Genomic DNA, 113,853 nt, shown 5'->3' with positions numbered 1-113,853 from the left:
TTGTAGAACTCGTAGAGGAACGTCTCGGAGTCCAGGCTCAGCAGGTACTCGTGCTCCTTCGCGGCAGCGTTCTGGAGGAAGTCGTCGGAGAGCAGCACCGACGGCAGCGCGGTCTCCTCGAGCGGCGTCTCGTCGACGATCGCGGGCACGACGACCTCGAGGTCGCGCGTCACCGGCTCGCCGTCGAGGTAGCGCACCGTCGCGGTCAGCGTGACGTGCGCGTCGTCCTCCCCGATCGCGGGCCGGACCACGGTCCCGTCGGTCGCGACCACCTCGGGGTGCGACGACCGCCACGTCACGGTCGACCCGCGCGAGCCGGTCGCCGGGAGCACGAGCGCGACCGTCGCGCGCTCCGGCAGGGACAGCGCGTCGGCGTCGTCCTGCGCGATCGCGTCGCGGTCCACCGTGCGCCCGCTCTCCTCGTACAGCCCGACGACGTCGCCCAGGTCCGCCACCGCGTCGTACAGGCGGTAGTCGTCCAGCGCGGCCTTGAGGTAGGCGCCGTTGTACTGGGGCCCGTTGAACCCGATCGTCTTCGGCAGCGCCGGGTCGGAGCCCAGGACCCCCGTCGCGTCGCCGGCGACCGCGCTGGCCACCGTCGACGGGACCTGCTCGCCGTTGCGGTAGAACGCGACGGCCTTCGTCGCGTGGTCGTACGTGACGACGACGTGCGTCCACTCGTCCGCGGGGAAGAACGCCGCGCGGTCGGAGCTCGCGACTCGCACCTTGTACGGCTGGCCCGACGCCGGCCCCACCGACAGCGCGAGCGGCACCGTGTCCGACTCGGACGACAGGTACCAGCCGTCCGAGTTGTAGGCCCGCTTGTTCCACGTGACGACGTGCTCCCCGGACAGCTTCCCGCTGGGCTCCACCCAGAACGAGAGCGTCAGGTCCTCGGGCTGGAGCGCCGTCGACGATCCGAGGTCGAGGTACGTGCTGCCGCTCAGGCGCAGGGCCTGCCCCGCCCCGTCGACGCCGTCGACGTAGGAGAAGCCGGTCGGCGCGGAGCCGGAGTGACCGCGCAGGGCCACGGGGTGCGCGAGGGGGCTCGCGTCGGCGACGTCGCCCTCGAACGCGAGGTCGAGGACGGGCGCGGGCAGGGCGTCGGCCGCGACGGCGGACGGTGCCCACGCGGTCACGGCGAGCGCGGCGGCGGCCGCCACGGCCGCCAGCCGGGCCACGCCGCCGGGTCGACGGCGGACGCCGTCGGTCGGTCGGGGGTGCATCGGTGCTCCTCTGGTCGGCACGGGCGTCGTCGCCCGCGCGTCGAGACGTGCGGTGTCGTGCGATGTCGTGCTGTGGCGGCCCGCGCGGGGAGCGCGGGCCGCGCCCTCGTGGCCCGCCGGACCGGCCACGAGGGTGCCTCCTGGCCGAGGTAGAGGCGTGGTCGTGACCACGCCTCTACCTCGGCACCTGCGGTGCTACGTCACGAGGTCAGCCGCAGTCGAGCGCGTCGTAGGCGACGTCGACGGTCGAGGTGACCTGCTCGCCGTCGAGCGTCGCCGTGCCCGTCACCGTCGCGGTGCCGGCCGGGGCCGACGTCGCGCGCGCCGCGAACGACTGGTACGCGTTCCTGCCGGGCGCCACGTCCGCGAACGCCTTCTGCCCGAACGGCGTCGCGAGCGTCACCGAGACCGGGACGTCCTCGCCGTTCGTCGCGCGCAAGGCGACGTACGCCGTGCCCGCCAGGCAGCGCGGCGCTACCTCGACCGCGAGGTCGAGCTCAGGCTCCACGTCGGACGCGTGCAGCCGGACGAACGTGATCGAGTGTGCGGGGAACTCGTAGGAGAACTCCTCCCCCACGCCCGTCAGCGTCCGCTCCACCGGGACGACCCGCTCGGGGTCGGCCTTGGTGTTGGTGTCCGACGGCGCGCCCACCATCTCCGTGACCGTCGCCTGGTCCGCGATGCCGTCGGAGCCCTCGACGTGCACCTGCGTGCGCGCCGCGGTCGCGGTGGGGTTGACGACCTTGACGACGACGTCACCCGTGTCGTCGTCGCGCGTGACGACCTGGTAGAGCGACTTGGTCGACGGCTGCTCGTAGGACATCTGGAGCTCGCCGTCGAGGTAGAGCTCGATGGTCGAGCCCTCGACGACGACCTTGACGTGGTACGGCTGCCCGGCCTCGATGCTGTGGTTCTCGACGGCCTGCACCTCGTTCGCGCTCCCGCCCGACGCGCGCTGGAGCGCCTGGCGCGTGTTGTTCCACCCGCCGAGGTTCCACCAGTAGTAGTCGTTCGGGCCGCCCGCGGCGAAACCGACGAGGAAGCCCTCCGCGCCCGTCGTCTTGCGCGCGTCGAGCTCGAGCGTGTAGCTCGACCAGTCCTTCGCGTACGCGCCGGCGACGATCGACCGGGCGTCGGTGACGTTCGTCGCCGACTGGACGTAGGCGCCGTCCTGCGCCGCCCACGTGCCCGACTGCGGCTCCCACTGCGAGGCGCCGGACTCGAAGTCGTCCGCGAACAGCACGTCGCCGCTCGCGTTGTCGGTGACGCGCACGTTGTCGTACTGCGCGGCCGTGTTCCACGTGGAGAGGAAGACGCCGCCGTCGAGCGTCGCGTCGGCGGGCGCCGGGCCGGAGTGCGTGCTGGGCACGACCTCGTCGCCCGCGTTCGCGGAGAACACCTGCTGGACGTAGTAGTTCACCGAGCCCCAGGACTCGTCGTTGTCGAACCAGATCGCGTCGGGCGACCACTGGACGTACGACTCGTTCGCGAGCAGCGGCGCGTACGACGCGAGCCGCACGACGTCGGAGTTGCGCTCGAGGCCCGTCATGAAGGCGGCCTCGGACAGCGCGTTGGCGAACGTGTTGCCGCGCGACGCGTACTCGCCGAGGAACACGTGCGGCCCCTCGCGGTCGTAGGAGTCGTAGCGCTCGTCGTTCTCGAGGAACCACTGCGGGTCGTTGTAGTAGTGCTCGTCGACGAGGTCGACGTCCTGCTCGCGGTTGAACTCCCAGAGCTCGTCGAAGCGCTGGCCCGTGTCGTCCGGCCCGGAGTTCGAGATGATCTGGACGTCCGGGTAGGCGGCCGCGATCGCGTCGCGGAACGCCGGGAAGTTGGCCTCGAACGTCTTCGTGTTCTCCTCGTTGCCGAGCCCCACGTACTTCAGGCCGAACGGCTCGGGGTGGCCCAGCTCGGCCCGCACGGCGCCCCACTCGGTCGTCACGTCGCCGTTCGCGAACTCGATCAGGTCGACCGTGTCGTCCACCCAGCGCTGGATCTGCGCGGGGTCGGTCATCTCGGGGATGGTGCTGCCGCAGCCGTTGGCGCCGACCGACACCACGGGCAGCGGCGTCGCGCCGAGGTCCTCGGCGAGGAGGAAGTACTCGAGGTACCCGATGCCGTAGGACTGGTTGTAGCCCCAGAAGTTCCAGTTGGTCGCGCGCTCCTCGACCGGGCCGATCGTCTCCTTCCACTGGTACGTGCGGCGACGGTCGGTGAAGCCCGACTCCTCGTACGTGCGGAACGTGCCGACGTTCGTCACGCAGCCGCCCGGGAAGCGCAGGAACTGCGGGTCGAGCGCGTCGATCTTCTCGGCGAGGTCCTTGCGGAGCACGGACTTCCCGTTGACCGGGCCGACCCACGTGTCCTGCGGGAAGAGCGACACCTGGTCGAGCGCGAGCGTGCCCGCCGCGCCGGAGAGCAGCGCGAGCCGCCCGGCGTTCGTCGTGCCCGTCGCGGTGAGCGTGACGCCGTACTTCTTCCACGCGTCCGAGCCGTCGACGGCGACCTGGCCGGTCGCGTACGCCGTGGTCCCGGCGGCGTCCTCGACGCGCACGGTGACGGTCTGCGCCGTCGTCGACCGCGCCCAGACGGAGAAGTCGTACGACTCCCCCTCCTCGACGAACAGCCCCGTGTTGTACCCGGCGTTGCGCACCCCGGCGCCCGCCCCGGTCGTCGTGAGGTCGAGGTAGTTGCGGTTCGTCGCGTTGAGCCGCCCGGCGTCGTTCACGACCTGCGTCGTCGCCGTCGCGCCGCCGCGGTTCGCGGCGCTCCACGCGGTGAGGCCGGTGAACGACGCGTTGTCCTGGTTGTTGAACTCGAAGGAGCGGTTGCGCACGAGCTCGGCGTACAGGCCGCCGTCGGCCGCGTAGTTGATGTCCTCGTAGAAGATGCCGTACAGCTCGTCGCTCATCTCGGTGCGCTCGCCCGCGAGGTCCACGGTGATGTCGTGGTCCGCGCTCGTGGCGGGCGTGATCGTCAGCTTCGTGGCCGCCTCGCGCGGGCCGAGGACGAGCGCGCCGTCGGACGCGCGCACCCCGGCGTACCGCTCGGGGTCGGCCGCGCTGCGCAGCCAGACCGTGCCGCCGCCCGCGTCGGTGAGCCGCAGCGCCGTCGCGTCCGCGCCCGCGGCCCCGAGGGAGAGCCGGGACGCGCCGGAGACGACGACGGGCCGGTCGCCGACGGCGAGCGTCACCGGGGACGTGCCCTCGGCGCCGTCGACCGCCGTCGCGGCGAGCGCGACGGTCGTCGCGGGGCGCTCGTCGTCGAGGGCGAGGCCGTCGTCGCTCGCCACGAGGTACCGGGCGTCGCCCGGGCCCGCGAGCGTGAACGTGCCGTCGGGCACCTGGTCCGCGCCCTCGGCGGCCTGGACCGCGACGTAGTCGAACGCCGCGGTGTGCGCCGCGCCGCTCTGCGCGGCGAGCGCGTAGAGGCCGACGTGCGTCGTCGGGAAGTCGACGGTCACGGAGCCCGCGGGCTGCCACGCGGTGCCGTCCCAGAAGCTCGTCGCGATCGTGTCGCCGGTGCGCTGCATGCGCAGCGTCTCCCCGGTGGAGCCCGGGCGGTCGGTGAAGGCCGCCGCGCTGAAGACGCCGCCGGTCTCGACGTCGTTCTCGATCGCGCGGCCCGACGGCGAGAGGTCACCCACGAAGGTCAGGCCGGACCGGACGTAGTTGTCCATGTCCTGCCACGCGACGAGACCCGCGCCCTGGTAGACGGAGGTGACGGGCGCCTCGAGCCGGGTGACGACGGTGAAGTCGCCCGCCGGCACGTCGAGCAGCACGACGTTCTTGGCGCTGTTCGCGTCCTGGTAGGTGTCGCCCGGCTGCGAGGTCAGCGTGAGCTTCCCCCCGCCGACGGACAGCGCCTCGGGCACGGGGTTGACGACGGTCCAGTCGGGACCGAGCGCGGCGCCGTCGAACGCGTCGACCCACGCGCCGTCGGGCAGGTCGGGCTCCGCGGCGGAGGCCGGCAGCGACGTCGCGAGCGCGACCGTGCCGACCATCCCCGCCACGAGGGCGACGGCGACGGACCGGCGACGCGCCGGTCTGCGCCGGGGCGTGGGAGGGGACGGGTGAACAGGCTTTTCCATGGGGCTTCCTCTCTTCGTCGAGAGACACGCACCGTTGCGTGTGAGCGTTCACAAGTTCGGCCCGAGCCTAGTGTGAGCGCTCACATTCCACAAGGGCGGCGTCATGACACCGCCGGGCGGGCGTGCGCCCGACCGGCCCAGGGGTGCCGGCCCCCGTCCTGCTCCGGTGATCCCGGGCCGTCAAGCCCGGGCAGACGGCCGCGGCACCGGCCCCGCGCCGCGGACGTCCCGAGGACGTCCGCGACGGGGCCGGTGCCGCCGGCTCACCTCCGCCTGACGACGAGGACGCGCTGCAGGATCACGAAGACCAGCAGCAGCACGCCGATGACGATCTTCGTCCACCACGAGCTGAGGGTGCCCTCGAACGTGATGATCGTCTGGATGAGGCCCAGCACGAGCACGCCGAGCACGGACCCGAGCACGAAGCCCGTCCCGCCCGTGAGGAGCGTCCCGCCGATGACGACCGCCGCGATCGCGTCGAGCTCCATGCCGACGCCCGTGAGCGAGTAGCCGGACCGCGAGAACATCGCGAACAGCAGGCCGCCGATGCCGGCGCACGTGCCGCTCACCACGTAGACGAGCACCTTGGTGCGCGCGACGGGCAGGCCCATGAGCATCGCCGACTGCTCGCCGCCGCCGATCGCGTAGACGGTGCGGCCGAACTGCGTGTAGTGGAGCACGTAGAACGCGATCGCGACGACGACGAGCGCGATGATGACCGCCGTCGTCAGGCGCCAGCCGTCGCCGATCTCCTGGCTCCAGCCCGCGAGCGCCACGAACGACTCGTTCGTGATCGGGATGGACTGGAGGCTGATGACGTAGCACAGGCCGCGCGCGAGGAACATCGCGGCGAGCGTGGCGATGAACGGCTGGATGTCGAACACGTGGACCATGAGCCCGACGGCGAGCCCCAGCACGGTGCCGATGAGGACCGCGATGACGAGCACCACCGCGACCGGCCACCCGCTCTGGAGGAGCGACGCCGTCGTGATGCCCGACAGCGCCACCACGGCGCCCACGGAGAGGTCGATGCCGCCGGTGAGGATGACGAAGGTCATCCCGACCGCGAGCACGATGAGGAACGAGTTGTTGATGAACAGGTTGGAGATGACGCGGGCCGAGAGGAAGTTCTCGTACCGGCTCCCGCCCACGACGAGCATGAGCGCCAGCACCGCGAACGTGCCGAGGACCGGGAGGTAGCGCCGGTCGAGGCGCACGCGGCTCGTGAGTCGCTCGGTCATGGTCGGTCGGCCTCCGGGGGCGGCGGTCTCGGCGCCCCGGGGGTCGGGCGGAGAGGTCGGGGCAGGGGTCTGCACGGCGGACATCAGGCGCTCACCTCCGCGGCCGCGGCGGCCGTCGGGGCCGCGCGACGTCGTCGGGCGGCGACCAGGTCGCGCACCTTCGGGGACTGCGCGAGGCAGACCGCGATGACGACGATCGCCTTGAACAGGGGCGTGACGGACGGCGAGATGCCGAGCATGGTCACCGTGAGGGTGAGCGTCTGGATGATGAGGACGCCGACCAGGGTGCCGGAGAGCGAGAACTTCCCGCCCGCGAGCGACGTACCGCCGATCACGACGGCGAGGATCGCGTCGAGCTCGATGAAGAGCCCGGCGTTGTTGGCGTCGGCCGCCATGGTGCTCGACGAGATCATGAGGCCGGCGAGGCCCGCGAAGAGCGCGCAGACCGCGTAGACGGTCCAGATGATGCTGCGCGCCTTGACGCCCGCGAGGCGGCTCGCCTCGGGGTTGATGCCGACGGACTCGATGAGCATGCCGAGCGCGGTGCGCCGCGTGAGCAGCGCGACGGCCGCGAAGACGATGCCGGCGAGCACGACCGCGACGGGGATCCCGAACCAGAACCCGGACCCGATCGACTTGAACGGTGCGCTGTTGACCGTCGTGATCTGGCCGCCCGTGATGAGCATCGCGACGCCACGGCCCGCGGTCATGAGCACGAGCGTCGCGATGATGGGCTGGATCCCGAGGACGGAGACGAGGAAGCCGTTCCACACGCCGAGGACGAAGGACAGCGCGAGCGCGATCCCCACGGCGACGAGGACGGTCGTCAGGCTGTCCGGCGTGGGCGACGACGCGATGAAGCTCAGCGCGACGGCCCCGGAGATCGCGACCACCGCGCCGACCGACAGGTCGATGCCGCGCGTCGCGATGACGAGGGTCATGCCGAGCGCGACGAGCAGCAGCGGCGCGCCGTTCTTCAGCAGGTTGACGAGCGACCCGAAGAGGTGGCCGTCCTGCAGCCTGATGGACAGGAAGCTCGGCCGGTTGACCGTGTTGACCGCCAGCAGCACGACCAGCGCGACGATCGGCCAGAAGAGCCGGTGCTGGACGGCGCGCTGCCAGGCGGGTGCCGTGGTGCTCATGACTCCTGCCCTCCGCTCGCGATGAGCTCGACGACGTCCTCGACCGTGACGTCCTCGTCGTTGGTGATCTCCGCGACCTTGACCCGGTCGCGCATGACGGCGATGCGGTGGCTGAGCCGCAGCACCTCCTCGAGCTCGGCCGAGATGAACACGACCGACATGCCCTCGCCCGAGAGCTGGGCGACGAGCTTCTGGATCTCGGCCTTCGCCCCGACGTCGATGCCGCGCGTCGGCTCGTCGAGGATGAGCAGCCTGGGGGCCGTCGCGAGCCAGCGCGCGAGGAGCACCTTCTGCTGGTTGCCGCCCGAGAGGTTCTTGATGAGCGCGTCCGGGTTGGCGGGGCGGATCGCGAGCGCGCTGATGTACTTCTCGACGATCTCGTCGACCTGCTTGCGCGGCAGGCGCCGGGCCCACCCGCGCTCGGCCTGGAGACCGAGCACGATGTTCTCGCGGATCGTCAGGTCGCCCACGATGCCCTCGGCCTTGCGGTGCTCCGAGGAGAACGCGATCTTGCGCTGCATCGCGGAGCGCGGCGTGCGCAGCCGGGCGAGCGCGCCGCCGACGCGGACCTGGCCGCTGTCCGCGCGGTCCGCGCCCGCGAGCAGCCGGGCGAGCTCGGTGCGGCCCGAGCCGAGGAGGCCCGCGAGCCCGACGACCTCGCCCGGGTAGACGTCGAGGTCGAACGGCTGCACCGAGCCCTTGCGGCCGACGCCGAGCGCCTGGACGAACGGCGTCGCCTCGCGGTCGGCGACCGAGCGCTTGGGCGCCTCCTCGAGCTCCTCGAGCACCTCGAGCGAGGTGCCGATCATCTTGGAGACGAGCTCGAGGCGCGGCAGCTCGGCGGTGACGTACTCGCCGACGAGCTTGCCGTTGCGCAGCACGGTCATGCGGTCGGAGATCTCGTACACCTGCTCGAGGAAGTGCGAGACGAAGAGGATCGCGACGCCCTCGTCGCGCAGGCGCCGCACGACGGCGAAGAGCTGCGCGACCTCGTCCGCGTCGAGGCTGGACGTCGGCTCGTCGAGGATGAGCACCTTGCACTCGACGACGAGCGCGCGGCAGATGGCCACGAGCTGCTGCACGGCGAGGGAGTGGCTCGAGAGCGAGGACGCCGGGTCGATGTCGAGGTTGAGGCGCGCGAGCATCTCTCCCGCCCGACGGCGCGTGGCCCGCCAGTCGATCGCGCCGAGGCGGCGCGGCTCGTGGCCGAGCATGATGTTCTCGGCGACCGAGAGGTTCTCGCAGAGGTTGACCTCCTGGTACACCGGCGAGACGCCGGCGGCCTGGGCCTCGCCCGGGCCGGAGAACGTGTGCTCGGCGCCGTCGACGAGGATGCGACCGGAGTCGATCGAGTAGACGCCGGTGAGCGCCTTGATGAGCGTCGACTTGCCGGCGCCGTTCTCGCCCATGAGGGCGTGGACCTCTCCGGGCCGGAGCGTGAGGTCGACTCCGTCGAGCGCCTTGACGCCCGGGAACTCGATCGAGATCCCGGTCATCTCGACGACGGGCCGACCGTCGGGGACGGCGGTAGTCATGGGTGACCTTCCGTGCAGCGGTGGCGGCGGGGCTGCCGGGCCCCGGGGCGCCTCAGGACGCCGGCGGGGTCGGCATGCCGGCGGTGGTGCGTCGGCCGCGCGCCGGGGAGCCGTGCTCTCCCGGCGCGCGACCCGTCCGTGGTGGCGGGCCGGTCGGCGTCGACCGGCCCCGCCGGGGCGGTGCGGAGCGGGTGCCCGGAGGTCCGGGGCGCCCGCTCGGCGCGCGCGGTGCGCTCAGTACTCGCGCGTCGGGAGCGCCTCGATCGCCTGCTCCTGCGTGAAGGACTCGTCCTTGACGACGATGCGCTTCTCGACCTCCTCGCCCGCGACGACCTTCTTGATGATCTCGGCCAGGTCCGGGCCGAGGAGCGGGTTGCACTCGACGATGAAGTTGATCTTGCCGTCGGCGAGGGCCTGCATGCCGTCCTTGACCGCGTCGACGGTGACGATCTTGATGTCCTCGCCCGGGACGAGACCGGCAGCCTCGATGGCCTCGATGGCGCCGAGGCCCATGTCGTCGTTGTGCGCGTACACGAGGTCGATGTCGTCGTGCGCCTGGAGGAAGCCCTCCATGACCGTCTTGCCCTCGGCACGCGTGAAGTTGCCGGTCTGCGAGTCGATGATCGTCACGTTGGGGTTGTCCGCCGTGGCGTTCTCGAAACCGGTCTTGCGGTCGATCGCGGGCGCGGCGCCCGTGGTGCCCTGGAGCTCGACGACGTTGATGGGCTCGGTCGCGAGGTTCTCGGAGACCCAGTCGCCGGCCATCTCGCCCTCGAGGACGAAGTCGGAGCCGATGAACGACTCGTAGAGGGTGTCGTCCTCGGAGTCGACCGCGCGGTCGGTGAGGATCACGGGGATGCCGGCCTGCTTGGCCTCCTCGAGCACCGCGTCCCAGCCGGACTCGACGACCGGGGAGAACGCGATGACGTCGACGCCCTGCGCGATGTAGGAGCGGATCGCCTGGATCTGGTTCTCCTGCTTCTGCTGCGCGTCGGAGAACTTGAGGTCGAAGCCGTTCTCGGCCGTGAGCGTGTCCTGGATGGACTTGGTGTTCGCCGCGCGCCAGCCGGACTCGGCGCCGACCTGCGAGAAGCCGACGGAGATCGTGTCGCCGCCACCGCCGCCGTCGCCGCCCGCGTCGTTGCTGCTGCCGTCCGTGCTGCCGCCCCCGCTGCTGCACGCCGCGAGCGCGAGGACCGCCACGCCGGCGAGGACACCCGTCAGACGCGTGCGCGCCTTGGTCGTGCTGAACATGCTCTCCTCCTTGAGATGCGACCTCGGCGCCGTGCCGAGGACCGTCGGGTCGTGCCAGCCCTTCATCGGACTGTTGACTCTTGTTGATACATGTTTGCTTGTGTCAATGTCTAGCGGTGTCAGGGCCGCTCCCGCAAGCCCCCACTCGGCATTCCGCATCACCGTTCGGTAACCATTCCGGTCACCGCTCGGCACTGCGACGTGCTCGAGCTGCGGAGCCAGGCGAGGGGCAGGAACCCCGGGCCCGCGGATGTGATCGCTCACAGCCTCCCGAGAGACGATGTTAGCGCTCACACGGCCCCAGGGGAAGCCGCCGCCCCGTCACGGTTCGGTCACGGCCGGTGGCCGTGACGGGACCGTGCGCGGACGGCTCCCCCAGGCGTCAGAGGCCCTGCGCGAGGCGGTAGTAGACCTGGTTCCACCGCACCTGGTCGCGGAAGCCCCGCCGCGTCGTGCTCTCGTCGATGACCAGGAGCTCCGTGCGCGCGATGTCCGCGAAGACCTCGAACGCGTCGATGCCCGCGGCCGTGGAGAGCACCGTGTGGTGCGCGCCGCCCGCCGTCAGCCAGGCCTCGGCGGACGTCGCGAAGTCCGGCCGCGGCTCCCACACCGCGCGTGCCACCGGCAGGTGCGGCAGCGGCGCGCTCGGCGGGACGACGTCCACGACGTTCGCCGTGAGCCGGAAGCGGTCGCGCATGTCCGCGAGGGACACGACGACGCCGACGCCCGGGTCGGCGTCGAACACCATGCGGACCGGGTCCTCCTTGCCGCCGATGCCGAGCGGGTGGATCTCGACGCGGGGCGTCGAGGTCGTGAGCGACGGGCAGATCTCCAGCATGTGCGCGCCGAGGATCTTCTCGCTGCCCGGGGTCAGGTCGTAGGTGTAGTCCTCCATGAGCGACGCGCCGCCGGGCAGCCCCTCGCCCATGACCTTCGCGGCGCGCACGAGCACGGCCGTCTTCCAGTCGCCCTCGGCCCCGAACCCGTAGCCCTTGGCCATGAGGCGCTGGACGGCGATGCCGGGGAGCTGGCGCAGGTCGCCCAGGTCCTCGAAGTTGGTCGTGAACGCCTTGGCGCCGACGGACTCGAGGAACGTCTCGAGCGCGATCTCCTGCCGGGCCGCGTACCGCAGCGAGGCATGCCGGTCGCCGTCCTTGCGCAGCTCGGGGACCACGTCGTAGAGGTCCTCGTACTCCGCGACGAGCGCGTCGACGTCGGCCTCGGAGACCTCGTCGACCGCGCGCACGAGGTCGTTCACGCCCCACGTGTTCACGCTCACACCGAACCGGAGCTCGGCCTCGGTCTTGTCGCCCTCGGTCACCGCGACGTTGCGCATGTTGTCGCCGAAGCGGGCCAGGCGCAGCTCGTGCGTCGCCGCCCAGCCGGCGGCGCCGCGCACCCACGAGCCGACGCGCGCGGTGACCGCCGGGTTCGAGACGTGCCCGACGACCGTCGTGCGCGCCACCCCGAGCCGCGTCGCGACGTACGCGTACTCCCGGTCGCCGTGCGCGGCCTGGTTGAGGTTCATGAAGTCGAAGTCGATCGTGTCCCACGGCAGCTCGACGTTCGCCTGCGTGTGCAGGTGCAGGAGCGGCTTGCGGAGCTGGTCGAGGCCGCCGATCCACATCTTCGCGGGGCTGAACGTGTGCATCCACGTCACGACGCCGAGCACGCGGTCGTCGGCGTTGGCGTCGAGCATCGCGCGGCGGATCGCGCCGGCGTCCTTGAGGACGGGCTTCCAGACGACGGACGCCGGGACGTCCGGCGACGCGTCGAGGGCGCGCGCGACCTCCTGCGACTGCTCGGCGACCTGCCGCAGCGTCTCCTCTCCGTACAGGTCCTGGCTGCCGGTGAGGAACCAGATCTCGCGGTCCGCGTAGGGCTTGCTCATGTCGGTCCATCTCTCGTGTCGTGGGCGAGGGCCGCACCGCTGCGGTCCCGTCCCGGTGGTCGTGCTGCGTGTCGTGCCGGTGCGCCGCCGGGCCCCGGGGGAACCGGGTCGGAGCGGCCCGCCGGTCAGCGCGCGGGCTGCTGCCCGTAGACGTGCTGGTAGCGCGCGTAGAGCGCGTCGACGTCGTCCTGCGTGATGCGCGTGGGCTCGCCGAGCTGGCGGCTGACGTGCACGGTGCGGGCGACCTCCTCGCACATCACGGCCGCCTTGACCGCCGCGCGCGCGTCCTTGCCGATGGTGAACGGCCCGTGGTTGCGCATGAGGACCGCGGGGCTGCGCGACCCGCGCAGCGTCTCCACGATGCCGCGCCCGATCGAGTCGTCCCCGATGAGCGCGAACGGTCCGACGGGGATGTCGCCCCCGAACTCGTCGGCCATCATCGTCAGGACGCACGGCACCGGCTCGCCGCGCGCGGCCCACGCCGTCGCGTAGGTCGAGTGCGTGTGCACCACGCCGCCCACCTCGGGCAGGTGGCGGTACACGTACGCGTGCGCCGCCGTGTCCGACGACGGCGACCGGTCGCCCTCGACGAGGGCCCCGTCGAGGTCGCACACGACCATCGCGCCGGGGGTGATGTCGTCGTACGCGACGCCCGACGGCTTGATGACGAGCAGGTCGCCCGCGCCGTCGGGCCGCGTGGTGTCCCGGACGCGCTCGGACACGTTGCCCGCGGTCCACACCACGAGCTCCCAGCGGGGCAGCTCGGCGTGCAGCGCGGCGACGCGCTCCTTCGCGGCGTCGACGGCGTCGCGCAGGTGCGCGGGCACCGCCGGGACGGCGGGTCGCGCGGCCGTCGCGTCCGCGGACGGGGTGGGCGTGCTCATGCGGGGTCCTCTCCTCCGGTGCGGGTGGGCAGCGCTGTCACGGCGGCACGCTCGACGGCGAGCCCGGCCGCGTACCGCTCGAGGTACGCGGCGAAGCCGGCGACGTCCGCGGGGTCGGGCTCGACCGTCACGGTCTCGGCCGCCGCGAAGACGTGGTCGCGCAGGTAGTCGCCCAGGTCCGCACCCACGTCGGCGCCCGGTGCGCGCTCCCCGGCGCAGGCGCGCGCGAAGGCCGCGAGCACCGCGATGCCCCAGGCCCCGCCCTCGCCCGCCGTGCGCCCCACGCTGACGGGCGCGCCGATCGCCGCCGCGAGGAGCCGCTGCGCGACGCCCGCGGTGCGGAACATCCCGCCGTGGGCGAGCATCCCGTCGATCCGGACGCCCTCCCGCGCGAGCACGCGCATGCCGAGCGCGAGGGTCCCGAACGCGCCGTACACCTGCGTCCGCGCGAAGTTGGCGAGCGTCAGGCGGCTGCCGGGCGTGCGGACGACCAGGGGGCGCCCCTCGTCGAGCCCGGTGATCGGCTCCCCCGCGAGGTAGTTGTAGGCGAGCAGCCCGCCGCCGTCGGCGTCGCCGTCGAGCGCGGCGCGGAACAGCGCGCCGAACACGTCGTCCGGGCCCGCGTCGCTGCCGACGGCCGCGGCGAGCTCGCCGAGCAGGCCGGCCCACGCCTCGAGCTCGCTCGCGCCGTTGTTGCAGTGGACCATCGCGACGAGGTCGCCCGCCGGCGTCGTGACGAGGTCGAGCTCGTGGTGCACGGCGGCGAGCGGGCCCTCGAGCACGACCATCGCGAAGATGCTCGTGCCCGCGCTGACGTTGCCCGTGCGCGGCGCGACGGCGTTCGTCGCGACCATGCCCGTGCCCGCGTCGCCCTCGGGCGGGCACAGCAGGACGCCGGGCTCCAGCGACCCGGTGGGGTCGAGCCAGGCCGCGCCCTCGGCGGTCAGGCGCCCGGCGCTCTCGCCCGCGACGAGCACGTCGGGCAGCAGCTCGGCGAGCTTCGGCCCGGCCCGGTGGGTGGCGGCGCGCTCGTCGACGAGCGCGAGGAGCGCGTGGTCGTAGTCGCGCGTCGCCGGGTCGACCGGGAACATGCCGGACGCGTCGCCGACGCCGAGCACGTGGCGGCCCGTGAGCCGCCGGTGGACGTACCCGGCGAGCGTCGTGAGCGACGCGACGCTCGCCGCGTGCGGCTCGGCGTCGAGGATCGCCTGGTACCAGTGCGCGACCGACCAGCGCAGCGGGACGTTGTACCCCAGCAGCTCGGTGAGCTCGGCGGCGGCCGGGCCGGTCGAGGTGTTGCGCCACGTGCGGAACGGGACGAGGAGCTCGCCGTCGGCGTCGAACGCGAGGTAGCCGTGCATCATCGCGGAGACGCCGAGCGCCCCGTACGTCGTGGGTCGCACGCCGTACCGCTCCTCGACGTCGGCCACGAGGCGCGCGTAGCACTCGCGCAGCCCCGCCTCCACGGCGTCGAGCGGGTACGTCCACGTGCCGTCCTCGAACCGGTTCTCCCAGGCGTGGCTCCCGCTCGCGAGCGGCGTGCCGTCACCGTCCACGAGGCACGCCTTGATCCGCGTCGACCCGAGCTCGATCCCGAGCGCGGTGTCCCCCGCCACGACGGCCGCCCGACGGCGCCCGACCTCGTCCTGCTGCACCATTGCTGCTTCTCCTCGTCGCGGCGTCGCGCCTCGGTCGTTGAGTGTCCTTCGAATGTTAGCGCTCACAACCGGCGAGGCCAACTCCCTCCGCGCTCGCCCGTGCGAGCGCGCGGTCAGTCGCGCGGCGTGCCCGTGCTCTCGCGCACCATGAGCTCGGGCGGGATGGAGACGGGTCGGACCGTCGCGCCCGCCAGCGCGTCGATCATCATCCCCATGCACCGGCGCCCCAGGGACCCGAACGGCTGGCGCACCGTCGTCAGCGGCGGGATGAAGTGCCCGGCGCCCGCGACGTCGTCGAACCCGACCACCGAGACGTCCGCCGGCACCCGCACGCCCTGCTCCCAGAACGCGCGCAGCAGGCCGAGCGCGAGCTGGTCGTTGCCCGCGAACACCGCCGTCGGGCCGTCGCCCGCGCGGACCGCGGCCGCGAGCTCGCGCCCGACGGCGTACCCGCGGTCCGACGACCAGTCGCCCCGCACCGGCTCGGGCACCGGGGCGCCGTGCTCCTCGAGCGCGGCGCGCCAGCCCGTCTCGCGCTCGCGCGCGTCGAACCAGTCGAGCGGCCCGGACAGGTGGAGCACCGTGCGGTGGCCCAGGCCGAGCAGGTGCTCCGTCGCGACGCGCGCACCCAGGCGCTGGTCCACGGCGATGGACAGGATCGCCCCCGGCGCGCCGAGCGCACCGGGCGCGGGGCGCACGACGTCGGTCGCCTCGCCGTCCGCGGGGAGGTCGCGCGCGGCGATCATGATGACGGGGACGGGTGCGCGGAACGAGTCGACCGCCGCCGCGACGTCCGTCTGCGGCGCGATGACGACGATGCCCTCGACGCCCTGGTCCATGAAGTGCTCGAGCACGCGGTGCATCGTGTCGGCGTCGTAGCGCCGGATCGTCGCGACGCTCACGAAGTAGCCCTGCTCGCGGGCGGCCTCCTCGACCGCGATGAGGGTCGACGTCGGCCCGTACAGCGCGGAGCCGGTGGTCACCACGCCGATCGTGCCCGAGCGCATCGTCACGAGGGCGCGCGCCGCGCTGTTGCGGCGGTAGCCGAGCGTCGCGATCGCGTCGAGGACGCGGTCGCGGGTCTCGGGCCGCACGCTCGGGTGGTCGTTGAGCACGCGGGACACGGTCTGGTGCGAGACGCCGGCGAGCCGTGCGACGTCCGACATCGCGGGCGGGCGAGTGCGGGGCGACGGCCCGTCGCTCACGACCCCGCCCCCTCGGTCCCCGCGCGCGGCGCCGGGGCGTCCGCGAGCGCCGCCGCGAGCTCGGCCGAGCGGTCGCGCGCGGCCTCGAGCGCGTCGAGGAACGCGGCGCGCACCCCGCCGGCGTCGAGACGGCGCAGGGCCGCGACCGTCGTGCCGCCCGGCGAGGAGACGCGCTCGCGCGCGATCGCCGGGTGCTCGCCCGTCTCGCGCAGCATCGTGGCCGCGCCGTGCACGGTCGCGGTCGCGAGCTCGAGCGCCGTCGCGCGCGTCAGGCCGAGCAGCACGCCCGCCTCGGCGAGCGCGTCGATGACGTAGAAGACGTACGCGGGCCCGGAGCCGGAGAGCGCGCCGACGGCGTCCTGGTCCTTCTCCGCGACGCGCACGACGAGGCCCGTCGAGGTGAGGAGCCGCTCGACGAGCGCGACGTCGTCGTCGTCCGCCGCGCTCCCGCCGCTCACGGCGCTCACGCCCGCGCCCACGACGGACGGCGTGTTCGGCATGACCCGCACGACGGCGGTGCCCGCGGGCAGCCGCTCCTCGTAGAAGGCGGTCGGGAGGCCGACGACGACGCTCACGACCACCGTGCCCTCGCCCACCGCGTCGTGGACCTCGGCGAGCAGCGCGCCGACGTCCTTCGGCTTCACCGCGACGACGACGACCCCGGCGCCGCGCACGGCCTCGACGTTGTCGCGCGTCGTCCGGACGCCGTGGCGGGCGGCGAGCTCGTCGGCGCGCTCGGGCCGGCGGACCGTGGCGACGACGTCGTCGGGTCGCCACCCCGACGCGAGCGCACCCGCGAGGACGGTCTCGCCCATGACGCCCGTGCCGAGGACGGCGAGCCGGGGCGCGGAGGGGGTGGGCAGGTCGGTCATGGGCGATCAGCTCCCGGGAGTCGGTGAAGGGCATTCTTGCGCACCCGGAGAGTCCGGGCCGCCGCGAGGGCCCCGGTGCTCAGAGCGGGAAGGCGGCGTAGACGTCGGCCACGACGTCGGCGGGCCCCGTCGCCTGGAGGACGGCCGTGTCGTTGCGCCACGTGACGGTCGCCCGGCCGTCGCCCGCGTCGGTCACGGCGTACCGGCCCGCGACCTCCCCGGCGACCTCGACGTCGCCCTCCTCCGTGGGCGTGCCCGCCGCGGCGACGAGGTCGTCCGCCGCGGCCTCCGCCTCCGCAGACGTCGGCCACTGGCCCGCGACGACGGTGACCCGGGTCGCGTCGTCCCCCTCGCCGTCGGCGTACTCGAGCTGGTACGCCTCCAGGGCGCGCGCGGCGGTCCACGCGTCCGTCGCCGAGTCGCTGCGGAGCACGAGGTCGAGCACGGTGTCCGGGAGCGCCTGCGCGAACGCGGTCGTGCCGGTGCGTGCCACGGGCTCGAGCGTCGGCGTGGGCGGGTCGGCGGTGACGGTGACCGTCGGCTCGGGGTCCGCGGCGGCGTCCGAGCGGGCGAACCCGGGCCACACCCAGGCGAGGAGCGCCAGTACGAGACCGACGACGACCAAGAGACCGACCAGCACGACGAGCCGGCGACGCCGGTACACCGCCGCCGACGGGGGGCGGGAGTGCCTCCGGTCGCGCGCGCCCGTCGCGTCGGCGGGACGGCGGGGACCCGACGCGCCCGCCGTCGCCCCGGGGCGCGCCGGGGTGGCGGCCCGTCCTGGCGTGCCCCCGCCGGGCGGCTGGCTCATCGCGCGCACCTCTCTGCTCCCGGCCGTCCTCGTGGGCCGCCGATCTTCCGGGGCGTGGCCCCGCGGCCCAGCGTAGGACGCGCGCGGGCCCGACCCCCTGCGGTGACGCGGGGTGTCGTCCGGGCGGAGCGGGTTCACCCGGTCGTCGTGCCCCGGCGTCCGCCTCGGGGACCGCTCGCCGGGGACCGCCCGCCCGGGCCCGTGGGCCACGGGGCCGCCGACCGGCGACGTCAGTCGGGGCGTCGCTCGGTGCGCACCGCGCGCTCGCGGTGCTCCGCCCGGGCCCGCGCGCGCGACGTGGCGATCGACACCAGGACGCCGACGACGACGAGGTCCAGCACGATCTGGACCATCGCCACCATCTTGGCGGCCTCGCCCGTCGGGTGGACGTCGCCGTAGCCGACCGTCCCGAGCGTCACGACGGCGAAGTACAGGGCGTCGGTCCGGTTCTCGATCCCCACGAACTGGTCCGCGAGGAGGTAGTAGACGAGGGCGAAGAACGTCACGACCGGCAGCAGCAGGCCCATGACGGACTGGACCCGCACGCTCGGCGTCTCCCACGCGCGGAGCTGGCGCCGCACCTGGACCACGAGGAGCCCGCACAGCAGCGCCAGCCCGACGCCGAAGGAGACGAGCTGGACCACCTCGGGCGCGTCGTCGTCGGGCAGCGGCACGCCGTAGTAGACCGTGAGGCACGCGGCCGTCGAGGTCACCGTGAGGATCGGCGTCCACCACGGGCTGTCGTGCGGGAGGCCGCGCATGCGCATGGGCCCAGCATCCCGCGCCGACGCCCGCTCGTCGCGGCGTGCGGCGGCGTGCCGGTGTCAGGGGTGCTGGCTAGGTTGGGGCGCGTGACGTCGTCGACCACCGCGGCCCGCTCCGCGGCCGCCAAGCGAGCCCGCCCCGCCTACCGCTGCAGCGAGTGCGGGTGGACCACCGCGAAGTGGGTGGGCCGGTGCGGCGAGTGCCAGGAGTGGGGCACGGTGACGGAGGACGCCCCGGCCGCCTCGGGCCCCCGCACCACGGCCGTGTCGCCCACGCGCTCCCCCGCGCGCCCCATCGGCGAGATCAGCGTCGAGGCCGCGCGCGCCACGCCCACCGGCGTGTCCGAGTTCGACCGCGTGCTCGGCGGCGGGATCGTGCCGGGCGCCGTCGTGCTCCTCGCCGGGGAGCCGGGCGTCGGCAAGTCGACGCTCCTGCTCGCCGTCGCGAGCAACGTCGCCGCGGGCGGCTCCGACCTGCCGACGGTCCGGCCTGCCGGAGAGCGCGCGCCCGCGGAGGCGGCGCGCCCCGCCCCCGTCCCGCGGCGCGTCCTCTACGTCACGGGCGAGGAGTCGGCCGGGCAGGTGCGCCTGCGCGCCGAGCGCGTCGGCGCCCTCGCGCCCGGGCTGCTGCTCGCGGCCGAGACGGACCTCGCGACCGTCCTCGGGCACATCGAGGCCACGGAGCCCGACCTGCTGGTCGTCGACTCGGTGCAGACCATCGCGTCCGCGCAGGTCGAGGGCGCGCCCGGCGGCGTGAGCCAGGTGCGCGAGGTCGCGGCGTCGCTCATCGCCGCGGCGAAGGCCCGCGACCTGCCCGTGATCCTCGTCGGGCACGTCACGAAGGACGGCTCGGTCGCCGGCCCGCGCACGCTCGAGCACCTCGTCGACGTCGTGTGCCAGTTCGAGGGCGACCGCCACTCGCGCCTGCGCCTCGTCCGCGCGGTGAAGAACCGCTACGGGCCCACCGACGAGGTCGGGTGCTTCGACCTCACCGAGAACGGGATCGTGGGGCTCGCCGACCCGAGCGGTCTCTTCCTGTCCCACACCGGCGCGGGCGTGCCCGGCACGTGCGTCACCGTGACGCTCGAGGGCCGCCGCCCGCTCGCGCTCGAGATCCAGTCGCTCGTCGTGCCGAGCTCGCTGACGAACCCGCGCCGCACCACGAGCGGCGTCGACTCGAGCCGCCTCGCGATGATCCTCGCCGTCATGCACCGCCACGCGGGCGTGCGGCTCGTCGACCAGGACGTCTACGCGTCGACCGTGGGCGGCGCCAAGGTGACCGAGCCGGCCGCGGACCTCTCGATCGCGCTCGCCGTCCTGTCCGCGCGGGAGGACGAGGCCCTCCCGCAGGGCACCGTCGCGTTCGGCGAGGTCGGCCTCGCCGGGGACATCCGCCCGGTCGCCGGCCTCGACCGCCGGCTGGCCGAGGCCGCGCGCCTCGGCTTCACGCGCGCCGTCGTGCCGCGGGGGTCGTTCCCGCGACCCGTCGAGGGCATGACCATCCACCCGGCACGGCACCTTGGCGAGGCGGTCGAGCTGGCGCGGAGCTGAGCGGAGGACCGGGGGCGGCGGCCTCGGCGGGACCGCCGAGACCGGATCGTGACCGCTTTGTGGCGTGTCCCGGGGGTTTCCCGAGGGTGGCGATGGGCTCGCAGCGTAGGATTCGACCGTGGCCAACTCCCCCGCGCACCCCGACGAGCTGCTCCGGGAGACCCTCGCCGCCGTGGCACCGGGCACCGAGCTCCGTGACGGTCTCGAGCGCATCCTGCGCGGCCGGACCGGCGCGCTCATCGTGCTGGGCCTGGACAAGGTCGTCGAGGAGATGTGCTCGGGAGGCTTCCAGCTCGACGTCGGGTTCTCCGCGACGCGGCTGCGCGAGCTGTCGAAGATGGACGGCGCCGTCGTGCTCGACCGCGACGCCAACCGCATCCTGCGCGCCGCCGTCCAGCTCCTGCCTGACCCGACGATCGAGACCACCGAGTCCGGCACGCGGCACCGCACCGCCGAGCGCGTGGCCAAGCAGAGCGGCTTCCCCGTCATCTCGGTGAGCCAGTCGATGCGGATCGTCGCGCTGTACGTCGGCGGCCAGCGCCACGTCCTGGAGGACTCCGACACGATCCTGTCGCGCGCCAACCAGGCGCTCGCGACGCTCGAGCGCTACCGCGCGCGCCTCGACGAGGTGTCCGGCACGCTGTCCGCGCTCGAGATCGAGGACCTGGTCACGGTGCGCGACGTCTGCGCCGTCGTGCAGCGCCTCGAGATGGTCGCGCGCATCTCCGAGGAGATCGCCGGCTACGTCATCGAGCTCGGCACCGACGGCCGCCTCCTCGCGCTCCAGCTCGACGAGCTCATCGGCGGCATCGGCTCGGACCGCGAGTTCGTCATCCGGGACTACGTCGACCTGGGCCGCAAGGACCGTTCGCTCGCGGAGGTGCAGAAGGCCCTCGGGGGCCTCGACTCCACGCAGCTCCTCGACCTCGGCCAGATCGGGCGCGTGCTCGACCTGCCGGGCGGCGGCGACGCGCTCGACGCGGCGGTCGCCCCGCACGGGTACCGCCTCCTGTCGAAGGTGCCGCGCCTGCCCGCGACGATCATCGACCGGCTCGTGGCGCACTTCGGCGGCCTGCAGAAGCTCCTCGCGGCGAGCATCGACGACCTCATGACCGTCGACGGCGTCGGCGAGCAGCGGGCCCGCGCGGTGCGCGAGGGCCTGTCCCGGCTCGCGGAGTCGAGCATCCTCGAGCGCTACGTCTGACGCTCCGACCGTCCGCACGACGCACACGGAGGGGACCGTGGACCACGGCGACGAGTGGTCGGCACTGGCCGACGCCTGGGCGCGCTGGTGGGCGCCCGCCGCCGAGCCCGCGCAGCGGGCGATCCTCGACGCCGCGGGCGTCGGGCCGGGCTCCCGCGTGCTCGACGTCGGGTGCGGCACGGGCGAGCTCGTCGCCCTGGCCGTGGCCCGCGGGGCCGAGGCGGCCGGGTGCGACGCCGCCGCCGGGATGGTCGACGTCGCCCGGCGCCGCAGCCCGGGCGCGGACCTGCGCGTCGCGCAGGCGGAGCGACTCCCCTGGCCGGACGACTCCTTCGACCTCGTGACGCTCGTCAACGCGCTCGCCTTCACCGACGTCGCGAGGACGCTCGTCGAGTGCCGCCGCGTCGGTGGGCTGGTCGCCGTCGCGACGTGGGCCGAGGACGCGCTCAACGACCTCACCGTGCTCGAGCGCGCGGTCGCGGGCGAGGACCACGAGCCGAGCGACGAGAGCCGCGAGGAGGGGCACCTCGGCGCGCTCCTCGCGGAGCACGGCTTCACGCCGGTGACGGAGGGCGTCGCGGACGCGCCGATGGTGCTCGCCGACGCGGACGACGTCGTCGCCGCGATCATGTTCGGCGAGTCGGACGAGCTGCGCGCCGAGCTCCGCCCCGACGTGCTCCGCGCCGCGCGACCGTTCCGTCGTCCCGACGGGTCCTACCTGCTGCGCAACGCCTTCCGCTGGGCCCTCGCCCGCCGCTGACGCCCGCGCCCGGGAGCGTCCGAAAGGCCCCTCCCAGAGGCGGGTCAGCGCCCCGGGCGAAGGCGGCGCCGCCGGTCTACGCGCCGCCGGCCGGAGGATCGGACGGGGCAGGCGGCTCGGCGCCCTCGGCGGGCGCCGTCCCCTCGGCCGGCGGCGTCCCGTCCGCCGGGGCCGTCCCGTCGGCGGGAGCGGTCCCGTCCGCCGGGGCGCCCTCCGGCGGGGTGGTCCCGTCCGCTGGGGCGGTGGGCTCGGCCGGGTCCGGCGTGGGCGCGGGCGGGGCGAGCAGGGTGAAGGTCACGGGCTCGCTCGTCGCGCCGTCGACGCCGGCGATGCTCACCACCGCCGTGTACGTGCCGGGCCCGACCTCGGGCTGGTCGGGCGCGCAGCCCTCGACCGAGCGGTGCCGGTCCCACCGCACGAGCCGCGACGGATCCTCGTCGCCCGTGCTCATGAGCAGCAGGCGCTCGGTGGACCCGCAGTGGGCCGACGACCACACGAGCTCGTCGCCCGAGTAGACGAGCACCTGGCGGCCCGCGTCGGAGCCGTCGACGAGGCACGGCCGCCCGCCGGAGTGCCGGACGGTCACGTCGAGCTGCACGGCGCGACCGGGCTCGTACTCGGCGGCGTTCGTCGTCACGGCGAGCTCGAGCGACGCCGCCGTGCAGTCGCGGGGCGGCCCCGCGGCCTCGGGCGTGGGGGGCGGGGACTTGCCCTCCTGCGCGCTCGCGTCGCCGCTCAGCAGCGGCCCGACGGCGCGGACGGCCACCTGACCGAGGAGCACGAGGCCGACGACGAGCGCGACGAGCAGGAGGAGCGCGACGAGCCGACGCCGCACCAGGGCGGCGCGCGTGGGAGCGCCCGGCCCGGTGCTGGGGCGGGTGCTCGGCCTCGGGGTGCGGTCGGTCCGCGGCGTGCTCACGGGTCCTCCGTCGTGCTCGTGCTGGTCGGGACCACGCTAGCCGCGGGGCCGCCCTGCGGGGCCGGTGCCGCGCCGACGGCGGCGCAGGTCGGGGCACAATGTGTCCGGCCCGTGCACCTGCCCGTGCGCTGCTCTGTCGCTCTCGCTCTGCCCCGTTCCCCGGCCCGCCGGCCCGACCCTCCCGAGGACCCACCCGTGCCAGCCCCCGCCCCGCGCCCCGCGCGTCCCGACGGCCGCGCCCGCCCGGCGCCGTCGAGCACGACCGCGCCCGGTGACCCGCACGCGGGGCTGCGGGACGCCGTCGGGCGCTGGTTCGGCGAGACGGCCCGCGACCTGCCCTGGCGGGCTGCGGACCGCACCGCGTGGGGCGTGCTGGTGAGCGAGGTCATGCTGCAGCAGACGCCGGTCGTGCGGGTCGAGCCGGCGTGGCGGGAGTGGATGGAGCGCTGGCCCGAGCCGGCCGACCTCGCCGCCGCACCGACCGCCGACGTGCTGCGCGCGTGGGGCCGGCTGGGCTACCCGCGGCGCGCGCTGCGCCTGCAGGAGTGCGCGCGGGCGATCGTCGAGCGGCACGACGGCGAGGTGCCCCGCGGCGAGGAGGCGCTGCGCGCGCTGCCGGGGGTCGGCGAGTACACCGCCGCAGCGGTCACCGCGTTCGCGCACGGGCGCCGCGCGGTCGTCGTCGACACGAACGTGCGCCGTGTCCTGGCGCGCGCGGTCGGGGGCGTCGCGCTGCCCGCGCCGTCGTACACGGCCGCGGAGCGCGCGACCGCCGCCGCGGTCGCCCCGCCCGACGACGACGACGCGGTGCTGTGGGCCGCCGCGTCGATGGAGCTCGGCGCGCTCGTCTGCACGGCGCGCGCGCCCCGGTGCGGCGTCTGCCCCGTCCGCGACGCGTGCGCGTGGCGCCTGGCCGGCCGTCCCGGCGACGAGCACGCGGCCCGACGCCGCACACAGGCCTGGGTCGGCACCGACCGGCAGGCGCGGGGCCGGGTCATGGCGGCGCTGCGCGACGCGCCGGGCCCGGTGCCCCGCGGCGTCGTGGCCGAGGTGTGGCACGACGCCGCGCAGCTCGACCGGTGCGTCGCGAGCCTCGTGGAGGACGGTCTCGTCGAGCAGGAGGACGGGCCGGGCGGGGTGCTCTACCGGCTCCCCGCCTGACGCGGCGGGCGGGCCGTCAGCCGCGCGCGGCGTCCGCGGCGCGGTCGCCGTCGAGGTCGGCGGGGCCGCCGGGGACGGCAGGGCCGTCGAGGTCGAGCAGCATCCGCGTGTTGCCGAGCGTGTTGGGCTTCACGCGCGCGAGGTCGAGGAACTCCGCGACGCCGTCGTCGTGCGAGCGCAGGAGCTCGGCGTACACCTCGGGGGACACGGGCGTCCCCTCGATGGTGCGGAAGCCGTGCGCGCGGAAGAAGTCGACCTCGAACGTCAGGCAGAACACGCGCCGCAGGCCGAGGGCGCGGGCGCGGGCGACGAGCTCGACGACGAGCGCGTGCCCGACGCGGTGCCCGCGCCACGCCGGGTCCACCGCGAGCGTGCGGATCTCCGCGAGGTCGTCCCACATGACGTGCAGCGCCCCGCACCCGACGACGCGCCGCGCGTCCGCGCCGTCCGCCGCGTCCGGGTCCGGCACCTCGGCGACGACGAACTCCTGGACCGCCTCGTAGTACCCGACCATCTCCTTGGCCAGGAGGATGCGGTCCTCGGCGTAGGGCTGCACGAGCGCACGCACCGTCCGCACGTCCGCGGGCAGGGCGGGACGGACACGGACGGCGGAGGTCGTGGGCACCGCGACACTGTACGCGCGCGGAGCACCTGCTGCATAGTCATGCATCAGGACGCATATCTGCGCTCTGCGCTCACGAGCCCCCGACGAGGTGGGCCGCCGTGATCTCGTCGACGACGAGGTCGGTCACCACGCCCGCGCGCAGGGCTGCGCGCAGGGGCGCCACCTTGTTGTCGCCCGCGACGGCGCACACCCGCCGCGGCACGCGCCGCAGCTCCTCGGGGGCCGGCCCCGTCGCGCGCTCGTTGAGCGCGATGTCGCGGTAGGTCCCGTCGGCGCGGAGGAACACGGTGCAGACGTCGCCGACGACGCCCTCGGCGTCGAGGACCGCGATGTCGTCGGGGTCGAGGTACCCCGCGGAGTACACGTGCGACGGCACGCCGCCCGCGACGGCCCCGACGGAGAAGAGCGCGATGTCGGCCCGGTGCTGCACGTCGAGCACGCGGCGCACGGACCGCTCGCGCCACATCGCGCGCTTCGTCTCCGCGTAGTCGAAGAACGCGGGCACTGGGAAATGGTGCACGTGGGCGTCGAACGCGCTGCCGAAGCCGGCGATGAGGTCGCCCGCGTAGTGCACGCCTGACGTCCGCGTGTTCGCCGCCCCGTTGAGCTGCACGACGGCGCTCCCCCGGGTCGGCTTGCGCGGCAGATGCCGGGACACGGCCGAGAGCGTCGTGCCCCACGCGATCCCGAGGATCATGTCGGAGTCGAACCACGTCGACAGCAGGCGCGCGGTCGTCAGCGCGACCTGCTCGAGCCGCTCGACCTGCGGCGCCTGGTCGGGCACGGGGACCACGTAGGCGTCGATCCCCCACGTGCTCGCCAGGTGCTGCCCGAGCCCCGGCCCGCGGCTGCGCGCGGGGCGCAGCGAGATCTCGACCAGGCCCGTGTCGCGCGCCCGCTTCACCAGCCGCGACACGGTGGACCGCGACGTGTGCAGGTGCTTGGCGATCGCCTCCATCTTCATGTCCTGGAGGTAGTACATCGACGCCGCGCGCAGGACGTCCTGCTCCCGATCGACCATCGCGGTCTCCTTCCCGTCACGCCCATTCTGCACGTTCGTGCACCACGGTTGCGCGGGCGTTCGCCGCGTGGTGGTCTGGACCGTGTGCCTCCGCGCCGGAGACCCCGGTGCACGCACGGCGGTTCCCGCTCGCGCACCCTGGTCGGGCGTGGGACCGTCGCTGTGAGCGCACCGTGGGCGCGATCGTCCCGCGGCGTGCCGCAGCACCGAGGGACGAGAGAGGAAGACGGATGGCATCCACGAGACTCACCGCGGACTCCCGGCGGCAGGCGCTCGCCGCGCTCGAGGCCAGCACCAGCGCGGACGCCGAGCTCGACGTCCTCGTGATCGGCGGCGGGGTCACCGGCGCCGGGATCGCGCTCGACGCGGTCACGCGCGGGCTCTCCACCGCGATCGTCGAGGCGCAGGACTGGTCGGCAGGGACGTCGAGCCGGTCGAGCAAGCTCGTGCACGGCGGCCTGCGCTACCTGCAGATGCTCGACTTCCACCTGGTCAAGGAGGCGCTCACCGAGCGCGACCTCCTGCTCAAGGAGATCGCGCCGCACCTCGTGCGCCCCGTCCCCTTCCTGTACCCGCTCGAGCACCGCGTGTGGGAGCGTGCCTACGTCGGCGCCGGCATCGCGCTCTACGACACGCTGGCGAGCGTCGCGCCCGGTCGCCGCGCGATGCCGCTGCACCGGCACCTGTCGCGCAGCCGCATGGAGAAGAAGTTCCCCGACCTCGCGCACGACGCGGCCGTCGGCGCCGTCCAGTACTGGGACGCGTCGGTCGACGACTCCCGCCTCGTCTCGACGCTCGTGCGCACCGCGGCGTCGTACGGCGCGCACGCGGCCTCCCGCACGCAGGTCGTCTCGCTCACCAAGGGCTCGACGGGCGCCGTGAACGGTGCCGTGCTCCAGGACCTCGAGACGGGCCGCGAGATCACCGTCCGGGCACGCGCCGTCATCAACGCGACCGGCGTCTGGACGGAGGACACCGAGGCGCTCGCCGGCAGCGAGGGCGGGCTGCGGGTCCTCGCGTCCAAGGGCATCCACATCGTCGTGCCGCGCGAGCGCATCAAGGGCCAGGTCGGGCTGATCCTGCAGACCGAGAAGTCGGTCCTGTTCGTCATCCCGTGGTCCCGGTACTGGGTGATCGGCACGACCGACACCCCGTGGGAGCAGGAGCTCCAGCACCCCGTCGCGACCGCGGCCGACATCGACTACGTGCTCGAGCACGCGAACGCCGTGCTCGCCCACCCCCTCACGCGCGACGACATCATCGGCACCTGGGCGGGCCTGCGGCCGCTGCTCCAGCCGGGCACCAAGGAGGGCACCAGCTCCGCGAAGGTCTCGCGCGAGCACACGGTGGCCTCCCCCACCCCGGGCCTCACGGTCATCGCCGGCGGCAAGCTCACCACCTACCGCGTCATGGCGAAGGACGCGGTGGACTTCGCGATCGGCCAGCGCGCGAGCGCCCTGCCGTCGATCACGCACAAGATCCCGCTGCTCGGCGCCGTCGGCCTCGACGCCGTGCGTCGCCAGGCGCGGCCCTGGGCGTCCCGGTACGGCTGGACCCCGGCCATGGTCGACCACCTCCTGCACCGGTACGGGTCGAACCTGCGCGAGCTCGTCGAGCTGTGCGAGGCGCAGCCCGACCTCGCCCGCCCGCTCGAGCACGCGCCGGCCTACCTGCGCGCGGAGGTCGCGTACGGCGTCTCCCACGAGGGGGCGCTGCACCTCGAGGACCTGCTGCTGCACCGCACGCGGCTCAACTACGAGGTGCCCGACCGGGGCCTCGCCGCGCTGCCCGAGATCGCGGCCGTCGCCGCCGAGATCCTCGGGTGGGACGACGCGACGCGCGACGCCGAGATCGCGAGCTACACCGCCCGCGCGGAGGCCGAGGCGGCCGCCGAGCAGGCGCCCGACGACGCGTCCGCCGAGCGCACCCGGCTGGAGGCGCCCGACGTGTCACCGCTCCAGCCGCTCCGCACGACCTGACAGCTGCACATCGCCGCGAGCGAGCCCCGGGGGCTGACCGACGGGTCGGCCCCCGGGGCCCCGCACACCGACCCCACGGGGCGCACGCCGACGGCGGACCGACCCGAGGACCCGACGCTCAGGTGCGTCGGGACGGTTGAGACAGAGAAGTCCACCACGAAAGAGAGAGCACGATGGATCAACTCCTCATGAACGCCTTCTGGTCCGAGATACTCGGCACGGCGACACTGATCCTCCTCGGCGCGGGCGTCGTCGCGAACGTCGTCCTCCCGAGGACCAAGGGCTTCAACGGCGGCTGGCTCCTCATCAACTTCGGATGGGGCCTCGCGGTCTTCGCCGGCGTCTACGTGGCCTACAAGTCGGGTGCGCACCTCAACCCGGCCGTGACCATCGGCCTCTTCACCGCCCAGGAGCCGTTCTTCTCCGCGACCGGCCCCGAGGGGCTCGTGACGGCGACCATCGAGCCGACGGTCGGCAACATGTTCCTGTACTTCGGGGCCCAGATGATCGGTGCCTTCGTCGGCGCCGTGCTGGCGTTCCTGGCGTACAAGAAGCACTTCGACGAGGACGCGCCCGGCGCGACCAAGCTCGCGGTGTTCTCCACCGGCCCGGAGATCCGCTCCTACGCGTGGAACTTCGTCACGGAGGTCATCGCGACGTTCGTGCTCGTGTTCTTCGTCGTGGCGTCCGGCAAGACCCCGTCGGGCCTGGGGCCGCTCGCGGTCGCGCTCATCGTGGTCGGTATCGGCGCGAGCCTCGGTGGTCCCACCGGCTACGCCATCAACCCTGCCCGTGACCTCGGTCCCCGCATCGCGCACGCGGTGCTGCCGATCCGGGGCAAGGGCTCGAGCGACTGGGCCTACGCCTGGGTCCCGGTCGCCGGTCCGCTGGTCGGCGGCGTCCTCGCCGGCCTGCTCGGGGCCGCCTGGGTCTGACCGACCCGGACGACCGGACCTCTCCCCCGCGTGACCGGGGAGCCGGGGGCCTCCCCGGTCACGCGACCCGCGCCGTCGGGCGCCGGGCACCTACGCCGCAACCACACCCACACCGACGTGAAGGACTGAACGCACCATGGCCGACTACGTTCTCGCCATCGACCAGGGGACCACGAGCTCCCGGGCCATCGTCTTCAACCACTCCGGGGAGATCTACTCCACCGGGCAGCTCGAGCACGACCAGATCTTCCCGCGCGCGGGATGGGTCGAGCACAACCCCGAGCAGATCTGGAACAACGTGCGCGAGGTCGTCGGTCTCGCCCTCACCCGAGGCAACCTCACGCACGAGGACATCGCGGCCGTCGGCATCACGAACCAGCGCGAGACGGCCGTCGTCTGGGACAAGACCACGGGCAAGCCCGTCTACAACGCCATCGTCTGGCAGGACACGCGCACCCAGAAGATCGTCGACGAGCTCGGCGGCGACGAGGGCCCCGAGAAGTACAAGTCGGTCGTCGGCCTGCCGCTCGCCACCTACTTCTCCGGCCCGAAGATCAAGTGGATCCTCGACAACGTCGAGGGCGCGCGCGAGAAGGCCGAGAAGGGCGACCTGCTGTTCGGCAACACCGACACGTGGGTGCTGTGGAACATGACGGGCGGCACCGAGGGCGGCGTGCACGTCACCGACGTGACGAACGCGTCGCGCACGATGCTCATGGACCTCGACACGCTCTCCTGGCGCGAGGACATCGCCGCGGACATGGGCATCCCGCTGTCGATGCTCCCCGAGATCCGGTCGTCGTCCGAGGTGTACGGCCACGGCCGTCCCCGCGGTCTCGTCCCCGGCGTCCCGATCGCCGGCATCCTCGGTGACCAGCAGGCGGCCACGTTCGGCCAGGCGTGCTTCGAGGTCGGCCAGGCCAAGAACACGTACGGCACCGGCAACTTCCTGCTGCTCAACACGGGCACGGAGAAGGTCATGAGCAAGAACGGCCTGCTCACGACGGTCTGCTACAAGATCGGCGACGCGCCCGCCGTGTACGCGCTCGAGGGCTCGATCGCCGTGACCGGCTCGCTCGTGCAGTGGCTGCGCGACAACCTGGGCATGTTCGAGGACGCGCCCGACGTCGAGTGGCTCGCGGGCAAGGTCCAGGACAACGGCGGCGCCTACTTCGTGCCGGCGTTCTCCGGCCTGTTCGCGCCCTACTGGCGGCCCGACGCGCGCGGCGCGCTCGTGGGCCTCACGCGGTACGTCAACCGCAACCACATCGCGCGCGCCGCGCTCGAGGCGACGGCGTTCCAGAGCCGCGAGGTCGTCGACGCGATGAACGCCGACTCGGGCGTCGACCTCACCGAGCTGCGCGTCGACGGCGGCATGGTCGCCAACGAGCTCCTCATGCAGTTCCAGGCCGACCAGCTCGGCGTCGACGTCGTGCGCCCCAAGGTCGCCGAGACGACGGCGCTCGGTGCCGCGTACGCCGCGGGCATCGCCGTCGGCTTCTGGAAGGGCGAGCAGGACGTCATCGACAACTGGGCCGAGGACAAGCGCTGGAGCCCGTCGATGGAGTCCGGCGAGCGCGAGCGCCTCTACCGGAACTGGAAGAAGGCCGTGACGAAGACCATGGAGTGGGTCGACGAGGACGTGGAGCAGTAGCCCGTCCCGGGACCACCCACCGAGGGGGGTGGGGTGCACGGCGCCGCGGCGTCGCGCACCCCACCCCCTCGTCGTGCTCCCACGGGCGAGTCGCGCGCGTCGTGCCTAGCGTCGAGGTGCCGCGCCCCGCGGCCCGACGACGGGAGACGACATGACCGGCACGCACCACGAGCAGCCCCACGCGAGCTCCGACGAGGTCGCCACGGTCCGCGACCTGATCAAGGACGAGAAGATCGCCATGCTGACCACCGTCGCGACCGACGGGAGCCTGGTGAGCCGGCCGATGGGCGTCCAGGCCGTCGACTTCGACGGCGACCTGTGGTTCTTCGCCGCCGCCGACTCGCACAAGGTCGCCGAGATCGCGCGGGACTCGGCGGCGAACGCGGCCTTCTCGGGTTCGACGTCCTGGGTCTCGGTGTCCGGGCGCGCCGCGGTCGTCCGCGACCGCGAGAAGATCCGCGAGCTGTGGAACACGGTCGCCGACGCCTGGTTCCCCGACGGCCCGGACACGCCCGGCGTGGTGCTCGTCCGGCTGCACGCCGACTCCGCGGAGTACTGGGACTCCCCCGGCGGCCGCGTCGCGACGCTGTTCAGCCTGGTCAAGGCGAAGGTCACCGGCTCGCGCTACGACGGCGGGGAGAACGAGACCGTCGAGCTGTGACACGTGCCGCCGGCCGCCCGGAGCGGCGCGGCTAGGGTGGCGGGGTGAGCGTCGCCCGCGAGACCGCGTACACCCTGCCCGGCATCCACGTCACCGACCGCGAGCTCGAGGTGCCGCTCGTGTGGGACGACGACACGGACCCCCGCCGCCTCACGCTGTTCGTGCGCGAGCTCGTCGACCCGGTCCGGCGTCACGACGACCTGCCGCTGCTCGTGTTCCTCCAGGGCGGCCCGGGCGGCAAGGGGCCCCGGCCCACCGGGCCGGACGGCTGGGTCTGCACCGCGCTCGCGACGCACCGGGTGGTGCTGCTCGACCAGCGCGGCACCGGCCGGTCCTCGGCCGTGCGCGGGGCGGCGCTCGCCGCGCGCGGATCGGGGGCCGCCCAGGCGGAGTACCTCTCCCGCTTCCGGGCGGACGCGATCGTCGCCGACGCCGAGCACGTGCGCCGGACGGTCTACGGCGGGCGGCGGTGGACGTCGCTCGGCCAGTCCTACGGCGGCTTCCTCACGATGACGTACCTGTCGCGGGCGCCCGAGGCGCTCGCCGCGTGCTACGTCACGGGCGGGCTGCCGGGCCTGACGGCGGACGCGCGCGAGGTGTACCGCCGCACCCAGCCGCGCGTCGTCGCGAAGAACGCCGCCTACCGGGAGCGGTACCCGGACGACGCGGCCCGCCTCGCGCGCGTCGCGGACCTCCTCGCGGCCGACGACGTGCGCCTGCCCGACGGCGACCGGCTCACCGTGCGCCGGCTCCAGTCGATCGGCACGGACCTCGGGATGAAGCCCGGCCCGGAGCGCATCCACTGGCTCGTGGACGAGGCGTTCGACGCGGACGCGCCCGACACCCTGACGGACACGTTCCTCGCCGAGGTCGCGGCGGCGACGTCGTTCCGCACCAACCCGCTCTACGCCGTGCTCCACGAGTCGATCTACGCGCAGTCGGGCACCGGCCCGACGGCGTGGGCCGCCGAGGCGGTCCGCGCCGAGGAGCCGGCCCTCGACCCGGCGGCGCGACCGCTGCTCCTCACCGGCGAGATGATCTACCCCTGGATGCTCGAGGAGATCACCGCGCTCCGGCCGTTCCGCGCGGCGGCGGACGCGCTCGCCGCGCGCGAGGAGTGGCCCGACCTGTACGACCTCGACGTCCTCGCGCGCAACGAGGTGCCGGTCGAGGCGGCGGTGTACTTCGACGACATGTTCGTCGACGCCGGGCTCTCGCTCGACACGGCGGCGCGCGTGGGCAACGTCCGCACGTGGGTGACGAACGAGTTCGAGCACGACGGCCTGCGCACGGGCGACGTCCTCGCGCGCCTGGTCGAGCGGCTCGGCGCCCGCGGCGGCCCGCGCACCTGAGGCGTGCCGCGCCCGGCCGGACGGACGGGCTACGGCGTCGGGCTCCCTGATCCCCGGTGGGCGGAGTCAGGCCGTCTGGTCGCGGCGCGCGCGCAGCACCCACGCCCCGGACACGAGCGCCCCGCCCAGCACCAGCGTGAGCAGGTCGAACCCGGCGTCGCCGCGCGGCGGGGCCGGTGGCACCGCGGCGAGCGCCTCGCCCGCGGCCACGACGACGGCGCGCGACGGGTCCGCCGTGCCGACCACCGGCGCCAGGTCGAGCGCGGGCCCGTCCGCCGTCGTCGGCGCGGACGCGTCCGGTGTCGCAGCGGGCGCCGGGGCGGCCGGAGCAGGCGACGCGGGCGGGGCGGCGGGCGCCTCGGGGACGGCCGGCCCGTCGAGCACGAGCTCCCACGACGTCTCGCCGACGAGGACGTAACCGTCGAGCGCGCGCGCCGTCACGGTCACCGTGCCCCGGGCGGGATGGCGGCCCGGGGCGAGGACCCGCTCGTCGAGGACGAACTCCACGCCGTCGGCCCGCGGCACCTCGACCGCGGCCGCCGCGCCCGGGCGCGCGGCGACGACCACGGGCGCCGGCGCCCGGACCTCGGTGAGACCGGAGAACACGAGCTCGACGGCGCGCGACCCGTCCGACCCCGGCAGCACCGGCTCCGCCGCGCCCTCCGCCGCGAGCCGCAGGCCCGCCGCCGGGGAGAGCGTGAGGACGACGCGCGCCACGTGGTCGAGGTACCCCTCGACGGCGTGCGTGCTGCCGGGCGGGAGCACCGCGCCGGTCGCGTCGCGGACGACGAGGCCCTCGGCGTCGGGCACGGTGTACGTGTCCGCCCTGCCCGGGCCGTCCTGTGCGGCGGGGAGCACCGCCGTGACGACGGGGAGCAGCTCCGTGACCGCCTCGGCGGCGGACCGCCCGTCCGGGAGCTGCAGCACGTGGCCGTCCTCCGCCGCGGCCGTCGCCCGCAGGACGCCGCCGTCCCGCGGCGCCTCGACGGTCCGGTACCCGTCGACCACCACCACGGTGCACGCCATCGGCTCGCCGCCCAGGGACCAGCGCACGCCCTCGACCACCGGCACGAGGTAGACCGCGTCCCCGGCCGCCGCGCGGACGAGGACCGGCGGCAGCACGACCACGCGGGGCGCGGGCTCGCCGTCGGGCACGGTGGGGTCGGGGCCGGGGGGCGTCTCGCCCTCCTCCGGGGCCGCCGGGTCGGGAGCGGGGACGGAGGGAGACGCGCCCTCCTCCGGAGCGGCCGACCCGGGCGCGGGAGGCTCCGGTCCGTCCGGCACGGGAGCACCGGGCACGGCAGGCACGACGGGCCCGACGCCCACGGTGCCGGCGCCCGCGCCGGCACCGGAGTCCATGCCCGCGCCGGGGTCCGTGCCCGATGCCGCGTCGGGGCCCGTGCCGTCGGCCGCAGCGGTGGACGCCGCCGCACCCGCGGCACCGGGCCGGCCGTCCTCCACGACCCGCACGAGGGTCTCCGTCGCCACGGGCGCGACGCCCGGGTCTGCCGCGGCGCGGGCGACCGGGACGGCGTGGGCCGTCGTGGACGCGCCGACCAGGACGGCGCCCACCAGCACCGCGGCGAGCGCGGTCCGCGGGCGGGCCCGGTGCACAGACATGGGCGTGCGGCTCCTCTCCGGTCGCGTCCGCGGGTGGGCGCGCCCGAGGCCCCTATGCACGCGACGGGCCACGCTGTCCGCATCGTCCCCGCGCGTCCCGTTTCGTCCGGGCTGGAGGGAGCCGCGGGCGACCCGGTTCGAGCGCTTCACCCGCCTTCCCCGAGAACCGGCGCACCTCCTCGCCTAGGGTGAGAGCGGATCACGGCGCGGTGCCGGCTCTCGGGGCGGAGCCGTGGCCGGACGCGGTTCGCCGCCGTCCGTCCGCCCGCCCGTGGAGCGGGGGAAGCACGGAGGCAGCATGTCGGTGACGGACACGACGACGTTCCGTCTGTACGGGGCGCCACGCCCCCCGCACACCGAGCTCGTCCGCGAGCGCCTGCTCGACCGGCTCGAGGTGGACGCCGCGCTCCGCGTGGTCCGCGGCCCCGCGGGTGCGGGCAAGACCTCCCTCCTCGCCGAGTGGTCCCGACGCCGGGCCACGCCGGGGCTCTGGCTGTCCGTCATCCCGGAGATGTCCCGGACGGACCTCTGGCGCGCGGTCGCGCGCCGTGCCGCGCGGGCCGGGCTCGAGGCGTTCGAGGCCGCGCTGGGGCCGGCGGAGCTCGCCCCCGAGGACGTGCCCGGCCGCCTGGCCGACGCGTTCCTCGCGGTGCCCGGGGAGGTCGTGGTCGTCATCGACGACTACCAGGACGTCACGGACGCCGCGGTCCACGAGGACGTCCTCGCCCTGCTGCGCCTGTGCCCGAACCTCTCCGTGGCCGTGGCCACGAGCACGGTCTCCCCCCTGGAGGCCGCCTCGGTCGGGCTCGAGCTCGACCGGACCGTCATCACCGCGGACCAGCTGCCGCTGACCCGGGACGAGACGGCCCGCATGCTGCGCCAGGCAGGCGTGGACCTCGACCCCGCCGAGGCGCACGTCCTCACCGGCGGCCAGCCGCTGTACCTGCGGGTCGCGATGCTCGCCGCGGAGATGGCCGGTTCCCACGGGACCCCGGCGCACGTCCAGGTCGCCGACGAGCTGCTGCGGGCCGCGCTCGAGAAGCAGCTCGAGGGCGCCGAGCGCCCTCGGCTCGAGCAGGTCCTGCGGCGGTGCGCGGTCGCGGACGTCCTCACCGCCGACCTCGCCGTGGCGCTGACGCGGGAGCCCGCGGCGCCGCAGCTGCTGTGGATGCTCGAGGAGCGCGGGCTGGGTGCGTGGGAGCGACGTCCCGCGGGCCGGGTCTTCGTCCTGTTCCCGGTGGTGCGGACGTTCGTGGCGGAGCGCGTCCGCGAGGAGCACCCCGACGAGTGGGGGCGTGCCCAGCTCGCCGCCGCGCGCTGGTACCTGACGAACGGCTATCCCGTCGAGGCGCTGCGGCACGCGGTCGGCGCGGGCGACCTCGGGCTCGCGTCCTCGGCCGTCTCGCGGTACTGGGGCGAGCTGCTCGAGCCGCAGGCGCTGGCCCGCCTCGACGTCCTCAAGAGCCTCCCGCAGACGGACCTGCGGCGCTGGCCGCTGCTCGCCGGGGCCCTCGCGATCCACCACGACAGCGTCCCCGGGGAGCGCACCGAGGCGATCGAGACGTACCAGCTGACGCTGGCCGCCCTGCGCCCCCGGGCGAGGACGACCTCGACGGCGGAACGCGTCGTCCTGGACGTGCTCGAGAGCGTCGCGCTGCGGTCGACGAACGCGACGCAGCGCGCGCTCGAGCCGGCGCGCCGGGCTCGGCAGACGCTCGACGAGCTGGGTGTGGACGAGCGCCGGGAGCTCGTCCGCGAGCTGCCCCGGCTCCGCGCCGAGGTCGCGATGTCGTTCGCGCGGGCGGGCGCGGACGAGGAGGCGCTCGCCACGCTCGAGGACCTCGGCGGCTCCCCCGCCGTCGACCCGCGCACGCTCTACGGCCTGTCGCTGCGTGCGCTCGTGCTCGCGCTCCGCGGGGACCTGCCGGAGGCCGTGCGCGACCTCGAGGTCATCGAGGCGTCGCCCCACGCCGAGGTCCGCGCGGGGCGCGACGACCACCTGTACCGCATCGCCCGCGCGATCGTGTGCCTCGAACGCTTCGACGCCCGCGGCGCCCAGGCCCACCTCGACGTGCTGCGACCGCACCTCGCGACGCTCGAGACCCGCCCGGTCGTCGCCACGGTCCAGGCCTACGTCGACCTGGTGTCCTTCGAGCCGGCCCTGGGCATCGAGCGGCTGCGCCGCTACATCGAGTCCGAGCGCGGCCGCCGACGCATCTCCGCGCGCGACATCGACCACCTCGACTACGTGAGCGGCCTGCTCGGGCTCGCGCGCGGCCAGGTCGGCGCGGTGCACTCCTGGCTCAAGGTCGCCCCGGCGACGTCGTCGCTCACCTGGCTGCTGCGGGCCCACGCGGCGCTGCTCACCGGCCGGTGGAGCACCGCGCGCGACGTGCTCGTCGCGCACACGCCGCCGCGGACCGCCGCGCCGCGCCTGCGGGCCGCGCACGCCGTCCTGCTCGCCGCCGCGCTCACGCACGCGGAGGAGGAGACGCAGGCGCGCGACGCCCTGGACAAGCTCGCCGGCGTCGCCGAGGACCGGCGGCTGCGGTTCGCCCTCGCGCTCCCCGCCCGGCACGACCTCCTCACGCTGGTCGAGCTCGCGGCACGGAGCAAGGACCAGACGGCGCAGCGCCTCATCGGGGACGCGGAACCCGTGCCGGAGCTCTTCGCCGCGACGGCCGACCTCCCCCAGCCCCTGTCCGACCGGGAGGTCGTCGTCCTCGACACCCTCATGCGCCACGCGACCGCGGTCGACATCTCCCGGAGCCTCACCGTTTCCGTGAACACGGTCAAGAGCCAGCTCCGCTCGATCTACCGGAAGCTCGGCGTGCGCCGGCGCGAGGACGCCCTCGCCCGCGGGATCGAGCTGGGACTGCTCCCGGCCCAGCGTCCCCTGCCTGCGAGCGGCACGGACGGGCGCTGAGGACCGGGCCGGTCAGACCAGGTCGTCGACGATCTTGGCGGACGCGCGCATCTCGGCGCGCGCGAGGTCGTCGTCGATCTCGCGCCCCGCGGCGATGAGCGCCGCGCGCGGCAGCCACGAGAAGACCACGAGGACGGGGTAGCTGTCCTCGCCCACGTACACGCGGCGACGCCAGGCGGCCCACGCCACGGCGCGCGTGAGCGTGCGCACCGGGTCCTCGAGCTCGTTCGCCGCGTGCGCGGCGTTCTCCCACCCGTGCTGCGCCTCGCTCATGACCCGCGCCCCGCCGTGCCCGAGCGGCCGGGCGAGCGCCGCGAGGCCGATGTCCTCGGCGATCACGACGGCCTCCGACGGGACAAGGTCCAGGCCGTCCCGGTACGTGCCGAACGTCGCGGGGTCCAGGTGGCGCCACGGGTCGTCGTCGGGCAACGAGTCCAGGAGGTCGGTGAGGGCGCCGGCGAGGAGCGTCACGGCGCGCAGCGGGTGCGCCTTCGCCTGCGCGCGCATCGCGGCCATGGTCGCGAGCCGGTCGTCGGGGTCGATGAGCGGCTCCACGAGGCCCACGGCCCAGATGGCCCAGGTCGTGTCGTCCCACGGCGCACCGGCGCCGTCCTCCTCCGGGGTCACCGCGACACCACCCCGCCCGGGGCGTCGGCGGCCCGGCACGGCGACGCCGTCGAAGCGCAGGACGCTGCGTGCACCCGGTCCACCTCCTGATCTCGTCCTGCCCTGTCCAGCCGGCGAGCCCGTCGCCGAGGACAGCATCCCACCGTGGCGACGTCCGCGAAACACCCGCGGCGGGCGAAGCGTGCGGAGATCACCCGCTGCCCGGGGCACCTGAGGGTGAAGTCCGGTGTGAAAGACGGTGTCCCGCGCGCCAGGAGCCCCTCCGGGTCCGCATGCTTGGACCGTGACCGACCGGACCCTGCTCGACCCGCGCCCGCAGCGGGCGCGCGACGCGCGTCCCGTGCGCGCCGTCGACGAGGGCCCGCAGGAGGGCGACGACCCCGGGGCGCTCCGGGACGAGGTCGCCCGCGTCGTCGCGATCGAGGACGACGACCGGTACCGCACCGAGGTCTCGACCCTCCTCGCCGCCCACGCGACGCAGTGGCGCCGGATCGCGGCGCGCCTGTGCCGCACCAACTCGGTGCCCGCGGCCCAGCACCTCGACGACGTCGCGGCGATCGTCGTGGAGACCGCCTGGGAGATGCTCGAGCGGTCCCGGCGCGACCCGGCGTACCTGCGCAGCATGCGCTCGTTCCTCGCCATCGTCGTCTACACGGCACGACCCCGCGTCCGTTCGTTCCTCGACCACGCGACCGCGCCGGCGTCGGGCATGGTGGCCGCGCAGCGTCGGCGCCGCGAGCTCGCGCGCACGCGGTCGGAGCTCGCCGCGCTGCGCGGCGCGGCGCCCTCGGTCGAGGAGGCCGTCCGCGCCACGAACGAGCGCCTCGGCGCCCACCGGGCCGACGTCGTCCGGCAGGGCATGGTCGTGACGGAGGCGGACGAGCTCGTGCTGCGCGGCGCGCTGTCGTTCGACGAGGCCCTCGACTCCGCGCGCACGACCGACGCGCACGCGGACTGCGTGCTGCACGCGGTCGAGGTGCCGGCGCTCGTCCGCTCCGTCGTCGACGCGGCGCACGCGGAGGACCCGGTCCGCGGACGGGTCGCGGCGCTCTGGATGTCCGAGGCGTACGGGGGCGGTGGGCCGCTCCCGGGCCACGACACGGTCGTGTGGATCGCCCGGACGCTGGGTCTGCCCCGGCACCGGACCGTCGCCCACATCGACCGGGTCCGGGTGCTGGCGGCGCAGCACCTCCGGGACGTCGGCATCGTCCTCGACGCCGTGGACAGCGTGTGAGCGCGAGCGTCGCTCCACGACCCGCACCTGCCGGGAGGTCCGCGGCGTACCGCGGCGAGCAGGAGAACCGCACCGTGGCGCGCACGGGGACGAGGGGGCGGCCGCAGGGCGGGCGCAGGAGCACAGGGGGCAGCAGGACATGTCTGACGAGGGACCCGGGTCTCGACGCTCGGTCGTCGAGGATGCGCGCGTCGTCGCCGCGACGGTGCCGGAGGCCGAGCGCGAGCGCGCGGTGGCCGGCCTCGTCGCCGCGCACGCCGTCGGGCTCGCGCGCGACGCCCGGCGGCACGTGCGCGCCGCGGGGGTCTCGGGGACGGACCAGGGCACCGCGCTGCGGGCGGTGACCGACGCCCAGCGCGCCGTGCTCGACGACCTCGTCGCCGGCCGTCGTCCGCTCGAGGGCCGCGCCTGGTCGCCCACCGTGCGCTTCGAGGCCCTGCGCGCCGTGCGCGCGCTGGCCGCGGAGGGCGCGGTCGCCGTCCCGCCGTACCGCCACCGCCTCGCGGCCGACCGCGCCGCCCTGCTGCTGCTCCGGGAGACCGCCGCCGTCGTGGACCGTCCTACCCCGCGGGAGGTCGTCCGCACGGGTGCCGTGGCGGCGGGGCTCCCGCCCACGCCGCACCCGCTGGACGAGGCCACCGCCACGCGCCCGCTCCCGACGTCCCGGTCGGCAGCGACGGTCTCGTCGGCGCACGCCCCCGCACGCCCGGAGCGTCGCCGTGCGCTCGGGGTACGGGGCCGCGCGCGCTCCAGCGGCCCGGGTCGTCCCGTGCGCTGGGGCGCCGCCGCGGTGCTCTCGGCGGCGACGCTCGCGTTCGGGGTCGTCGTCGCGCCCGCGCAGGACGAGGTCGGTGGTGGCCCGGGCGTCTCGGTACGGCCCGAGCAGGTGCTCCTGAGCACGACCCCGGGGACCGGCTCGACCGCGTGGGCGCCGCTCGACGGCGCCGGCGCCACGTCCGTCCGCCTCGACCTGTCCTCCCCGGTGCTGACGGGCCTGGCGCCGTCGACGGCACCCGCCGTCGAGCTCGTCGACGAGCCGGCGGACGAGCCGGTCGGTCCGCGGGTGGACGACGCCGTCGACGTGCCCGCCGACGAGCCCGGCGGCGAGCCCGTGGTCGAGCCGCTGCCCGTGGTCGTGCCGGCCGCACCGGGCCCGGCCGTCCCGGAGACGCCCGCACCGGCTCCCGCCCCCGCCTCGGGAGCGGCGCCGGCACCGGCTGCTCCGCCCCAGCCCGCGCCGCCGGCTGCGGCGAAGCCGTCGCCGAAGCCGACGCCGAAGCCCGCGCCGGCCGTCCGGCCCGCACCGACGCCCGTGCCCGCGCGACCGGGGCCGCCCGTCACGCGCCCGGCTCAGCCGAAGCCCGACCGTCCCGCACCGCGGTCCGACGAGGCGCGCGGCTCGTCCCGGCCGGGGACGGCGAAGCCGCAGCCGCAGACCCGCGACGACCGGCGCACCGACAAGGACGCGGGCCGGCAGGACCGCGGCCGCGGCGGACGCGGGTAGCGCTCGGCGGGCCTCCCGACGGGAGGGGCACCCCCGACGGCTGCTCTCCGCCGCCGAGGACCCCGCACGTCCCGTGCGGCGCGTCAGGAGGGCGCGTCGAGCCCCAGCAGCGCGCGGGCGCGCGCCTCGCCCCCGGGTGCCCCGAGCGCGGCGGCCCGGTTGTCCGCGGCGACCTGGTCGACGATCTCGGCCCGGTGGACCCGCACCTCGCGGGGCGCGTCGATCCCGACGCGCACCCCGTCCCGGCCCACCGACACGACCGTGACCACGACGTCGTCGCCGACGAGGATCCGTTCTCCCACCTTGCGTCCCAGCACCAGCATCGCCACGTCCTCCTGACGTCCCGCGTGTCATCCTGACGGTTCGGATTACCTATGCGGGCGCGGCCGGGGTCAGCCTGCGGGCCGCAGCTCCGGGAGCCCGAGCGCGAGCACGGAGTCGGGCGTCGTCGTCAGCTCGCGCCCGACCACGACCATGGCGCGGACCAGCACGAGCCGCTGCACCTCGGCGACCCAGCGCTCGGTGTCCGCGGGCTTGCGCGAGGCGTCGACCACGACCGCGACCTGCTCGGCGCCCAGCTCGTCGAGGACCCGCGCCACCCCGGCCGCGTCCACGCGCACCCCGACGGCCACGACCGTGGCGCGGGCCGCGCGGACCCCGCGGGCGCGCGCCTCGGTCGCCGCACGGCGGTCGTCGACGCGCACCGTGTCGCCGTCGGTCGCGCTGCCCGCGCAGGCCGTGAGCAGGCCCTCCCGCTGCGCCAGCGCGCGGGCCGCCGGGACGACGTCCGCGGCCAGCCCGACGAGCGCCACGAGGTCGCCCGGCGCCGCGCGCGGCAGCGGCGACACGGGCGCGGGCGGGGCGGTGACGGCCGCGGGCGGCGGCTCCGCCGTCTCGGCCACGAGCTCGTCGAGCAGCGCCGCGAAGTCGTCGCCGCGGGTCGAGACCTCGACCGCGGCCGACGGCGCCGGGCGCAGCGCGTCGCCCTCGTCGGCGTCGTCGAGCAGCGCCGCGATGCCCGCCCGGCGGGCGGCGGGGAACCGGACCGGCCCGACGGCGGTCCGGGGCGGCGCGTCGCCCACCTCGACGACCGCCTCGTAGTGCTGCCGCCCGAAGAGCCCCTTGAAGCCGCCCGTGATGACCCGCTCGGCGGAGACGATCCGCGCGTCCGGGCCGTGCAGGCGCCGTGCCTGGGCGAGCACGGCGTCGAGGGACTCACCCTCGAGCCGCAATCGCCGGGGCATCGTTCACCACCCCGACCGTCTCGATGAGCGCGTTGCCCGCCGTCACCTCGGTGTACGACAGCACGGCGAGGTCGGGCACCTGCGTCGCGACGAGGCGCCGGACCGCCGCGCGCAGCGACGGCGCGCACACGAGGACGACGTCCTCGCCGGTGGCCCGGGCCGCCTGCACGCGGTCGCCCACGGACGAGCGGAACGCGTCGAGGCGCGCCGGGTCCACGACGATCGCGGTGCCCTGGTCGCCGCCGGGCTGGCGGCCCGCGAGCATCGCCTGCTCCAGGGCCGGGGCGATCGTCACGACCCGGATCGTGCCCGCGACCGTGTGCCGGGCCGGGATCGCCGGTCCGAGCGCAGCGCGCGCCGCCTCGACGAGGTGCTCCGGGTCGGTCGAGCGCTTCGCGGCGAGCGCGAGCGCCTCGTAGATCCGGGGCAGGTCGTTGACGGCGACCTGCTCCTCGAGCAGCCCCTGCAGGACGCGCTGGACCTCCGCGAGCGACAGCAGGGCCGGCGTGAGCTCGTCGACGGCCGACGGGTTGGTCCGCTTCACCTCGTCGGTGAGCACGCGCACGTCCTCGCGGGACAGCAGCCGTGCCGCGTTCGCGGCGATGAGGGCAGACAGGTGCGTGACGAGCACGGAGACCCGGTCGATCACCGTGGCGCCCGCCATCTCGGCGCTGTGCCGCATCTCCACCGGGACCCACTTGCCGTCCATGCCGAACACCGGGTCGACCGTCGCCAGCCCGGGCAGGGCGGCGAGGTCGTCGCCGAGCGCGAGGACCTTGCCGGCCGGCGCCTGGCCGCGACCTGCCTCGACGCCGGCGATCCGCACGGCGTAGGTCGACGCCGGGAGCTCCAGGGAGTCGCGCGTGCGGACGGGGGGCACGACGACCCCGAGGTCCGTCGCGATCTTGCGCCGCAGGGCGCGGACGCGTCCGAGCAGGTCGTCGTGCGCGCCGGTGACCAGGTCGACGAGGTCGGGCGCGAGCAGGATCTCGAGCGCGTGCACGCGCATCTGCTCGAGGAGGTCCTCGGTGCCGTCGCTGCGCGTGCCCTCCTTCTCGATCTGCTCGGCCGCGGCGCGCGCCACCTCGGCCCGCCGCTGGCTCGCCTTGATCTGCTGGGCCGCGATGATCAGGCCCACCCCGAGCACGAGGAACGGGAGCTTCGGCATGCCCTCGATGAGCGCCATGGCGAACGCCGCGACGCCCGCGATGGCGAGCGCCTGCCGCGACTGGACGAGCTGGCTCGACGCCTGCGAGCCGACGTCGCCCTCGCCCGAGTTCGAGCGCGTGACGATCATGCCCGTGGCGACCGCCATGAGCAGCGCGGGGACCTGGGTGACCAGACCGTCGCCCACCGTGAGGATCGAGTACGTGTCGACGGCCTCCATGGCCGGCATGCCGTGCATGACGACGCCGATCACGATGCCGCCCAGCAGGTTGATGAGCGTGATGACGATGCCCGCGATGGCGTCGCCCTTGACGAACTTCGACGCGCCGTCCATCGCCCCGTAGAAGTCGGACTCCGCGGAGATCTCGGCGCGGCGGGCCCGCGCGTCCTGCTCGCTGATGAGCCCCGCGTTGAGGTCGGCGTCGATCGCCATCTGCTTGCCGGGCATCGCGTCGAGCGTGAAGCGCGCCCCGACCTCGGCCACGCGCTCCGCGCCCTTGGTGATCACGAGGAACTGGATGACGACGAGGATGAGGAACACGACCATGCCGATGACGAGGTTCCCGTCGACGACGATGTGGCCGAACGCGCCGATGACCTCGCCCGCGTAGCCGTCCCCGAGCACGAGCCGCGTCGAGGCGACGTTGAGGCCCAGCCGGAACAGCGTCGCGACGAGCAGCAGCGACGGGAACACCGAGAAGTCGAGCGGCTTCTTGACGAACATCGACGTCAGCAGGATCACGAGCGACAGCAGGATGTTGACGATGATGAGCACGTCGAGCAGGGCCGCGGGGATCGGCACGACGAGCAGCAGGACGATGCCGACGACGCCGAGCGGCACGGCGATCATGGCGAGGGATCGGTTCTTCACGCGGAACGCTGGTCCTTCCGGGTCCGGGGCGTCGGCGGCTGCTGACGCGACGTCCTATGCAGGTCGTGGCCGCCGCAGCGCGCGCCGACGGCTGGGCCGGGCGAGGTCATGCGGCCCGCGCGTCGTCGGCGGCGGGCCACTCGCCCGGCGCGATCGCCGGGCGGGCCATGCGGTGCGGGACGGACGAGGCCGCCGCGCCGCGGCGCGTGAGCGCCATGACGAACGCGAGGACGCGCGCGACGGCCATGTAGAGCTCGACGGGCACCTCCTGCCCGACGTCGCACGCCCGGTGCAGGGCGCGCGCGAGCGGGACGTCGCGGACCATCGGCACCCGCGACTCCTCGGCCTTCTCGCGGATGCGGGCGGCGACGTGGTCGGCGCCCTTCGCGACGACGCGCGGTGCGGAGCGTCCGGGCTCGTACCGCAGCGCGACGGCGACGTGGGTCGGGTTGACGACGACGACGTCCGCGTCGGCCACGGCGGCGATCATGCGGTTGCGCGTCATCGAGCGCGCCATCGACCGGCGCTGCGACTTCACGAGCGGGTCGCCGTCGGTGCTCTTGTTCTCGTCCTTGAGCTCCTTCTTGGTCATGCGTGTCTTCTTGCGGTTGCGTCGCGCCACGACGAGCACGTCGAACAGCGCGAGCGTGAGGCCCGCCGCCGTCGCCCAGACCAGGAGCGAGCGCACGCCGGAGCCCGCCGCCTCGAGCAGCGAGGCGATCGGCAGGCCGCCCGCGGCCAGGAGGACCGGCATGAGGGACTGGACGACCGCGTAGAGCACGACGCCGACGACCGTCGTCTTGAGCAGGGCCTTGGCGCCGTTCCACAGCGCCTGCGCCCCGAACATCCGCTTGAGCCCGCTCATCGGGTTGAACTGGTCGGCCTCGGGCCTCAGCCGCTTCAGGTGCAGGCCGCCCTGCGCGACCGACGCGAGCAGCACGGCGACGGCGATCGCCCCGAGCAGCGGCAGCATGGTCGGCACCACGGAACCGAGCGCGTCCTGCGCGAGCTGGAGCGCGACCGCGGGCTCGGGGTTCTCGATCACGGTGCGCAGCGACAGCACCTGGTCGGTCGCGGCCCGTGCCGCGGCGCTCACGGTCAGCGGGATCACCGCGCCGGCGATCCCGACCCCGACCCAGGCCGTGAGGTCCTGCGACTTGCCGAGCTGGCCCTTGGACCGGACCTCCTTCATCTTCCGGTCGGAGGCCTGCTCGGTCTTCTCCTCGGTGGAGTCGGCCATCAGCCCACCCCGCCCATGCGCTCGACGGCCTCGGCCGTGAGCACCGAGACGACGTGCGGCAGCGCGACGAGCACGGTCCCGACGAGCGCGAGCGTGAGGAAGATCTTCAGCGGGAAGCCCATCGCGAACGCGTTGAGCGCGGGGGCGACCCGGTTGACCAGGCCGAGCCCGGCGTCGGCCAGGAAGAGCACGACGACGATCGGCCCGGCGATCTGCAGCCCCGCCACGAACGACCCCGTGAGGGCCTCGACGAACGACGCCGCCGGGACGCTGGCCAGGCCGCCCACCGGGACGGCCTCGTAGGAGCGGGCGAGGCCGAGCACCATCAGCTGGTACGCGTCGGAGACGAACATGAGCACGACCGCGAGGAGCGCGAAGAGGCGCGTGAACTGCGACCCGTTGACGTTCGTCTGGGGGTCGTACGCCATGCCGAGCGAGAACCCGCCGAACAGGTCGAGGTGGGCGCCGGCGGCGGTGATCGCCGAGAAGACGACCATGACGAGCGTCCCGAGCATCGCCCCCGTGACCGCCTCGGCGACGAGGTGCGCGAGGAACGTCGCGGTGCCGGTCGCCTCGTACCCGGGGGCGGCACGACCGGAGACCACGAGCCCGAGCGACACCGCGAGGATCGCGCGGACCTGGCGCGGGATGGCGTGGTGCGAGAACGGCGGCGCGATGGTCATGAACGCGGCCATGCGGACGCCCGCGAGCATCGTCGCCTGGAGCCACGCGAGGTCGATCTCGAGCTGCACGGGACGTCAGCCCCCGTTCAGCAGCGACGGGATGAGGTCGAACATCTCGTGCGTGAACGTCACCATCTCGCCGATCATCCAGTTGCCGCACACGACGAGCGCGACGGCGACCGCGAGCGCCTTGGGGACGAACGAGAGCGTGATCTCCTGGATCTGCGTGACGGACTGCACGATCGAGATGGCGAGCCCCACGACGAGCGACGTGACGAGCACGGGGGCCGCGAGCTTGGCGGCGAGGACGAGCGCCTGCGTGGCGACGTCGAGGACGGCGGCGGTCTCCACGGTCAACCCATCCCGTACGAGCCGATGAGCGAGGTCGTGATGAGACCCCACCCGTCGACGAGGACGAAGAGCAGCAGCTTGAACGGCAGCGAGATCATCGTGGGCGGCAGCATCATCATGCCCATGCTCATGAGGGCCGCGGCGACGACGAGGTCGATGACGAGGAACGGCACGAAGACGACGAACCCGATGATGAACGCGGCGCGGAGCTCCGAGATGACGAACGCGGGGACGAGCGTCGTGAGCGGGACGTCGACGGGGGTCGCCGGGTTCTCGAGGTCGGCGGCGCGCGTCATGAGCGCGAGGTCCTCCTCGCGCGTGTGGGCGAGCATGAACTCCCGCAGCGGCACGGCGCCCGCGTCGAGCGCCTGGCTGAAGGTCGTGGTGCCGTCGAGGTAGGGCTGGACCGCGGCGTCGTTGATCTCGCCGAACACCGGCCACATGACGAACAGCGAGAGGAACAGCGCGAGCCCGGCGAGGACCATGTTGGGCGGCACCGTGGCGGTGCCCAGCGCGTTCCGGGTCAGGGCGAGGACGACGAAGATCTTGGTGAACGACGTCATCATGAGCAGCAGCGTCGGCGCGAGCGACAGCAGCGTGATGCCGACCAGCGTCACGAGGGACGACGACGGCTCGCCGTTCGGCCCGTTGATCTCCACCGAGAGCGTCGACCCGCCGTCCTGCGGGTCGACCGGCTGGGTGGGCGGGGCCGGGTCGGTCGGGTCGACGACCGCGGCGCCCGCGTGGGGCGCGAGCAGGACGGTCGCGACCGCGACGAGGAGCAGGACCGCCCCGACGAGCACCGCGACGCGCAGCGCGCGGCGCGACGGGAGGGCGCGGGTCACCGGGCACCTCCTCGCACGACCCGCGCGGCCTTGCGCCACGTGTCGGGCGCGAGGAAGGTGCGCAGGGCGCTCGTCGGCACGGGCGGCGCGACGACGACGGCGGTCCCGGGGGTCCCGACCCGAGGCCCCGAGACGGCCGGGGGCGCGGCGGCGGGCACGTCGGCGCGCACGTCGGCGGGAACCGAGCCGGGCTCGCCGTTCCACGCCGGGGCGTCCCCGTTCGCGGGCGGCTGCGCGAGCCACAGTCGTGCCGCGGTGACGGCGTCGTCGAACGACGGCTCGTCCGAGGTCGGAGCACCGGGCGTCGCGTCCGCTGCGGGGACCGCGGTGGGCGGGACGTCGGACGGGACGGGTGTCGGGCCGTCGATGACGGTCACGGACGACTCCGTCACGCCGAGGAGGTACCGCCGGCCCCCGGCCTCGAGCAGGACCGCGGCGCTCTTCTGCGACAGCCCCTGGCGCGCGACCACGGTCAGCTGCTCCTGGCGCCCGCGCGGCGCGGAGCGCGAGGTCTTGCTCGCGACGCGGTACGAGACCCACAGGAGCCCGAGCACGACCGCCAGCGAGAAGGCGACGCGCAGCACGGTGGTGACGTCCATGCCGGTCAGTCGTCCGCGTCGAGGATCTTGGTGATGCGCACCCCGTAGTCGCCGCCGTCGACGACCACGACCTCGCCCTTGGCGATCGTGCGCCCGTTGAGCTGCACGTCCGCCGGCGCCCCGGCGGACCGGTCGAGCTCGACGACGGCGCCCGGCTCGAGGCTGAGCACGTCCCGCACCGGCATCCGGGTGCGGCCCACGATCACGGAGAGGCGCATCTCGACGTTGGAGATGCGCGCGAGCCGCGCGCCGGTCACGGCCTCGTCGGGCAGGCTCTGGAGCGCGCGGCGCGTGCGCACGACGAACCAGCCCGCCGTCGGGCCGTCGTCCGTGGAGAGCTCGAACACGACGGACTCCGGGTCCTCGAAGAGCGCGGTCGCGTCGGCGACGCGCACCTCCCCGAGCACGCCGACGCCGGTGGTCGCCCCCGCGGCCTCCAGGGCGGGGCGCAGGACGTCGGTGACGTCGAGCGCCGCCTCCTGGGAGGCGTCGGCGAGCGCGTCCTGGTCGATGAGTGCGAGCGCGAGGTCGGTGCCGGAGTCCCCCACGTACGAGGCGACGACCGCCCGCGCGGCCTGCGGGCCGACGGGGGCGCCGCCGCGCAGGGCCGCGCGCAGCGGGGTGCTGGTCGGGACGAGCTCGACGAGCGCGTGGGCGGCGGCCGACGCGGCCTCGACGACGGACTGCTCGACCGGGGTGGCGGTGCTCATGGGTCAGTTCTCCTCGGTGGTGACGATGCGGCAGGCGAGGCGGGAGCCGGACGAGCCGACGGCGCCGCGGGCCAGGACGTGGCCGTCGACGATGACGTCGAGCGGGCGGGACTGGGCGTGGGGGACGTGCACGACGTCGCCGACGGCGAGGTCCAGCACCTCGGTCGGCGTCATGGACGCGCCGGTGAGCTCGACGGTGACGTCGACGAGCGAGCGCGCGACGTGCTGGCGCGTGCGCCGGGTGGCGTCGGCGGGGTCGTCCGCCGGGTTGGCCTCGCCGAGGTGCGGCAGCAGCGCGACCGACGGCACGGCGAGGGTCGCCCGGCACGCGCGCTCGCCGACGCGGAGGTCGAACTCGGCGACGATCATGAGCTCGGCGGTCGGGGCGGCCTGGGCGAACTGCGAGTTGTGCTGGATCGACGAGATCCGCAGCGGGTTCTCGAGCAGCCGGCCCATCGAGTGGCGCAGGTCGCGCAGCGTCTCGGTGAGCAGCGACGTCACGAGCGTGCGCTCGACGTCGGTGAACTTGCGGTCGACGACCGGGATGCTCGGTCCGGCGCCGAGCATGTGGGCGATCCACGTGAGGGCGTCCGTGTGCGGGAACTGCAGGACGGCGCGCGGGCCGATCCCCTCGAGCTCGCACACGACGAACGTCGTCGTCACGGGCAGCTCGGCGACGTAGTCGTCGTAGGTGCGCATCGCGACCGCGGCGAGGTTGACCTGGCTCACGACCCGCACGCGGGCCGTGAGCTGCGTGCCCCACTGGCGCGCGAAGCTCTCGAACGCCATCTCGAGGATGCGGTGGTGCTCGCGGACGAGCGTCGTCGGGCGGCGGAAGTCGTAGACCTCGACCTTGCGGCTCGGTGCGGGCTGCTGGACCCGCTCGGGTGTCGTCGTGCTCACGACCGCTCCTATGCGGGCGCGCACGACGCGAGCCTGCGCGACGCCGCGCAGGCTCGACGGACCCCGTCACTCCCCCGGTGCGCCCGCCTCTCCCGCCGTCTCGGCGGCCCGCGCGAGAGCCCGCGCGTCCGCCTCCGCGGCCGGGACGTCCGCCGCGCTGAGCTGCCCCGAGAGCACCTGCGGGATGAGCGCGCGCACGGCCTCCGGCGCGGACGAGAGCACCATGATGTCGACGCGGCGGTTCGTCGCGAGCGCCTCGGGGCTCGTGCCCTCGGCGAGCGGGCGCGCCGAGCCGAAGCCCACCGCGGCGATCCGGTGCTCGGCGAGGCCGTCCTGCTCGACGAGGTGGCGCAGCACGGCGGTGGCGCGCGACGAGGACAGCTCCCAGTTCGACGGGAAGACCGACGTCACGGTCGAGGTGTAGTCCGCGTTGCCCTCGATGCGGATCTCGTGCGCGGTCGGCGCGAGCGCCGGGCCCACGACGTCGAGCACCGCCCGCGCCTCCTGCGTGAGGTCCGCGCTCCCGGGCGAGAAGAACGTGTCCGCGGACACGAGCCGCACGGTCAGGCCGCGCTCGTCGATGTCGAACCGGACCGTGTCGGACCGCCCGTGCGCGGCGAGGTCGCGGGCCATCGCGTCGCGCAGCGCCGAGAGGTCCGACACCTCGTCGAGCGCGCGCTCGAGGTCCGTCTCGACGTCGACCGGCTCCTTGGCCGGGTTCTCGACGACCTCCTCGACGACCGCGGCGTCCTCGACGTTGCCGAAGCCCTCCGCGAGGGAGGACTTCAGCTCCTGGTACTTGCCCTGGTCGACCGAGCTGATGGCGAACAGGACGATGAACAGGCACATGAGGACGGTCACCATGTCCATGTACGACACCATCCAGCGGCCGGAGCCGCCCGTGTCGTGCCCGCCACCGCCGCCCCCGCCGCCGTGGCCGCCCCTGCGACGCCGCGCCATCAGGCGGCCTTGTCCTCGGGCAACGACCACTCGGGGACCATCGTCTTGAGCCGCTCGTCGATGACCCGGGCGCGCGAGCCCGCCTGGATCGACATGTAGCCCTCGAGGAGGACGTGGAGCCGCTCGATCTCGAGGTCGGACAGGCGCTTGAGCTTCGCGCCGATGGGCAGCCAGATGAAGTTGGCGGAGAGGATGCCCCACAGGGTCGCGATGAACGCCGCGGCGATCATGTGCCCGAGCTTCTCGGGCTCGGACAGGTTCTCCAGCACGTGGGTCAGCGAGACGACGGTGCCGACGATGCCGATCGTGGGGGCGTAGCCACCGATCGCGTTGAAGAAGTCGTACGCGACGGCGTCCTCGCGGGCCTTGGTCTCGATCCGCTCCTCGAGCAGGGTGCGCAGCTGCTCGGCGTCCGAGCCGTCGGCGAGCGACTGCAGCGCGCTGCGCTGGAACGGATCGTCGGTCTTCTGGGACTCGGCCTCGAGGGCGAGCAGGCCGCCGTCGTTCTGGACGATCTCCGCGGCCCGGACGACCTCCTCGATGGCCTCCGCGGGACGCGGCGCCTTGCCCGTGAACGCGCGCGGCAGCGTCTTGAAGGCCCGGACCGAGTCCTTGAGCGTCCCCGACGCGACAGCGGCGAAGATGCTCGCCCCGAACACGAGGATGATCGGTGCCGGGAGCAGGATCGAGGTGATCTGCGACCCCTCGAGGTACACCATCGCGATGAGCGAGCCGAACGCGACGAGGATGCCGATGATGGTTGCGGGGTCCATGGCCTACTTCGTCCTCGTGTCGGGCAGGGGTGCGAGGGCGACCGGGCGGTCGCCGGGGGCGGGGGCGTCGCCGGGCGCGGACCGGACGACCTCGAGCGGCGCGCGCTCGGCGGGGGCGGGCAGGGAGCGCGCGAGCGCGAGCACGCGCGCCTTGTGCTCCTCGACGAGGCGGATCACGACCTCCATGGGCTCGGTCACGATGTAGCGCGAGCCGTCGATGAGCGTCACGCGCGTGTCCGGGTTGGTCTCGACGCGGGCCACCAGGTCCGCGTTGATCGCGATGCGCTCGGAGCTGAAGCGCGTGAGGACGATCACGGCTCTCCCTTCGGGTGGGACGGGTCCGAGTCAGGTGCGGACGGGTTCGGGACGGAGGTGCGGGTCAGGGGGCGGTGCAGGGTCCGGTCCGGGGTTCGGTGGGGTGCCTCCCGGTCGGGCCGGGAGGCACCCCACCGCGCCCGGGTCAGCGCTTGAGGTTGACGAGCTCGGTGAGCACCTCGTCGGACGTCGTGATCACGCGCGAGTTCGCCTGGAACCCGCGCTGCGACACGATGAGGTTGGTGAACTCCTGCGAGAGGTCGACGTTCGACATCTCGAGAGCGCCCGCGGTGATCGAGCCGAGGCCCGGGTCGCCCGCGGCGCCGACCAGCAGGTCGCCCGAGTACTGCGTCGCCGCGAAGAGCGAGTCGCCCGCCTTCTCGAGCCCGCCGGCGTTGGTGAACGTCGCGAGCGCGACCTGGCCGAGGACCTCGGTCCGGCCGTTCGAGTAGCGGCCGACGATCGAGCCGTCGCCGGAGACCGAGTACGACGTGAGCGACCCGGCGGCCCCGCCGTCCTTGCTCGCGACGGCGACGTTCGACAGCCCCGCGTACGACGTGAGCCCGTCGAGGCCGACCGTCACGCCGCCGACGGCGAGGGACCCGCCGCCGGTCAGGGCGCCGCCGGTGAACGTGAGGGCCTGCGGGCCGGCGACCGTGGCGCCGGTCGCGCCGTCCCGGGCGCTCACGGACCAGCCGCCGCCCGCGGCCGCGAAGACGAGCGAGAGCTTGCTCGCCCGGCCCGCCGCGTCGAAGACCTCGACGTCACGCACGAGCTCGGTGCCGTCCGCCGCGTCCGAGGGCAGGTTGCCCCCGAACGTCACGCCCGTGGTCGCGCGGGGCGGGATGACGTCCCCGACGGGGATCGTGAGGTTGCCGAGCGGGCTGCTCGTGTTCACCACGCCGTCGGTGGCGGTCCAGCCCTGGACGAGGTCGCCGCTCGCGTTGACGAGCCGGCCCGCGCCGTCGAACGTGAACCCGCCGTTGCGCGTGTAGTACGCCTGGCCGCCCCGCTCGACGACGAAGAACCCGTCGCCGTCGATCATGAGGTCGGTCGGGACGCCCGTCGTCTGCGCGGCGCCCTGGGTGAACTGCGTCGTGATGGCGGCCGTCGTGACGCCGAGGCCGATCTGCGCGGGGTTCGCGCCGCCGACCTGCTGGTCCGGCGCGACACCCGCCGCGACGAGCTGGGACAGCGTGTCCTGGAACTGGGTGCGCGAGGACTTGAAGCCCGTCGTGTTGACGTTGGCGATGTTGTTGCCCGTGACGTCCAGCATGTTCTGGTGGGCGCGCAGGCCGGAGATTCCGGTGTTGAGGGAGCGGAGCACGAGAGTCCTTTCGGGTCAGGCGGCGGAGCTGCCGTGGTCGTCGGTGGCGCCGTCCGTGGCTGCCGGGGTCCCGGTGGCATCCGTGCTGACCGAGGAGGTGACGGCGGAGACGTGGTCGAGGTCGACCGTCACCCCGCCGATCGTCACGGTGGGTACCGCGTCGCGGTACGACACCGCGGTGGCGGTGCCCGTGTGCTCGACGCCGTCGGCGTCGAGGTAGGAGACCTTGTTGCCCAGGAGGTCGGCGGCCGACTGGCGCATCTGGAGCGCGAACGACTCCTCGACGAGCCCGGTCATCCGCGTGAGCGCCTCCATCATGGCGAGCGACGTCGTCTGCGAGACGATCTCGCCGGTGTCCATGGAGCTGGACGGGTCCTGGTTGCGCAGCTGGGTCACGAGGAGCCCGAGGAAGAGCTCGCTGTCGTACTCCTGCTTGGGCGCGCGCACGCTCTTCGTGGCATACATCGATGCCGGCGCCGGCGCGCTCACGGGTTCGACGGGCACGTGGTTCCTCTCCTCAGACGAGGACGTCGAGGCGCCGGGCGGCGCCGTACGTCCTGCCGACCACTGTCGGCTCGGTCTCGGGCTCGGTGGCCCCTCGGTGCGCGCGGGCCGGGCCGCGGTCGTGCGCGCCGGGCTCCTGCGGGTCGCGACGCGCGCCGGACCCGTCGGCGGTGGCGCCGCGGCCGTCCCGACCGTCCACGGCCGTGCCCGGTGCTCCCGCGTCCGCGACGGTGACCGACGACGCCCCGCCCGCGATGCCCGCCAGGTCGCGCCGCAGGTCGGCCACGATCGCGCGCAGCGCCTCGCGGCCCGTGTCGTGCGGCGCGTAGAGCTCGATGCGCAGGTCACCGCCCGCGACGTGCGCGCGGACCGTCACGGGCCCGAGGTTCTCGGGCGTCACGGAGAGCGTGAGCACGTGGTCGCCGTCGCCCGCCTCGGCGAGCGCGACGACGGGCCCGGCGACCTGGGCGTGCAGCGGCTGCGCCGGGTGCGACGCCGCGGCCGGGGCGGTGGCCCCGGGCGGGCCGACGGCGACCGGTGCGGCGGGGGCGGGGACGGGGGCGGCGGCGAGGAGCTCCGCGGCGGCCCGCGGCGCGGCGTCCGGCGCCGGGGCCGCGCCCTCCACGCCGGTCGAGGTCGGGGCCGCCACGCCGTCCGCCTCCCCCGGCGCGGGCGCGCCGACGACGTCCGTCCCCCCGGGAGCGACGGGCGCACCCGGCGTGGTGGCCCCCGGCACGGGACCCGGCGCGGCGCTCGTGGCGAGTCCTGCCCCCGGCCCGGCGGTCGGCAGGGGTCCGGCCGTCCCGACGGCCTCCCCGTCGCCACCGCTCGTCCACGTCGCGACAGGCACCGTCACCGGGCTCGACGCGTCCGCCGGCGCCGTCGCGACGGACGACCACGGCGCACCGGTCGGCGTCGCCACCTCGCCCGTACCGGCCGCCGGGACCGCGCCCGGTGCGCCCGGTCGGTCGGTCGCGACCGGGGCGGACGCGGTCCCGTCCGGGACGGCCACGGCGTCGACCGTCGACGCGCCACGGGTCGGGGCGTGCGTGTCGCCGACCTCGACGACCGCGGCATCCGGGGCTGCGGCAGACGCCGCGCCGTCCGCCGCAACGGCGCCGGTGAGCGCGACCTCGAGCCCGGCGGGCGGCACGTCGGGACGGAGCAGGGCCGGGAGACCCGGTGGTACGGGCTGCCCGGCGGGTGCGTCGTCCCCGGCAGCGGTCCCCTCCGCGGGGACGTCGTCGTCCGAGGTCCCGGTGGTCGGGCTCTCGGCGGCCGAGGTCCCGGTGGTCGAGGTCGCGGCGGCGGAGGTGCCGTCGCCGGGCGCCCGGTCGGCAGGGCTGCCCCCGGGAGCGTCCGCCCGGGCGGGCTCCTGCCGGTCTCGGGCCGCCTCGCCGAGCGCGGCGTCGAAGGTGCGGCCGAACGCGTCGGCCGACCCGCCCGGCGCGGTCCGGGGACGTGCCGGCGCGGCCGGCGCGGGAGCCGCGACCAGGGCCGTCGTGGTCAGGGTCATCGTGGTCCTCCTCAGCCGATCACGCGGCGGATGGTGGTCACGGAGGCGTCGGTGACGTCCGTGACCTCGACGGTGCGGCCGGGCTTGGGCGCGTGGATCATCTGCCCGTCGCCCACGTAGATGCCGATGTGCTTGCCGCCGCGCTGCACCACGAGGTCCCCGGGGCGCGCCTCGGCGAGCGAGCCGACCTCGGTCCCCTGGCGCATCTGGTCGCGCGCGACGCGCGGCAGGTCGACGCCGTGCGCGGAGTACACGAGCTGGACGAGGCCCGAGCAGTCGAGGCCGCCCTCGCCGAGGCTCTCGCCGCCCCACACGTACGGCACGCCGAGGTACTGGCGCGCCGTCTCGACGACCGACCGTCCCGCCACGCCGTCGGTCGCGCCGTCGGGCGCGCCGTCGGGCGCGGTCGCCGGGCCGGCGGGCGCCGCGGGCGCCGCGGGCACGACGGCCGCCCCCGCCGCGGAGCCCGGCGACGCCCCCGCCCCGAACAGCGCGCTGCGCGCGAGCTCGTCGGCGCCCGTCGCCCTGGACAGCGTGCCGAGCAGGCGCCCGACCACGTCCGAGCCGGTGCCCGCCGCGCCCGTCGTCGGCAGCGCCGCGAGCGCCGAGAGCGCCGACGCGAAGTCGGTCGCGCTCGTGGACGACGACGCCGGAGTCGACCGGCCGGGGGCGGTCACGACGTCGTGCAGCGCCACGATCTCCGTGCGGATCTCGCCCACGCGGGCGAGCGCCTGGGTCATGCTCACGTCGTCGACCCCCCGGCCGTCGTGCGCCGCGCGGCCGAGGCGATCTCGTCGAGCGCGGCCTGGTCGGCGCGCCCTTCCGCGCGGGCCGTCTCGGCGTCGTGCCGCTCCTCGAGCTTCTCGAGGCCCAGCGCGGCGGCGCGGGCGCGCGCGAGCTCGGCGCGCGCCTCGTCCACGGCGTGCGCGCGCACGCGCTCCTCGGACTCCAGCACGGAGAACAGCGCGCTCGCCGCCGCGCGCGAGGCCGCGAGACCGGACAGCGCCGCGCTCGTCGTCGGGCGCTCGGGCGAGGCGTCGAGGTAGGCGGCCAGACCGCCAGCCTCCTCCACGGTGCGGGCGAGGTCCGCGTGCGCTCCCGCGAGCGCCGCCTTGGCGCCGTCCTCCTCGAGGCGACGCAGGCGCAGCACGCCCGCGAGCCGGAACTTCCCCGCCATCAGTCCTCCCCTCCGGCCAGCACCTGGGTGAGCCGCGTGAGGCGCGCCCACGACTCCTCGGCCGGCGTCCTGTCGGTCATGACCTGCTGCAGGAAGGCGTCGATCGCCCCCTGGTGCTCGAGGCTCGCGTCGACGAGGGGGTCGGTGCCCTTCTTGTACGCGCCGATGTCGAGGATGTCCTGGGCCTTGCGGCGCGCCGCGAGGACCCGGCGCAGCGTGAGCGCGACCGACCGCTGCTCGGGCGTGGTCACGCGCGACGCGACGCGCGAGACCGACGCGAGCGCGTCGACCGCCGGGTAGTGGCCCGAGACGGCGATGGACCGGTCGAGCACCACGTGCCCGTCGAGGATCGAGCGCGCCTGGTCGGCGATCGGCTCGTTGTGGTCGTCGCCGTCGACGAGGACGGTGTAGATCCCGGTGACGGAGCCCGTCGCCGCGGTGCCCGCGCGCTCGAGCAGGTTCCCCATGAGGGAGAACGTCGACGGCGGGTAGCCGCGCGTCGCGGGGGGCTCCCCCACGGACAGCCCGATCTCGCGCTGCGCCATGGACACGCGCGTGAGGGAGTCCATCATGAGGACGACGTGCGACCCGGCCTCCCGGAACGACTCGGCGATCCGGGTCGCCGTGAAGGCTGCGCGCCGGCGCATCATCGCGGGCTCGTCGGAGGTCGCGACGACGACGACCGACCGGGCCAGGCCCTCGGGGCCGAGGTCGTCCTCGAGGAACTCGCGCACCTCGCGCCCGCGCTCGCCGACGAGCGCGATGACCGACACCTCGGCGTCGGTCCCGCGCGCGACCATCGACAGCAGCGAGGACTTGCCGACGCCGGAGCCGGCGAACAGCCCGATGCGCTGCCCCCGGCCGAGCGTGGTGAGCGTGTCGAGGACCCGCACGCCGGTCTGGAGCGGCGTGTCGATGCGTGCCCGCTCCATCGCGGCGGGCGCGTCCGCGTCCACGGGCACGCGGGGCGCGCGCCCGAGCGGGCCGCGCCCGTCCACGGGGCGGCCGAGCGCGTCGACCACGCGGCCGAACAGCCCGCGCCCGGTCGGGACGAGGACCCCGGTGCCGCGCGTGCGCACCGGGTCGCCCGCGCGGATGCCGGAGAGCCGGCCGAGCGGCATGCAGCGCGCCCTGCCCTCGGCGGTCGCGACGACCTCCGCGTCGAGGGGGTGCGGGCCGTCGCCGACGTGGACGAGGTCGCCGATGCCGCAGCTCAGTCCCGCGACCTCGAGGCTCAGCCCGACGGCCGACGTCACGACGCCGACCCGCTCGGGCCGCGCCACCGCGACGAGGGACTCGAGCGCGGGCGGGCGGGAGTGCGGGCGGGACGCGCCCGCCGCGGTGCGCGTGCTCGGGACGGCCGAGCCGACCGGGGCCGTCACGACGACCCTCCGGACGCGCCGGGTCCGGCGTCGGGCGTGAGGTCGGGCCCGACGTCGAGCAGCGCCAGCTCGGCCCGCGCCCGGTCGACGGCGGCGCGCACGCGCGCGTCGAGGAAGCCGTGCTCGAGCTCCGCGACGGCGTCGCCGCGGTCGAGCGACGCGTCCGCGACGAGGCGGACGTCGTCGACCCCGGCCTCGGTCAGCAGGCTCACGTCGTCGGGGTGCAGCCGCACGGCGACGACCGCGCCGTCGGCGACGGCCGTCGCGCGCGCGAGGGCCGCGCGGGCGGCCCCCGGCCGGTCGGTGAGCTCGTACCCGAGGACCGACCCCGCGAGGTCGAGCGCGCCCCGGACCGTGGCGTCCTGCGCCGCGGCGACGACGGGGACCGTCCGCTCGCCGAGCGCCCGGGCGGCCTCGCGCAGGACGGCGACCGCGCGCGCGGTCCGCTCGTCCCGCTCGGCGGTGCGCCGTGCGTGGTCCGCCTCGAGCGCGGCGCGCAGGTGCTCCGCCTCGTCGCGGGCCGCGCGGGCCCCGGCCGCGTAGCCGGCGGCGTACCCGCGGGCCGACGCCGCCGCCTCGACCTCCGCGACGCGGTCGCTGCGCAGGACCGGCACGGCCCGCGGCACGAAGTAGGCGTCAGTAGACAAGCTCGTCCCCGTCCGTGCGGTGGATCGTGATCTTCTCGTCGGCCTCGAGGTTGCGGACGACGCGGACGATCTCCGCGCGCGCCTCCTCGACCTGGCTGATGCGCACCCCGCCCAGCCCGGCGACCTCCTCCTCCAGCAGCGCCCGGTTGCGCTCGGAGATGTTCTTCGTGATCGTCTCGACGACCTTGGCGGTCGTGCCCTTCATGGCGAGCGCGAGCACCGACATCTCGACGCCGCGCAGGATGATCTGCACGTCGCGCGCCTCGAACGAGGCGATGTCCTCGAAGGTCAGCATGCGCGAGCGGACCTCCTCGGCGAGCTGCGGGTCGCGGGCCTCGAGCCCTTCGAGGACCGCCTTCTCGGTGGCGCCGTCGGAGCGGTTGATGATGTCGACGAGCGGCTGGACGCCGCCGAGGATCTCGACCGGCTGGCGCGGGGTGATGCTCGCGCCCATGCGGGTGCGGAACTGCTCCGACACGATCTTCACCGCGTCGGGCGACGCGGTGCCCATGGTCGCGAGCGCCTGCGCGACGTCGGTGCGGTAGTCGTCGGCCAGCTTGGCGAGCACCGCGGACGCGACGCCCGAGCTGAGGTGCGCGAGGACGAGCGCGACGGTCTGCGGGTGCTCGCCGTCGAGCAGGGACACGATCTGTCCCGGCTCGGTGCCGTCGAGGTACTCGAACGCCTTGCCCTGCATGCTCGCGACGAGGCGCTCGACGACGTCGGCCGCCCGGTCGGCGCCCATCGACGCCTCGAGCAGCCCGACGGCGAAGTCCTTGCCCCCGCGCGGGCGCGGCGTGCCGGACAGCGCCATGTCGTAGAACTCGTCGAGGGCCGCGACCGCCAGCTCCTCGTCCACCACCTGGGTGCGCATGATCTCGGCGGCGACCTCGGAGGCCTCCTCCTCGGAGAGCAGCGACAGGACCGTCGCCGCCCGCTCCTGGCTGAGCTGCATGAGCACCAGGGCGACCTTCTGCACCCCGCTCATCGCGGCGACCTTGCGCGCGGCCTCGGTCGCGAGCGCCGCGGCGGCGGGGTCGAGGGCGGCCGCCAGGCCGGCGGCGCCGGTGCCCGCGGGCGCCGTCTCCGGCGGTGCCGTCGTGACGCTCATCGCTGCGCCCCCGCCCGGTCCTCGGCGAGCAGCACCCGCAGGTACTCGGCCGTCTTGTCGGGGTCGGTCGCCGCGAGCGCGTCGATCTCGGCCCGACGCTGGTCGAGGCTCGTGAACCGCGGGGTCGGCGGCTGGATCTCCGGCCGCTCGGGCACGGGCTCGAGCTCGCCCTGACCGCCGCCGGACAGGAGCGCCGGGTGCTCGTCGTCGCGGTCGAGCTCGTGCAGGGTCGTCATGCGGAGGTCCTCGAGGTCGACCGTCTCGCGCCGCTCGCGGCGACGACGGGCGCGCCGCACGGCCACGAGCACGATCACCAGGGCGATGAGCACCCCGGCGACGACCGCCGCGGTGCGCAGCATCTGCGCCCGGCTCTCGGCGGCGGCCGCCTCCTCCGCCGCGGCGAGCGCGGCCTGGGCCGACTCCGCGGCGCCCGTGTCGAACGGCAGCACCGCGACCTCGACGGTGTCCCCGCGCTCGGCGTCGATCCCGGCGGCGGCGGAGACCATCGCGGTGATGGCGGCCGTGTCCATCCCCCGGGCCACCTCGGCGTCGAGCGCGACCGACACGGCCTGCCGGGTCAGCGCGCCGGCGGGCGTCGTCGTGGTCTCGGTGACCTTGTCGATCGCGTTGTTGCGCGTGGCGTCCTCGGACGTGTAGCTGCTGTCCGCGCCGGCACCGCCCGGGACGGCGATGTTGTCCGGGCCGAGCACCCCCGCCGTACCCCCGGCCCCGCCGGTGTACTCCTCGGTCGTCGTGGACTCGTTGAGGACCGGGCCGCCCTCCGGGGTGCGGAACGTCTCCTCGAGCCGCTCGGAGCTCGCCACGTCCATCTGGGCGGTGACGGCGACGGTCGAGTTCCCCGCGCCGACGACGCGGTCGAGCATCGCCTGCACCTGCCCGGAGACCTTCTCCTCGTACTGCCCGGCCTGCTCGCCCGACGACCGCGCCCCGACGCCGACCTCGGAGAGCACCTCGCCCTGCGCGTCGACGACCGCGACGTCGGTGGGCGCCATGCCGTCGATCGACGCCGAGACGAGGTGGACCATCGCCTCGACCTGCTCGGTCGTGAGCTTCTGGCCCCGGGCGGGAGCGACGAACACCGACGCGGTCGGGGTGCCCTGCTCGGCCGCGAAGACCGTCTCCTCGGGGATCGCGAGCTGGACGGTCGCCGTCTCGACGCCGTCCATCGCGGAGAGGGTGCGGGCGAGCTCGCCCTCGAGCGCGCGCTTGTACGTCACGTCCTGCTGGAACTCGCTCGACGTGACGCCCATCTCGTCGAGCAGCGAGTAGCCGCCCGTCGACTCGTCGGCGGGCAGGCCGGCCGTCGCGGCCGCGAGCCGCTGCTCGTAGACCCGCTCCTCGGGCACGAGCACCGTGCCGCCGCCGTCGGTCAGCTCGTAGGGCACGCCCTGCGACCGGAGCTGGTCGACGATCGCGGCGGCGTCCGCGCTCGACATGCCGGAGAACAGGGGCGTGTAGCTGGGGCGCGACGCCCACGACACGAGCGCGACGATCCCGACCACGAGGATCGCGAGGGCGAGCAGCGCGAGCGTGCGCTGGGCGATGGTGAAGTCGCGGACGGCGCCGAACGCGCGGCCGAACGTCGACCTGATCTTCTCGGGCATCGTCAGGCCTGCATCCTCATGATCTCGTTGAACGCGTCGACCGCCTTGTTGCGCACGGCGGCGACGAGCTCGAGGGTCGTCTGGGCACGGGTGGAGGCGATGGTCGCCTGGTGGACGCTCTCGAGGTCGCCCGTGACGGCGGCGATCGCCAGCTCGTTCGCGGCGCCCTGGAGCTGCTGCGTGCTGTCGACCGCGCCGCCCAGCACGTCGGCGAAGGCGCTCGCGCCCGCGGCACCGGTCGACCCGGTCGCGGCGGCGGCGGTCGCGGAGAGGCTCTCGACGCCGGTGAGGTACCCGGTGCCGGTCGTGGCCTCGACGGAGGGGATGGGCATGAGGATCACTTCCCGATCTGGAGTGCTGCTTCGTAGGCCGTCTTCGCGCGGTCGATCACGGCGGCGTTCGCCTGGTAGCCGCGCTGGGCGAGGATGAGGCTCCCCATCTGCTCGGACATGTCGATGTCCGGGTAGCGCACGTAGCCGTCCTCGTCCGCGAGCGGGTGGTCCGGCTCGTACGTGAGCCGACCCTCCGCGCTCCCCCACGCCGCCCCGGCGACGTACGCGCCGGGGTTCTTCTCGCCGCCCTCGGTGGCGAGGACGTAACGGGCGCGGAACGCCGCGTCGTCGGTCGACGTGACGGTGTTGACGTTGGCGAGGTTGTCCGCGACGGCGTCGAGCCACTTGCGGTGCAGGGTGAGGCCGGTGCCGGCGATGCCGAGAGCGTCGTTGGTCATGTCAGGCCGTCCGCATCGCCGCGCGCAGGGCGGCGGCCTCGCCGCCGACGGCCTGGGTCGCGAACTGGTAGCGCAGGACGGTGTCGACGTTCGAGACGGTCTCGGTGTCGAGGTTGACGTTCGAGCCGTCGAGCCGGGTCGGCTCGAGCGAGCGGTCGACGGTGAAGGCGGTGCGCCGGGCGTCGCCGTCGGCGACGGAGGCCGCCAGCGCCTCCTCGAACTGCACCCGCTTCGCGGTGTAGCCCGGGGTGTTGATGTTGGCGACGTTCTCGGCGATGGCGCTCTGCCGGGCGGACAGCCCGTCCAGCGCGCTCTGGATCGCTACGGAGGTGACGGAGTCGAACACGGTCGCGGATTCCCCACGTCGTCGGTGTCGGCCGTCCGATGGCCTGCGGGGGGAGCGGTCCGTGCTCACCCTGAGCTGCCGACGACCGAGGGGCCGCCGTGCGTCGTGCGCGCGCAGCGGGGACGTGTGCTGCGCGGTCGGTCGTGTGCTCACCCGACCCCTATGCAGGGTCGCGACGTGTGAGCCGCACTCGCCCGGGAGCGCCGCCGGGCCGGAGGTGTCGCGGGGGTCAGGCGCTCACGTCGAGGTACGCCGCCGCGGTCGAGTCGTGGGCGCGCGGCACGCACGTCAGGGCACGGGAGTGCCGCCGGTTCTCCACGATGGCGGCGTGCAGGCGGTCCACGACGTCGGCCTGGCGGACCAGGACCTCGAGCGCGCGGTCCACGAGCTCGGCCGGGAGCCGCCCCAGCCCGGTCGGAGGGGTCCACGCGGCCAGGTGGGCGACGGCCGTCTCGCCGGCGTGCTCGCCGGCGACCGACGCCATCGCGTCGAGCTCGTCGAGGGCACTGGCCCAGGCCGTGAGCGTGCCCGCGCGGTCAGGCGACACCGGTCGCTCCGCCGCCGTGCGCCGCGGCGCTCCCGTGCCCGGCGGGCAGCACCTCCGCGGCCTGGCGCCACGTCTCCTGGAGCGGCACGACGATCTCGAGGACCTCGTGCGTGCGCCCGATGTCGCGGTGGACGTTCGCGGCGACCAGCGCCTCGTGGACGTAGACGTAGAGGGCCATGAGGTCCTCGGCGCCGTCCCAGACCGTGGTGTCGAGCGAGCCCATGAGCTCGGCCACGATCGCCTGCGCGTGCAGGAGCTGCTCGGACGCGGCGGCCCACCGCTCCTCGCCCTGCGCGGCCTCGGCCCGGCGCAGGTCGAGCACGAGACGGTCGTAGAGCAAGGTCAGCAGGCGCGCGGGGGACGCGGTGAGGATGGCGTCGCGCCCGTAGGCGCTCCGGGCGAGGTGGGTCACGGCGGTTCCTTCGCGGGAGGTGCGGCTCAGCGCTTCGAGGACGAGGAGGGCATGAGGGTCGCGAGCTGGCCCGTCAGCCACTGCTGCTGCGAGTCGAGCTTGGCGAGCTGGACCTCCATGACGGTGTACTGCGCGGTGAGGCGCTTGAAGCGCTGCTCGAGCCGCTGGTCCCACCGGGCGATCTGGTCGTCCAGGCGGGTGGCCTGGGTCTCGCGGTTCTTGACGGACGTCGTGAGGAGGCCGTCGTACTTGTCGGAGAGCATCTCGGAGGCCTTCTGGACGCGCGTCGCGACCTGCGTGAACGTGCTCATCGTCGTGTCGGGGTCGGCGGCGAGGGCCGCCGAGAGCTTCTCGGCGTCGAACGTGACCTCGCCGTAGCGCGTGATCTCGATGCCGATCGACGACAGGGACGCCCCGTCCACCGGGTCCGTGACGGCGCCGAGCAGCGACTGGCGCGCGTTGCGCACGATGGACTCCCCGGCGAGCGTCGCGCCGGAGGTCGAGCCGTCCGACCCGATCGTCACCTTGGTCTGCGTCCCGATGCGCGCGAGGATCGCGCTCACGGCGTCGACGAGGCTGCGGACCTTGTTCGCGCGCGCCTCGGGGTCCTCGCCGACGGTGACGGTGACGGGGTCGGCGGACGCCTTCGAGACGGTGACGTCGATGCCGGGGAGGAGGTCGGTGAACGTGCTCGACGCCGAGGTGACGGTCTGCTCGGCGGCGGTGCCGGCCCACAGGCGCACCACGGAGTCGGCGGCCGCCGTGACGGTGGCCGCGCCGGGAGCGGCGAGCAGGTTCGTCGCGGTGCCGGCGTCCACCTCGGCGGCGGTCCCGGCGTGGAACGAGAACGCGCCCGCGGCGCCCGTCGCGGCGCCCGTGAGCTGGAGGCGGTAGAGCTTCTCCCCCGTCGCGGCGTCGGTGCCCGCACCGACCTTGACCGCGGTGACGCCCGCGTCGGCGCGGTTGATCGCCGCGACGACGTCGTCGAGCGACGTGGAGGCCGCGGTCAGCTCGGTGTGCTCGCCCGCGGCGTCCGTGAGGGTGAAGCGCGTGGTGGGAGCCGTCGTGAGGGTCGCGGTGACCGACTTCTGCGCGGTGGCGACGGCGTCGACGACGACGTCGATGCTCCCCGGGGAGGCGCCGGCGCGGGCGGCGACCGAGACCGCGTCGGACGAGCCCTTCGCGGTGAAGAGCGCGAGCGCGTCGCCGGCGGTGAGCTCCTTGGCGAGCTTCGCGAGCGCGGCCACGCGCGTGTTGAGGTCCTGGAGCGCGGTGATCTCGGAGCGCTCGGCCTTGACCTTGGCCTGGAGCTGCTGCTGCGGGATCGACTCGACGGCGATGAGCTGCTTGACGAGGTCTGCCGTGTTGAGACCGCTCGACAGCCCGGTGAAGGAGATGCCCACGCGGATCACCTCCAGGTGTGGGACGGGGGACGTGCTGGGGACGTGGTGCGGAGAAGACCCGGCGGACGGCGCGGAGGGCGGTCCGTGCCGCCCGCCGGGTGGCCGTCAGGGTCAGCCGAGGAGCTGGAGGACTCCCGAGCTGGCCTGGTTCGCCTGGGCCAGCATCGCGGTGCCGGCCTGGGACAGGATGTTGGTGCGCGAGTAGTTCATCATCTCCTTGGCCATGTCGACGTCGCGGATGCGCGACTCGGCTGAGGTCAGGTTCTCCGTCGCGACGTTGATGTTGGAGATGGCGTACTCCAGGCGGTTCTGCGTCGCACCCAGGCCCGAGCGAGCCGTCGACACGGCCTTGAGCGCCGTGTCGATCGTCTCGATCGCGGCCTGCGCGTTCGCCGCCGTGTCCACCGTGAGGGAGCTGCCGCCCGCGGCGGCGTACACGCCCGCCTCGATGACCGTCTGGAGGTCGTTGGTGGTGAGGTCGATGGTGATGGTGTTGCCGTCACCGGTGCCCTCGGCGCCCACCTGGACCGTGAGGTCGGTCGCGCTGGCCTTGAGCAGGTCGATGCCGTTGAAGTTCGTCGAGTCGACGATCCGGTCGAGCTCGTCCGCGAGCTCGTCGAGCTCCGACTTGATCGCGGTGCGCGCGTCGGCGTTGTTCGTGTCGTTCGCCGCCTGCACCGACAGGTCGCGCATGCGCTGCAGGATCGACTGCGCCTCACCCAGCGCACCTTCCGCCGTCTGCACGACGCTGATGCCGTCCTGCGCGTTGCGCGCCGCGACGCTGTAACCGTTCACCTGGGCCTTGAGACCCTCGGCGATCGACAGACCCGCGGCGTCGTCCGCCGCACGGTTGATCCGCAGACCCGACGACAGCTTCTCCAGCGACTTGCTCTGGCTGTTCTGGGTGCTCGTGAGGTTCCGGTACGTGTTGAGTGCCGAGACGTTCGTGTTGACGCTGAAGCCCATGATGAGTCCTCCGTGAGACGGGCGAGTGGATGATCCCCCAGCCCATCCATGGGCCGGTCACCGAGCACTCTCGGCAGCCACCCTCACGTCGTGGGGGACGACTTTCGACGAGTTCCCCGTCCCGTCGGGGGCGCCCGCGGTGCGCACAGCACGACGGCGCCGCACCGGGTGCTCCGGTGCGACGCCGTCGGTGGGGACGGCCGCGCGGGACCGGCCGCGCGGCCGTCAGGATCAGCCGAGGAGCTGGAGCACTCCCGAGCTGGCCTGGTTCGCCTGGGCCAGCATCGCGGTGCCGGCCTGGGACAGGATGTTGGTGCGCGAGTAGTTCATCATCTCCTTGGCCATGTCGACGTCGCGGATGCGCGACTCGGCGGAGGTCAGGTTCTCCGTCGCGACGTTGATGTTGGAGATCGCGTACTCCAGGCGGTTCTGCGTCGCACCCAGGCCCGAGCGAGCCGTCGAGACGGCCTTGAGCGCCGTGTCGATCGTCTCGATCGCGGCCTGCGCACCGGCGGCGGTCGCGACGTTGAGCGACGTCCCGCCGTTGGTGGCGTCGTAGACGCCGGCCTCGATGATGCCCTGCAGGTCGTTGGTGGTGAGGTCGATCGAGATGGTGTTCCCGCCGCCCGCGCCCTCGGCGCCGACCTGGACCGTGAGGTCCGTCGACGTCGACTTGAGCAGGTCGATCCCGTTGAAGTTCGTCGAGTCGACGATCCGGTCGAGCTCGTCCGCGAGCTCGCCCAGCTCCGAGCTGATGGCGGTGCGCGCGTCGGCGTTGTTCGTGTCGTTCGCCGCCTGCACCGACAGGTCGCGCATGCGCTGCAGGATCGACTGCGCCTCACCCAGCGCACCTTCCGCCGTCTGCACGACGCTGATGCCGTCCTGCGCGTTGCGCGCCGCGACGCTGTAACCGTTCACCTGGGCCTTGAGACCCTCGGCGATCGACAGACCCGCGGCGTCGTCCGCCGCACGGTTGATCCGCAGACCCGACGACAGCTTCTCCAGCGACTTGCTCTGGCTGTTCTGGGTGCTCGTGAGGTTCCGGTACGTGTTGAGTGCCGAGACGTTCGTGTTGACGCTGAAGCCCATGATGAGTCCTCCGTGAGACGGGCGAGTGGATGATCCCCCAGCCCATCCATGGGCCGGTCACCGAGCACTCTCGGCACCCACCGCCACGTCGTGGCCAGTGACCTGCGTCACTTCTCGAGAGCCTCAGGAGCCTCAGCCCAGGAGCTGCAGCACCGACGACGGCGCCTGGTTGGCCTGGGCGAGCATCGCCGTCCCCGCCTGCGCCAGCACGTTCAGGCGCGCGCCGTCGCGCAGCTCCTGGGCGAGGTCGGCGTCCCGGATCCGCGACTCCGCCGCGCGCAGGTTCTCCCCCGTGCTGCCCGCGACGCGCGCCGCGTGGTCGAGCCGGTTGATCGTCGCGCCCATGCGCGAGCGCTCCTCCGAGACGCGCGAGATCGCGCGGTCGATCGCCTCGACCGCCGCACGCGAGGTCATGTGCGCGAGCTCGGGGTACCCCGCGCCGGTCAGGCTCACGCGCAGGTCGCCGTCGCCCGCGACGAGCACCGACGACACCGCCCACGTCACCCGCGGGAGCTGGACGGCGATCGTCGAGGCGGCGTCCCCCTCGGCACCGACCTGGAAGGTCACCGTCGGCTCGCTCGCGAGGAGGAGCTGGTCGGCGAAGGCCGACTCGTTGTGGGTCCGGCTCACCTCGCGCGCGAGCGCCGACAGCTCGTCCTCCATCGCGGCGCGCGCGTCCGGCCCGTTCGTGTCGTTCGCGGCCTGGAGCGCGAGCTCGCGCATGCGCTGGAGCATGCTCTGGATGCCGCCGAGCGCGCCGTCCGCCGTCTGGAGCATGGCGACCGCGTCCGCCGCGTTGCGCTGCGCGACGGCGCTGCCGTTCGCCTGGGCCCGCAGGCCCTCCGCCGTCGTCAGGCCCGCGGAGTCGTCCGCGGCGGTGGTGATCCGCAGGCCGGACGCGAGCCGCTCCGCCGACGCGCCCTGCTCGCGCTGCGTCGTCGCGAGGCGGCGGTACGTCGTCGTCGCCGCCACGTTCGTCACGATCGAGAGACCCATGCGTGCGCTCCTGTCCCGCGCGGCCCCGGGCGGGCCGGCTCGTCCGGTACCGGCCCGTCACCTCGACCGGCCTGCTCCTGGGGACTGTCGGACGCCGCGGCCCGACCGTGGCCGACGTCGGCCGACACCGGTCGACGCCGTCGCGCCCCGGGTCACGACGCCGCGGGCACCGCCCAGGCGGAGCGCTGCGTGGCACCGCCCGCGACGCGCTCGCCCATCGCGGCGAGGTACTCCCGCCGGCGGGCCGTGAGCGGCGCGGCCGGGCCCTTCGCCTCGCGGCCCGAGTAGTGGGCCTCGAGCCCCTCGCGGAGCAGGCGGACCGCCTCGATCCGCGCATGCGAGACGGTCGAGTGGCTGATCCCCAGCTCGGCGGCGAGGTCGCCGACGCTGCGCCCCGCGAAGTACACCTGCTCGACGACGTGCCGCAGCTGGTCCGGCAGCGCCGCCACCGCCTCGCGCACCACGTGCCGTTCCTCGACGGACAGGACCTGCTCCTCCGGGGTCGGCGCCTCGAGCGCGACGTGGTCGTAGGTGGTGTCCTCCATCGCCACGATCGAGCGGCCGGCGTCGTCGCGGGCCGCGCGCACGTCCGCGACCGCGACGCCCATCGCCTCGGCGACCTGCGCGTCGGTCGGCTCGCGACCGAGGGACGCGGTGAGCGACGCCGTCACGGCCGTCAGCGCCTTGATGCGGCGGCGCGCCGAGCGCGGGGCCCAGTCCTGCGAGCGCAGCTCGTCGGCGAGCGCCCCCACGATGCGGCGCCGCGCGTACGCGCCGAACGGGACGCCGCGGGTCGGGTCGAAGCTCGTGGCCGCCGTGGTGAGGGCGACGGCGCCGACCGACGCGAGATCCTCGCGCGAGAGGTGGTCGGCCCGCGCGCACAGGTCGGAGACGAGGAAGCCGACGAGGGCAAGGTTGTCGACGACGAGAGCGTTGCGCTCGGAGAGGTTCACGCCGAAGCACCTTTCTGCTGGGGCGGGCCCGGTACGGCACCGGGAGACGCGGGTGAGGCACGCGGTGGCACCGCGTCCTGACCTCTCCCATGCAGCGGGCGCGGGGATCAGCCGCCACATCCGCACCGCACGTGCCGACAGTGGGTCTCGAGCGGGCGCTGCCCGCCGCCCCGACCGACCACCGCGCACACAAGGGAGAGCCACGTTGGGCCCTCAGGAGCTGTCGACCCTGCTGTGGCGAGAGCGCGAGCTGCTCGAGATGCTGCTGTTCAAGCTCGAGGAGGAGCAGCTGCTCCTCACCGCCGGCCGCACCCGCTGGCTCGCCCACGCGAACCGCGAGGTCGAGACCGTGATGGAGAAGGTGCGCGAGGCGACCCTCGTGCGCACCGTCGCGTCCGAGACCGTCGCGGCCGAGTGGGGCCTGGCGCCCGACGCCACGCTGCGGGAGATCGCCGCGGCCGCCCCGGCCGCAGGCCCCTGGCGCGAGATCTTCGAGGGCCACCTCACGGGCCTCACGGAGCTGACGGTGCGGATCAAGACCGTCCGCGACACGAACACGCAGTTCGTCAACCACGCGTCGCGCTCCACGCAGGAGACGCTCGCGACGCTCGGCGGCGAGCCCCGCACCTACGACGCGACCGGCGCCACCACGGACCGGTCCGACGTCGCCCGCCTCTTCGACACGGTGCTGTAAGGAGTCCCGCCCATGAGCTCGTTCTCCATCCTCAACACCGCCTTCCGTGGCATGAGCGCCGCCCAGGCGGGCATCGACGTCACCGGTCAGAACGTGGCGAACGTCAACACGCCGGGCTACACGCGCCAGCGCGTGCAGCAGTCGGCCACGGCCCCGCTCACCGAGATGGGCCTGGGGCGGCTCTCGCAGTCCGCGCGGTCCGGCCAGGGCGTGACGATCGACGGCGTCGCCCGGCTCGGGAACCTCTTCCTCGAGTCGCGCGTGCGCCAGACGGCGTCCGCCGACGGGTACGCGAGCGTCCGCGCCGCGGCGTTCACGGCCGTCGAGGACATCCACGGCGAGCCCTCGGACACCGGGCTGTCCGCCGCGCTGCAGTCGTTCTGGGGCGCGTGGCAGGACGCCGCGAACTCCCCCGGCAAGGACGCCCAGGCCTGGGTCGTGGTCGAGGAGGCCGGCGCCGTCGTCGACCGGATCGTCGACGGCCGCGCCCGCGTGGAGGCCGCGTGGGGCCAGGCGCGCACGAGCGCGAGCTCGCTCGTGGCCGAGATCAACACGGTCGCCGACAAGATCGCCGCGCTCAACACGCGCATCCTCGACGCCTCCGGCCAGAACGGCTCCGCCAACGAGCTCGTCGACCAGCGCAACCAGCTCGCCGCCGACCTGGCGCGCCTCGCGGGCGCCCAGACGAGCACGAACCCCGACGGCACCGTCAACGTGCTCCTGGGCGGGAACCTCCTCGTCGACGGCCACCACGTGAACGAGGTCCGGCTCGTCGGATCCTCGACGCTCGACGGCGCGGCCGACGACGCGGTGCGGCTCGAGTGGTCGCACCGCCCGGGCGCGGCCCTCGCGCTCGAGGGCGGCGAGCTCGCCGGGCACCTGTCGGCCCTCGCGCCGGTGTCGTCCGGCGGCATCTACGCCCAGGCCGCGGCGGGCTACGACGCGCTCGCGTCGGCGCTCGTCACGCAGGTCAACGCGCTGCACACGACGGGCCTGACGCCGTCGGGCACGCCGGGCGGCGCGTTCTTCGCGATCGAGCCCGGCAGGTCCGCGGGCGCCGGCCTGCGGGTCGCGGTGACCGCGCCCGGCCAGGTCGCGACCGCCGCCGTCGGGGCGGGGTCCCTCGACGGGTCCGTGGCCGACCGCATCGCCGCGCTCGGGACCGCTGGCGGCGGTCCCGACGCGGTGTGGTCGACGCACGTCACGCAGCTCGCCGTGAAGTCGAGCTCGGCCGGCTACGACGCGAAGCTCGCGACCACGGCGTCGACGGCGGCGTTCAGCGACCTGCTCTCGCACTCCGCCGTCTCGCTCGACGAGGAGACCGTGAACCTCATGCAGTACCAGCACGCCTACCAGGGCGCGGCCCGCGTGCTCACCGCCGTCGACGAGATGCTCGACCACCTCATCAACCGCACCGGCCGCGTCGGGCTGTAGCCCACGACCAGGTCCGCAAGGGGAGAACCGTGCGCATCACCAACCAGATGCAGGCCTCGTACGTCACGAGGAGCCTGCAGTCCAACCTCGCGAGGATCGCCGAGCTCCAGGAGCAGGGCACCTCGGGACGCAAGCTCACGCGCGCCTCGAGCGACCCGTCGTCCGCGGCGGACGCCCTCGCGATCCGCGGCCGCCTCGCGGCCGAGCAGCAGTACGACCGCAACATCGCGAACGGCGAGGGCTGGCTCGCGACGCTCGACTCGACGCTCGGCACCGTGACCGACATCGTGCAGCGGGTGCGCGACCTCGTCCTCCAGGGCGCGTCGGACACGACGTCGACGGAGGGCCGGGAGGCCGTCGCCGCGGAGCTCGTGGAGCTCCGTGACGAGCTGCTGCGCCAGTCGAACTCCACGTACCTCGGGCGCACCGTCTTCGCCGGGACCTCGGACGAGGGGGTCGCGTTCCGCGACGACTACTCGTTCACGGGCGGCGGGGCGTCCGTCGAGCGCCGCATCGGCGTCGACTCGACGGTCCGCGTCGACATCGACGGCGCCGCCGTCTTCGGCACCGGGTCCGGCTCGGTGTTCGCCCTGCTGGACACCGTGGCGGCCGACCTGCGCGCCGGCAACGGCAGCGGCGGCCATCTCGCCGCCGTCGACGCGCGGCTCGACGCGGTCCTCACCCAGCACACGACCGTCGGCGCGCGCCAGAACCAGCTCGAGCGCGCCGCCGACACCAACCTCGGCAACCGCACCTCGCTCGAGACGCGCCGCGGCGCCATCGAGGACGTCGACCTCGCCGAGCTCGCGATCGACCTCCAGCTCAAGCAGGTCGCCTACCAGGCGACCCTGAGCATCGGCGCCACCCTCCTGCAGCCCTCCCTCCTGGACTACCTCCGCTGATGACCACGCTCACCTTCGTCACCCCGCCTCCCGGCCTCGCGGCCCGCCGGTTCGAGCTGCTCACCGAGCAGGGCGACGGCGTCTACACGCTGTCCGCGCTCGACACCCCGGGCGTCGAGATGCTCGTCCTCGACCCCGGCCGCTGGGTGCCCGGCTACTCCCCCGCGATCCCGTCGTCCGACCTCGCGCGCATCGGGGCCGAGGACACCGACCCGCTCGTGCTCGTCGTCGCGAGCGTGCGCGCCGGCGGCGTCCACGCGAACCTCATGGCGCCGGTGCTCGTGCACCCCGACACGGGCGCCGCGGTCCAGTCCGTCCTCGACGGCCAGGGGCTCGACCTACGACGGACCCTCGTCACCGCCTGACGTCGCGGACGACCGCGTCCCCACCCCGACCACAGCCACCCCGGCGCCGCTCACGGCACCGGGGTGGCTGTCCGTCGTCGTGCCGTGCCGTGCGGTGCCGGGACGCGCGCCGGGGCGGGCACCGGGGACGAGCATCGGGCCGGGGGACGACGAGAGGCCGGGCCCGGGGCGTGCGCCCCCGGCCCGGCCTCCGCACGGGTCTCGGTCCCGTCGCCGTCAGGCGAGGACCACCGTCAATGCCCCGCCGCCGTAGCCGGCGATCTCGATCTCCGCGTCGAGCCGGCGACCGGTGCTGCGCAGGAACGACACGGGCGCGCCGGGCAGCGGCCCGCGCGTCGAGTCGAACACCTCCGCGAGCTTGAGGTGCGGCGCGTCCTCCGCGTTGAAGAGGGCGGCGGTGACGTTGAGGACCTCGGACAGGTTCTCGAGCAGGACGTCGCTCAGCGTGCCCTCGGCCGCCGCGTCCTGGGCGGGACCGGGCGGCACGAGGCCGATCGAGGCGCCGAGGTGGGCACCGAGCGGGACGTCGACGGCGACGACCGCCTCGACCTGCGCCCGGTGGCTGACGTAGGTCGCGGCGATGACGCCCGGCCTCGTCTCGGGCGTCAGGAGCGCGCTCGCGCGCACGGCCGTGCACCCGCGGCCGACCAGTCCCGCGTACAGGTCGCGGATCTCCTTGAGCTCGGGCAGGGGGGTCGTGGTCACAGGGGGCTCCTCCGGGGGGACGTGCGTCGGGTCAACGGACGTGGGGACGCAGGACGTCCTCGAACGTGTCCGCGTCGAACGGCTTGGCGATGAGGAACAGGGCGCCCTCGGCGTCCGCGAGCTCGCGCATCTGCGGCGAGCCCTCCGACGTGACGAACCCGAACGGCACGCTCGACCCCGCGGTGCGCAGCGCGCGCAGGACGTCGATGCCGTTCATCTCCGGCATGTTCCAGTCGGACAGCACGAGGTCCGGCTGCTCCGCCAGGGTGAGGGCGAGCGCCTCGGCGCCGTCTCCCGCCTGCAGGATCTCCCAGTCCTTGAACCCCGCCTGGCGCAGGGTCCGGACGACGATCTGCCGCATCACGCGGCTGTCGTCCGCGACGACGACTCTCACAGCTGTTCTCCGTCCTTCGAGGTCCACAACGAGATGACGAGGGGTTCGCCGCGCCACAGCAGCGCCTGCGCGTGGTCGGCCGCTCGCGCGACCGCCGGGCCCGTGGTGTCGACCACGGGCAGGGTGAGCGAGGAGCCGCCGTCGAGCATGCCCTTGAGGTTCCCGCCGACGACGTTGGCGACCTCGCCGAGCGCGTCGCGCACGTCGTCAAGGCCCACGGTCTCGTCGTCGTCCAGCTGGAGGAGCGCGCGCGCGATCCGGTCCGCGGTCGGGCGGGCGGTCACGACGAGCGTGCGCCACGAGGTCGGGCCGACGATGTCGACCCACGCGTGCACGGGGTCGGGGATCGGCGCCCCGAGGGCGTCGACGGGCTCGAGCAGGCCCGGCTCGCCGTCGACCATGGCGGCGAAGAGGTCCTGGGCGATGGGCAGGACGCTCTGGGTGAGCGTGTCCCGGGTGTCGATCATGCGAGCTCCTTGGTCGGCAGGAGCCCGAGCATGTCGAGCTTGCCCATGAGTGCGTCCGGCGTGAACGGCTTGATGAGGTACTCGTGGGCACCCGCGGCGAGCGCGCGCACGATGCGCGACTGCTCGGACTCCGTGGTGATCATCATGAGCGTGAGGTCGCGCCACTCGCGGCGCGCGCGGACGGCCTGCACGAACTGCAGCCCGTCCATCACCGGCATGTTCCAGTCGACGCACGCGAGGTCGAAGCGCTCGCCCGCCTCGAGCAGGTCGAGCGCCTGGCGTCCGTCACCCGCCTCGGCGGTCTCGAAGCCGAGATCCCTCAGCGTCGTGGCGACGATGCGGCGCATCACGCGGGCGTCGTCGATGATCAGCGCTCTCATGCGCTGCCTCCTCGGAGTCGGTAGATGGAGCCCTGCGTGACGTCGACCCGTTCCCACGCGGGATCGACGCCGACGGTGGTCTCGGCGGCCCCCAGCAGGAGGAAGCCGCCCGGTCGCACCCGGCTGCGGAGCCGGGCGAGGATCGACTGCTTGGTCGGCATGTCGAAGTAGATGAGCACGTTGCGCAGGAAGACGATGTCGAACATCCGCGGCCCGGGCGGCGCCGTGAGGAGGTTGTGCTGCTGGAACGTGAGGTTCTCCCGCAGCGCCGGGTCGACCTCCCACTCGGCGCCCACGCGCCGGAAGTTGCGCACGAGCATGGGCGCGGGCAGGCCGCGGTTGATCTCGAGCTGGCTGTACCGGCCCGTCCGGGCCCGCTCGACGACCTGCGCGTTGATGTCCGTCGCGAGGATCCGGTAGCTCCGCACCCGCTCCTCGCGCAGGACCATCGCGATGCTGTACGGCTCCTGGCCGGTCGAGCACGCCGCGGACCAGATGCTGAGGTCCGCGCCCGCGAGCTCCGGCAGGATCGCCCGGCGCAGGGCGGTGAACGGCGAGGTGTCGCGGAACCAGGACGTCTCGTTGGTCGTCATGGCCTCGACGACGCGCACGGTCTCCGTCGGGGAGCCGCCCCGCAGGTAGCGGCGGACGTAGCTGTCGACGGCGTCGGGACCCTGCAGGCCCTTCTCGCGCGCGAGCGGCCCGAGCCGGGCCTCGACGAGGTACTCCTTGCCCGGCGCGAGCTGGATCGCGCTGTGCTTGCGGACCAGGTCGCTCACGTAGGCGAACGACTGGGTCGAGACGGTCATGCGTGCGCTCCTTCGGCCGCACCGACGATGGCGCGGGCGACCTGGTCGAGGGGAAGGACCGCGTGGGCGTGCCCCGCGGTCGTGACGGCACCCGGCATGCCCCAGACGACCGAGCTCTGCTCGTCCTGGGCGAGCACGTGGCCGCCGGCGCGGGCGATCTCGCCCGCACCGTCGCGGCCGTCGGAGCCCATCCCCGTGAGGACGACGGCGAGCAGGTCGCCACCGAGCGTGCGGACCGCGGAGCGGAACAGGACGTCGACGGCGGGGCGTGTGAAGTTGACGGGGGGCCCGTCCGTGACGAGGGTCGTCAGGCCCGTGCCCTGGCGGCCGAGCTCGAGGTGCCGGCCGCCCGGCGCCAGGTAGGCGTGACCGGGACGGAGCACCTCGCCGCCGGCGGCCTCGACCACGGTCGTGGGTCCCGCGCGGTCCAGGCGCTCGGCCAGCTGCCGCGTGAACACCGGCGGCATGTGCTGGACCACGAGCATCGGGACGGGCAGCGGCGTGGTCAGGGACGACAGCACGGTCCGCAGCGCCTCCGGCCCGCCCGTGGAGGAGCCGACGACGACCGCGCGCACGGGTCGGGCCGGGGCGGGACGCCGGACCACGGCCGTCGCCCCGCCGGACCGCGCCGTCGGGGCGGCGGGCGCGCGCGGGACGAGCGCCTTGATCTTCGGCGTGAGCTCCAGGCCGACGCGCTCGAGCGCCGTCTGGACCGACCCGCTCCCGCTCGGCTTGGTGACGTAGTCCGTGGCTCCGGCCGTCAGGGCGTCGAGCGTCGCGGACGCCCCGCGCTCGGTGAGCGTCGAGAACATCACGACGGGCATGCGCCGGCCGGCCGCGCGGAGCGCCCGGACCGTCTCGATGCCGTCCATGACGGGCATCTCGATGTCGAGCGTGACGACGTCGGGATCGAGCTGCTCGACCTTCGCGAGGGCGAGGCGGCCGTCGGCCGCCGTGCCGACGACGGTGATCTCGGGGTCCCGGTCGAGCGTCTGCGCGACGAGGCGACGGATCACGACGGAGTCGTCGACGACGAGCACGCGGATCACGGTCGGCCTCCTCGGGCGCGGCGCGCGCCGGCCGCGCGGGGTGTGGGCGTCATGGTCGGCGTCTCAGAGCCGGAACCGGGAGACCTGGGCGTCGAGCTGCTCCGAGACGTGGGCGAGCTCGCCGACGGCGACGTTGAGCTGCTCCATCGACCGCGCGCTCTCCCGCGCGCCGGCGGCGATGCCGGTGATGTTGCCCGCGATCTCGCTCGACCCCGTCGCCGCCTCCTGCACCCCCCGCGACATCTCGTTCGTCGTCGCCGTCTGCTCCTCCACCGCCGACGCGATCGTCAGCTGGTAGTCGTTGATCCGCCCGATGATGTCCGCGATCTCCCCGATCGCCTCCACCGCCCCCACCGTGTCCCCCTGGATCGCCTCCACCCGACGCGCGATGTCCTCCGTCGCCTTCGCCGTCTCCTGCGCCAGCTCCTTCACCTCGCTGGCCACCACCGCGAACCCCTTGCCCGCCTCACCCGCACGAGCCGCCTCGATCGTCGCGTTCAACGCCAACAAGTTCGTCTGCTCCGCGATCGACGTGATCACCTTGATCACGTCACCGATCTCCTGCGACGACGTCCCCAGCTTCTGCACCGTCTCGTTCGTCGCCGCAGCCCGCTCCGTGGCCTTGTTCGCCACCTTCGCCGCCTCGTTCGAGTTCTGCGCGATCTCCCGGATCGAAGCCCCCATCTCCTCCGCACCCGCAGCCACCGTCTGCACGTTCTGCGACACCTGCTCCGCCGCCGACGCCACCACACCCGACTGCGCCGCCGTCTCGTCCGACGACGCCGAGAACTGCGCACCCGCCGCAGACAGCTGCTCCGTCGCCGCAGCCACCGCCTCCGACGTCCCCGCCACCTCCGCGATGATCCCCCGCAAGTTCTCCTGCGCACTCGTCAACGCCGCAGCCATCTGCCCCAGCTCGTCACGACCCACCACCTCGGCCCGCACGGTGAGGTCGCCGTCGCCCAGCGCGGTCAGGCTCCTCGACACGGCCCGGATCCGCAGGGCGATCCCGCGCGCCACGACGTAGGACAGCGCGGTCGCCGCGAGGGCGCCGAGCACCGCGACGAGGATCGTGGCGAGCAGCGCCCGCGCCGCGAGCGTGTCCGTCTCCTCGGCGAGCACCGCCGCCTCCTCGCCCTGCGACGCCGTCTCGACCTGCATCGCGTCCATGACGCCCGTGGTGAGGGGGCGGACGGTGCCGTCGAAGTACGCGGCGAAGCCCGCGGTGTCGCCCGCGTCCGCGAGCGGGAAGAGCTCGCCCTCGGCCGCCGCGTAGTACGCGTCCAGGGCGGCGACGAGCGCGTCGACGTCGCTCTGGCTCACCGCGTTCGGGCGGTACGCCTCGATCTGGGCGTCCAGGTCGACCTTGCGCTCCACCAGCTCGTCGAGGAGGCTCGCCCGGGTCTCCGCGTCCGCGATCCCGTACTGGATGACGCGGGCGCGGTCGCCCTGGAAGGCGCGCTGGATCTCCGTGAGCTGCTGCAGCGGCGTGACGTTGCTGCGGTACATCTCGTCGGCGTCCGAGCGCAGCTGGCGCATCGAGACGAGCGCGACGGCCGTGATGACGGCGGTCACCACCACCATCACGAGGACCGACGTGAGGATCTTGACGAGGACGGGGCGGTCCCCCCACAGGCGTCGGGGCGCGTCCTGCTGCTGGTTCGTGGTCATCGTGGTCGTCTCTCTGCGTGGGTGCGTGGGTGCGTGGGTGTCAGGGGGTCAGCAGGTCAGTAGGTGAACCGGGAGGCGCGGCCGCGCAGCTCGGCGGCCATGCGCGCGAGCTCGGCGATCGACCCGTTCATCTGCTCGACGGCCTGGGCCGTCGACGAGGCGCCGGCGGCGATGCCGGTGATGTTGCCCGCGATCTCGCTCGACCCCGTCGCCGCCTCCTGCACCCCCCGCGACATCTCGTTCGTCGTCGCCGTCTGCTCCTCCACCGCCGACGCGATCGTCAGCTGGTAGTCGTTGATCCGCCCGATGATGTCCGCGATCTCCCCGATCGCCTCCACCGCCCCCACCGTGTCCCCCTGGATCGCCTCCACCCGACGCGCGATGTCCTCCGTCGCCTTCGCCGTCTCCTGCGCCAGCTCCTTCACCTCGCTGGCCACCACCGCGAACCCCTTGCCCGCCTCACCCGCACGAGCCGCCTCGATCGTCGCGTTCAACGCCAACAAGTTCGTCTGCTCCGCGATCGACGTGATCACCTTGATCACGTCACCGATCTCCTGCGACGACGTCCCCAGCTTCTGCACCGTCTCGTTCGTCGCCGCAGCCCGCTCCGTGGCCTTGTTCGCCACCTTCGCCGCCTCGTTCGAGTTCTGCGCGATCTCCCGGATCGAAGCCCCCATCTCCTCCGCACCCGCAGCCACCGTCTGCACGTTCTGCGACACCTGCTCCGCCGCCGACGCCACCACACCCGACTGCGCCGCCGTCTCGTCCGACGACGCCGAGAACTGCGCACCCGCCGCAGACAGCTGCTCCGTCGCCGCAGCCACCGCCTCCGACGTCCCCGCCACCTCCGCGATGATCCCCCGCAAGTTCTCCTGCGCACTCGTCAACGCCGCAGCCATCTGCCCCAGCTCGTCACGACCCACCACCTCGGCCCGCACCGTCAGGTCACCGGAGGCGAGCGCGCCGAGCGCGTGCTGGACCGTGCCCGCGGACCGACGGATGCGGTTGGCGACCCGCACGCCCACGAGGACCGCGAGGAGGAGCCCGACGACCGCGACGACGATCATGAGGAGGAAGGCGCGCGCGGCCTTCGCCGCCGCGTCGTCCGCGACCGTGTCGAGGTAGGCGTAGACCGCGTCACCGGACGCCGACAGCGAGGCGCGGTACGTCGCGATGATCTCGTCGTTGGCCGCCTGGATCTCGGGCGTCACGGCCTTCGCCTCGACCGCCGGCATGAGCGTCGCGTCGCGGAAGGCGAGCCACTCGGCCCAGCTCGCCTTGAACGCGGTCCAGTTCGGCTCCTCCACCCCGTCGGCGGCGAGCACCGCGTCGATCAGGCCGATCTGCTCCTCGACGCGGGCGTCCGTCGCCGCCATCTGCTCCACGGTCTGCTCGCGAGCCTCGCCCTCGACGATGTCGTACTGGTAGGTGAGCCGCCACGCCTCCTGCGTGTCGTGGTCCACCTCCGCGTTGCTGCGCAGGAGCGAGCTCGCCACGCCCGCGACCGACGCCGTGTCGTCGGACGTCGACCGCAGGCTCTGCAGCGCGAAGGCCACGACGAGGACGAGCACGACGGCGAGCACGCCGAGCGCGGTGAGGATCTTCGTGCGGACGGAGAAGTCGGCGAAGCGACGCCGGCGCGTGGGCCGGGGGGTCTCGAGCGTGGACATCGGTGGCTCCTGGGGGGACGAGGGTCGAGAAGAGGGAAGGGCGAGCCCGGCGGGCTCAGGACGCCGCGGCGTCGACGTCGAGCGCGAGCAGCAGCCGGTCGGGGAGCTTGTACGCGCCGCGGATCACGGCACGCAGCTCCTCGGGGAGCGTCTGGGGCGGCGTCTCGAACTGGTCGGCGTCGACCTCGAGCACGTCGCCGATCGTGTCGACGAGCAGGCTCACGGTCTCGTCGCCGACGAAGACGACGACCATCATCTGGTCCGCGTCGTGGGCCGTCATGCCGAGGCGACGCCGCAGGTCGACGGAGAGCACGACCTGCCCGCGGAGGTTGACGAGGCCCCCGACGTCGTCGGGCGCGAGCGGAACGCGTGTCCGGGCGCGGCCCGGCAGGACCTCCTGGACGCGGTCGACGGGGATCCCGCAGAGCCGGTCGGCCAGCGTGAACGTCACGAGCTGCTGCGTGGTCATCGGGCACCTGCCAGCGACAGGTCGTTCTCGGCCGTCGCGTCGTCGAAGGGGTCGAGGTCGTCGTAGAAGCCGGGGTCCGCCGCCTGGACGGCGCTGCGGACGTCGAGCAGCTCCGTCACGCGGTCCTTGAGCACGGTCGACCCCGTGAGCCCGTGGCCGTCGATGTCGCTGCGCCGGCGCGCGTCGTCCTCGACGATGTCGAAGATCTCCGTGACCGCCATCGCGATGCTGCGCCCCGCGCGGGTGTACACGACGATGTCGAGCTCGTCCGCGGGCGGGCCGCCGGCGGCGCCCAGGAGCTGGTCGAGCCGCACGAGCGGCAGCAGCGCGCCGCGGTACTGGAGCACCTCGCGCGAGCCGACCTGCTCGATCGTGTCGGAGCGGATGCGTTCGAGCCGCGTCACCGCGGAGAGCGGGATCGCCACACGGCGGTCCCCCGCCCCGACGACGAGCATCTGCTCGACGGTCGCGGCGCTCTCCGTCGTGTCCTGCGCGTACGCGCGGGCCAGGTCCGCGGCGTCGGACGTGAGCACCTTGCGGGCGATCGCCTGGAGGTCGAGGATGAGCGCCACCCCGCCGTCGCCGAGCACCGTCGCCCCGGAGTACATGCCGATCTGCTTGAGCCGGTTCGCGAGCGCCTTGACGACGATCTCCTCCATGTTGAGGACGCGGTCGACGATCACGCCGAAGCGCTGGTCGTCCGCCTCGACGACCGCGATGACGCGACCCTCGGAGTCCGGGTCGAGCCCGAGCACCTCGGAGAGCGACAGCAGCGGGAGCAGCGTGCCCCGCAGCCGGAAGACGGGGGCGGTGCCGACGTGCTCGATCTCGCCGTGCTGGTCGCCGAGGGCGACGAGCTCGAGGAGGCTGACCTGCGGGATCGCGTAGACCGCGCCGCAGCACATCACCGTGAGGGCGGGCATGATCGCGAGCGTCAGCGGGATCCGCATGCGCCACGTCGTCCCGGTCCCGACCGTCGACTCGACGTCGACCGAGCCGCCGATGGCCTCGATGTTCGTGCGGACGACGTCCATCCCGACGCCGCGCCCGGACACGTTCGTGACCTTCGCCGCCGTCGAGAAGCCGGGCAGGAACAGCAGGTCGAGCAGCTCGGACGGGGCCATCGCGGCGACGTCGCCCGCCGTCCGCAGCCCCTTGGCCACGGCGGTGCGGCCGACCTTCTCGGGGTCGATGCCCGCGCCGTCGTCCGTGATCTCCACGACGACCTGGCCGTTCGAGTGGTACGCGCGCAGCGTCACGAGCCCCTGGGGCCGCTTGCCGGCGCGGCGCCGGTCCTCGGGCGCCTCGATCCCGTGGTCGACGGCGTTGCGCACCAGGTGCGTCAGCGGGTCCTTGACCGCCTCGAGCAGGGAGCGGTCGAGCTCGGTGTCGCCGCCCGTCATCTCGATCCGGACGTCGCGACCCAGCATCTTCGCGAGGTCGCGCACGACGCGCGGCATCTTGGACCACACGTGCTCGATCGGCTGCATGCGCGTCTTCATGACGCCCTCCTGCAGCTCGGACGCGATGAGGCTGAGGCGCTGCGCGGACCGCTTGGTCTCCTGGTCCTCGCCGGCGCCGGCGATCCGGTCGATCTGGTTGCGCACCAGCACGAGCTCGCCGACCTGCCGCATGAGCGTGTCGAGGAGGTCGACGTCCACCCGGATCGAGCCGTCCGCGGCGTTGCGGGTGTGCGGCTCGGGCTCGGGTGCCGGCTCGGGCGCGGGCGCCGGTCCGACGGCGGGTGCGGGCGCCGGCTCGGCAGCGAGCACCGGGGCGGTCCGGGGCGTGGGAGCCGGCTCGGGTGCGGGAGCCGGCTCGGGTGCGGTGCCCGCCGCGGGCGTGGGCTCCGGCTCGGGAGCGGTCTCGGGGTCGGTCTCGGGCGCGGTGCCGGCCGCGGCGTCGGGCGAGGCACCGTCCGCGACGGCGGGCGCGACGTCCGGCTCCGGCGCCGCCGTGCCGTCCTGGACCGCGACGATGCGCGCGACCATCGGGTCGACGTCGAGGTCGTCCCCGGCACCGGACTCGACCTTCGCGAGGATGGCGCGCAGCGTGTCGACGAGCGCGAGCAGCACGTCCGCCGTCGGCTGGTCCATCGCCCGCTCGCCGTCGCGCAGCTCCGACAGGAGCGACTCGCCCACGTGGGACACGCGCTCGAGGTTGCCGAACCCGAGGAAGCCGCTCGTGCCCTTGATGGTGTGCACGGTGCGGAAGATGCTGCTCAGCAGCGCGCGCGACGACGGGTCGCTCTCGAGCGCCACGAGGTCCTGGTCGAGCTGGTCGAGGTTCTCGTAGGACTCGACCAGGAACTCGTGGACGATCTCGTCCATCTCGTCCACGTCCGTACCTCCCCGCCATGTCTGGCGTGTGTCTGTCTCGTCGCCGGTGTCCGGCGTGCGGCCCGGGTACCCCCGCGGGTGCCCGGGTGGCCGACCCGTTCGGCACGGGCGGTCACGGCGTACTCTCGGTACGCGCTGCCGCCTCGTGGGGTGCGGGTCGTCCGGGGTCGTGTCAGGCGGTGGCCTTCTGCGCGGCGCGGTTCACGAGTCCCGCGGCCTCCGGGCGCGTCATGCCCTGCAGGACGAGCTCCTCGACCAGCGAGGCGATGAGCTCGTGGACGTCGCGCGGGTTGAGCGGCGAGCCGGACCGGCGCCGGGCGAGCTCCTTGTTCAGCGGGGCGCAGCGTTCGGCGATGGTCGTGCGCGGGCGTGCCGGGACGGCGGCCATGGGGTCTCCTCTCGGTGCCTCGCGGGCGAGGCGCGTCGGTGGTCGTGAGGTCCTATGCGACGAGCGAGCGCTTCTGGCCACCCGTGCGGGCCGCGGCCACCAGGTCCGCCAGCGCGCGGCGCACGGCGAGCGGCGTCGCGCCCAGCGGGGCGCCGGGCAGCGCCGCGGCCGCCGTCAGGGCGGCGAGGTAGCGCGCCGCGTCGCGCGTCGTCTCGCCGGTCCCGCGGTCGGGGTCCCACGCGGAGCGCGCCTCGTGCTCGTGCTCGAGGAAGACGGCGGTGAGCTCCGCGACCCAGGCCGCGTCCACGCCGCAGCCCGCGACGGCCTGCTTGACGGCGACGCGGGTGCGGGAGACGGCGGGCCGGCCGGGGCGCGCGCGGTCGGCGAGCGCGTCGCGGACGAGCAGGTCCGCGATCCGCGCGCCGTACTCGTGGTCGGCGAGGGTCGAGAGCCGGTCGCGGTCGAACGCGGCCCAGAGGCGGCCGAGCAGGACCGCGCGGCGCTCGTCGGTGGTGGCGAGCAGCCCGACGACGGACCGCAGCGCGAGGTTCTCGTCCTCCTCGACCCACCCGAGCATCCGGGCGCGCACGTCCGGGTCGAGCGGGCGGTCGAGCTCGGGCAGGTCGAACGCCTCGCGGATCGCGCCCGCGTCGATCTGCGTGCGGAGCACGCCGCGCTGCCGCGCGGCCGCGCTCACGTGCGTCTCGTAGAGCTGCTCGAGCTGCGCGGAGCGCCCCGCGTCGACGACGTCGGTCGCGGGGTCGGGGACGACCGGCAGCTCGTGCAGGAGGCCCGCGAGCCGGCCCTCGTCGTCGACCGTGCCCTCCAGCAGGTCGGTCGACACGATCTGCCCCACCCGGCGCGCGCTGCGCACGGTGCGCAGGAGCGTGCGGTGCATGAGCGTGTAGTCGCCGAGCGCCTGGCGGATGGAGCCGGCCGCGCTCGCGCCGTCGGCGAACACCTCGAGGTCGAAGAACTTGGTGCCGTTGCGTCCCGTCGAGTCGCCGGTCGCGCCGTCGGCGCTCGGGAGGTCGAGGAGCTTGCGGGTGTAGAAGTCGACGGCCGCCTCGACCATGTCGTCGTGCAGGAACCGCGCGACGTCGTGCCGGTGGCAGTACCGCAGCGTCTCGGACGGGATGATCCCGGTCCGGAAAACGGCCTCGAAGACCGCCATGCGGGCCTCCCGCTCGGGGAGCGCGCCGGCGCGCACGCGCAGCGCGAGGTCGGTCGTGAGGCGGTCGAGCTCGTCGCTCGCGCGGTCGTGGGTGCGGGGGGCGGGGACGTCGGTGGTGACGGTCGAGGTGTGCATGACGAGGGTGTGTGCGGCGCCCGCGCGAAAATCGGCCGCTCGCAGCCCCGCAGCGTTGTGACGTCCGTCACACCATGGCGGGCGGCGCGCGAGGTGGCCCGCGCAGGTTGGCGCGCGCCCCCGCCGCATAGGCGTGGAGACCACCACGACGAGAGGACCCCTGTGGAGCACAGACGCCGGACGTTCGACGCCGGACCGGGAGCGGGCCTCCTGCTCCCCTCGTCCGCGATCGAGACGGTGGCCCGCCTGCACCGCTGGCAGGCGTTCGCCGGCCTGGCCGACGGCGAGGTGCTGCTCTCGCCCCTGTCCGCGTCACCGCTCCCCCTGCCGTGGACCGTGCCCGCGGGCCGGCGGCGGTGGGCCACCGTGCGCCCCGAGGCGATGTGGCACCCGCTCCTGTGGCTGCCCGAGCGCCTGAGCACGCCGCGGGTCCTGCGCGACCCGGTGACGGGCGAGACGTGGGGCGAGACGTACGACGAGTGGGCGCTGCGCGTCGTGCTCGAGCTCACGGAGGCGGGCCCGGTGACGCTCGACGGGCAGGAGTGGGTCCTGCTGCACGACCCGGCGCACGACCGGTTCGTGCGCCCCGCCGGGCCGGAGGACCACGACCTCGTCCCGCTGTTCGACGTGACGACCGGGACGTGGCTCGACGTGCTGTCGACCGTGGGGCTCGACGTCGACGACCCGGCGGACGTCGCCCGGGTCGAGGCGTGGCTCGCCGGCGCGGCCGACGCCGCGCTCGACGCGGTGGACCTCGACCGGCACCTGCAGGCCGAGGGGCGCGACCCGGCGTGGTCGCTCGACCGGGTGCACCGGCCCCTCGCCGGGCCGGGCGAGTCCCGGACCTACGTCGAGGACCTGCGCGACGCGTCGTCGGCGCTCGTGGCGCGCGAGCTCGGCGAGCGCGCCGCCCGCCTGGGGCGCGGCCGGGCGACCGCGCGCGAGCTCGGCCGGCAGGTCGGCACGCTCGCGCGCATCGCGTCGACGCTGCTCTCCCCGCGCGAGCTCGTCGCCGAGGACCTCGGGCTCGCGCTGTCGCTCGTGACCGCGAGCGCCGAGCGGGCGACGACGAGGCGGGCCGCGCTCGACGCCGTCGCGGACCTGCGCATGGTGCTCGGCCCGGTCGCGCAGGCGGCGGCCGTCGGGCTCGACCGCGTCGCGCTGCGGTCGGAGATCGAGACGACGCAGGTGCACCGGCAGGTCGCGGCGCTCTCGGGCCGGCCGGTCGCCTGAGGCGCGCTCGCCCGGCGCCCCGTCAGGCGTCCCGCGGGGCGTGCTTCGCGAGGAACGCGTAGACCTCCGTCGCGTCGACGCCGGGGAACGCGCCGCTCGGGAGCGCGGAGAGCACGTGCTGGTGCATGCGCGCGCTGGGCCACGACGCGTCCTCCCAGCGCGCGGCCGCGTCCGCGGCCGGGCGGCGGCAGCACGACTCGTCCGGGCACGACGACTGCCGCCGCACCGTCGTGTCCCGGCCGCGGAACCACTTCGCCGAGGCGAACGGCACCCCGACGGCGATGGAGAACTGGCCGGACGTCGTCGTGCCGGTCTGCGTGGAGCACCAGAACGTGCCCGCGGGCGTGTCGGTGTACTGGTACGACTCCTGCGCGCGGTCGCGGCGCGTGAACGCCTCGCGGGCGGCCCACTTGCGGCACACCATCTGGCCCTCGATCGAGCCCGTGACGTCGGCGGGCAGGGGCAGGCCGTCGTTCTCGTAGCCCCGGAACAGCGCGCCGTCGTCGCCGACGCGCAGGAAGTGCAGCGGGATGCCGAGGTGCACGGTCGCGAGGTTCGTGAAGCGTTGCGCGGCGGCCTCGTGGGTGACGCCGAACGCGTCGCGCAGGTCCTCCACGGCGAGGTCCTTCTCGCGCTTGCGGCGCTCCAGGAAGTCGACGGCCGCGCTCTGCGGGATGAGGCAGCACGCGGCGAAGTACGTGATCTCGACGCGCTGGCGCAGGAACTCCGCGTACGAGCGCGGCCGCTCGTGCCCGAGCACGCGGTGCGCGATGGCCTGGAGCGCGAGCGAGCGCAGCCCGTGGCCGCCGGGGATCGACGCGGGCGGCAGGTAGATGCGCCCGTTCTCCAGGTCGGTGACGGTGCGCGTCGAGTGCGGCAGGTCGTCGACGTGCCAGATGGTGAAGCCGAGCTGCTCGGCCATGCGCGCGACGGTGCGGTGGGTGAGCGCGCCGACCGTGTAGCCGGCCTTGCGCGTCATCTCCTCGGCGAGCGCCTCGATCTCCGGGTAGTAGTTGTCGCGCGCCTGGCGCTCGAGGCGCAGCTCGGTGTTGGCGCGGCGCGCCTCCTCGGGGGTCGCGACGGCCTCGGTCGCGCGGCGCTGGAGCTCGGCGTGCAGGCCCACGAGGTTCTCGAGCACCGGCAGGGGCAGCTTCTGGCTCGCCTTCACGGCGGGCAGCCCGAGGCCCGCGAACAGGGGGCCGCGCTGGGCGCGGTCGAGCGCGATCTCCAGCGCGGCGCGGCGCGACGGCGGCTCGTCCGTGAGCAGGTCCGTGACCGGCACGTCGAGCGCCTGGGCGAGCTGCTGGAGGAGCGACAGCCGCGGCTCGCGGCGCCCGTTCTCGATCATCGACAGCAGGCTGGGCGCGGTGCCCACGGCCTCGCCGAGCGCATCGAGGGTGAGGCCGCGCGCCGTGCGGAAGTGCCGCACGCGCCGGCCGAGCGTGATGAGGTCCGCCTGGGCCGCGGGCTGAGCCTCGGGACGGTCCCCGGGGCGGCTGGACGACGTCGTGCTGGCCATGTCTTGACAGTACGTCAAGATCGACCGATCTTCACAGCACTCTGAGGCGAAATCCACGCCGGTTCGGCGTGAGGCTGGAGATACAGCACCGCCCACCCGCCGAGCGAGGAGAACCCATGACCACCGCCGCAGGCCCCCGCCAGACCCGCCGTACCCGCCAGGCCGCGCTGCTCGACGACGTCGAGACCGACCTCGCCGGGCTGTCGACGGACCGGTCGCCGGGGCAGCGAGGCGGCTCGGCCGACCCTCGTCCGCGCGACGCGCGCGCCTGGGTGCGGGAGATCGCGACCCTCACCGAGCCGGACGCGATCGTCTGGTGCGACGGCTCCGCGGCGGAGAAGCAGCGCCTGACCGACCTCCTCGTGGACGCCGGGACGCTCCTGCCCCTCGACCCGGAGCTGCGCCCCGGGAGCTACCTCGCGCGCTCCGACCCGAGCGACGTGGCGCGCGTCGAGTCGCGCACGTTCATCTGCTCGCGCGAGGAGGTCGACGCCGGCCCGACCAACAACTGGCGCGAGCCGGAGGCCATGCGCGCCGAGCTCCGCGGCGTGTTCGAGGGCTCGATGCGCGGCCGCACGATGTACGTCGTGCCGTTCTCGATGGGCCCGGTGGGCGGCCCCATCTCCCAGGTCGGCATCCAGGTCACCGACTCGCCGTACGTCGTCGTCAGCATGGGGATCATGACGCGCGTCGGGACGGCCGTCATGGACCTCATCGACGCCGGTGCCGCGTTCGTGCCCGCCGTGCACTCGGTGGGCGCGCCGCTCGTCGACGACACCGGGGCGGTCTCCGAGGACGTGCCGTGGCCGTGCAACGACACGAAGTACATCGTCCACTTCCCCGAGACGCGCGAGATCTGGTCGTACGGCTCCGGGTACGGCGGCAACGCCCTCCTCGGCAAGAAGTGCTTCGCGCTGCGCATCGCGTCCGCGATGGCGCGCGACGAGGGCTGGCTCGCCGAGCACATGCTGCTCATCCGCGCGACGTCGCCCGAGGGCCGGGCCTACCACCTCGCCGCGGCCTTCCCGTCCGCGTGCGGCAAGACCAACCTCGCGATGCTGCGACCGACGATCCCCGGCTGGACCGTCGAGACCATCGGCGACGACATCGCGTGGCTGCGCCCCGGCCCCGACGGCCGCCTGCGCGCGATCAACCCCGAGGCCGGCTTCTTCGGCGTCGCGCCCGGCACCGGCGTCGAGACCAACCCCGCCGCCGTCGAGACGTTCGCCCGCGACACGATCTTCACGAACGTCGCGCTCACCGACGACGGCGACGTCTGGTGGGAGGGCCTGACCCCCGAGCCGCCCGCGCACCTGATCGACTGGACCGGCCAGGACTGGACGCCCGACGCCGGCCGCCCCGCCGCGCACCCCAACTCGCGGTTCACCGTCTCCGCGGCGCAGTGCCCGACCATCGCCGACTCCTGGGAGGACCCCGACGGCGTCCCGATCGACGCGATCGTGTTCGGCGGGCGCCGCGCGACCAACGTCCCGCTCGTCGCGCAGGCGTACGGCTGGGAGCACGGCGTCTTCATGGGCGCCACCATCTCCTCCGAGCAGACCGCCGCCGCCGAGGGCACCGTCGGCGCGCTGCGCCGCGACCCGTTCGCGATGCTGCCCTTCTGCGGCTACAACATGGCCGACCACTGGGCGCACTGGCTCCGCGTCGGCGCCTCCCTCGACCCCGAGAAGCGCCCCAAGATCTTCCAGGTCAACTGGTTCCGCAAGGACGCCGACGGCCGGTTCCTCTGGCCCGGGTTCGGCGAGAACGCGCGCGTCGTCGCATGGATCGCGGCACAGGTCGACCGCTCGCGCGGCGTCCGGACCGACAGCGGCGCCGTGAAGAGCCCCGTCGGCCTGCTCCCCGCGCCCGGCGCGCTCGAGCTCGGCGGCCTCGACCTGGACGACGCCGACCTCGACGCCCTGTTCGACGTCTCGCCCGAGCAGTGGCTCGCCGAGGCCGAGCTGACCGCCGAGTTCTTCGACACCTTCGGCAACCGCGTGCCCGACGAGCTCTGGGCGCAGCTCGCGCGGCTGCGGGACCGGCTGGGCGCGTGACCGCGTGCGCCCGGGCCGGGCGCGGCTAGTGTCGGTCGCATGGTCGAACGACGCCCTTGGCAGTCCGAGGCCGACCTGCTGGGCAGGGCGGACGCCGCCCACCCGACGGCCTGGTTCGAGCAGCTCTGGGCGTCCGCGGCGAGCGGCACCGTGACGACACCGTGGGAGCACGACGACCCGCACCCCGCGCTGGCGGAGCGGGTCGTCGCCGCGCCGGACGGGGAGCACCGCACGGCGGTCGTCGTCGGGTGCGGGCTCGGCGCCGACGCGGAGCACCTGTCCCGGCTCGGCTACGTCACGACCGCGTTCGACGTCGCGCCGTCCGCGGTCGCCGCTGCGCGCGACCGTCGCCCCGGGTCAGCGGTGACGTACGCCGTCGGCGACCTGCTCGACCTGCCCGCTGCGTGGCGCCGAGCCTTCGACCTGGTCGTCGAGGTCTTCACGGTCCAGGCCGTGCACCGGGTCGTCCGCGCCGAGCTCACCGCCGGCGTGCGCTCCCTCGTCGCGCCGGGCGGCACGCTCCTCGTGATCCAGGCCGTCGCCGACGAGCCCGACGACGACGGGCCGCCCTGGCCCCTCACCCGAGCCGAGATCGACGCGTTCGGCCAGGACGGGCTCGTCGCCGTCTCGGTCGAGCGGCTGGACCGGTCCGCGCCGGGCGGGCGCGGGCTGTGGCGCGCGGAGCTCCGCCGGGCGGATCAGTAGGCGGTTCCCATGAGCTCGCGGACCTCGGCGAGGGTGCGCTCCGCGGTCGCGTTCGCGCGGGCGTTGCCCTCGCGCAGCACGTCGAGCGGGTCGGGCCCGTCCCCCGCGGCGAGGGCACGACGGCGCGCCCGCAGGGGACGCAGATGCTCGACGAGCGCGTCGGTCACCACCTGCTTGAGGCGGCCCGCCCCGGCGGCACCGACCTCGTCGGCGAGGGCCTCGGGCGTCGTCCCGGCGGCGAACGCACCCAGCGTGAGGAGGTTCGCGACCTCGGGCCGGCGCTCGGGCTCGTACGTGACGTGCCGCTCGGAGTCGGTGCGGTGGCGGCGGACGAAGCGCGCGGTGGCGTCCTCGTCGTCGCGCAGCTCGAGCGCGTTGCCCGCGGACTTGCTCATCTTGCGCCCGTCGGTGCCGAGCACGGTGGGCGCGGGGGCGAGCAGGACGTCGGGCTCGGGGAAGTAGGGCTGCGCGGCGGCGTAGCGCTGGTTGAAGCGTCGCGCGACGGTGCGCGTGAGCTCGACGTGCGGGAGCTGGTCCTGCCCGCCGGGCACGAGGTTGCCGTGGCAGAACAGGATGTCGGCCGCCTGGTGCACCGGGTAGGTGAACAGCAGGCCGCTCATGGGACGGCCCTGCCGTGCGGCGGCCGCGACGGCCTCGGCCTTGACGGTCGGGTTCCGCTCGATCTCGGCGGTCGTGACGAGGCTGAGGAACGGCAGCAGGAGCTGGTTGAGCGCCGGGACCGCGGAGTGGGCGAAGACCGTCGTGCGGGCGGGGTCGATCCCGGCCGCGAGGTAGTCGAGGACGACCTCCCGCACGGTGGCGCGCAGGTCCCCGGCGTCGTCGCGGTCGGTGATGACCTGGTAGTCGGCGACGACGAGCACGACCTCGACGCCGTCGTCCTGCAGCCGGACGCGGTTCGCGAGGGTGCCGAGGTAGTGCCCGAGGTGCAGCGCGCCCGTCGGGCGGTCGCCGGTGAGGACGCGGAAGCCGGACGGGTCGGTCGCGAGCCGGGCCTCGATCTGCGCGGACCGCTCGCGGGCCGCCGCGACGGACGCGGTCGACGCCGACAGCCCGGACGGCGTCGCGGACGAGAGGGCCGACGGCGCGGGGTCGAGGGTCGTGGTCATGGTGCTCTCCTTCGGTGGGGAGCCACGCACCACGCCCGGTCGAGGACCGGACCGGCCCGGACATGACGACGTCCCGGCTGCGGCGCGCAGCTCGGGACGTGGGCAGGACTGGTCACGGCTGCGGAGGCAGCCACCACCAGCTCTGCGTGATCATGCGTCCACCCTACGCCCGCCGCGCGGGCCGACGGCCCTCGGCGAGAATGGTCGGATGCCTGAGATCTCCGTCGAGAACGTCACCGGTCCCGTCGCCTACCACGCGGAGGGTCCGGTGTGGTGGCCGGGCTGGGGCGGCCTGCGGTACGTGGACATGCTCGCGGGCGACCTCCTGACGCTGCGGCCCGACGGCGGCGTCGACCGCCTCCACGTGGGCGACCACGCGGCCGTGGTGCGGCCGCGGACCGGGGGCGGGTTCGTCGTCGGGCTCGCGCGGTCGGTCGCGGTGGCGGACGGCGACGGCGCCCCGGTCCGCACGCTCGCGACGCTCGTCGACGACCCGACGGTCCGCCTCAACGAGGGGGCGGCGGCGCCCGACGGCGCGTTCTACGTGGGCGGCCAGGCCGAGGGCGAGCGGCCGAGCGCGCTGTACCGGGTGGAGGCCGACGGGTCCTCGCGCGTCGTGCTCGACGGCGTCGAGGTGTCGAACGGGCTCGGGTTCTCGCCGGACGGGTCGCGGGCCTACTACGTCGACTCGGCGACGCGGCGGATCGACGTGCTCGACGTCGTCCCCGCCGCGGAGGACCCGCGCGGGCTCGTGCGGCGCCGCCCGTTCGTGGAGATCGACGCCGACGACGGCCTCCCGGACGGCCTCACGGTCGACTCCGAGGGCGGCGTCTGGGTCGCGCTGTGGGGCGGCGGCGCGGTCCGGCGCTACTCCCCCGACGGCGCGCTCGACGCCGTCGTCCCGCTCCCGGTGTCGCAGGTGAGCGCGTGCACGTTCGGCGGCGACGACCTCGACCGGCTGTTCGTCACGACGTCGCGCCAGGGGCTGGACGACCCCGACGCGGACGAGGCCGCGTCGGGGTCGCTGTTCGTGGCGGACCCGGGGGTCCGGGGGCTGCCGGCCCTGCCGTTCGCGGGCTGAGGAGCCGCGCGAGGCTCAGCGGACGGCGTCGCGCACGCGCTGCTCCGCGCGGCCCAGGCCGTCGATCTCGAGCGTGACGACGTCGCCCGCGCGCAGGTAGGGGAAGCGCCCGGACAGGGCGACGCCCTGCGGGGTGCCGGTGTTGATGAGGTCGCCCGGCTCGAGGACCATGTACTGCGACAGGTGGTGCACGAGGTACGCGACGTCGAAGATCATGTCGGCCGTCGTCGAGTCCTGGCGGGGCTCGCCGTTCACCCAGGACCGGAGCCAGAGGTTCTGGACGTCCACCTCGTCGGCGGGGACGAGCCACGGGCCGAGCGGGTTGAACGTCTCGCAGCTCTTGCCCTTCGACCACTGACCGCCGGAGACCTTCATCTGGTAGTCGCGCTCGGAGACGTCGTGGGACAGGACGTAGCCCGCGACGTGCTCGAGCGCCTCCTCCGGGGACGACAGGTAGCGCGCCCGGCGGCCGATCACGACGCCGAGCTCGACCTCCCAGTCGACCGTCGTCGCCCCGGGCGGCACGAGCACGTCGTCGTGCGGGCCGACGACCGTGTTCGAGTGCTTCCAGAAGACGATCGGGACGTCGGGCGGCGTCGAGCCGGACTCGGCGGCGTGCTCCGCGTAGTTCATCCCGATGCAGACGACGGCCGTCGGCCGGGCGACGGGCGCGCCGACGCGCAGCTCGTCCGCGCCGTCGAGCACGGGCAGCGCGCCCGCGGCGAGCGCCGCGCGGACCCGGCCGACGCCGTCGGCCGCGAGGAACGCGCCGTCGATGTCGCGGGTGAGCGGGTCGAGGGAGTACACGACCCCGTCCTCGCGGACGGCGGGACGCTCCTGGCCGAGGGGGCCGAGTCGGACGAGCTGCACGGGTGGGTCTCCTAGGTCGGGGCGGGTGGCGCGGGTCCTCAGGCGAGGGCGCGCGCGTGGTCCGGGTTGACGATCGACGGCACGGGGCGGCCCGCGAGGAAGTCGACGGCGTTGCGCGCGGTGTGCACGGGGAGGTCCTGCATGGCCTCGGGCGAGAACCACGCGGCGTGCGGGGTGAGCAGCACGTTGTCCAGGGTGCGCAGGCGCGAGTCGGCGGGCAGCGGCTCGGTCGCGTAGACGTCGAGCGCGGCCGAGCCCACGTGGCCGGACGCGAGCGCGTCGGCGAGCGCGTCCTCGTCGATGAGCGGCCCGCGGCACGTGTTGACGACCCGCACGCCCGGCTTCGCGGCGGCGAGCGTGCGGGCGTCGAGCAGGTGGCGCGTCGACTCGGTGAGCGGTGCGTGCAGCGTGATGACGTCGGCGCGCGCGACGGCCTCGTCGATCCCCACGGCCTCGTGCCCGTCGGAAGCCACGGCCTGCGGGTCGACGAACGGGTCGTGCACGAGCACGCGGTAGCCGAGCGCGCGGGCGGAGCGCGCGACCTCGGAGCCGATCCGCCCGTACCCGATGACGGCGACGACGGTGCTGGACAGGCGCGCGGCGTGCTGCGCCGTCGGGGCCCACGTGCCGGCGCGCAGCGCGCGGTCGTAGGCGACGAGGCCGCGGTCGAGCGTGAGGATCATCGCGACCGTGTGGCTCGCGACCTCCTCGATGCAGTAGGTCGGGGTGTTCGCGACGGCGACGCCGCGCTCGGTGGCGGCCGCGACGTCGACCATGTCGTAGCCGATGCCCATGCGCGAGACCATGCGCACCCCGCCCGGCCCGGCGACGGCGTCGAGCACGCGGGCCGTGATGGGGGCCCACTGCACGACGAGCGCAGAGGGCGCGGACCCGCTCGCGGCAGCCTCCTCGACGGCGGCGATCACCTCGTCCTCGGTGCGCGCGGCGGCGCGCACGGCCCGCAGCCCGGCGGCGGTCAGGGTGTCCTCGCACGCGGTCCCGGGCAGGTCGCAGTCGGTGATGACGACGGTGTCGGCTGTCATGCGAGGAATGCTATAGCAAATAGCACCCTCGACCAACCCTCGGACCGGTCGGATGCTATAGCGTGGGCTCATGACCCTTGCCCCGGACGGCGCCCGCCGCCGCCTCGCCCTCGTCACCGGCGCCAGCTCCGGCATCGGTGCCGCCACCGCCCTCCAGCTCGCGCGCGACGGGCACGACGTCTGGCTCACGTACACCGGCGGCGAGGCCGGTGCGCGCGCCACCGCGGCCCGCTGCGAGGAGGAGGGCGCCGCGACCCGCGTCTCGCGCCTCGACCTGCGCGACACCGCGTCCGTCGAGGCGCTCGTCGCCGAGGTCACGGACGCCTGGGGACGCCTCGACGTGCTCGTCAACAACGGCGGCGTGTGCCCCTACCGCGCGCTCGACGACATCGAGCTCGACGAGTGGGACCTCGTCATGGAGACCAACGCGCGCGGCACGTTCGTGCTGTCGCGCGCCGCTCTCCCCCTGCTGCGCGCAGGCCGTCCGTCGCCCGCCGGGGCCACGGTCACGCCCGACGAGCGGACCGCGCGCGACCGCGCGATCGTCAACCTCTCGTCCATCGCGGGCGAGCAGGGCGCGCTCAAGACCGGCGTGCACTACGCCGCGAGCAAGGCCGCGATCCTCGCGATCACGCGCTCCTTCGCGCGCATCCTCGCGAGCGAGGGCATCCGCGTGAACGCCGTGACCCCCGGCCCCGTGACGAGCGCCATCACCGACCAGCTCGCCCCCGACGCGCGTGCCGGCCTCACCGCGTCCATCCCCCTCGGGGACTTCGGCACGCCCGACGACGTCGCCTGGGTCGTCGCGTCCCTCGCCTCCCCGCGCGCCGGGTTCGTCACCGGCGCGACGTACGACGTCAACGGCGGCGTCCGGATCGACTGACGCCCCGCCCGCCCGCCGCACACCGCGCCCACCCCTGCCCGAGGAGGCACCCATGAGCACGTCCCCGTCCGCCGTCGTCACCGCCCAGGTCGACGCCTTCAACGTCCGCGACCTCGACGGCTTCTGCGCGACCTACGCGCCCGACGCCGTCGTGAGCGGCGTGACTCCCGAGCCGATCGTCGGCCGCGACGCCCTGCGCGCGTTCTACGCGAGCCGGTTCGAGGACACCGCGCTGCACTGCGTCATCGACGCGTCCGTGACGTTCGGCGACCGCTGGCTCGTCGCGCGCGAGCTCGTCACGACGTCGAACGGCACCGGCGAGACCATCGCGACGTTCGAGGTCCGCGACGGCCTCATCACCCGCGCGAGCATGGTCAAGGGCTGACGCCCCGGCCTAGGCGCCGACGGTGAACTGCCCCTGGAACGGTGAGGAGTGCCACTCGTGGGTGGTGAAGGTGACCAGCGGCGCATCCCACGAGTCGACGACGCCGTTGTACATGCGCACGGTGCCCTCGGCCCACGGCCACGACCGCGTCGTGCCGGTGACGCGCGAGAGGTCGACCGTGATGCGCGCGGAGGTCCCCTCCGCGCCCTGGTAGCCGTCGACGTCGACGGTGAACACCATCCCCCCGTTGAGGACGTCCCCGTCCGGGCCGGGGTCGCCCCACTCGTGGACGACGCTGACCGCCGACACCTCGCAGCTCCCGACCACCTCGCGCGAAGCGTCGCTGACGATCTCGCAGCTGTTCCCGGTCGACCAGTCGCGTGCGGTGGCCGTCGCGGAGAACGTGGCGCCGTCCGTCCAGGAGGCCGTCGTGGCGGGAGCGGTCACCTGCACGAGGAGCAGGCACACCAGGAGGGTGGCGGCGGCGCTCGCGAGCCGTCGGAGGGTCCGGGTCACGGCTCGCTCCCCGAGGGCTGAGGGCTGGGGCGCCGGTCGCGTGCGCGTTCGTGTCCGGTGCGCGAGGCGGGCATCCGGCTGAGCGCGAGGAGCGCGGCCAGGGCGACGAGCAGCGGCACGGCCGTGCTCGGGCGGGTCAGGCGGGTGATGAAGTCCCCGCCGCCGGGAACCCGCCACCGCGGGCTGAGGACGGTGTCGTCGGTGACGACGTAGGCGCCGCCGTCCTCGGTGTCGTTCGCGTCGCCCTGCATCCGGACGTGCCAGGTGCCGTCGTCCTGCGGGGCGATGTCGACCACGCGATGGGTGACCAGCACCCCGGTGGCCGGGTTCGGCAGGGACACGACGTCGCCGACCTCGACCTGCTCCACCGGCACGGGGGTGTCCAGGAGCAGGTCGCCGGTCATGATCGCCGGTTCCATCGAGCCTGACACCACGACGAGAGGCTGGACCAGGCCTGCCTGGCCGGCCGCCCACAGGGCGCCGCAGAGCACGCCGATCACGGCCAGCGTCCACACCAGGACGTCAGCGAGGGCTTTCAGCGCGCGCAAAAGGACCATCACCTCCAAACCACGGGGGACCGAGCGCGACGGCTGGGCAGATCCCGAGCCTCCCCAGCCGTCGCGCCCAGCGCAGGCGACCGACGCCTACGCCTGGCTGACGCCGGTGAACGACACCGTCAGGGCACCAGCCGCACCCTGGTACGACGGGTCCCAGTCCTCCGGGGTCGTGATCGTCAGGGTCGCGGTCGCGGTCTCCGCCGGGGACAACAGCACGTCGTCCGGCACGCTCACCGTCGCGCTGGCCGGATCGGACCCCTCGAACAGGGATCCGGTGGCGCTGACCTCTGCCTGCCCGCCGAGGCTGAGGTCGACCGACCCGGAGTTCTTGAGATGCAGCGTCACCTGCCGCGTCTCCCCCTGGTTCATGCGAGCGAACGCCGCCTCGTCGATCGCGACGGCCACCCCGTCGCCGACGGTGTCGGCGTCGACCCACGACGTGCCGTCGGTGCTCGCCTGCAGCTCGACCTGGGCGGCCCCGGCGCTGCCGGTGAACCACGCCTGGTCGGTCCACGAGGCGCTCGTCACCGCGGCTCCGATACCCAGGACTGCGACTGCGGCGAGCCCGAAGCGCAGGTAGGTCTTGCGATCGCGGCGCTCGGTCTCGACGGCGGTCTCGATGTTGGACACAGTGTGCTCCTCTCCCACATGAGCGCCCTGTCGGGCGGGACGGTCGCGTGCGTCATGCGGGAGCGTTCAGCGCTGGACGCCTCGCCGGGCACGGGCACAGGTGGACCGGGCACCGGTTGTGGCGCCCTCGCCCCGCGATGTCGTCACGCCGGGCCCTGGTGGCCCTGGCTGCGGTCGTGGCACCTTCGCCCAGCGGTATCCGCACGCCGGAACAGCGCCCTGGACAGGTGTCCAGATGTCCAGTTGACCGATCACCATTATATGAACGTTCGGCGGGCATAAGAAAAGCGTTCGGCGGGCCGTGGGCAGTCCGCTCGGTCGTCGCCGCGACGACGGGACGAGAAGCGAGAAATGGCCCCTGTCGCCGGCCTGCCAGGGGCCACGACTCACTTCTCGCGCCCAACGCTGCGGGCTCGTCGGGTTCGTGTGCCCGGGTCAGGCGAGGCCGTAGCGCGCGTCGAGGTCGGGGTCGTGGGGCGGGTTGCCGAACGACGCGGTCCAGGCGCCGTCGGCCGCGATCGACTGGCCGGACACGTAGCCGGCCTCGTCGGACAGCAGGAACGCGACGAGCGCGGCGATCTCGGCGGACTCGGCGATGCGGCCGAGCGGCGGGCCCTCGGCGAGGGCGCGCTCCTCGGCGGCCGGGTCGGCCGCGCGGGCGATCTGCGCGTCGAGGTGCGGGGTGCGCACCCCGCCCGGCGCGACGGTGTTGGCGCGGATGCCGTACCGCCCGTACGTCACGGCGACGGAGCGCGCGAGCGCGTCGATACCACCCTTGGTGAGCTCGTAGGCGGCGTGGTCGGCGAACGCCGCGCGGCCGTGGATCGAGCCGATGTTGACGATCGACCCGCCGCTCACCTGGTCGGTGAACGCCTCGACGGCGGCGGCGCAGCCCCACAGGTAGCCGAGACCGTTGATCTCGACGACGTCGCGCGCGTCCTGCTCGACCTGCGCCGCCCGCTCCGGGTCGGCGAGCGCGTGCAGCGGCGTGCGGACGGTGATGCCCGCGTTGTTCACCCATCCGGCGAGCGGCGCGAGGTCGCGCGCGGTCCGCGCGGCCTCGCGGTGGGCCTCGCGGTCGCGCGAGTCCCCCAGCACGACGGCGGCGCACACCCCCTCCTCGACCGTCCCCGAGCCCGGGGTGCGCTCCAGCCCGACGACGGTCCACCCGTCGGCGGTGAGGCGCCCGGCCACGGCGCGGCCGATGCCCTTGCCGCTGCCGGTGACGACGACGCTGCGCCGCTCGCTCGCGGGTCCGTCCGTGGGTCCGGTCACGGGGCTGCCTCCAGGTCGAAGCGGTCGGGGTCGAGCGTGAAGCCCAGGCCGGGCGCGTCGGGCGGGGTGGCGTGGCCGCCGTCGAGCACGGGACCGCCGCGCACGAGCAGCGGCGCGGGGTCGTAGGGGTTGCCCGCGGGCGAGCGGTCGAACGTCTCGACGCCGATGCCCGCCGCTCCGCCCAGGTGCACGCTCACCTCGGGGTACACGTGGCTGGACACGACCTTCCCCCGCGCCGCCCACGCGCGCACGAGCGGGTCGGCGGCCGTGATGCCACCGATCGCGACGACGTCGACGCGCGGCACGTCGAGCGCGCCCAGCGCGTCGAGCCGGGCGAAGGCCTCGGGGTCGGTGACCTCGTCGCCCACGGAGAGCGGCAGCCCGGACGCGTCGCGGACGCGCGCCGCGCCGACAGCGTCCTCGGGCAGCAGGGGGTCCTCGAGCCACGCGAGCGCGGGCGCGCCCTCCCCCGCCGCACCCGTGACTCCCCACGCGTCGAGGTCCGCGAGCGCCTCGTCGGCGTCGCGCCAGCCGAAGCCCACGTCGACGACGACGCCGCTACGCCCCGCGACGGTCGGGCGACCGGTGGCGTCGGGCAGCTCGGCGCGCAGGATCGCGAGCAGGTCGCGCATGAGGGCGCGGTCGGGCGAGCGCGAGATCTTCAGCAGCGGCCACCCGGCACGCGCGTGGGCGAGCACCTCGTCCGCGACGTCGCGCGCGGTGCGGCCCGGCGTCGGGTAGGCGGCGACAAGGATCGCGGGGCGTGGCACTGCGACGGCCGCCCCGGACGAGACGTCGCGGGGACTCCCGGCGACGGCAGGTGCCGGAACGTCCCCGTCGCCGCCGCCACCCAGCTCCGCGGACCCCGCGAGGTCCGGGCCGTCGTCGAGCAGGGACCACACCGGACGACCGGCGAGGCGGCCCGCGAGGTCCCACAGCGCGACGTCGACCAGGCCGACCGCGCGACGCACGAGGCCCACGCGGCCGACGATCGCGGACCCGCGCAGAGCCGCGTCCCACGCGGCGCCGACGCTCTGGCGCGCGGCGACGCCGTCGGACGCCACGACCTCGCGACCCACCACGTGCGGGGTGACGAGCCGGTCCACGAGCTCGGCCATGGGCGCCTCGCGCGTGAGCGCGTACGACTCCCCGGCGACGGTGCGGCCGTCGTCCGTCTCGGCGACGACGCGCACGCCGACGTACTCGCGGCGCTCGACCGTCATCGCGCCGAGGCGCAGCGGCTGCGGCAGCGGGACGACTGTCGTCGCGGTGCGGACGGCGACGACGCGCGCGGCGGTCCCCACGCTCACTCCGGCTTCTTGGCGAGCGGCACGCCGTAGTCGACGAGGAAACCGCCGTCGACGTAGACGGTCTGCCCGACCATGTACGCGGCCTGGTCGGAGACGAGCCAGCTCACCGCGTTGCCGATCTCCTCCGGCTGGGCGAGCCGGCGCGCGGGGATGCGCGCGAGGATCGTCTCCTCCGAGAGCGTGCCCTGGGCGACGCCCTGGCGGAACACGCCCGTGTCGATGTACCCGGGCGCGACGGCGTTGACCCGCACGCCGCGCGCGGCCCACTCGGCGCCCGCGGTCGCAGTGAGCCCGATGACGGCGGCCTTGGTCGTGGAGTACGGGGCCCGGCCGGCGGAGCCGCGGGCCGAGACGGACGAGATGTTGACGACGGCGCCCCGGCCCGCCGCGAGCATGTGGCGGCCCGCGGCCTGGAGGCACGCGAAGACGCCGTGCAGGTTGACGTCCACGACGGCCGACCACTCGTCCCACGTGAGGTCCTCGAGCGCGCGGTGGCGCTGGATGCCCGCGTTGTTGACGAGCGCGTCGATCCCGCCGAACGCCGCGGCGAGGTCGTCGAACGCGGCGCGCACGGCGGCGTGGTCGGTGACGTCGAGCGGGGCCCACACGAGCCCGGGCGCGTCGGGGACGGCGCCGAGGTCGAGCGCGGGGAGGTCGTGCTGCACGACGTCCGCGCACACGACCCGGAAGCCGTCGGTCGCGAGGCGCTCGGCGACGGCCCGGCCGATGCCGGCCGCTCCCCCGGTGACGACGGCGAGCGGGACGCGCGGGGCGTCGGGGGCGGGGGTGGTCACTGGTCCTCCTCGGGGACGGGACGGGTCGGGGACGCGGCGGACGTCGGTGCGGCAGGTGTCGGTGCGGCGGGTGCGGCGTCGCCGGGCGGCCAGGCGGCGGCGTCGGCGAGCACGTCGTCGACGACGGCGCACGCGTGCCGCTCCAGGCGTTCGAGCGAGCCCGGCGCGAGCGGCGACTGCCACGCCTGGTAGGCGCCGACGTCGTACGCCTCGCGGGTGGGCAGGTAGACGAAGCCGGGCCCGTTGGTGAGGTTCGCGACGACGACCGGCCGCGTCCCGGCATGGGCGCGCACCGTGCGCTGGAGGCGCGAGTACGCCTCGCCCGGGTGCGCGACGAGCAGCGCCTCGCCGACGCGCCACACCCACGTGGGGTGCTGGACGGTCGGGCCGGTGACGTAGCCGTCGCGCAGGTTCCGGGCGCGGCGCAGGCGCTCCTCGCGCGAGCGCGGGTCGATGGCGGCCCACTCGGCCTCGAGCTCGTCCCACGTCGGGAGGTCGCGCAGGTCGAGGGCGACGGGCTCCGCCACGGCGGCGAGGGTTCGCGCGTCGGGCCGGGCGTCGGCACCGGTGCCGGTGCCGGTGCCGGTGCCGGTGCCGGTGCCGGTGCCGGTGCCGGTGCCAGGGAGCGCGGCCGACGGCGCGGGCTCCCAGACCGCGAGCGGCGCGCCGGACTCGACGACGTGGGTCAGCTCCAGCTCCGTGCCCGGCGGCGGGAGCTCGGCGAGCGCCGCGAGCACCGCATGGCCGAGGGAGGTGCCGTGCCGGTCCGCGACGGCGATGTCGCCCGTGTACTGCTCGCGCGGCGCGAGCTCGCCCGACGCGCCCTGGAGGAACGCGACGGGGGCGCCCGTCTCGCGCTCGACGAGGTCGCGCATCGCGCCCACGTAGTCGGGCGAGACGAGCCGGTTCTGCCAGGCGAGCGTCGTCGGGTGGCACGCGTAGTTGACGATCGTCGCGAGGGTGACGTCCTCGCCTGCGGGCGCGGCGCCGTCGGGCCGCGTCTCCTCGGCGGGCGCCGGGCGTGCGGTGAGGCGCCCGACGACGACCGTGTCGTCCGCGGGGCCGGCGCCGGGCGAGCGCGGGGTGCCGGCGTCGGGGTTGAAGCCGACGAGCGCCCGGGGCGGCCTGCTCTCCGCAGCGGCTCCCGCGGTCGTGCCCGCGTCCCCGGCCGCGCAGCCGTCGAGCAGCGCCTCGCGGTTGGACGCGAGGCCGCAGCGGCCGGTCGTCCACTCGAGGGTCGCGGGCCGGAGCGACGCGACCGCCTCCACGGCGGCGTCGGCCGCGGCGCGCGCGAGGTCGTGCAGGTAGGTGACGCCGCGGTCGCCGCCCGCGAGGTCGGCGTCGCCCGAGCACAGGACCGGCCCGGCGTGCGTGTGGGAGAGGGAGACGAGCAGGCGCTCGACGGGCAGCCCGGTCGCGTCGAGGACGGTCGCGCGCAGGGTCGCCTCGTCGTCGACCCGGCGCCACCACGTGCCGTCGATCGTCACGAGGACGAAGGGCTCGGCGGCCCCGGGGTCGGGGCGCTCCTCCGCGAGCGCGACGGCGGTCAGCGTCATCGCGCGGTGGGCGCCCTCGGAGACGTCCCAGTCCGCCGGGCCCCAGTTGCGCGCCCGGATGCCGGGGGCGGGCGTGACGTCGCGGACGGCGACGCCGGCCAGGCCGACGAACGCGGGGACGGGGGCCCGCGTGTGCAGGGCGACCATCGCACCTCCTCTGGGCTCGGGAGTGCCGATGCTATAGCATGTAGTCCGGTCGGGACGCCCCCGGGACGGCACCGTGGCCGCTATCCTTCAGCGGCGCCCCACCCTCGACGATCCGAGCCCGCCGCCCCCACGACACCACGGAGAAACCATGGCGCTCAAGAGCGTGCCGGACCAGAACGTCGCCGACCGCGTCACGGTCGAGCTGCGCGAGGCGATCTTCAGCGGCGACCTCGCCCCGGGCGAGCGGCTCGTCGAGCGCAAGCTCGCCGAACGCCTCGGCACGAGCCACATCCCGGTGCGCGAGGCACTGACGCGACTGACCCAGGAAGGCCTCGTCGAGCGGCTCCCCCACCGCGGCGCACGCGTCGCCGCGCTCACGAGCCGCGACCTCGAGGAGATCTCCAGCCTGCGCACCCTGCTGGAGCAGTTCGCCGTCGTGCGGGTCCAGGACGCCTGGGACCCGGCGAAGGAGGCGAAGCTGCGCAAGACGGTCCAGCAGATGGTCCAGGCGGCGGAGAAGGGCAGCAACGCCCGCGTCTTCGAGCTCGACCGGCGCTTCCACGAGCAGCTCTGGGAGATGGCCGACCACCGCATGCTCATGACGCTCAACGCGCAGCTCCGCAGCCGCATCACCGGCTTCCTGCGCGCCGCGAACGCCGCGCTCGAGCCCGAGGCGCGCGTCGCGCACGCGCGCACCCACGACCTCATCGTCGACGCCATCGCGGGCGGCGACCCGGGCACGGCCCAGCGCGTCATGGCCGAGCACATCGGCGAGGCCGCCGCGCGCCTCGCGAGCCACACGGAGGACGAGGCGGAACCCGCCGTCGGGGCCTGACCGTTCGCCTCGCACGTCCAGGCCTGCCAATGCTCTGGCCGGGACGAGCCCGATCCGCATACGGTCGCGCGATGGACATCGTGCGTGCCGCCGAGACGTTCGCGTCCTGGGCGCAGACGCATCCGCAGGACTTTGGCGAGTGGGAGACGGACTACGAGGAGTGGCCCGCGACGTACGCCTGCGCCCGGGACCTCGTCGGCGAACGCCCTTTCACGCGATGGAGCGACGCGGAGAAGGCCTCCTTCCTCTACCTCCTCGCGCGCGACAACGAGGTCGAGGACCTGGCCGACCTGCTCTCCGAGCACCCGGCGACGCTGGCCGGCGTCGCCGAGCACGTCTGCGCTGCGCCGGGGTGCGCAGAGCCCGACGCACGGTGGCAGATCGCGGCGTATCTTCCCGCCATCGGGCCTGACGCGACCCCGCTGCTCCTGACGCTCTTCGCCGACGACGACGAGTACGTCCGGCGTCGCGCGCTGCTCTCCCTCGGCGAGCTCGGCGTACCGGCTGCGGAGAGGTGTGCCGTCGCCGCCTGGGAGTCCGGCCTCGAGTACCAGCGGATCGCTTCGCTGCACGTCCTGCACCAGATCGGATCACTCGAGCTCGAGACGTACGCGAAGCGCGCGGCGGGCGACCCTCGCTCGTTCGTCCGCCAGGCAGCCCGGCGGCTCGCCTGATCTCCGGCGAGACCACAGTCCTGGGTGGCGGCAGCGCCGCCACCCAGGAGGGTCGCACGCGCCCAGCCCGGCCCGCGCGGTCCGTCGCGTCGCACGCCGACGGTCGTCCCGCGACCCTACTTTTGCTATAGCATCCCGTCAACACCGGCCCGGACCCTGGACTGCCATGCACCTGCGCACCGCCACGCCCGACGACGTCCCCGCGCTCTACGCCCTGTGGGGCCGAGCGTTCGACGCGCCGCTCATGGTGCCGGTCTACGAGACGGACGACGGCCGGCTCGACCGCACGCACGTCGCCGTCGACCCGGACGACGGCCGCGTCGTGGGCTCGGTGTACTGGACCCCGCGCAAGCTCGGCGGGCCCGACGGCGGCATCCTCCGGGCGGGCGGGGTCGCGAACGTCGCGACCGCCCCCGAGGCGCGGGGCCGGGGCCTCGTCCGCGCGCTGCTCGCGCGCGCCGTCGAGCAGATGGAGCGGGACGGCGCGGACGTCGCGCTGCTGTTCACCGGCACCCCGGACGTCTACCGGTCGAGCGCCTTCGAGGCGTTCGACGTGCCGCTCCGGCGCGGCGCGCCGCGTCCGGTCGACGAGCCGGACCCCGGGCACGACGACCTCGACGACGACGGGCTCCCGACGGATGCCGCGCCGTCGGACCTCGTGGGCGACGCCCCCGTGCGGACCCGCACCGACCGCCTGCCCGGCGTCCCGTGGCCCGCGTGGTCGGTCGCGCTGCGGTGGGAGCAGCTCGCCGTGCTGCACGACGCGTTCGACACCGTGGCGGACGGGCCACGCCCCCTCGCGACCCGACGCACCGCCGAGCACTGGGAGCAGCGCATCCCGCTCTGGCACTCCGGCGCCGAGGTGTTCACCGCCCGGGCAGCCGACGGGGAGATCATCGGCTACCTCGTCCTCGAGCCCGAGCCGGACGTGCTGAAGGTCCGCGAGCTCGGCGTCGACCCGGCGTCGGACCGCGCGCACGACGTCGTCGACGCCCTCGCGCGCACCACGCTCCACCGCGCGCACCTGCACGGCTCCCCCACCGTCGAGGTGCGCCTCCCCGCGCACGCCCTGACCGACCGCTTCGCCGCCGCGGTGCTCGACGCGCCCGTCGTCGCGACCGACACGACGGGGATGCTCCGGCCCGTCCGCGCGGCGGCCGACGTCGTCGCGCACCTCCACGACGCCGCCGCGGCCGGAGTGGGCTTCCACTGGCCCGGCGACTACCTCTGACCGACTGGCCCACCCCTCGAGGTAGAGCCCCGGTCCGCCGAGGTAGAGCCCTGGTCACGCAACCAGTGCTCTACCTCACGCAACCAGGGTTCTACCTCGCGCGACCACGGCTCTACCTCACGCGACCACGGCTCTACCTCGCGCGACCACGGCTCTACCTCGGCGACGTCGGCACGTGCGCTCCCGTGGGAAGGCAGTTGCTATGGCACTTTTCGAGGCGCCACAGCAACCTGACCTGCGCAGATGCGCTCAGGCTTGCTCTTGACGATGCCATAGCATCCCGCTACTCTCCGAGTGTCCGGTTCACCGTCGCAACGACGCGCACGAACCCGCTGACCCCCGACCCAGCACCGGAACCGCACGACCCCCGCAGCACCGCTCCCCCGGAACATCCCGCAGCCCCGGGCCGCCGGAGCCACCGCGTCGCCCGCCCGCACGGCGTCCTCCCGACGTCACGAAGGGTGCCCCCGTTGTCCACTCCCCGATCCCAGACCCGCCCCGCGTCCGGCGACCCCGGCGCGACCGGCCGCACGACCACCGAGGCGGCGTCGTCGCCCTCGCGCCGCCACCTGCTGCGCGTCGCCGGCATGGCCTCGCTCGCCGCGGGCGCCGTCGCGCTCGGCACCGGCAGCGCCCATGCGACACCCCTCGTCGGAACGCTCGCCACGGGCAAGAACGACACGCCCGACGACGAGGTCCTCCTCGCCGCCACCGTCGCGCAGCTCACCGGCTGGAAGGCCAAGAAGCTCGACGACGGCGCCGTCGCCCAGGTCCTCGGCCACGCGACCCCGGGCGACGGCGCGGCCCGCCTCGTCCGCTACGACGCGAGGTCCACCGCGACCCCGAACGGCGGCACCGTCCTCGCCCCCGGCGACGCCGGTGCCGCCGGCCGCTGGCACACCCTCCACACCGGCACCGCGGACTTCCGCTGGTTCGGACTCCTCGGCCCCGAGAACCCCGCCGACGACGCCCTCGACGCCCTCGTGAACGACCCCAGCGTCACCCGCATCGAGGCGCACACCGACCTCAACTTCACCCGCCGCCACACCTACACCCGCTCGAACCTCGAGCTCGACTTCGGCGGGCGCACGGTCACGACGGAGGGCATCGAGCGCAACGCCCACGACAACCCGTTCGGCGCGGTCCTGTTCTTCCAGGGTCGCGTGACCGACGAGACGCAGCAGCGCACGCTCGCCGCGACGCTCCCCGACCTCACGGACGTCTTCGAGGTCGCGGACACGGGCGCGTTCGCCGTCGGGCAGTGGTGGGCGCTGCGCTCGGACGAGCGCCCGGGCGGCGGCGGGGACGAGCGCGAGCTCCAGCGCCTCGTCCAGGTCACGCAGGTGCTCGACGCGACGCACGTGCGCGTCGACTACAAGAACGGCTGGGAGCTGCCCGCCGGGCGCGTGCTCACCTGGACGCGCGTCGAGCCCGTCGAGCAGGTGCACGTGCGCGCGATGACGTTCCACGGCTCCGGGCCCTTCGACGGCCCGGCGAACGGCGAGCTGCCCGACGACCGCGAGATGACCGGCTCGCACCCCGTCGCGTTCGAGTACGCGGTGCGCTGCGACGTCTCGGACGTGCACGGCCACCGCACGTGGTGGCCGGTGATCATGCGGCGCTGGAACACCCACTTCGTCACGGAGCGGTGCTCGGTCGCCAACCCGCCGACGGTGTTCTACGGCGGCGCCGGCTACCTCACGCAGCAGATCTACTGCCTGTACGGGCGGGTCTCCGACTGCACGAGCCACAACGCGCGGCACCTCAACGACCTCACGGCGTCGGCGTACTGCCTCGTGGAGAACTGCCACGGCGACGGCGACGACCAGGGCGGCAACCCGTTCACGACCCACGGCCAGTACGAGCACGACCTCGTGTTCGTCGGCAACAGCGGGCTCATGGACATCGCCAACTCGGGCGGCCAGTGGGGCACGGCGGCCAAGCGCATCACGGTCAAGCACCACACGTGCTCGTGGTTCGTCGCGGGCACCAAGATCACGGACCTCACGCTCGAGGACGTGCACGTCGTCGCACGGTCGACGTTCGACCCGCAGGCCACGCTGACGATCAACGCCGACGGCGCACAGGTGCGCGGCTGCACGGCCGGCTTCTTCGCCGTCGGGCAGCGGTCGTCGCTGTCGCGGCGCCCGACGGTCGTCGAGGACTGCGCGTTCGCGCTGCCCGCGGGGTCGGTGCTGCACCAGACGCCGGTGACGAACCCCGTGCACTTCGTGCGCACCCGCCTCACCGGCGTGGACGGCACGATCCTGCGCGGTGCGGGCCCCGTGACGTTCACCGACTGCGAGCTCGTCGGCGGCACGGCCGACGCCCCGGCCGCGCCCGTCGACCTCGGCTCGGCGGACGTCACCGTCACGGGCGGGTCGTGGCAGGGCGTGGGCGTGCGGCTCAGCGGCGCGCGGGACCAGCGGCTCGTGCTCGACGGCGTCCGGGCCGCCGGCACGACGACGGCCGGAGCCCTCGTCTCGCGCGGTACCGGCGCGGGGGCCGTGGACGTCGCGCTCCGCGGCGCCGACCTGCGGGCCGCCGACGGCACCGCGCACGTCGCGCTGCGGGCGGGCGACCGCTACGCCGCGACCGGGTCGCGGTTCACGGGCGGCCGCCTCGACCTGCCCGACGGCGTGCGTGTCCTCCACGCCCGCAACGTCGAGACCGGCCTCGACCGCGCGGGGCTGCCGACCGCGGGCGACGGCGTGCTCGTCGACGCGAACCTCACCGTGTGACCCGCCCGGGCGACGCCCGGGCACCCTGTTCCCGCCTCCCCACCGACACCCGCGCCGTCGCGCCGGGCCGACGAAAGGACACCCCCATGACCCTCGAGACCACGACCGGGCCGACGACGGCCGCGCCGGGCGAGGCCGCCCAGCCGCCCTCGCGGCGCCACCTGCTGCGCGTCGCCGGCATCGCCTCCCTCGCCGCGGGCGCCGTCGCCCTCGGCAGCGGCAGCGCCCACGCGGCGCCCCTCGTCGGCGCGCCGCTCGCGGCGAAGAAGGACGACAAGCCCGACGCCGAGGTGCTCGTCGCCGCCACCGTCGCCGAGCTCACGGGCTGGAAGGCCAAGAAGCTCGACGACGGCACCGTCGCCCAGCTCCTCGGCCACGCGACCCCCGGCGACGGCGCCGCCCGGCTCCTGCGCTACGACGCGAGGTCCACCGCCGCCGCCAACGGTGGCACCGTCCTCGCCCCGACCGACGCAGGAGCCAAGGGCCGCTGGCACACCCTGCACACCGGCACCGGCGACTTCCGCTGGTTCGGCCTCTTCGGCCCCGACACCCCCGCCGACGACGCGCTCGACGCCCTCGTGAACGACCCGAGCGTCACCCGCATCGAGGCGCACACGGACCTCAACTTCACGCGGCGCCACACGTTCACGCGCTCGAACCTCGAGCTCGACTTCGGCAACCACCTCATGACGACCGAGGGCATCGAGGACGCCGGGCAGGACGACCCCTTCGCGGCCGTGCTGTTCTTCCGCGGGAAGGTCACGGACGACGTCCGGAAGAACACCCTCACGGCGACGATGCCGGAGCTGCGCGACGACTACGAGGTCGCGGACTCCTCGCAGTTCGAGGTGGGCCAGTGGTACGCGGTCGAGGTCAACGCGCTCGCCGGCCGGTGGGAGCGCGAGCTGCAGCGCCTCGTCCAGATCACGCAGATCGTCGACGCCACCCGCGTGCGCGTCAACTACAAGGCGGGCTGGTCGCTGGCGAAGGGCCGCACGCTCACGTGGACGCGCGTGGAGCCCGTCGAGCAGGTGCACGTGCGCAACCTCGCGTTCCGCGGCCGGCCCGACGGCGACCAGTACACCGGCTCGCACCCGATCGCCTACGAGTACGCGGTGCGCTGCGACGTGGAGAACGTGCACGGCGTCGCGACGTTCTGGCCGCTCGTCATGCGCCGCTGGAGCACGTTCTTCCGCACGGCGGGCTGCTCGCTGACCAACCCGGCGTCGGTCACGTGGGGCGGCGCGGGCTACCTGACGCAGCAGATCTACTGCAACTACGGGCACGTCGTGGACTGCCACACGACCAACGCCCGGCACCTCAACGACTGGACCGCGTCGTCGTACGGGCTCGTGGAGAACTGCCACGGCGACGGCGACGACCAGGGCCCGTTCGTCACGCACGGCCAGTACGAGCACGACCTCACGTACGTGGGGAACTCGGGGCTCATGACGTTCGCCAACTCGGGCGCGGCCTGGGGCGGCGCGGCCAAGCGCATCACCGTGACGCGGCACGTGTGCTCGTGGTTCGTCGCGCGCGTCAAGGTCACCGACCTCACGCTCGAGGACGTGCAGGTCATCCGCAAGGACGGCCTCGCGGGCTCGGGGATGCTGTGGGTCAACGCCGACGGCGTGCAGCTCCGCGGCTGCCAGGCCGACGACACCCTGATCATCTCCCAGGCCTCGGCGCTGTCGAAGCGGCCCAACGTCATCGAGGGGTCGCGCTTCGCGGTCCTGCCGGACACCGCGATCACCCAGGCGAATGTCACGAACCCGGTGCACCTCGTACGCACGACCCTGAACGGGCTGAAGAACGCGTCGTTCGCCGGGAAGGGTCCCGTCGTGCTGGACACGTGCACGCTCGAGGCCGCCGAGGGCGAGGGCACGGTGACGGTGAGCGGCGACCTCACGGTGCGCGGCGGCGTCCTCCGCAACGTCGCGGTCGTCGCGGCGGGCGCGGCCGAGCAGACCGTCCGGCTCGACGGCGGCGCCCGGCTCGAGGGAAAGCCCGCGGGCGGGAGCTTCCTGCGCCGGGCGAAGGCGGACAAGCCGGTCACCTGGGCGCTGGACGGCGTCCGGAGCACCGCGCCGTCGGGCGACACTGGGCACGTGAACCTCGACGCCGGTATCAACAGCTGGTCCGCCACGGGCTCGACCTTCGCGGGCGGGACCCTGGCGCTCGCACCGTCCGCCCTGGGCGGCGACTCGTCCGTCCTCCACAGCGGCAACGTCGAGCAGGGCGTCACCCGCACGGCGTTCCCCGACGACGGCGACCGCGTCGTCACGACGGGCAACCTCGTCGTCTGACCCGAGGGTCGGCAGCACCCGGCCTCTCCTCCGCGCTCCTCGTCGCCGGACGACGAGGAGCGCGGAGCAGGCCGGCGCTCCCTCGCGCGAGGTGAGACGACGAAGGGGCCGGGGGTGGTGAGTGCGGGTCGTGGCGGGCCTGGCGGGAGCGCCGCGAGGAACGAGCAGCGCGGATGGTAGACCCGCAGCCGCCTCCCCGACCCCGTGCCAGGCCGACCACCACGGGCGCACCAGGGCACCCCTCGACGACCGGCACGAAAGGTCACAACTCCGCATCGCGTCGTGCGCGAGTTAACACGAGCGCCGATCTGGCGTAACATCGGCATGGCAGGCTTGCTATAGCAAATAGCAAACGAGGCCTGCCAGGGGCGGGAGACCCCCGCCCCGCAGGACCATCGCAACGGAGCAAGGACCGCACACGTGACCCCCACCCCCCAGCCTGTCACCGTCGCCCTCGTCGGCGCCGGGAACCGCGGACAGACGTACGCGCGCTGGATCGCCGAGCACCCGGAGCGCGCCCGTCTGGTCGCCGTCGCCGACCCTCGGGCGCACCAGCGCGGGCTCGTCGTCGACCAGGCCGTCGCGGCCCAGGCCGCCGCGGCTCAGGTCGGCGGCCCCGCCGACCCGGCCGTCACGCCCGCCGCCACCACCGCTGCCGCGCTCGCCGCCGACACGTCCGCGCCCGCCGTCGGCCTGGGCGCTGCGCTCCCGCAGGTCGCAGAGTTCGCCGGCTGGCAGGACCTCGTCGCCGCGGGCGACGCCGACCGGGCCGCGGGGGGCACGGGCCGGGTCGCGGACATGGTGATCGTCGCGACGCAGGACCGCGAGCACCGCGACCCCGTCGTCGCGCTCGCGCCGCAGGGGTACGCGATCCTCGTCGAGAAGCCGCTCGCGCCGAGCCCGGAGGAGTGCCGGGACGTCGTCGACGCGGTCGAGGCGTCGGGCGTGCTCTTCGGCGTCTGCCACGTCATGCGCTACATGCCGTACACGGACCTCGTGAAGTCCGTCGTCGACTCGGGCGTCCTGGGCGAGATCGTCAACGTCCAGCACCTCGAGCCCGTCGGCTGGTGGCACGACGCCCACTCCTACGTGCGCGGCCCGTGGCGCTCGGAGAAGACGTCGAGCCCGATGCTCCTCGCGAAGTCGAGCCACGACCTCGACTGGATCCGCTACGTCACGGGCAAGCGGATCACGACGGTCGCGAGCTTCGGCTCCCTGAAGCACTTCCGGCCCGAGGAGCGGCCCGCGGGCGCGGCGGACCGCTGCCTGGACTGCCCGCTCGAGCCGACGTGCCCGTACTCGGCCCCGCGCCTGTACCTGTCGACGCTGCGCGAGAAGGGCCCGATCTGGCCGGTCTCCGTCATCACGGACGCGACCGACGAGGCGGGCGTCGTCGAGGCGCTGCGCACGACCGACTACGGCCGCTGCGTCTACGCCTCGGACAACGACGTCGTCGACCACCAGGTCGTCGCCATGGAGCTCGAGGGCGGCGGCGCGGCGACGTTCACCATGACCGCGTTCTCCGAGCAGGACCACCGCAAGACCCAGATCTTCGGCACCCACGGGTGCCTCGACGGCGACGGGGAGAAGGTCCGCGTGACCGACTTCCGCGACGGCAGCGTCACCGTGCACGACGGCGGCCACCACGGCGCCACGAACGCCGCCGACGACCACGGCGGCGGCGACTCGGGGGTGATGGACGCGTTCGTGCGCGCCGTCGCGACGGGGGACCCGAGCCACGTCCGGTCAGGCGCCGTCGAGTCCCTGCAGAGCCACCTCGCCGTGTTCGCGGCCGAGGAGTCGCGCCACCGGCGCACCGTCGTCGACGTCCCGGCGCGCTGACGCGCCGGGCCCGACGACCGCACCACCACAGCACCACACCGCCCAGCAGCACCCCCATCCCCACCCGCCCACCCGGGCGGGACCTCACCAAGGAGACACGTCGATGACCCTGCGCACGACGAAGCGCCTCTGGACCGCCGCGCTCGCGGTCGGCACGCTCGGCGCGCTGAGCGCCTGCGCCGGCGGTGCCGGCGCCGGCAGCTCCACCCCCACGCCCGAGGACGGCGCCGCGTCCGGCTCCGTCACCATGTGGACCTACCCCGTCATCGCCGACGAGGCCGCCCACAAGGCCTTCTGGGACGAGCAGGTCGCCGCGTTCCAGGAGGAGAACCCCGACGTCGACGTCAAGGTCGAGATCTACCCGTGGGCCGGCCGCGACGAGACGCTCGCGACCGCGATCGCGGGCAACAAGGGCCCCGACGTCGTCTACCTCATCCCGGACCAGATCCCGAAGTACGGCAAGTCCCTCGCCGCCGTGGACAACTACGTCACGGACCAGGTGGGCGACCTGCGCGAGAACGCGTCGAAGGCCGTCACGGTCGACGGCGCGATGCTCGGCTCGCCGCTGATCATGAACAGCAAGCCGCTCGTGTGCAACGCCGCGGCGTTCGAGGCCGTCGGCGAGGCGGGGAACTACCCCGAGACGTGGGACGACCTCATGGCGCTCGCGCCGACGTTCCAGGCCGCCGGCTACGACGTCACCAACTACTGGGGCTCGGTCGACGCGACGCTCAACGAGTCCTTCTACCCGCTGCTGTGGCAGGCAGGCGGGTCCGTCTTCTCCGAGGACGGCTCGTCGGTCGCGTTCGACTCCCCCGAGGGCGTCGAGGCGCTGCAGTTCGCGGTCGACCTCGCCGAGGGCGGGTACATCGAGAAGGACCTGCTGACGACCATCCCCGCGTTCGAGCAGACGAACACCGCCAAGGGCAAGATCGCGTGCACCTGGCAGCAGGGCCCGGCGGACGTCGCGGGCTTCTGGGGCGAGGAGAACGTCGTCGTCCTGCCGCCGCTCAAGGAGGCGGAGGCGGTCGCGTTCGGCACCGTCGGCTCGCTGTCCGTGCTCAAGACGGCCGACAGCCTCGACGCCGCGGGCAAGTGGGCCGCGTTCGCGACCTCGCCCGAGGTGAGCGCCGAGTACGCCAAGGCCGCCGGCTGGTTCTCGCCGTACGAGAGCGAGTCGGGCCTCTACGCCGACGACCCGGTGCTGTCCGCGCTCGAGGAGACGCTCCAGTACACGACGGCCGGCGAGGTCAACGAGAAGTCCCGTGAGGTCATGGGCGTGCTCGCCCCGGAGCTCCAGGCCGCGCTCATCGGCGAGAAGACGCCCGAGCAGGCGCTGAAGGACGCGGCCGCGGCGGCGAACCCGCTGCTCGGCTGACCGACGCCGCGGCGCGGGCAGCCGTCCCCCTGCTGCCCGCGCCGCGGTACCTCGCGGTACGAGAGGAGAACCCATGACCGCGACCGCCCCCACCTCGGACGGGCTGACCGCCGACGGGGCCGACCGGCGCCCGGCGCCGAAGCCCCCGCGCGGCACGACCCGCCGCGTCCTGGAGCGCCGTGAGGCGAGGATCGGCCTGCTGTTCGCCCTCCCCGCGTTCCTGCTGTTCCTGCTGTTCCGCTTCGGCCCGGCGATCGCCGGCGTCGCGCTGAGCTTCTTCGACTACACCATCGGCGTCGGCGCCGAGTGGACGGGCGTCGAGAACTTCCGGCGCATGGTCGACGACCCGATCTTCTGGTCGGCGCTGCGCGTCACGGTCGTGCTGAGCGTGCTCATCGTCCCCGTGTCGCTCGCGATCTCGACGTTCATGGCGCTCATGGTGCGCCGCTCGTTCCGCGGCTCCGGCTTCTACCGCTCGGTGTTCTTCCTGCCCGTGGTCACGAGCCTCGTGCTCGCGGCGACCGTGTTCACGTGGGTGTTCTCCACGAACGGCCCGTGGTCGAAGCTCATGGGGGCGCTCGGGTTCTCGACCGACTCCTGGCTGGGCGACACGCTGCTCGTGCTGCCCGCGCTCGCGATGGTCGCGATCTGGTCGCGCTTCGGCTACGGGATGCTCATCCTCCTCGCGCGCATGCAGGACCTGCCGCGCGAGCTCGAGGAGGCGGCCGCGATCGACGGGGCCGGGCCGTGGAAGCGGTTCTGGTTCATCATCGCGCCGCAGCTCAAGCCGACCCTGTTCTTCCTCGCCGTCATCGAGACGACGGCGTCGTTCCAGATCTTCGACCTCGTCTACGTGATGACGGCGGGCGGGCCCGCCCGGGCGAGCTACAACCTCGTCTTCTACATCTACGACCAGGGCTTCAAGTACTTCGACCTCGGCTACGCGAGCGCGCTCGGCGTCGCGCTGTTCGTCGTCACGCTGGTCGTCGCCCTGATCCAGCGCTACGCCATCGGGAGGGACAAGTGACCGCCGTCGACCCCACCACCACCGGGCGGGTGCTCGAGGGCGCCGCGATGCCCGTGCGCCCCACCGCGACCCGCCGCCGGCGCGGCCGCAAGGGCGCGAGCGACCTGTCGCTGCGCGGCAAGGTGCTGCGCTACGTCGTGCTCTCGCTCGCCGCCGTCGTGACGATCTTCCCGTTCTACGCGATGGTCGTGCTGTCGCTGAAGCCGGCCGCCGCGATCGACTTTCCCGCGTCGCTCCTGCCGACGAACCTCACGACCGAGGCCTACGGCCGCGTGCTCGGCGCGGGCAACATCGGCACCTGGCTCGTCAACACGCTCGTGTACTCCGTCGTCTCCGTCGTCGCGGTGCTGCTGCTCGCGTCGATGGCCGGCTACGCGTTCGCGAAGAAGAAGTTCCCCGGGCGCGAGGCGATGTTCTGGTCGTTCCTCGCGATGGTCATGGTCCCGTACCACGTGACGCTCATCCCGACGTTCATCCTCATCGCGCAGGCGGGCGGGCTCGACACGTACTGGGGCCTGATCCTGCCGACGCTCGCGAACGCGCAGGCCGTGTTCCTCATGCGGCAGTTCATCCTCGACCTGCCCGACGAGCTGTTCGAGGCCGCGAAGCTCGACGGCGCCTCGGAGTGGCGCATCTTCCTGCGCATCGTGCTGCCGCTGTGCAAGCCGATCCTCGCGACGCTCGGCACGTTCGTCTTCCTGTGGCACTGGAACGACTTCCTGTGGCCGCTCATCATCGGCCAGGGCACCGACCACTGGACGCTGACCGTCGGCATCGCCTCGCTCCAGCAGCAGGACGTGCCGCTCAACATGGTGCTCGCGGGCGCCACCATCTCGTTCGTTCCGATCTTCGCCTCGTACCTCGTGGCCCAGCGCTTCTTCGTCGAGGGCGTCACCTCGTCCGGCATCAAGGGATGACTCACCACATGACCACGCAGACCAGCACCACCGCCCTCAAGGCCCCGACGTCCGTCGCGGAGCTCGAGGAGCTGCTCACGACGCCGTCGCCCGCCCTCGTGGAGGACCTGGCCGCCCGCTCGGGCGACCTCGTCATCCTCGGCGCGGGCGGCAAGATGGGCCCGAGCCTCACCGTCCTCGCCCGCCGGGCGCTCGACGCGGCCGGGCGCACGGGCGACGCCGTGCACGCCGTCTCGCGGTGGTCCGACCCCGAGCAGGCCGACCGCCTCCGCGACGCCGGGGTGAACGTCGTCGCGGCCGACCTGCTCGCGCCGGACGCGGACCTCGCGGCCCTGCCCGACGGCGCCGACGTCGTCTACATGGTGGGCGCCAAGTTCGGCACGTCGTCCGCGCCGTCGCTCGCGTGGGCCGCGAACGCGGCCCTCGTGCACGACGTCGCGCGCCGCTACGCCGACTCGACCATCGCCGCGT

105 protein-coding genes (2 of these 105 cut by a window edge) are annotated in these 113,853 nt (G+C 74.4%); 32 read left to right on the top strand and 73 right to left on the bottom strand.

Features of this window, described 5'->3' with window-relative positions:
* The 13 genes from ACI769_RS07150 to ACI769_RS07090 all read right to left on the bottom strand — a co-directional run.
* A protein-coding gene (locus ACI769_RS07150; protein ID WP_409141413.1) for a beta-L-arabinofuranosidase domain-containing protein crosses the window boundary here: on the bottom strand, positions 1-1,226 show its beginning. 2,953 nt of this gene lie to the left of the window's left edge; the window shows 1,226 of its 4,179 coding nt (coding positions 1-1,226); the start codon lies at positions 1,224-1,226; the stop codon falls past the left edge of the window.
* Between the two features lie 208 nt (positions 1,227-1,434).
* Positions 1,435-5,316, bottom strand: a complete 3,882-nt coding sequence (locus tag ACI769_RS07145) for an alpha-L-arabinofuranosidase C-terminal domain-containing protein (protein WP_409141412.1) — start codon at positions 5,314-5,316, stop codon at positions 1,435-1,437.
* 263 nt (positions 5,317-5,579) lie between these two features.
* Positions 5,580-6,557 carry a galactofuranose ABC transporter, permease protein YjfF gene (yjfF, locus tag ACI769_RS07140; protein ID WP_074809335.1) on the bottom strand — a complete coding sequence of 326 codons (978 nt, stop codon included), beginning with the start codon at positions 6,555-6,557 and terminating at the stop codon, positions 5,580-5,582.
* Between the two features lie 83 nt (positions 6,558-6,640).
* On the bottom strand, positions 6,641-7,699 hold the full coding sequence (locus tag ACI769_RS07135; protein WP_043655183.1) for an ABC transporter permease: 1,059 nt from the start codon (positions 7,697-7,699) through the stop codon (positions 6,641-6,643).
* The gene (locus ACI769_RS07130) at positions 7,696-9,234 is read right to left on the bottom strand and encodes a sugar ABC transporter ATP-binding protein (RefSeq protein ID WP_086149021.1); all 1,539 of its coding nucleotides are present in this window, start codon (positions 9,232-9,234) and stop codon (positions 7,696-7,698) included. The genes ACI769_RS07135 and ACI769_RS07130 overlap by 4 nt, the downstream gene beginning before the upstream one ends.
* Before the next feature lie 234 nt (positions 9,235-9,468).
* Positions 9,469-10,488, bottom strand: a complete 1,020-nt coding sequence (locus ACI769_RS07125; RefSeq protein WP_034655507.1) for an ABC transporter substrate-binding protein — start codon at positions 10,486-10,488, stop codon at positions 9,469-9,471.
* A 382-nt stretch (positions 10,489-10,870) separates the two neighbouring features.
* Complete coding sequence (gene araA, locus ACI769_RS07120) at positions 10,871-12,379, bottom strand: L-arabinose isomerase (RefSeq protein ID WP_144721701.1); 1,509 nt, start codon at positions 12,377-12,379, stop codon at positions 10,871-10,873.
* Between the two features lie 125 nt (positions 12,380-12,504).
* Positions 12,505-13,263, bottom strand: coding sequence for an L-ribulose-5-phosphate 4-epimerase (locus ACI769_RS07115; RefSeq protein ID WP_409141411.1), 759 nt, complete (start codon positions 13,261-13,263; stop codon positions 12,505-12,507).
* On the bottom strand, positions 13,260-14,921 hold the full coding sequence (locus ACI769_RS07110) for a xylulokinase (RefSeq protein WP_409141410.1): 1,662 nt from the start codon (positions 14,919-14,921) through the stop codon (positions 13,260-13,262). The genes ACI769_RS07115 and ACI769_RS07110 overlap by 4 nt, the downstream gene beginning before the upstream one ends.
* Positions 14,922-15,034: 113 nt before the next feature.
* Complete coding sequence (locus ACI769_RS07105; RefSeq protein WP_034655503.1) at positions 15,035-16,087, bottom strand: LacI family DNA-binding transcriptional regulator; 1,053 nt, start codon at positions 16,085-16,087, stop codon at positions 15,035-15,037.
* A 35-nt stretch (positions 16,088-16,122) separates the two neighbouring features.
* Complete coding sequence (proC, locus tag ACI769_RS07100) at positions 16,123-16,998, bottom strand: pyrroline-5-carboxylate reductase (RefSeq protein WP_085388455.1); 876 nt, start codon at positions 16,996-16,998, stop codon at positions 16,123-16,125.
* Between the two features lie 79 nt (positions 16,999-17,077).
* Positions 17,078-17,809, bottom strand: coding sequence for a hypothetical protein (locus tag ACI769_RS07095; protein ID WP_137281565.1), 732 nt, complete (start codon positions 17,807-17,809; stop codon positions 17,078-17,080).
* 230 nt (positions 17,810-18,039) lie between these two features.
* On the bottom strand, positions 18,040-18,576 hold the full coding sequence (locus ACI769_RS07090; RefSeq protein ID WP_114554083.1) for a potassium channel family protein: 537 nt from the start codon (positions 18,574-18,576) through the stop codon (positions 18,040-18,042).
* Between the two features lie 84 nt (positions 18,577-18,660).
* Between ACI769_RS07090 and ACI769_RS07085 the strand changes: the two genes are divergently transcribed.
* The 3 genes from ACI769_RS07085 (at position 18,661) to ACI769_RS07075 (ending at position 22,088) form a co-directional block, all read left to right on the top strand.
* Entirely contained in the window at positions 18,661-20,124 is a 1,464-nt protein-coding gene (locus ACI769_RS07085) for a DNA repair protein RadA (RefSeq protein WP_034654931.1), read from the top strand.
* Positions 20,125-20,242: 118 nt separating this feature from the next.
* Positions 20,243-21,328, top strand: coding sequence for a DNA integrity scanning diadenylate cyclase DisA (gene disA, locus ACI769_RS07080; protein WP_034654928.1), 1,086 nt, complete (start codon positions 20,243-20,245; stop codon positions 21,326-21,328).
* A gap of 37 nt (positions 21,329-21,365) precedes the next feature.
* The gene (locus ACI769_RS07075) at positions 21,366-22,088 is read left to right on the top strand and encodes a class I SAM-dependent methyltransferase (RefSeq protein WP_085388457.1); all 723 of its coding nucleotides are present in this window, start codon (positions 21,366-21,368) and stop codon (positions 22,086-22,088) included.
* 76 nt (positions 22,089-22,164) lie between these two features.
* Here the strand turns inward: ACI769_RS07075 and ACI769_RS07070 are convergent, their stop codons facing one another.
* Positions 22,165-23,007, bottom strand: a complete 843-nt coding sequence (locus ACI769_RS07070; RefSeq protein ID WP_409141409.1) for a hypothetical protein — start codon at positions 23,005-23,007, stop codon at positions 22,165-22,167.
* A gap of 195 nt (positions 23,008-23,202) precedes the next feature.
* Here ACI769_RS07070 and ACI769_RS07065 point away from each other — a divergent pair, with 195 nt between their 5' ends.
* Complete coding sequence (locus ACI769_RS07065) at positions 23,203-24,168, top strand: A/G-specific adenine glycosylase (RefSeq protein WP_409141408.1); 966 nt, start codon at positions 23,203-23,205, stop codon at positions 24,166-24,168.
* 16 nt (positions 24,169-24,184) lie between these two features.
* Here ACI769_RS07065 and ACI769_RS07060 read toward each other — a convergent pair whose 3' ends face one another.
* Both ACI769_RS07060 and ACI769_RS07055 read right to left on the bottom strand, forming a co-directional pair.
* On the bottom strand, positions 24,185-24,838 hold the full coding sequence (locus ACI769_RS07060) for an amino-acid N-acetyltransferase (RefSeq protein WP_076403272.1): 654 nt from the start codon (positions 24,836-24,838) through the stop codon (positions 24,185-24,187).
* A gap of 25 nt (positions 24,839-24,863) precedes the next feature.
* A complete protein-coding gene (locus tag ACI769_RS07055) occupies positions 24,864-25,814 on the bottom strand; it encodes a sugar-binding transcriptional regulator (RefSeq protein WP_034655252.1) in 951 nt (316 codons plus the stop codon).
* A gap of 230 nt (positions 25,815-26,044) precedes the next feature.
* On the opposite strand from ACI769_RS07055, the gene ACI769_RS07050 reads away from it, so the two are divergent.
* The 5 genes from ACI769_RS07050 to ACI769_RS07030 all read left to right on the top strand — a co-directional run bounded on the left by ACI769_RS07050 (position 26,045) and on the right by ACI769_RS07030 (position 32,395).
* Entirely contained in the window at positions 26,045-27,793 is a 1,749-nt protein-coding gene (locus ACI769_RS07050; protein ID WP_137281564.1) for a glycerol-3-phosphate dehydrogenase/oxidase, read from the top strand.
* A gap of 173 nt (positions 27,794-27,966) precedes the next feature.
* Positions 27,967-28,728 (top strand): MIP/aquaporin family protein, encoded by a 762-nt coding sequence (locus ACI769_RS07045; protein ID WP_085388461.1) that lies wholly within the window; start codon positions 27,967-27,969, stop codon positions 28,726-28,728.
* A 136-nt stretch (positions 28,729-28,864) separates the two neighbouring features.
* Positions 28,865-30,382 (top strand): glycerol kinase GlpK, encoded by a 1,518-nt coding sequence (glpK, locus tag ACI769_RS07040; RefSeq protein WP_085388462.1) that lies wholly within the window; start codon positions 28,865-28,867, stop codon positions 30,380-30,382.
* Positions 30,383-30,533: 151 nt separating this feature from the next.
* The gene (locus ACI769_RS07035) at positions 30,534-31,043 is read left to right on the top strand and encodes a pyridoxamine 5'-phosphate oxidase family protein (protein ID WP_085388463.1); all 510 of its coding nucleotides are present in this window, start codon (positions 30,534-30,536) and stop codon (positions 31,041-31,043) included.
* Positions 31,044-31,087: 44 nt separating this feature from the next.
* Positions 31,088-32,395 (top strand): alpha/beta fold hydrolase, encoded by a 1,308-nt coding sequence (locus ACI769_RS07030; RefSeq protein WP_198163095.1) that lies wholly within the window; start codon positions 31,088-31,090, stop codon positions 32,393-32,395.
* Positions 32,396-32,461: 66 nt separating this feature from the next.
* Here the strand turns inward: ACI769_RS07030 and ACI769_RS07025 are convergent, their stop codons facing one another.
* Positions 32,462-34,015 carry a hypothetical protein gene (locus ACI769_RS07025; protein WP_137281563.1) on the bottom strand — a complete coding sequence of 518 codons (1,554 nt, stop codon included), beginning with the start codon at positions 34,013-34,015 and terminating at the stop codon, positions 32,462-32,464.
* 298 nt (positions 34,016-34,313) lie between these two features.
* Here ACI769_RS07025 and ACI769_RS07020 point away from each other — a divergent pair, with 298 nt between their 5' ends.
* The gene (locus ACI769_RS07020; protein ID WP_409141407.1) at positions 34,314-36,941 is read left to right on the top strand and encodes a LuxR C-terminal-related transcriptional regulator; all 2,628 of its coding nucleotides are present in this window, start codon (positions 34,314-34,316) and stop codon (positions 36,939-36,941) included.
* Between the two features lie 12 nt (positions 36,942-36,953).
* Here the strand turns inward: ACI769_RS07020 and ACI769_RS07015 are convergent, their stop codons facing one another.
* Complete coding sequence (locus ACI769_RS07015; RefSeq protein ID WP_021483189.1) at positions 36,954-37,568, bottom strand: hypothetical protein; 615 nt, start codon at positions 37,566-37,568, stop codon at positions 36,954-36,956.
* A gap of 283 nt (positions 37,569-37,851) precedes the next feature.
* On the opposite strand from ACI769_RS07015, the gene ACI769_RS07010 reads away from it, so the two are divergent.
* Together ACI769_RS07010 and ACI769_RS07005 are read left to right on the top strand one after the other, a co-directional pair.
* Positions 37,852-38,802, top strand: coding sequence for a hypothetical protein (locus ACI769_RS07010; RefSeq protein WP_409141406.1), 951 nt, complete (start codon positions 37,852-37,854; stop codon positions 38,800-38,802).
* 139 nt (positions 38,803-38,941) lie between these two features.
* Positions 38,942-40,306, top strand: a complete 1,365-nt coding sequence (locus ACI769_RS07005; RefSeq protein WP_409141405.1) for a hypothetical protein — start codon at positions 38,942-38,944, stop codon at positions 40,304-40,306.
* Positions 40,307-40,389: 83 nt separating this feature from the next.
* Here the strand turns inward: ACI769_RS07005 and csrA are convergent, their stop codons facing one another.
* The 32 genes from csrA to ACI769_RS06845 form a co-directional block, all read right to left on the bottom strand.
* A complete protein-coding gene (gene csrA / locus ACI769_RS07000) occupies positions 40,390-40,629 on the bottom strand; it encodes a carbon storage regulator CsrA (RefSeq protein WP_144721664.1) in 240 nt (79 codons plus the stop codon).
* 69 nt (positions 40,630-40,698) lie between these two features.
* Positions 40,699-41,550: a hypothetical protein gene (locus ACI769_RS06995; protein ID WP_409141404.1), complete on the bottom strand. Its 852-nt coding sequence runs from the start codon at positions 41,548-41,550 to the stop codon at positions 40,699-40,701.
* Positions 41,522-43,567 carry a flagellar biosynthesis protein FlhA gene (locus tag ACI769_RS06990; RefSeq protein WP_228075759.1) on the bottom strand — a complete coding sequence of 682 codons (2,046 nt, stop codon included), beginning with the start codon at positions 43,565-43,567 and terminating at the stop codon, positions 41,522-41,524. The genes ACI769_RS06995 and ACI769_RS06990 overlap by 29 nt, the downstream gene beginning before the upstream one ends.
* A gap of 127 nt (positions 43,568-43,694) precedes the next feature.
* Entirely contained in the window at positions 43,695-44,828 is a 1,134-nt protein-coding gene (locus tag ACI769_RS06985) for a flagellar biosynthesis protein FlhB (protein WP_076403286.1), read from the bottom strand.
* Positions 44,828-45,580, bottom strand: coding sequence for a flagellar biosynthetic protein FliR (locus ACI769_RS06980; RefSeq protein ID WP_144721656.1), 753 nt, complete (start codon positions 45,578-45,580; stop codon positions 44,828-44,830). Before ACI769_RS06980 ends, ACI769_RS06985 begins: the two co-directional genes overlap by 1 nt.
* 6 nt (positions 45,581-45,586) lie before the next feature.
* Positions 45,587-45,862: a flagellar biosynthesis protein FliQ gene (fliQ, locus tag ACI769_RS06975; RefSeq protein WP_021482560.1), complete on the bottom strand. Its 276-nt coding sequence runs from the start codon at positions 45,860-45,862 to the stop codon at positions 45,587-45,589.
* A gap of 2 nt (positions 45,863-45,864) precedes the next feature.
* Positions 45,865-46,707: a flagellar type III secretion system pore protein FliP gene (gene fliP, locus ACI769_RS06970; protein WP_076403290.1), complete on the bottom strand. Its 843-nt coding sequence runs from the start codon at positions 46,705-46,707 to the stop codon at positions 45,865-45,867.
* Positions 46,704-47,306, bottom strand: a complete 603-nt coding sequence (locus tag ACI769_RS06965; protein WP_171467508.1) for a flagellar biosynthetic protein FliO — start codon at positions 47,304-47,306, stop codon at positions 46,704-46,706. The genes fliP and ACI769_RS06965 overlap by 4 nt, the downstream gene beginning before the upstream one ends.
* Before the next feature lie 5 nt (positions 47,307-47,311).
* Positions 47,312-48,016: a flagellar motor switch protein FliN gene (fliN, locus tag ACI769_RS06960; RefSeq protein ID WP_034652790.1), complete on the bottom strand. Its 705-nt coding sequence runs from the start codon at positions 48,014-48,016 to the stop codon at positions 47,312-47,314.
* A 3-nt stretch (positions 48,017-48,019) separates the two neighbouring features.
* Positions 48,020-48,919, bottom strand: coding sequence for a flagellar motor switch protein FliM (locus tag ACI769_RS06955; RefSeq protein WP_034652792.1), 900 nt, complete (start codon positions 48,917-48,919; stop codon positions 48,020-48,022).
* Positions 48,920-48,985: 66 nt separating this feature from the next.
* Positions 48,986-49,879, bottom strand: coding sequence for a flagellar motor protein MotB (locus ACI769_RS06950; RefSeq protein ID WP_081600165.1), 894 nt, complete (start codon positions 49,877-49,879; stop codon positions 48,986-48,988).
* The gene (locus ACI769_RS06945) at positions 49,879-50,652 is read right to left on the bottom strand and encodes a motility protein A (protein WP_021483317.1); all 774 of its coding nucleotides are present in this window, start codon (positions 50,650-50,652) and stop codon (positions 49,879-49,881) included. The genes ACI769_RS06950 and ACI769_RS06945 overlap by 1 nt, the downstream gene beginning before the upstream one ends.
* Positions 50,653-50,655: 3 nt before the next feature.
* A complete protein-coding gene (locus tag ACI769_RS06940) occupies positions 50,656-50,967 on the bottom strand; it encodes a flagellar FlbD family protein (RefSeq protein WP_076403296.1) in 312 nt (103 codons plus the stop codon).
* Between the two features lie 145 nt (positions 50,968-51,112).
* Entirely contained in the window at positions 51,113-52,294 is a 1,182-nt protein-coding gene (locus ACI769_RS06935; protein WP_034652798.1) for a flagellar hook protein FlgE, read from the bottom strand.
* A gap of 15 nt (positions 52,295-52,309) precedes the next feature.
* The gene (locus ACI769_RS06930) at positions 52,310-52,798 is read right to left on the bottom strand and encodes a flagellar hook capping FlgD N-terminal domain-containing protein (protein ID WP_233139604.1); all 489 of its coding nucleotides are present in this window, start codon (positions 52,796-52,798) and stop codon (positions 52,310-52,312) included.
* A gap of 13 nt (positions 52,799-52,811) precedes the next feature.
* Entirely contained in the window at positions 52,812-54,314 is a 1,503-nt protein-coding gene (locus tag ACI769_RS06925; protein WP_409141403.1) for a flagellar hook-length control protein FliK, read from the bottom strand.
* A gap of 11 nt (positions 54,315-54,325) precedes the next feature.
* Positions 54,326-55,054: a C40 family peptidase gene (locus ACI769_RS06920; protein ID WP_409141430.1), complete on the bottom strand. Its 729-nt coding sequence runs from the start codon at positions 55,052-55,054 to the stop codon at positions 54,326-54,328.
* Between the two features lie 2 nt (positions 55,055-55,056).
* Entirely contained in the window at positions 55,057-55,491 is a 435-nt protein-coding gene (locus ACI769_RS06915; protein WP_043660553.1) for a flagellar FliJ family protein, read from the bottom strand.
* Positions 55,491-56,774: a FliI/YscN family ATPase gene (locus ACI769_RS06910; protein ID WP_244985786.1), complete on the bottom strand. Its 1,284-nt coding sequence runs from the start codon at positions 56,772-56,774 to the stop codon at positions 55,491-55,493. The genes ACI769_RS06915 and ACI769_RS06910 overlap by 1 nt, the downstream gene beginning before the upstream one ends.
* Positions 56,775-56,869: 95 nt before the next feature.
* Positions 56,870-57,520, bottom strand: coding sequence for a FliH/SctL family protein (locus tag ACI769_RS06905; RefSeq protein ID WP_409141402.1), 651 nt, complete (start codon positions 57,518-57,520; stop codon positions 56,870-56,872).
* Positions 57,510-58,631, bottom strand: coding sequence for a flagellar motor switch protein FliG (gene fliG / locus ACI769_RS06900; protein WP_081600280.1), 1,122 nt, complete (start codon positions 58,629-58,631; stop codon positions 57,510-57,512). Before fliG ends, ACI769_RS06905 begins: the two co-directional genes overlap by 11 nt.
* Positions 58,628-60,256, bottom strand: coding sequence for a flagellar basal-body MS-ring/collar protein FliF (fliF, locus tag ACI769_RS06895; RefSeq protein WP_034652806.1), 1,629 nt, complete (start codon positions 60,254-60,256; stop codon positions 58,628-58,630). The genes fliG and fliF overlap by 4 nt, the downstream gene beginning before the upstream one ends.
* A 2-nt stretch (positions 60,257-60,258) precedes the next feature.
* Positions 60,259-60,588, bottom strand: coding sequence for a flagellar hook-basal body complex protein FliE (gene fliE, locus ACI769_RS06890; RefSeq protein WP_043658833.1), 330 nt, complete (start codon positions 60,586-60,588; stop codon positions 60,259-60,261).
* A 5-nt stretch (positions 60,589-60,593) separates the two neighbouring features.
* On the bottom strand, positions 60,594-60,986 hold the full coding sequence (locus ACI769_RS06885; protein ID WP_034652808.1) for a flagellar basal body rod protein FlgC: 393 nt from the start codon (positions 60,984-60,986) through the stop codon (positions 60,594-60,596).
* A gap of 1 nt (position 60,987) precedes the next feature.
* A complete protein-coding gene (locus ACI769_RS06880; protein ID WP_021482579.1) occupies positions 60,988-61,332 on the bottom strand; it encodes a flagellar basal body protein in 345 nt (114 codons plus the stop codon).
* Between the two features lie 229 nt (positions 61,333-61,561).
* Complete coding sequence (locus ACI769_RS06875) at positions 61,562-61,879, bottom strand: hypothetical protein (RefSeq protein WP_409141401.1); 318 nt, start codon at positions 61,877-61,879, stop codon at positions 61,562-61,564.
* Positions 61,869-62,291 (bottom strand): flagellar export chaperone FliS, encoded by a 423-nt coding sequence (gene fliS / locus ACI769_RS06870; RefSeq protein WP_021483132.1) that lies wholly within the window; start codon positions 62,289-62,291, stop codon positions 61,869-61,871. Before fliS ends, ACI769_RS06875 begins: the two co-directional genes overlap by 11 nt.
* Positions 62,292-62,317: 26 nt before the next feature.
* Positions 62,318-63,694, bottom strand: coding sequence for a flagellar filament capping protein FliD (fliD, locus tag ACI769_RS06865; protein ID WP_043658829.1), 1,377 nt, complete (start codon positions 63,692-63,694; stop codon positions 62,318-62,320).
* Positions 63,695-63,805: 111 nt separating this feature from the next.
* A complete protein-coding gene (locus tag ACI769_RS06860) occupies positions 63,806-64,660 on the bottom strand; it encodes a flagellin (protein ID WP_137281550.1) in 855 nt (284 codons plus the stop codon).
* Between the two features lie 231 nt (positions 64,661-64,891).
* On the bottom strand, positions 64,892-65,749 hold the full coding sequence (locus tag ACI769_RS06855) for a flagellin (RefSeq protein WP_061266687.1): 858 nt from the start codon (positions 65,747-65,749) through the stop codon (positions 64,892-64,894).
* 132 nt (positions 65,750-65,881) lie between these two features.
* Positions 65,882-66,745, bottom strand: coding sequence for a flagellin (locus ACI769_RS06850; protein ID WP_409141400.1), 864 nt, complete (start codon positions 66,743-66,745; stop codon positions 65,882-65,884).
* A gap of 152 nt (positions 66,746-66,897) precedes the next feature.
* On the bottom strand, positions 66,898-67,698 hold the full coding sequence (locus tag ACI769_RS06845) for a sigma-70 family RNA polymerase sigma factor (protein WP_043658103.1): 801 nt from the start codon (positions 67,696-67,698) through the stop codon (positions 66,898-66,900).
* 205 nt (positions 67,699-67,903) lie between these two features.
* Here ACI769_RS06845 and ACI769_RS06840 point away from each other — a divergent pair, with 205 nt between their 5' ends.
* Genes ACI769_RS06840 through fliW form a run of 4 tightly spaced genes read left to right on the top strand, consistent with a single transcriptional unit; the run spans position 67,904 to position 71,093 of the window.
* Positions 67,904-68,392 carry a flagellar protein FlgN gene (locus ACI769_RS06840; RefSeq protein ID WP_021483253.1) on the top strand — a complete coding sequence of 163 codons (489 nt, stop codon included), beginning with the start codon at positions 67,904-67,906 and terminating at the stop codon, positions 68,390-68,392.
* A gap of 12 nt (positions 68,393-68,404) precedes the next feature.
* Complete coding sequence (gene flgK / locus ACI769_RS06835; protein ID WP_391514218.1) at positions 68,405-69,826, top strand: flagellar hook-associated protein FlgK; 1,422 nt, start codon at positions 68,405-68,407, stop codon at positions 69,824-69,826.
* A 29-nt stretch (positions 69,827-69,855) separates the two neighbouring features.
* A complete protein-coding gene (flgL, locus tag ACI769_RS06830) occupies positions 69,856-70,728 on the top strand; it encodes a flagellar hook-associated protein FlgL (RefSeq protein WP_021483277.1) in 873 nt (290 codons plus the stop codon).
* Positions 70,728-71,093 (top strand): flagellar assembly protein FliW, encoded by a 366-nt coding sequence (fliW, locus tag ACI769_RS06825; protein ID WP_021483278.1) that lies wholly within the window; start codon positions 70,728-70,730, stop codon positions 71,091-71,093. Before flgL ends, fliW begins: the two co-directional genes overlap by 1 nt.
* Before the next feature lie 216 nt (positions 71,094-71,309).
* Here fliW and ACI769_RS06820 read toward each other — a convergent pair whose 3' ends face one another.
* From ACI769_RS06820 to ACI769_RS06765, 12 genes are all read right to left on the bottom strand, one after another.
* A complete protein-coding gene (locus ACI769_RS06820; RefSeq protein ID WP_021482434.1) occupies positions 71,310-71,798 on the bottom strand; it encodes a hypothetical protein in 489 nt (162 codons plus the stop codon).
* 31 nt (positions 71,799-71,829) lie between these two features.
* Positions 71,830-72,192, bottom strand: coding sequence for a response regulator (locus ACI769_RS06815; RefSeq protein ID WP_043658110.1), 363 nt, complete (start codon positions 72,190-72,192; stop codon positions 71,830-71,832).
* Positions 72,189-72,659, bottom strand: a complete 471-nt coding sequence (locus ACI769_RS06810) for a chemotaxis protein CheX (RefSeq protein ID WP_021482436.1) — start codon at positions 72,657-72,659, stop codon at positions 72,189-72,191. The genes ACI769_RS06815 and ACI769_RS06810 overlap by 4 nt, the downstream gene beginning before the upstream one ends.
* Positions 72,656-73,039, bottom strand: a complete 384-nt coding sequence (locus tag ACI769_RS06805; RefSeq protein ID WP_021482437.1) for a response regulator — start codon at positions 73,037-73,039, stop codon at positions 72,656-72,658. Before ACI769_RS06805 ends, ACI769_RS06810 begins: the two co-directional genes overlap by 4 nt.
* A complete protein-coding gene (locus tag ACI769_RS06800; protein WP_043658116.1) occupies positions 73,036-73,848 on the bottom strand; it encodes a protein-glutamate O-methyltransferase CheR in 813 nt (270 codons plus the stop codon). The genes ACI769_RS06805 and ACI769_RS06800 overlap by 4 nt, the downstream gene beginning before the upstream one ends.
* Positions 73,845-74,897, bottom strand: coding sequence for a chemotaxis response regulator protein-glutamate methylesterase (locus ACI769_RS06795; protein WP_085388483.1), 1,053 nt, complete (start codon positions 74,895-74,897; stop codon positions 73,845-73,847). The genes ACI769_RS06800 and ACI769_RS06795 overlap by 4 nt, the downstream gene beginning before the upstream one ends.
* Positions 74,898-74,960: 63 nt before the next feature.
* Positions 74,961-76,568 carry a methyl-accepting chemotaxis protein gene (locus ACI769_RS06790; RefSeq protein WP_171467502.1) on the bottom strand — a complete coding sequence of 536 codons (1,608 nt, stop codon included), beginning with the start codon at positions 76,566-76,568 and terminating at the stop codon, positions 74,961-74,963.
* Between the two features lie 56 nt (positions 76,569-76,624).
* Entirely contained in the window at positions 76,625-78,238 is a 1,614-nt protein-coding gene (locus ACI769_RS06785; protein WP_171467501.1) for a methyl-accepting chemotaxis protein, read from the bottom strand.
* A 55-nt stretch (positions 78,239-78,293) separates the two neighbouring features.
* Positions 78,294-78,707: a chemotaxis protein CheW gene (locus tag ACI769_RS06780; RefSeq protein ID WP_137279636.1), complete on the bottom strand. Its 414-nt coding sequence runs from the start codon at positions 78,705-78,707 to the stop codon at positions 78,294-78,296.
* A complete protein-coding gene (locus tag ACI769_RS06775; RefSeq protein WP_409141429.1) occupies positions 78,704-81,037 on the bottom strand; it encodes a chemotaxis protein CheA in 2,334 nt (777 codons plus the stop codon). Before ACI769_RS06775 ends, ACI769_RS06780 begins: the two co-directional genes overlap by 4 nt.
* Before the next feature lie 181 nt (positions 81,038-81,218).
* Positions 81,219-81,434, bottom strand: coding sequence for a hypothetical protein (locus tag ACI769_RS06770; protein ID WP_043653789.1), 216 nt, complete (start codon positions 81,432-81,434; stop codon positions 81,219-81,221).
* Positions 81,435-81,486: 52 nt separating this feature from the next.
* Positions 81,487-82,743: a hypothetical protein gene (locus tag ACI769_RS06765; protein WP_171467500.1), complete on the bottom strand. Its 1,257-nt coding sequence runs from the start codon at positions 82,741-82,743 to the stop codon at positions 81,487-81,489.
* Between the two features lie 162 nt (positions 82,744-82,905).
* Here ACI769_RS06765 and ACI769_RS06760 point away from each other — a divergent pair, with 162 nt between their 5' ends.
* Entirely contained in the window at positions 82,906-83,976 is a 1,071-nt protein-coding gene (locus tag ACI769_RS06760) for a hypothetical protein (RefSeq protein ID WP_043653783.1), read from the top strand.
* 22 nt (positions 83,977-83,998) lie between these two features.
* Here ACI769_RS06760 and ACI769_RS06755 read toward each other — a convergent pair whose 3' ends face one another.
* Positions 83,999-85,495, bottom strand: coding sequence for an XRE family transcriptional regulator (locus ACI769_RS06755; protein WP_085388488.1), 1,497 nt, complete (start codon positions 85,493-85,495; stop codon positions 83,999-84,001).
* 116 nt (positions 85,496-85,611) lie between these two features.
* On the opposite strand from ACI769_RS06755, the gene ACI769_RS06750 reads away from it, so the two are divergent.
* Together ACI769_RS06750 and ACI769_RS06745 are read left to right on the top strand one after the other, a co-directional pair.
* Positions 85,612-87,552 carry a phosphoenolpyruvate carboxykinase (GTP) gene (locus ACI769_RS06750; RefSeq protein ID WP_409141399.1) on the top strand — a complete coding sequence of 647 codons (1,941 nt, stop codon included), beginning with the start codon at positions 85,612-85,614 and terminating at the stop codon, positions 87,550-87,552.
* A gap of 39 nt (positions 87,553-87,591) precedes the next feature.
* Positions 87,592-88,257, top strand: coding sequence for a bifunctional 2-polyprenyl-6-hydroxyphenol methylase/3-demethylubiquinol 3-O-methyltransferase UbiG (locus ACI769_RS06745; RefSeq protein WP_081599927.1), 666 nt, complete (start codon positions 87,592-87,594; stop codon positions 88,255-88,257).
* Here ACI769_RS06745 and trpS read toward each other — a convergent pair.
* The gene (trpS, locus tag ACI769_RS06740; protein WP_409141398.1) at positions 88,251-89,384 is read right to left on the bottom strand and encodes a tryptophan--tRNA ligase; all 1,134 of its coding nucleotides are present in this window, start codon (positions 89,382-89,384) and stop codon (positions 88,251-88,253) included. The genes ACI769_RS06745 and trpS overlap by 7 nt on opposite strands.
* Before the next feature lie 208 nt (positions 89,385-89,592).
* Here trpS and ACI769_RS06735 point away from each other — a divergent pair, with 208 nt between their 5' ends.
* Complete coding sequence (locus ACI769_RS06735; RefSeq protein WP_409141397.1) at positions 89,593-90,465, top strand: SMP-30/gluconolactonase/LRE family protein; 873 nt, start codon at positions 89,593-89,595, stop codon at positions 90,463-90,465.
* Between the two features lie 15 nt (positions 90,466-90,480).
* On the opposite strand, the gene ACI769_RS06730 is transcribed toward ACI769_RS06735, so the two are convergent.
* Both ACI769_RS06730 and ACI769_RS06725 read right to left on the bottom strand, forming a co-directional pair.
* Positions 90,481-91,335, bottom strand: coding sequence for a fumarylacetoacetate hydrolase family protein (locus tag ACI769_RS06730; protein WP_255180579.1), 855 nt, complete (start codon positions 91,333-91,335; stop codon positions 90,481-90,483).
* A 38-nt stretch (positions 91,336-91,373) separates the two neighbouring features.
* A complete protein-coding gene (locus tag ACI769_RS06725; RefSeq protein ID WP_108048980.1) occupies positions 91,374-92,378 on the bottom strand; it encodes a C-terminal binding protein in 1,005 nt (334 codons plus the stop codon).
* 70 nt (positions 92,379-92,448) lie between these two features.
* On the opposite strand from ACI769_RS06725, the gene ACI769_RS06720 reads away from it, so the two are divergent.
* A complete protein-coding gene (locus ACI769_RS06720; protein ID WP_085388493.1) occupies positions 92,449-93,261 on the top strand; it encodes an SDR family NAD(P)-dependent oxidoreductase in 813 nt (270 codons plus the stop codon).
* 52 nt (positions 93,262-93,313) lie between these two features.
* Entirely contained in the window at positions 93,314-93,646 is a 333-nt protein-coding gene (locus tag ACI769_RS06715) for a nuclear transport factor 2 family protein (RefSeq protein WP_021482951.1), read from the top strand.
* Between the two features lie 9 nt (positions 93,647-93,655).
* On the opposite strand, the gene ACI769_RS06710 is transcribed toward ACI769_RS06715, so the two are convergent.
* From ACI769_RS06710 to ACI769_RS06680, 7 genes are all read right to left on the bottom strand, one after another.
* Positions 93,656-94,162: a hypothetical protein gene (locus tag ACI769_RS06710; RefSeq protein WP_409141396.1), complete on the bottom strand. Its 507-nt coding sequence runs from the start codon at positions 94,160-94,162 to the stop codon at positions 93,656-93,658.
* Entirely contained in the window at positions 94,159-94,719 is a 561-nt protein-coding gene (locus ACI769_RS06705; protein WP_409141395.1) for a signal peptidase I, read from the bottom strand. Before ACI769_RS06705 ends, ACI769_RS06710 begins: the two co-directional genes overlap by 4 nt.
* An 87-nt stretch (positions 94,720-94,806) precedes the next feature.
* The gene (locus tag ACI769_RS06700) at positions 94,807-95,349 is read right to left on the bottom strand and encodes a DUF4232 domain-containing protein (protein WP_051028004.1); all 543 of its coding nucleotides are present in this window, start codon (positions 95,347-95,349) and stop codon (positions 94,807-94,809) included.
* A gap of 435 nt (positions 95,350-95,784) precedes the next feature.
* Positions 95,785-96,624, bottom strand: coding sequence for an SDR family NAD(P)-dependent oxidoreductase (locus ACI769_RS06695; protein ID WP_409141394.1), 840 nt, complete (start codon positions 96,622-96,624; stop codon positions 95,785-95,787).
* Positions 96,621-97,934, bottom strand: coding sequence for an enolase C-terminal domain-like protein (locus tag ACI769_RS06690; protein WP_409141393.1), 1,314 nt, complete (start codon positions 97,932-97,934; stop codon positions 96,621-96,623). The genes ACI769_RS06695 and ACI769_RS06690 overlap by 4 nt, the downstream gene beginning before the upstream one ends.
* The gene (locus ACI769_RS06685; RefSeq protein ID WP_085388495.1) at positions 97,931-98,728 is read right to left on the bottom strand and encodes an SDR family NAD(P)-dependent oxidoreductase; all 798 of its coding nucleotides are present in this window, start codon (positions 98,726-98,728) and stop codon (positions 97,931-97,933) included. The genes ACI769_RS06690 and ACI769_RS06685 overlap by 4 nt, the downstream gene beginning before the upstream one ends.
* Positions 98,725-100,431 carry a hypothetical protein gene (locus ACI769_RS06680; RefSeq protein WP_409141392.1) on the bottom strand — a complete coding sequence of 569 codons (1,707 nt, stop codon included), beginning with the start codon at positions 100,429-100,431 and terminating at the stop codon, positions 98,725-98,727. Before ACI769_RS06680 ends, ACI769_RS06685 begins: the two co-directional genes overlap by 4 nt.
* A gap of 148 nt (positions 100,432-100,579) precedes the next feature.
* Here ACI769_RS06680 and ACI769_RS06675 point away from each other — a divergent pair, with 148 nt between their 5' ends.
* From ACI769_RS06675 to ACI769_RS06630, 10 genes are all read left to right on the top strand, one after another.
* Positions 100,580-101,266, top strand: coding sequence for a GntR family transcriptional regulator (locus tag ACI769_RS06675; RefSeq protein WP_409141391.1), 687 nt, complete (start codon positions 100,580-100,582; stop codon positions 101,264-101,266).
* Between the two features lie 71 nt (positions 101,267-101,337).
* Positions 101,338-101,940 (top strand): HEAT repeat domain-containing protein, encoded by a 603-nt coding sequence (locus tag ACI769_RS06670; protein ID WP_409141390.1) that lies wholly within the window; start codon positions 101,338-101,340, stop codon positions 101,938-101,940.
* Positions 101,941-102,106: 166 nt separating this feature from the next.
* Entirely contained in the window at positions 102,107-103,171 is a 1,065-nt protein-coding gene (locus tag ACI769_RS06665; protein ID WP_409141389.1) for a GNAT family N-acetyltransferase, read from the top strand.
* Between the two features lie 470 nt (positions 103,172-103,641).
* A complete protein-coding gene (locus tag ACI769_RS06660; RefSeq protein WP_409141388.1) occupies positions 103,642-105,912 on the top strand; it encodes a peptidase C14 in 2,271 nt (756 codons plus the stop codon).
* Positions 105,913-105,998: 86 nt separating this feature from the next.
* Complete coding sequence (locus ACI769_RS06655) at positions 105,999-108,218, top strand: peptidase C14 (protein ID WP_255437984.1); 2,220 nt, start codon at positions 105,999-106,001, stop codon at positions 108,216-108,218.
* 420 nt (positions 108,219-108,638) lie between these two features.
* Positions 108,639-110,060 (top strand): Gfo/Idh/MocA family protein, encoded by a 1,422-nt coding sequence (locus ACI769_RS06650; RefSeq protein ID WP_034652417.1) that lies wholly within the window; start codon positions 108,639-108,641, stop codon positions 110,058-110,060.
* Positions 110,061-110,163: 103 nt separating this feature from the next.
* Positions 110,164-111,438, top strand: coding sequence for a sugar ABC transporter substrate-binding protein (locus ACI769_RS06645; protein ID WP_034652420.1), 1,275 nt, complete (start codon positions 110,164-110,166; stop codon positions 111,436-111,438).
* Between the two features lie 73 nt (positions 111,439-111,511).
* Positions 111,512-112,465, top strand: coding sequence for a carbohydrate ABC transporter permease (locus ACI769_RS06640; RefSeq protein ID WP_083385437.1), 954 nt, complete (start codon positions 111,512-111,514; stop codon positions 112,463-112,465).
* Entirely contained in the window at positions 112,462-113,382 is a 921-nt protein-coding gene (locus tag ACI769_RS06635) for a carbohydrate ABC transporter permease (protein WP_232422954.1), read from the top strand. Before ACI769_RS06640 ends, ACI769_RS06635 begins: the two co-directional genes overlap by 4 nt.
* Positions 113,383-113,390: 8 nt before the next feature.
* Positions 113,391-113,853, top strand: partial view of an NAD(P)-dependent oxidoreductase gene (locus tag ACI769_RS06630; protein WP_034652423.1) — the start only. 596 nt of this gene lie beyond the right edge of the window; only the first 463 of its 1,059 coding nucleotides appear in the window; its start codon is at positions 113,391-113,393; its stop codon lies beyond the right edge, outside the window.

Origin of the sequence: Cellulosimicrobium sp. RS, assembly GCF_046159675.1 — a bacterium.
GTDB classification, from domain to species: Bacteria; Actinomycetota; Actinomycetes; order Actinomycetales; family Cellulomonadaceae; genus Cellulosimicrobium; species Cellulosimicrobium funkei.
The sequence above is the reverse complement of the archived record's forward strand: the minus strand, read 5'-3'. Positions and strand labels throughout refer to the sequence as shown.

What these genes read in the sequence shown, in the direction of transcription:
- ACI769_RS07145 (WP_409141412.1), bottom strand. Translation starts at nt 5,316, where the DNA reads ATGGAAAAGCCTGTTCACCCGTCCCCTCCCACGCCCCGGCGCAGACCG.
- yjfF (WP_074809335.1), bottom strand. Translation starts at nt 6,557, where the DNA reads ATGACCGAGCGACTCACGAGCCGCGTGCGCCTCGACCGGCGCTACCTC.
- ACI769_RS07135 (WP_043655183.1), bottom strand. Translation starts at nt 7,699, where the DNA reads ATGAGCACCACGGCACCCGCCTGGCAGCGCGCCGTCCAGCACCGGCTC.
- ACI769_RS07130 (WP_086149021.1), bottom strand. Translation starts at nt 9,234, where the DNA reads ATGACTACCGCCGTCCCCGACGGTCGGCCCGTCGTCGAGATGACCGGG.
- ACI769_RS07125 (WP_034655507.1), bottom strand. Translation starts at nt 10,488, where the DNA reads ATGTTCAGCACGACCAAGGCGCGCACGCGTCTGACGGGTGTCCTCGCC.
- araA (WP_144721701.1), bottom strand. Translation starts at nt 12,379, where the DNA reads ATGAGCAAGCCCTACGCGGACCGCGAGATCTGGTTCCTCACCGGCAGC.
- ACI769_RS07115 (WP_409141411.1), bottom strand. Translation starts at nt 13,263, where the DNA reads ATGAGCACGCCCACCCCGTCCGCGGACGCGACGGCCGCGCGACCCGCC.
- ACI769_RS07110 (WP_409141410.1), bottom strand. Translation starts at nt 14,921, where the DNA reads ATGGTGCAGCAGGACGAGGTCGGGCGCCGTCGGGCGGCCGTCGTGGCG.
- ACI769_RS07105 (WP_034655503.1), bottom strand. Translation starts at nt 16,087, where the DNA reads ATGTCGGACGTCGCACGGCTCGCCGGCGTCTCGCACCAGACCGTGTCC.
- proC (WP_085388455.1), bottom strand. Translation starts at nt 16,998, where the DNA reads ATGACCGACCTGCCCACCCCCTCCGCGCCCCGGCTCGCCGTCCTCGGC.
- ACI769_RS07095 (WP_137281565.1), bottom strand. Translation starts at nt 17,809, where the DNA reads ATGAGCCAGCCGCCCGGCGGGGGCACGCCAGGACGGGCCGCCACCCCG.
- ACI769_RS07090 (WP_114554083.1), bottom strand. Translation starts at nt 18,576, where the DNA reads ATGCGCATGCGCGGCCTCCCGCACGACAGCCCGTGGTGGACGCCGATC.
- ACI769_RS07060 (WP_076403272.1), bottom strand. Translation starts at nt 24,838, where the DNA reads ATGCATGACTATGCAGCAGGTGCTCCGCGCGCGTACAGTGTCGCGGTG.
- ACI769_RS07055 (WP_034655252.1), bottom strand. Translation starts at nt 25,814, where the DNA reads ATGGTCGATCGGGAGCAGGACGTCCTGCGCGCGGCGTCGATGTACTAC.
- ACI769_RS07050 (WP_137281564.1), top strand. Translation starts at nt 26,045, where the DNA reads ATGGCATCCACGAGACTCACCGCGGACTCCCGGCGGCAGGCGCTCGCC.
- ACI769_RS07045 (WP_085388461.1), top strand. Translation starts at nt 27,967, where the DNA reads ATGGATCAACTCCTCATGAACGCCTTCTGGTCCGAGATACTCGGCACG.
- glpK (WP_085388462.1), top strand. Translation starts at nt 28,865, where the DNA reads ATGGCCGACTACGTTCTCGCCATCGACCAGGGGACCACGAGCTCCCGG.
- ACI769_RS07035 (WP_085388463.1), top strand. Translation starts at nt 30,534, where the DNA reads ATGACCGGCACGCACCACGAGCAGCCCCACGCGAGCTCCGACGAGGTC.
- ACI769_RS07025 (WP_137281563.1), bottom strand. Translation starts at nt 34,015, where the DNA reads ATGTCTGTGCACCGGGCCCGCCCGCGGACCGCGCTCGCCGCGGTGCTG.
- ACI769_RS07020 (WP_409141407.1), top strand. Translation starts at nt 34,314, where the DNA reads ATGTCGGTGACGGACACGACGACGTTCCGTCTGTACGGGGCGCCACGC.
- ACI769_RS07005 (WP_409141405.1), top strand. Translation starts at nt 38,942, where the DNA reads ATGTCTGACGAGGGACCCGGGTCTCGACGCTCGGTCGTCGAGGATGCG.
- csrA (WP_144721664.1), bottom strand. Translation starts at nt 40,629, where the DNA reads ATGCTGGTGCTGGGACGCAAGGTGGGAGAACGGATCCTCGTCGGCGAC.
- ACI769_RS06995 (WP_409141404.1), bottom strand. Translation starts at nt 41,550, where the DNA reads ATGCCCCGGCGATTGCGGCTCGAGGGTGAGTCCCTCGACGCCGTGCTC.
- ACI769_RS06990 (WP_228075759.1), bottom strand. Translation starts at nt 43,567, where the DNA reads ATGATCGCCGTGCCGCTCGGCGTCGTCGGCATCGTCCTGCTGCTCGTC.
- ACI769_RS06985 (WP_076403286.1), bottom strand. Translation starts at nt 44,828, where the DNA reads ATGGCCGACTCCACCGAGGAGAAGACCGAGCAGGCCTCCGACCGGAAG.
- ACI769_RS06965 (WP_171467508.1), bottom strand. Translation starts at nt 47,306, where the DNA reads ATGGACGTCACCACCGTGCTGCGCGTCGCCTTCTCGCTGGCGGTCGTG.
- fliN (WP_034652790.1), bottom strand. Translation starts at nt 48,016, where the DNA reads ATGAGCACCGCCACCCCGGTCGAGCAGTCCGTCGTCGAGGCCGCGTCG.
- ACI769_RS06950 (WP_081600165.1), bottom strand. Translation starts at nt 49,879, where the DNA reads ATGGCGCGGCGTCGCAGGGGCGGCCACGGCGGCGGGGGCGGCGGTGGC.
- ACI769_RS06945 (WP_021483317.1), bottom strand. Translation starts at nt 50,652, where the DNA reads ATGGACCCCGCAACCATCATCGGCATCCTCGTCGCGTTCGGCTCGCTC.
- ACI769_RS06925 (WP_409141403.1), bottom strand. Translation starts at nt 54,314, where the DNA reads ATGACCCTGACCACGACGGCCCTGGTCGCGGCTCCCGCGCCGGCCGCG.
- ACI769_RS06920 (WP_409141430.1), bottom strand. Translation starts at nt 55,054, where the DNA reads ATGACCCAGGCGCTCGCCCGCGTGGGCGAGATCCGCACGGAGATCGTG.
- ACI769_RS06915 (WP_043660553.1), bottom strand. Translation starts at nt 55,491, where the DNA reads ATGGCGGGGAAGTTCCGGCTCGCGGGCGTGCTGCGCCTGCGTCGCCTC.
- fliG (WP_081600280.1), bottom strand. Translation starts at nt 58,631, where the DNA reads ATGAGCGTCACGACGGCACCGCCGGAGACGGCGCCCGCGGGCACCGGC.
- fliF (WP_034652806.1), bottom strand. Translation starts at nt 60,256, where the DNA reads ATGCCCGAGAAGATCAGGTCGACGTTCGGCCGCGCGTTCGGCGCCGTC.
- fliE (WP_043658833.1), bottom strand. Translation starts at nt 60,588, where the DNA reads ATGCCCATCCCCTCCGTCGAGGCCACGACCGGCACCGGGTACCTCACC.
- ACI769_RS06885 (WP_034652808.1), bottom strand. Translation starts at nt 60,986, where the DNA reads ATGACCAACGACGCTCTCGGCATCGCCGGCACCGGCCTCACCCTGCAC.
- ACI769_RS06860 (WP_137281550.1), bottom strand. Translation starts at nt 64,660, where the DNA reads ATGGGCTTCAGCGTCAACACGAACGTCTCGGCACTCAACACGTACCGG.
- ACI769_RS06855 (WP_061266687.1), bottom strand. Translation starts at nt 65,749, where the DNA reads ATGGGCTTCAGCGTCAACACGAACGTCTCGGCACTCAACACGTACCGG.
- ACI769_RS06850 (WP_409141400.1), bottom strand. Translation starts at nt 66,745, where the DNA reads ATGGGTCTCTCGATCGTGACGAACGTGGCGGCGACGACGACGTACCGC.
- flgK (WP_391514218.1), top strand. Translation starts at nt 68,405, where the DNA reads ATGAGCTCGTTCTCCATCCTCAACACCGCCTTCCGTGGCATGAGCGCC.
- fliW (WP_021483278.1), top strand. Translation starts at nt 70,728, where the DNA reads ATGACCACGCTCACCTTCGTCACCCCGCCTCCCGGCCTCGCGGCCCGC.
- ACI769_RS06810 (WP_021482436.1), bottom strand. Translation starts at nt 72,659, where the DNA reads ATGATCGACACCCGGGACACGCTCACCCAGAGCGTCCTGCCCATCGCC.
- ACI769_RS06805 (WP_021482437.1), bottom strand. Translation starts at nt 73,039, where the DNA reads ATGAGAGCGCTGATCATCGACGACGCCCGCGTGATGCGCCGCATCGTC.
- ACI769_RS06800 (WP_043658116.1), bottom strand. Translation starts at nt 73,848, where the DNA reads ATGACCGTCTCGACCCAGTCGTTCGCCTACGTGAGCGACCTGGTCCGC.
- ACI769_RS06790 (WP_171467502.1), bottom strand. Translation starts at nt 76,568, where the DNA reads ATGACCACGAACCAGCAGCAGGACGCGCCCCGACGCCTGTGGGGGGAC.
- ACI769_RS06785 (WP_171467501.1), bottom strand. Translation starts at nt 78,238, where the DNA reads ATGTCCACGCTCGAGACCCCCCGGCCCACGCGCCGGCGTCGCTTCGCC.
- ACI769_RS06780 (WP_137279636.1), bottom strand. Translation starts at nt 78,707, where the DNA reads ATGACCACGCAGCAGCTCGTGACGTTCACGCTGGCCGACCGGCTCTGC.
- ACI769_RS06775 (WP_409141429.1), bottom strand. Translation starts at nt 81,037, where the DNA reads ATGGACGAGATCGTCCACGAGTTCCTGGTCGAGTCCTACGAGAACCTC.
- ACI769_RS06770 (WP_043653789.1), bottom strand. Translation starts at nt 81,434, where the DNA reads ATGGCCGCCGTCCCGGCACGCCCGCGCACGACCATCGCCGAACGCTGC.
- ACI769_RS06765 (WP_171467500.1), bottom strand. Translation starts at nt 82,743, where the DNA reads ATGCACACCTCGACCGTCACCACCGACGTCCCCGCCCCCCGCACCCAC.
- ACI769_RS06755 (WP_085388488.1), bottom strand. Translation starts at nt 85,495, where the DNA reads ATGGCCAGCACGACGTCGTCCAGCCGCCCCGGGGACCGTCCCGAGGCT.
- ACI769_RS06750 (WP_409141399.1), top strand. Translation starts at nt 85,612, where the DNA reads ATGACCACCGCCGCAGGCCCCCGCCAGACCCGCCGTACCCGCCAGGCC.
- ACI769_RS06745 (WP_081599927.1), top strand. Translation starts at nt 87,592, where the DNA reads ATGGTCGAACGACGCCCTTGGCAGTCCGAGGCCGACCTGCTGGGCAGG.
- trpS (WP_409141398.1), bottom strand. Translation starts at nt 89,384, where the DNA reads ATGACCACGACCCTCGACCCCGCGCCGTCGGCCCTCTCGTCCGCGACG.
- ACI769_RS06735 (WP_409141397.1), top strand. Translation starts at nt 89,593, where the DNA reads ATGCCTGAGATCTCCGTCGAGAACGTCACCGGTCCCGTCGCCTACCAC.
- ACI769_RS06725 (WP_108048980.1), bottom strand. Translation starts at nt 92,378, where the DNA reads ATGACAGCCGACACCGTCGTCATCACCGACTGCGACCTGCCCGGGACC.
- ACI769_RS06720 (WP_085388493.1), top strand. Translation starts at nt 92,449, where the DNA reads ATGACCCTTGCCCCGGACGGCGCCCGCCGCCGCCTCGCCCTCGTCACC.
- ACI769_RS06715 (WP_021482951.1), top strand. Translation starts at nt 93,314, where the DNA reads ATGAGCACGTCCCCGTCCGCCGTCGTCACCGCCCAGGTCGACGCCTTC.
- ACI769_RS06705 (WP_409141395.1), bottom strand. Translation starts at nt 94,719, where the DNA reads ATGGTCCTTTTGCGCGCGCTGAAAGCCCTCGCTGACGTCCTGGTGTGG.
- ACI769_RS06680 (WP_409141392.1), bottom strand. Translation starts at nt 100,431, where the DNA reads ATGGTCGCCCTGCACACGCGGGCCCCCGTCCCCGCGTTCGTCGGCCTG.
- ACI769_RS06675 (WP_409141391.1), top strand. Translation starts at nt 100,580, where the DNA reads ATGGCGCTCAAGAGCGTGCCGGACCAGAACGTCGCCGACCGCGTCACG.
- ACI769_RS06670 (WP_409141390.1), top strand. Translation starts at nt 101,338, where the DNA reads ATGGACATCGTGCGTGCCGCCGAGACGTTCGCGTCCTGGGCGCAGACG.
- ACI769_RS06665 (WP_409141389.1), top strand. Translation starts at nt 102,107, where the DNA reads ATGCACCTGCGCACCGCCACGCCCGACGACGTCCCCGCGCTCTACGCC.
- ACI769_RS06655 (WP_255437984.1), top strand. Translation starts at nt 105,999, where the DNA reads ATGACCCTCGAGACCACGACCGGGCCGACGACGGCCGCGCCGGGCGAG.
- ACI769_RS06645 (WP_034652420.1), top strand. Translation starts at nt 110,164, where the DNA reads ATGACCCTGCGCACGACGAAGCGCCTCTGGACCGCCGCGCTCGCGGTC.
- ACI769_RS06640 (WP_083385437.1), top strand. Translation starts at nt 111,512, where the DNA reads ATGACCGCGACCGCCCCCACCTCGGACGGGCTGACCGCCGACGGGGCC.